The sequence below is a fragment of the Halopseudomonas oceani genome (assembly GCF_002903165.1).
GTDB classification, from domain to species: domain Bacteria; phylum Pseudomonadota; class Gammaproteobacteria; order Pseudomonadales; family Pseudomonadaceae; genus Halopseudomonas; species Halopseudomonas oceani.
Genome location: NZ_PPSK01000016.1, coordinates 1 through 91,640, shown reverse-complemented (window position 1 = coordinate 91,640; position 91,640 = coordinate 1). Strand labels below are relative to the sequence as shown.

Below are 91,640 nucleotides of genomic sequence, written 5' to 3'. Positions count from 1 at the left end.
CCCATTGAGGTAATACAAGGTCGGATCGTTGATCTATTTCAGCATGACATTTTTGTAATCGCAGCGTCACCAGCCGGACAGGTGACGCCATGTACCATACTAACGAGTCTCCAAAAATCCATTTCAGATGAGAGGTATAGCCATGAGGACCTTAGCAACGATTTTCATGTTTTTATTTGCGCTGAACGTTACTGCGGTAGTCCATGCAGAAGATGGGAGCATGCGTTACCGGCAGATGGTAGAGAACCTGCGTGAACAAAACAAAGAGCGCAGAGAAGCCCGTGATCAACAAATAAAAGAGGATGAAGCAAAAAACAGTACGAAAAATACTGGAGGTGCTACAACCGCGTCAGACAAGCGCTAACAGAACGGTGTCTACCTGACTTCTTCTAAGGTTGTATTCCGTTCAGTTGTACTTCTGAAGCTTAACACTGCAGATCGCACATAACGACGATGGAGGGGATAGATCTGAGTGACACCGACAGAGAATTGAATTGGTTCAGATTGCCGGAAAATTCGCTGGCTGACACCCCAATTACGGGGGTGTACTGAATTTTGTGTAACCTGTAGGGTTGATTACAAGGGCATCATGCGGTCTTCGAACTGAATCGTAAAGCGATTCAGTTCCGTTTTCCAATCCCGGATGTTCGGCAACGACGGTCTGCGCCGGTTGCGGCTACTGTCGAGCGGCTTCGCAACCAAGGGTGAACCATCACGGCGATTCGCCACGCAGGCCGAGACCTCGGCGGCGTCGGTCTCTTGGATATACCGCGCGCATCGGCGCGGCCTGCGCTCGAACGGTTACGTACCATAGGCATCACCCGCATGATCATGCATTTCTGGAGACAACCAACGCGTAGCCGATGCGGTCACCAAGCAAGTTTGCTTGGACGAGGCATGGGGTGACCTCATGCCAGAAGACAAGGTTGACGCAGTCAACAAACTACGCAAAACCACCGAGGTCGTAATGGTTGGCAATAGCGTGAATGATGCGCCCGCCATGGCTCATGCTACTGTTGGTATCGCTACGGGCGCCGCAGGCTCAGATGTAGCTTTGGAAACGGCCAACGTTGCATTGATGGCAGACGACCTATCGCATCTGCCGTTTGCAGTCGAACTCAGCCGACATACTCGTAGGATTATTCTCCAGAATCGGCGGTTGCAGGAACTGAGTGCAACACGGTTACTGGATTGAGGCAGGAGCCTCATGATACGTAGCCATCAGCTCGGTCATGACCTCGATGGGGCACCTGAAGCCGAAGCGCTTACGTGGCCGAATGTTCAGTTCGTAGGCAATAGCATCCAACTGCTCCTGGCTGTATACCGACAGATTCGTGCCTTTGGGAAGGTACTGGCGGATCAGTCCGTTGATGTTCTCGTTGCTGCCGCGCTGCCAGGGGCTGTGCGGGTCACAGAATTAGATCGCTACGCCGGTCTTCTGGGTGATCTCCGTATGGCGCGCCATCTCTCGTCCTTGGTCGTAGGTCATGCTCTTGCGGGCCGCCAGAGGCATCCGGTTTAACGCGGCACTGAAGCCTTCCACGGCCGAGGTCGCCGTCGCGTCAAGCATCTTCACCAGCATCAGGTAGCCGCTGGAGCGCTCGACCAGGGTGCCGACGGCCGAAGCGTTGGCCTTGCCTTTGATCAGGTCGCCCTCCCAATGACCAGGCATTACACGATCCTCGATCTCCGGCGGGCGCACGTGGATACTGACCATGTCGGGGATCTGGCCACGGCGGTCTACCCCGCCAGAACGCGGCCGGCGAGAGGTCTTGCCTTGCCGCAAGCAGATGATCAGTTCCTTGCGCAGCTCGCCAACTGGCAGGGCATAAATCGCGTTGTAGATCGTCTCGCGGCAGACGTAGGCGTCTTCGAAGTTAGGGAATTCCATCGCACGGAGCTTGCCGGCAATTTGCTCGGGAGAAAAGCGTTTTCGCAGCAGGTAGACGACCAGATCGAACAGCTCGGTGCCAGGCATCAGCTTTTTTTGTGGGCGGCAGGGCATGCGGCGCTCGCACGTCGCTCGCTGGGCATGCTGGGTGATGTACTCGCCTTGGGCGCCACGGTTACGACGGATCTCGCGACAGATCGTCGAGGGGCTGCGGTTAAGCATTCGGGCAATGGCCCGCTGGCTCATGCCGCGCAGCAGACCGACCTGGATGTTGGAGCGTTCTTCGAGACTGAGTTCGTGGTAAGACATGGCGACACCGTACAGGAAAGGTCAGGTGTTGCACTCAGTTTTTGCGGCCGCCCTTACTGAATGAGGTAGTGAGTATAGGAATCCTATACTGTTGCAAAATTTAAAAAGTCAATTATGGATTACAAAAAAATACAATTCATGGCTTTGCGCAATTATGGCTGGCGATTAACGTATATATTGACAACTGAGAGAGGGTTGTCGGCATGTCAATTTATCAAATAAAGGTTAATAGATGAGTACTGCTGTTTTAAGTCGTAATGAAGATTCTTGTGTTTACATTAGCGCTAAAGAGGCATCTATGCGGTTGGGTGTTTCTCAGAACACACTGAGGCACTGGCGGTATACGGGGCTACGTGATGATCTGTTGCCGTATAAATCGCGTATTGATCGCCGAGTTGTTTACAAAGAAGATGACGTAGAGAACTTCAAGAAGCACTATTTGTTCCAGTAATTTTTTGTTCACTGCCCGCTGGGCAGCTTAGTTCTCTTCCCCCCTTGGGAAGCTTGGCTCACTGTTTGAGCTCAAACTCGCACTACCCCGCCCCTGAGCTTGTGCTACACAACTGTTTCGGCAGATAGAGGTAGCACAATGACACTCGCCCCATCAGAGCTGAACGAACACGCTCGACAAGAGATCCAGGCTTACTCACGTGGCGAACAGTCTGCTGAAGCTACTGGATACAATCTCAGGAACCGCAAGCTGACACTGCCAGGCGAACCCAACCGGCGAGCTGGTGACGTGATACCTGAACCTTCAGACGAGGTCGTTCAGGCAGAGCTCAAGGCGCTGGATGAGCACAGAGAAAGGTATGGTCTTCCGCGTCCAGGCTTGGACTGAATAGCTGCGGTCAGCTGGGAAAAGATTCCAGGAGCTGCTGAAAATCAGGTCGAAAGTTTCCAAAAAGTTTCCAAGCAGCTTGGCGGCGCGATGAGAAAAAAATTTTTCGCCGTAACTTACTGATTTTGATGGAGAAATTTGGTGCCCGGAGCCGGGGTCGAACCGGCACGGATTGCAATCCGAGGGATTTTAAGTCCCTTGCGTCTACCAATTTCGCCATCCGGGCGAAGAAAAGATTGGAGGCCGAGGTCGGAATCGAACCGGCGTACACGGATTTGCAATCCGCTGCATGACCACTCTGCCACCCGGCCTCAAAAGGGAAGCTATTGTGCTGTGGATGACGTCAGCACAATATACAAACTGGAGCGGGAAACGAGACTCGAACTCGCGACCCCGACCTTGGCAAGGTCGTGCTCTACCAACTGAGCTATTCCCGCTTAAAAAGCGTTACTGCTTGACCGTGTGGAAGTGATGCCCCGTAAGGGCGTGTTCTACCAATCGATCAGTTCTCGCTAATCGCCTCTGCAGTACCACCCTGGGTGACCTGAACTTACTGAGCAGTTCACTGCATCGGACGGCGCTCATTCTATCCATCTGCGCCGGCCTGTCAAGTTGTTGATTCAAAAAAAGTTATTTGGGGGAATTTTGATCACTATCGGGGCGCAGGTGCGGCCAGGCAGCCAGCAGATAGACCACCATCGACCATAGGGTCAGTACGGCAGACATTGCCAGCAGAATGTACCCGACTATTACCCAGAGCGTGAGCTGCGGCGGGTTGGCCAACAACACGACCAGGGCCACCATCTGCAGCGCCGTCTTGTATTTACCCAGTTGGGAGACTGCGACTTGTGCTCTGGCTCCCATCTCCGCCATCCACTCACGTAACGCAGAAATAACCAGCTCACGGCCGATGATAATTGCCGCTGGCGCAGTCACCCAGAAGTTGGCGTGGTGCTGAACCAGCAGCACCAGCGCAATCACGACCATCAGCTTGTCCGCGACCGGATCGAGGAACGCTCCAAAGGGAGTGCTTTGCTCCAGTTTGCGCGCCAGATAGCCGTCCAGCCAGTCGGTTACACTCGCCAGCGTAAACACCAGCGCCGCCGCAATGTAGCTCCAGTGGAACGGCATGTAGAACAGCAGGATAAAAATGGGGATCAGCGCAACCCGGATGAGGGTCAGAATATTTGGAATGTTCATGGTTTCCGCGGCCTTGTACGAGCAACCATTCTAATCGCTATGCAGGACCGCATAAATCTGTTCCGCGAGTTTTTTACTGATGCCCGGTGCCTTGGCTATTTCCGCCGCACTGGCCCGCTTCAACTCCTGCAAGCCGCCAAAGTGTTTCAGTAGTTCGCGCCGACGTTTTGGCCCCACTCCCGAGATACCCTCAAGGCTTGAGCTGGTTCGCGCCTTGCCTCTGCGCTGGCGGTGACCGGTGATGGCAAAACGGTGCGCCTCGTCCCGAATATGCTGAATAAGGTGCAACGCTGGCGAGTGGCCTGGTAGCACCAGCTCGTTATCGGGGGTATTGAGAAAGAGAGTCTCCATGCCGGCCTTGCGGGTAACACCCTTGGCAACACCCAGCAGTGTCAGATCGTGAATAGCGAGTTCCTGCAACACGTCACGCGCCATGTTCATCTGCCCTTTGCCGCCATCAACCAGCAGGATATCGGGCATCTTGCCCTCACCTTCCTTGATCCGCGAGAAGCGACGCATCAACGCCTGGTGCATTGCGGCATAGTCGTCACCTGCGGTAACGCCCTCGATATTGAACCGGCGATAGTCGCTCTTGAGTGGCCCTTCCGGGCCAAACACCACACAAGAAGCCACGGTAGCCTCACCGCTTGAGTGACTGATGTCGTAGCACTCAAGGCGAGTCGGCAGTTCATCCAGTTGCAACGCCTGCTGCAGGGCTTCAAATCGTTGCTGGACATGCTGACGGTTGCTCAGCAGGCTGGCCAGCGACTGCTCGGCATTACTGCTTGCCAACTCCTGCCAACGTCGCCGCGTACCGCGTACCCGCGGACTGATGCTGACGCTAAAGCCACGCGCCTCACTCAATGCGCTGGTGATGACCGCAAAGTCATCGTGCTCGGCGTTGACGATGATTTCCGCCGGCACCTCGCGCTCGGCCGTTCCCAGATAATATTGAGGCAGGAATGCAGCAAGCACTTCGCCCGGCTGCTGCTCGATCGGCACCCGTGGAAAGTGATTTTTGCTGCCCAGGACCCGGCCATGGCGCACCATGATGACGTGAACGCAGGCCCCACCAGGCGCTACGGCGGCTGCGACAATATCAGCGCTGCCCTGCTCGGTATCAATATTCTGCTGATCCTGCACCCGGCGCAGCAGGGCGATCTGATCACGCAACTCGGCAGCGCGCTCAAAATCGAGCGCCATGGACGCCTGCTCCATTGCTGCTGTGAGTTCGTCATTCAGCGCATTGCTCCGCCCTTCCAGAAACATCACCGAGTGACGAACATCCTCCGCATACTCCGCCGCATCCACCAACCCCACACACGGGGCCTTACAGCGCTTGATCTGATACTGCAGGCACGGACGGGTACGGTTGCGGTAATAGCTATCCTCACACTGGCGAACAAAAAAGGCCTTCTGCAACAGGTTAAGGCTCTCGCGAATCGCACCGGCGCTGGGGTAAGGCCCGAAATATCGCCCTTTGGCACGCTTGGTACCCCGATGCAGCCCTAGCCTTGGAAAGTCGTCATTGCTGGAAAGGAACACATAGGGGTAGGACTTATCGTCCCGCAGCAGGATGTTGTACGGCGGGCGATTAGCCTTGATCAGGCTCTGCTCCAGCAGCAGCGCTTCGGTCTCGTTGGCAGTGATCGTCGTGTCGATCTGCTGGATGCGAGCGACCAGCGCTTCGGTCTTGGGGCTGAGGCCGGTCTTGCGAAAATAGCTGGAAAGGCGTTTTTTCAGGTTGCCGGCCTTGCCGACATACAGCAGCTCACCCTCAGCATCGAACATCCGATACACGCCGGGCTTGCTACTGGCCGAGGCCAGAAAGGCCTTGGCATCGAATTCGGGAAGCGTAGTCACTGCCGGCTTGCGTCTACCATGCCGTGGCGAACAGCCAGGAGGGTCAGCTCCACGTCGCTGGTGACACCCAGTTTCTCGAAGATCCGATAACGGTAGGTATTGACGGTCTTCGGACTCAGGCAGAGCTTGTCGGAAATGCTCTGAACCTTCTCGCAGCTGACGATCATCAGGGCAATCTGGATTTCGCGTTCGGACAGGCAGTCGAACGGCGAGTCGCCGCCGGGATTAAACTGCTTGAGTGCGAGCTGCTGGGCAACATTGGGGCTGATATAGCGTTGACCAGAGTGCACCTGACGTATCGCCGAGACCATTTCATCGAGGGCTGCGCCCTTGGTTACGTAACCGGCTGCACCCGCCTGCATCAGGCGTGTCGGAAAGGGTTCTTCATCACAGACCGTGACGGCGATCACCTTGACGTGCTTGTCGTACTGCACCAGCTTGCGAGTGGCCTCAAGCCCACCGATACCAGGCATGCGCACATCCATCAGGATGACGTCCGGTTTGAGTTCGCGAGCGCGGGTGACGGCAGTTTCACCGCTGTCAGCTTCACCGATGACGGAGAGTCCCGGGACGTCACTCAGCATACGACTGATGCCCATGCGTACCAAATCATGGTCATCAACCACCAGTACCTTGATCAAGCCCTACCCCTTGAACAAACCGAACCGTGTTACCCCGCCAATGGCGGAGGCGGCATCCCAGCACGCTGCCTTACTATACTGAGCGAACGCACCGCACATCGTTTACCGGCTACTGTCATCGGCAACTGATGATCGGCGTCTTTTAGGCGCCACAATAACAAAATGACCGGTCAGATGAAATCACTTGTCCACGGACTTGCGAGCGGTGCCCAAACTCTGCAGAGGATCAACAACCAAGGTCGGATGGCAGTCACCGTCGACTCACGCAATACTGGCTGTAAACACGAGGCGAAGCGCCAATGAGCAAAGATGACAAGTTCACCCAGGCTGGCAAAACCGCAGTGATGCAGAACATCCAGGGCATCATCGGTTTTCTGCTCGGCTACCCGCCATTCAACCTGATGGAACAGGGGCATCTGGCCTGGCTTGTTGAACACGCACAACTGCGCTTCTTTGCTGCTGGCGACCCCATTATTCAACCGCAGGACGGTCCGGTTCAGCACTTCTTCATCGTCAAACAGGGGCTTATACGCGGCGAACGGGTCGTACCTGGCAGCGACGACCCAGACACCACTTTTGAGATCGGCACCGGAGAGTGTTTCCCCCTCGCGGCACTGCTGGGCGAACGAGCTACCCGGACACTTCACCGCGCAGCGGAAGACAGCTTCTGCCTGACAGTCAAGCGGGACGACTTCGTTACCCTGTTCAGTCAGTCAATGCCGTTCAGAGACTTTGCCCTGCGCGGAGTCAGTAGTCTGCTGGAGCAAGTCAATCAACAGGCGCAGAAGCAGGCGAGCGAAACCCTTGGATCGCACTACTCGCTAGATACCCGCCTGGACGGTCTGATTGCCCGCGAGCCCATTCACTGCTACCCCACAACCTGCATTCGTGATGCCGTCAAACAAATGCATGAAGCCGGTGTAGGTAGCATCGTCATCACTGACCAGCAACAGGCACCCACGGGCATCTTCACGCTGCGCGACCTGCGTGCCCTCATTGCCAACGATGCCGCGGACCTGAATAGCCCCATCAGCGACGTAATGACACCGCAACCGGCGGCACTACCCTCCTCTGCCAGCGCCTTCGACGCGGCTATCGCCATGACCAGGCGGCACATTGCACACATCTGCCTAGTAGACGACGGCAAGCTCACGGGTGTTGTTTCCGAGCGCGACCTGTTCTCGCTGCAGCGGGTAAACCTGGTGCACCTGGCACGCATGCTACGGCAGGCGGAAAGCGTGGAACGTCTGTGTGAGCTGCGCGGCGACATTCACAAGCTGGTCGACAGCATGCTCGCGCACGGCGCGTCCTCAGGTCAGATAACCCGCATCATCACGCTATTCAACGATCACACGGTATGTCGTGTGATCGAGCTCAGTGTGGAGGCACACGGTGACCCCGGCATTCCATTCAGCTGGCTGTGCTTCGGTAGCGAAGGACGGCAGGAGCAGACACTGCATACCGATCAGGACAACGGCATTTTGTTCACCGCCGTTTCTGCTCAAGAAACAGAAGAACGCCGTGCACGCCTGCTGCCATTAGCAGCGCACATCAACAACGCACTCGCCGAATGCGGTTTCAGTCTGTGCAAAGGCAACATCATGGCCAGCAATCCCGAACTGTGCCTATCAGCCCACGAATGGCGCGAAAAGTTCTCACGGATGGTGCGCAGCACCACACCAGCAAACCTTCTCAGTTCATCAATCTACTTCGACTTTCGCGTGGTCTGGGGTGACAAACGCGCACCGGAACAGCTGTTTGCGGACGTGCTGCGTCAGATCGGCGGCAATACCCTGTTCCAGCAACAGATGGCACAGAATGCGCTGCTCAACCGTCCGCCAATCGGGCGCCTACGCGACTTTGTGGTAGCGCGTAGCGGTGCAGAAAAGGACACCCTCGACACCAAGGTGCAGGGGCTCAGCCCATTCGTAGACGGCGCGCGGCTGCTGGCGCTGGCCAACGGGATCAGCGTCGCCAATACCCTGGAGCGGTTACAGCAACTGCGCGAGCGTCGAGTGCTCGACCCACAGGACGCTGACGCCTATATCGAAGGCTATCAGTTCATTCAATTGGTGCGCATGCAGCAACATCAGCAGCAGGAGCGCGACGGCCGACCGTTCAGCAACCGGCTCGACCCGGAAAATCTCAACCAGCTGGACCGACGCATTCTGCGCGAATCGTTCCGGCAGGCAAAACGGCTGCAGGCCAGCCTTGCGCTGAGATACAACCTGTGAATCCCCTTGGCTGGCTGACTTCACGCAGGCGCGGGCTGACGGCTGAGCAACAACAGCGCAAAACGGCCCTGCCAGCCCATCAGCCGTTTGACAGTACGCCGCTATCCGATTGCCGTTTCGTCGTTATGGACTTGGAAACAAGCGGCCTTAACGTCAACCGGGACCGGATTTTGTCGGTCGGTGCAGTGGTCATTGAAGGCGGCCTGATCGATCTGGGCACTCAATACGAATGCACGCTGTATCAGGAGAATCACCGGGTAACGGAGTCGGTGCTCATTCACGGCATTGCGCCCAGCGCAGTTGCCGAAGGCGTCGCGCCGGCAGACGCACTGCTGGACTTTATGGACTTTGCTGGCCAATGCGTGTTTGTCGCCTTTCACGCCGCATTCGACCACCGCATGCTGCAACGGGGCTTGCGGGACGAGCTGGGCCAGCGTTTGCGTCATCGTTTTCTAGATGTCGCAGAACTTGCGCCCATGCTCTGTCCTGGTGCCAGCAGCCGACAAAGCCTCGATGAGTGGCAAAGTCACTTCAAGGTAGTCAACCAGCAACGACATCACGCGGCGGCTGACGCACTGGCAACGGCCGAGCTGATGCTCATTCTGCTCTCACTGGCTCATCGAGAGAATCTCACGACACTAGCCGACCTGGAATCAAGACTGCGTCACTGGCGGCGACTGAGGCAAGCCAGAATTGGCACCATGTAGCGACATAAACGGGCATTTTGTCGTCATTTAGCGCCACCAAAACCGCTTTTACCGACAGACAGCTCTGGCATATAACTCTGATTCTTGATAGCGTGCGCGCCCTCACCGAATCACCAATCAATATCCGGAGCATTCCATGAACAGACACGCCTGGCTGAAGTCCTCTGCTGCCCTGGCCGTCACCCTCGCCGCCACCGGCGTCAGCGCCAATGGTCTGAGCATCAACGAACAAAGCGCCAGCGGGATGGGTACTGGGTTTGCAGGACGCTCATCCGCCGCCGAAGACGCCAGCACCTTGTTTGGCAACCCGGCCGGCATGTCCAGGCTTGACAGAACCGAGGTCAGTGGTGGCTTTGCTACCATTTTCGCGTCTACCGATATTGATGACGCTCAGGGCTTCACCTCAGGCACCAATAGGGGCGACATGGTTCCGACGGCAACCATTCCGTTCGGCTACCTGGTAGCCCCTCTGAACGACCGCTGGCACGCCGGCATCGGTATCTACGCCCCCTTTGGCGTTATCAGCGATTACGAGAAAGGCTTCCAGGGCCGCGTCCACGGCCTGTACAGCAAGGTGCAGGTCGTCACACTTCAACCGACGCTGAGCTACCAGATCAACGACCGGGTATCCGTCGGTTTTGGCCCTACCATCAACCGTATCAGCGGCAAATTGACCAGCCAACCGCTTGCGGCGCTGGGCAGCGATGCCAAAGTCAACATCAAGGGTGATGACACCGGCTACGGCTTCAACGCTGGCGTGCTGGTGCAGGTTACCGATCAGGTGCGCTGGGGCCTGACTTACCACTCGGCCATCGACTTCGGGCTCGAAGGCCGCACTCGTTTCAGCGGCTTCAACCCGCAAATCGGGCCTGACGGCAGCTACGACGCCGCGCTGGACATCACCATGCCCGAGTCGGTAGACACCTCCATCACCTGGGAACTAGATGACCGCTGGACCGTTTACGCCGGCAGCACCTGGACCCGCTGGAGTCGTCTGGACAAGATCGTGGTTGAGAACAGCGGCTTGCTGGCGCCTTACCAGCCGAACTTCGGCGCCATAGAAGAACAAATGAAGTGGGAAGATATAATCTCTTGGGCAGTTGGTGCGTCCTACCAACTGAACCCGCAGTGGGTTCTACGTGCTGGCTTCACGTCCGATCCGTCGCCAACCAACGACACCCACCGCACTGTGCGCATCCCGGTATCCGACCGCAAGGTATTCTCCCTCGGCGCCGGCTGGGATGTGACTCCGGACCTGACGCTGGACGTTGCTTACTCCTACCTGCGCGAAGCCAAAGGCGAGATCAACACCGCAGACTACACTGCCGAATTCCGCAACGATGCACACGGCCTGGCCACTCAGGTTAGCTGGCGCTTCTGACCGGTCTCCCATAAAAAACGCCCCGCATCATGCGGGGCGTTTTTGTTTCAGAGCTGCTGATCAGTGATCAACTGCAGCCCCTGCACCACGCGGGATACGGATATCCTCGATCAGATGCTGGATCTTCTCCGGCGGCGCCTTGGTAACCGAGGCAACCAGTACTGCCGCGATGAAGTTGAAGATCATACCCAGGGTACCGATACCTTCCGGAGAGATACCGAACCACCAGTCGTCTGCGGTCGCAGTTGGGTTGATGAACTTGAAGTAGACGATATAACCGAAGGTGAAGGTCAGACCGACAATCATCCCGGCGATAGCCCCTTCTTTGTTCATCTTCTTCGAGAAAATACCCATGACGATGACCGGGAAGAACGAGGCCGCCGCCAGACCGAACGCGAAGGCGACCACCTGCGCCACGAAGGCCGGTGGGTAGATCCCGAACAGACCGGCGATGGCGATGGCGACACCCGCCGCAACCCGCGCAGCCAGCAACTCCTGTTTCTCGGTAATATTCGGCGCCATGTTGCTCTTGAGCAGGTCATGGGAGACCGAGGTCGAGATCACCAGCAACAGACCTGCAGCAGTAGACAGCGCCGCAGCCAAGCCACCCGCCGCAATCAGGGCAACGACCCAGCCCGGCAGAGAGGCGATTTCCGGGTTAGCCAGAACCATGATGTCGCGGTCCACATACAGTTCGGTTGTGGCAGCAGTTGGCTCGTTGCTGATCAGACGCTCACCGTTGGTGCCGCGCTCGTCAATAAACTTCGGAGCGCCAACGAACGGAGCACCCGGGCCGTACTGAATCACGCCGTCGTTGTTCTTGTCCTGCCAGGCAATCAGACCCGCATTTTCCCAGGTCTTGAGCCAGGTCGGCACCTGTTCGTAAGCGACGTTCGGCACCGAGGTCAGCAGATTGGTGCGGGCAAAGGCAGCAACCGCCGGCGCAGTAGTGTAGAGAATCGCGATGAACAACAGAGCGTAACCAGCTGATTTACGTGCATCACGCACGGTCGGAGTGGTGAAAAAACGAACGATAACGTGCGGTAGACCCGCAGTACCGACCATCAGCGCCATGGTGATGAAGAACACATCGATGGTCGACTTGGACCCGTCTGTGTAGGCACCAAAGCCCAATTCAGCGCCCAGCCCGTTCAGTCGCTCCAGGACCGATTGCCCTGTACCGGTTACCTCACTACCAAAGCCCAGTTGCGGGATTGGGTTGCCGGTAATCAGCATGGAGATGTAAATGGCCGGAACCATATAGGCGAACATCATCACGCAGTACTGGGCTACTTGAGTGTAGGTGATGCCTTTCATACCGCCGAGTACGGCGTAGAAGAACACGATGGCCATGCCGATGACTACGCCAGTATTGATATCCACTTCCAGGTAACGGGAGAACACGATACCAACACCGCGCATCTGGCCAGCCACATAGGTAAAGGAAATGAAGATCACGCAAATCACCGCCACTACCCGGGCTGTCTGTGAGTAGTAACGTTCACCGACAAATTCCGGCACGGTGAACTTGCCGAATTTGCGCAGGTACGGCGCCAGACACATCGCCAGCAGCACATAGCCACCGGTCCAGCCCATCAGGTACACCGAGCCGTCATAACCGGTGAAGGAGATGATACCGGCCATGGAGATGAAGGATGCGGCAGACATCCAGTCAGCCCCGGTAGCCATACCGTTGGCAATCGGGTGTACGCCCTTGCTGGCAACGTAGTACTCGCTGGTGCTACCCGCACGAGACCAGATGGCAATGGCGATATACAGCGCGAAGGTCGCGCCGACGAACAGATAAATCAGAGTTTGGGTATCCATCGCTGGGATCCTGTTCTTATTCTTCGTGGAAGTCGTACTTGCGATCGAGCTGATTCATCTTCCAGACGTACACGAAGATGAGCACCACGAAGGCGTAGATGGAACCCTGCTGGGCGAACCAGAACCCCAGCGGGAAGCCGAAGAACTGGATGGCGTTGAGCTGGTCTACGAACAGCACGCCGGCACCGAAGGAAACCACAAACCAGACGACCAGCAGGGTCAGCATGAGTTTGAGGTTTTCACGCCAGTAACCGCGCGCTGCCTCTTCTTTTGACATGGACATTAGCGTCTCCATTGTTGTTGTTATTACGTCAGTAACGGTAGCACCGGGATACGCAGGTGAAGAGTAAGACTTTGGTAGAACGGACGTTAAGCACCACGACCTAATAGTAAAAAGCACATTAGAAATACACCATAACCATTTGATTTAAATGAAAATAAAATAGACGGTATATCACATTAACAACCCTATTAGACTAAAGACGCCCCCGCCCTGTACCCCTTGAATACACCCCACACTCCCCCTGCGACAGACATCGTCTAAAGTGAAAGAACCGCCCTTAGCTGGAGATGGACATGAAACGTTTTGCGTTATTGATAACCAGCCTGCTGCTGTCAACACAGGCACTGGCGTTGTCCCTGTCGGAGCTGACCCAGCAGGACACCGCAACAGCCATGAAGGACGCCCTGACTCAAGGCGCGCAGCTGGCCGTCAGTGAACTCGGCAAGCCCGGCGGGTTCAGCAATAACCCGGATGTGCGCATTGAACTGCCAGGCAAGCTGGGTAGCGCTGCACGCACGCTGAAAATGATGGGAATGGGGAGCCGGATCACCGCGTTGGAAAACAGCATGAATCAGGCTGCGGAGGCTGCGGTGCCCCAGGCGCAATCCATTCTGGTCAACGCCATCAGCAGGATGAGCCTGACAGACGCCAAGGGTGTCCTCACCGGCGGTAACGACTCCGCAACACAGTATCTCGAACGCAGCAGCCGAGAAGAAATTCGCGCGCTCTTTCTTCCGGTGGTCAAGCAAGCCACTGATCAGGTTGGGGTAGCCCAGCAATACAACGCGTTTGCCTCCCAGGCTGCGGGGTTTGGCGTTGTCGACGCCAACGCGACCAGCGTCGAGAGCTACGTTACCGAAAAGGCGCTGGATGGCCTGTTCGAGATGATCGCCCAACAGGAAGCGACGATTCGCAGCGACCCGACCGCAGCTGCCAGCAACCTTGCACGCAAGGTCTTCGGCGCTCTGTAACGCGCGCAACCGGGCGTCATACCCGGTTGCCTCTTCCTACTTGTTTGACGTGAGCAACCAGGCGCTCGGCGATATCATTTAACGGCAGCACCTCGGCGGCCCCCCCTAGCCGAATCGCTTCCTTCGGCATCCCAAACACCACACAGCTGGCCTCATCCTGAGCGATGGTCAGCGCGCCACGCTGCTGCATGGTGAACATCCCCTGCCCTCCATCCTTGCCCATTCCAGTCAACAACACGCCGGTGGCGCTGGCACCGCAGGTCTGCTCCACCGAATCGAACATCACATCGACCGATGGCTTGTGCCGGTTCACCGGCTCGGCGTCAGAGAGCTTGCACACCAAATCCGCCCCGTAACGCTCGACCAGCAAGTGCTTGTCACCGGGCGCCAGATACGCATGCCCGGGCAAGATCCGTTCGCCACCCTTTACCTCCTGGACCCGCAGGCGAGAAAGCCGGTCAAGGCGGGCCGCGTAGGAGGTGGTAAAACCAGGCGGCATGTGCTGGGTCATCACGATACCCGGCATCCCCACTGGCAACCGTTCGAGGACCGCACGAATAGCTTCGGTACCGCCAGTGGATGCGCCAATGGCGATGACATGCTCGGTGCCCTGATAGTTAATCTGTTCGGACAAGGCAGCCTTGCCGCTGGAGGTCGGGCCAGCCCGCTTCACCCGAGCCTGCGCAGCGCCCCGGAGTTTGTCCAGCAAGGTGTCGCGGTACTCTTCCAACCCCTTGCGAATATCCAGCTTGGGTTTGGCAATAAAATCCACCGCCCCCAGCTCAAGTGCCCGCAGCGTCGCGTCAGCCCCATCCTCGGTAAGCGTAGACACCATCACCACCGGCGTCGGCCTGGCTTTCATCAGCTTGGACAGGAAGGTCAAACCATCCATCCGCGGCATCTCGATATCGAGGGTGATCACATCAGGCGCAAACTGGTTGACCAGATCACGCGCAGCGTAAGCATCATTCGCGGTCCCGACCAGCCTGAAGCCTGGTGCAGTGCGAATTAGCTCACCGAGGACCTGGCGTATCAGCGCTGAATCATCGACCACCAGAACCGATATCGTCATCGCTTACTCCTCGAACAGATCCACACTGCCTGACGCGACTTCGTATTTGACCCGCGTACGGTACTCACGCTCACGCTCAAAAATAGTGTCGTTCTTGATGGTTACGATCCGCTTCACCCAGACCTGGCCTGTCTCGGGGAAAAAATACACCTTGCGCGGAAAATCCTGCAGCAGATCGGCAGCGGCAACAGGAATCTGCTCATTGGCCAAATAGCGGGTGACAAAGTCTGCGTTGCGCTTGCCCACATCGTTCAGCAACATCCCCCGCAACACGGCAGCCCCGCCAAATACCTTGGCCTCAAGACGCTCACGCCGGCCACCCAGCTTGATGATCTGGTTGATCAGCAACTCCATCGCATAGGCACCATATCGAGCCGACTGGGTGGGTTTACCCGGTTCAGCCGAGCCATCCAGAGGCAACAGGAAGTGATTCATGCCACCAATACCGTTGACCCGATCTCTGATGCACGCGGCCACACAGGAGCCCAACACGGTGACAATCACTTCAGGCTGGCTGGTAGCGTAGTATTCGCCCGGCAGAATTTTCGTTGCCTGCCGGTCAAAATAGCGATCGTAATACTGGTTCATCGCCAACTCCGCCGCCGCGCTCATCAGCCTCTCCCAACCGCGGCATACACGGTTCTATCCACCAGCCTTACAAGTCTGGTGGCGTTAGTGAAACTTTCCGAGTGGCCGGCTATGTACAGTCCGTCATCGGTGAGCATGGGAATCATCCGCTCCAGCAGCTTGAGCTGCGTGGGTTTATCGAAATAGATCATCACGTTACGGCAAAAAATAATGTCGAATGGACCCTCAACAGGCCATTGGCTCGACAGCAGGTTAAGCGTTCTGAACTCAATCAGCCGTTGCAGCTCCCTGCGCATTTTGACCATCCCTGCCTGAGCTGACCCTGGCCGTCCCCGCAGGCAAAACTGCTTTAGCCTCGCCGCTGATAAACCAGCACATCGCTCCTGGGTGTAGATGCCATTCTGTGCGTGCTGCAACACCTGGCTGTCGATATCGGTGGCGATAATGGATACCGGCGGATTGCTACCCAGCGATTCCAGCGCCACCATCGCCATCGAGTAGGGCTCTTCGCCCGTACTGGCTGCGGCACACCACAGTCTGAAGCGGCGTCCCCGCCCTGAGTTCTCCCGCAAAAAGCGCCCTAGGACATCGAAGTGGTGCGATTCGCGAAAGAACGACGTCAGGTTAGTGGTCAACGCATTAACGAAATGCTCTTTTTCCTCTCTATGCGCTTCCAGGTAGCGCAGATAGTCACTCAGCGATCGCAGCTTCAGCGCCCGCAGACGCCGAGCCAAGCGGCTGTAGACCAGTTGAAATTTGCTGTCGGCCATGCTGATGCCGGTACTGGCATACAGTAGTTTGCGCACAGCCTCGAAGTCGTCCCAGCCATATTCGAACTCGCGCTCTGGTTGATCCGTCCTTGTTATCACTCTGCGCCATCCCGTCAGAAGGATTCCCAATCACTGTCATCATCGTGGTCTGGTGCGTCCAGCGTTCTGCCGGATTTGGGCTTTCCACCCCTTATTTCCGTTCGCGGCTTAGCGGGTGCGGCCTGCTTGCTGGCAACTGCGCCCGTGCGCGGCGGCGCCAGCAATGCCGCAGGCATGGGACCATCGTCGCTCTGATCAAGTTTGAAAGCACTGACCTGACGCTGGAGCCCTTCGGTCTGCGAGCGCAGGCTTTCAGCCGCCGCTGCCGCCTGCTCAACCAACGCAGCGTTCTGCTGGGTCATCTCGTCCATCTGGCCCACGGCGGTGTTGACCTCTTCTATCCCGCTGGCCTGCTCGACCGATGCAGCAGCGATTTCCGCCATTATGTCGTTCACCCGCTTGATCGCAGTCACGATCTCGGTCATGGTTTCGCCCGACTTGTTAACCAGGGTGTTGCCACCTTCGATCTTGGACACGGAGTCGGAAATCAGCTGTTTGATGTCCTTGGCCGCCTCGGCCGAGCGCTGCGCCAGGGTCCGCACTTCAGTTGCTACCACCGCAAACCCACGGCCCTGCTCACCAGCCCTTGCCGCCTCAACAGCGGCGTTGAGTGCGAGAATGTTGGTCTGGAAAGCGATGCCGTCAATCACACCAATGATGTCGCTAATCTTGCGCGCCGACTCATTGATTGATTCCATGGTGATCACAACCTGACGAATCAGATCACCGCCTTCGGTTGCGATATCCGTCGCCTGCTCGGCCAGCACGTTGGCCTGCTTGGCGTTGTCAGTGTTGGTTCTCACGGTTGACGTCAGTTGTTCAATGCTGGACGCGGTTTCTTCCAGGCTGGAGGCCTGCTGCTCGGTTCGGCTCGATAGGTCGGCGTTACCTTGGGCAATCTCGCTCGACGCCGTCATAATGGTGCCCGATGCTCCACGAATTTCACCAATCATGGCTGACAGGTTTTCCGTGGTGCGGTTGCAGAAGTTCTTCAACTCAAGGAAAGTGCCTTCGTATTCCGCACTGACTTTCTCGGTCAGGTTGCCGTCGGAAATGGCACCCAATACACGGGCAATATCCTTGAGCCCCTTGTCCGAGGTTTCCATCAACTGGTTAAGCCCGGTTGCCAGCTCGAGGAAGAAGCCCTGTTTGCCCTCACTCGCGATCCGCTGAGTGAAATCACCGGCCCCCGCAGCCGCCACCAGACTGGTCACTGCATCGGAGGCTTTCAGCTCCTCCGTCCGGTCAAGCCACTCGACTACGGTACCCAGACGGCTGCCATCCGGCGCGAATACGGGATTGGCAATCAGGCCGAAGGTGCTGTCGCCCAACACGATTTGCGCCCGATGGGTCCCCTGCAGACTGCTCAGCATATTCATCTGGTGAGCCGGATTCTTGTGGAAGCGGTCGATGCTGCCGCCAAGTACCTTGTCGACCGAGAAAGCCGGCAGATCGCGTTTGATTTGCGCTTCCGAGTGCCGCAGCATGCTTTCCACCGCCTTGTTCATGTAGACGATGTCGCGGTGCTCGTCGGCAATCATTATGTTGTTGCTGGAATTATCGACCGCCTGGCGGATGCGGGTGTTGAAGATGGCCAGATTCTCGGCCTCCAGCTCCCGGGTGCGATCCTTCCACTCAACCACGGTACCCAAGCGCTCACCCGATTCACTGAAAATCGGATTGGCGATAAGGCCAAACGTGTTTCGCCCGAGCGTAATCTGCGCACGATGCGTGTCTTGCAAGCGACCGAGCATGCCCATCTGATGTGCCGGATTCTTGTGAAAGCGGTCGATGCTGCCACCCAGCACCGTTTCGGCAGAAAACCCGGGCAGGTCCTTGCGGATCTCGTCTTCGGCATCGCGCAGCATCTGCAGCACCGCATCGTTCATGTACACCACATTGCGCTCGCCATCGGCAATCATGATGTTGGTGTTGGCATTATCAACCGCCTGACGAATACGCGTGTTGAACAAGTCCCGATCAACCCGCGCATTAGCGTTTTCCTGTAAACGCTCAAGCAAGGTCATGACGCTGTCCGACGCCTCTGCCCTGGCCTGAACCCGTTGCAGGATCTGACAGATCAAGCTGCGCAGCTCGCGCGGCTCAGCACCCAGCTTCATACGAATGCTGTTTAGTCCGCCCAGCCCAACGACGATACCAGCCAACCCACCAACCAATGCGATCACCAACCAGACGGTCAGCGCAGGTGGCCCACCGACGCCTGCCAGCGCCAGCAATGCGGCAACCGCTGTCACCGCACTCGGCAGTACTGCTGACAGCATGACAACGCGAAACGAAGGTAACTGTTGCATGTAACTCTCCTCCAGGTGCCAGGCTTGCCGGGGAAATGCCTCGGACGTCCTGTTCCTTGGTTGTGGCAGACGCAATCGTTGTTTCAGGATTCCATTTTCTTCAGCGCAGCATCGACCAGTCCCAGCTCGCTGCTAGTGACCAGCGCTTCGATGTTGACGAGAATGACCATACGACCGCTTACCTTTGCCAGCCCCATCAGAAATCGGCTGTCAAAGGCAACACCAAACTCGGGTGGCGGCCGCCGTTGCGATGCGGTCAGCGCAATGACGTCCGAGACGCTGTCGACGACAATGCCAACCATTCGCTCATTAATCTGCAGAACAATGACGATGGTGAACTCGTTGTACGTCGCCTCGCCGACATCAAATTTGATGCGCAGGTCGACGATGGGCACGATGTCCCCGCGCAGGTTGATGACCCCCTTGATGTAGGCCGGGGCCTTGGCAATCTTGGTCACGGACTCATAGCCGCGTATTTCCTTCACTGCCATGATGTCGATGGCGTAATGCTCGTCACCCAGCACGAAGGTAAGAAACTCGCTGGCAGGACCGTCGTTGTCCGCCTTGCCAGCAGCCTGATCTTTCTGCCCGCTCATGCGATCTCCTCGTCCAGTGTCGGTACGACATCGGCCAACGACTCGACGTCGAGAATCAGCGCGACGCTGCCGTCGCCCATGATCGTGGCTCCGGCCGCGCCGGGAACCCGCTTGTAGTGTTGCTCAAGACTCTTGATCACAACCTGTTGCTGGCCAACCAGCTCATCAACCAGCAAGCCATAGCGCCGCTTGCTGGTTTCGATCAGTACCACGATGCCGTCTGCTGGTGAGGTGTGCTGCGGCACGGCGTCCATAACCTGATACAGCCGCAGCACCGGCCAAAACTGATCACGCACATGGAGTAGCGCGCTACCGGCCAGCTGTTCGATGTTTTCAGGATAGGGACGCATGGACTCGATGATGCTGACCAGCGGAATGATGAAGGTCTGATCACCAACCATGACGCCCATGCCGTCGACAATTGCCAGCGTCAGCGGCAAAGTGATGGTGATGGTGGAACCTTGCAGGGCGCGGCTGGCGATGTTGACCCGTCCACCCAGTTGCTGAATATTGCGTCGAACCACGTCCATACCGACGCCACGACCGGACACATCGGTAACGACTTCGGCGGTCGAAAAACCGGGCTGGAATATCAGATCCCAGACATCGGCGTCGTTCATGTCATCATTGACGCTGAGACCGTTTTCACGAGCCTTGCCCAGAATGCGTTCGCGATTCAGCCCGGCACCGTCATCGTCAATGCAAATCTGAATCGTGCCGCCACGCTGGGCTGCGCTGATGGTGATGGTGCCGGTTTCCGGCTTACCACGATCTCGACGTACATCCGGTCGTTCAATGCCATGGTCGATACTGTTGCGCACCAGATGGGTAAGCGGATCTACCAGCTTTTCAATCAGCCCCTTATCCAGTTCCGTGTGCTCGCCTTCCAGTACCAGTTCAACCTGTTTTTCCAGCTTTCGGGCAAGGTCACGCACCACCCGCGGAAACCGGTTAAAAACGAAGGAAACCGGCATCATCCGAATGGACATGACCGACTCCTGTATCTCCCGGGTATGGCGTTCCAACTCCGCCAGCACTGACCCGAGGCGCGAATTGCTGCCACCCAGATCGTCGCCGAGTACCTTGAGCATCGATTGGGTAATGACCAGCTCGCCGACCAGGTTGATCAGTGAATCAACCTTCTCCACATCGACGCGAATGGTGGACGACTCGCCTGCAGCAGCCTTTTTGACCGGGTTGCCATCCCTGTCGGGCGCGCCTGCAACCTGCGCCGCAGTCGGAGTGGCCGTGTCGGTATCGGCTGCCTCGAACAGGCCCCAGCCGGCCTCGTCCGACGCTTGAGCAACGGCTGGTGGGTCAAAGAAGCCGAAGTCATCATCTGCCTCTGCGTCGGTGGTGGCCGGCTGATCAAAAAAACCGAAGCCGTCATCTGGCGGCTCGTCAGTTACTGCCGCCCCCAATATCGATTCGAGCAGACTGGTAGTGCGCTCGACTTCGGGCCAGTCGATGTCCTGCTGGTTGCGATAGCTGTCTAGCACCTGCCGCAGGCAGTCAATCACGCCGAGAAACTGATCTACCAGATCGTTACTGAGCGGACGCTGCCCTTTGCGCACCTGATCCAGCAGGTTCTCCATGATATGGGTAATCTGACCGAGGGCATCAAATCCGAAGATGCCGCTGGCGCCCTTGATGGAATGCGCCGCACGGAATATGCAATTCAGGTCTTCCGGTTCCGGGTTATCGACCGACATCGACATGAGCAGGCGCTCCATCGTGTCGATGTGCTCCTGACTCTCTTCGAAAAACACTGAGTGAAACTGATTCAGTTCGACACTCATGATGGTCTCCGCAGGCGGCTCAGGTTCAGGGCAGAACCTTGGACGCGACCGCCAGCAGCTTGGCTGGGTCGAACGGCTTCACCATCCAGCCGGTGGCTCCGGCTGCCTTGCCCTGGCTCTTCATGTCATCACTGGCTTCGGTGGTCAGCACCAGGATTGGGGTTCGACTGTAGGCTCCCATTGAACGCAGTTTCTTAATGAGTGTAAGGCCGTCCATACGCGGCATATTTTGATCGGTCAGGACACAATCAAATCGGCTACGCTCGCACAGCTCTAGTGCAGCCTGACCATCGTTTGCAGCAGTTACTTCATAACCTGCAGTTTTGAGCGTGTGCTCGACCATCTGCCGAATCGATGCTGAATCGTCCACCACCAGAATGTGCTTACCCATGCCGCTTGATCTCCCAACGTCGATAGTCGTGAGGCTTTCAGCCCTCACTAAAATAGCTCTACCTCTCCACTGGCCATTGAGTTCTGACTGACCGGGCTGGCACGAAATGCAGTTAATTGCGCACCGACTCGTTCCAGTTCGGCGATCAGCTCTTCGCCCTCCAGACGCGTCAACGCTGAGGTGATCTGTTGCATCAGCTCCATGCGACTGATTACGTATCCGGCCGTCTGTGTGGTGATGTCTTCAAACTGCAGGCCGCGGGTGGCGCGCTCAGACGCATCGATCAACTGCAGTGCCAGGCTGTCGATCTCTTCGGTCAGCGCACGATCACGCTCAGCCATCTGCTGAAGGGCAGCAATCGACTGCTCCGCCTGCCGCCGGGAATGCGTCAGCCAATCCATGTCCTGACTTGCGATATCGCCCATGTGCTTGCTGAGATGCACCACTGCACTTTCGATGCCGTTCAGCTTGGTCTTGATCTCGTCACTGAACAGCGTAGAACGGCGCGACAGGTTCCTCACCTCATCCGCTACAACGGCAAACCCGCGGCCGTGCTCACCAGCGCGTGCCGCTTCAATGGCGGCGTTGAGCGCCAGCAGGTTGGTCTGGCCAGCGATCTGGTCAATCTCGTGCACCGCCTTCATCAGCTCGGGCATCTGGTCAGCGATTTCAGTCACTTTGCTGACCAGTTCAGAGAGATCCTCGGCGACGCCCGCAGCATTACGAATGACCGTATCCAGTGTTTCAGTGGTGTGCTCAGCAAAACTGTCGAGGCTGGAATGGGTATTGTCGCCATTGCCGCGCGGCAACATCTTGCGTACAGCCCCCTGTTGACTGGCGAGCAACTCGTGAATGTCGGTAAAGGCCTGCCTGATCAGACCAACACCATCGGTGATCAAAGCGGACATGTCCTGCAGCTGTTGGCGATACAGCGCCAACTCGGGTTGCTGCAAGCGGCCCAGTTCATTCAACGCACGCTGATCAGGCTGAGTAGCCGAGGCTGTTGCTCCATCGGGCGTTTCAATACCCGATCCAGAACGGCCGATCAGGAACAGGAAAAGTCCGGCAGACACACCAACGGCAACAACGACCGCCACCCACGCCGGCCAGATCAGAGCGACAAGCCCGCCCATGACCAAGGCAGCAAAACTGGACATCAGCACGGGTAGGTGAACAGCAGTTTGTGGTCTCATACTCATGAAGCCTTCCTGTTCCAACATCTGCACTGGGCCATCACAGTCGCGTCCTGTCTGGTCGATTTTTATGGGTCGACGCTTAACAGGATTCCGTCGCTACGGAGAGGAACGGTTTGCTGAAAGCCACCATGCATCCCTTAAAGTCCAAGCCTAGCCGAGATGTGGCAGATGGCTAGTTAGTGCCGCACAGCCATTGGTCGTAAAGAAGCATGTCATTGATATACATGGAAATCCTGAGGATATGGCCATCAGGAACAGGTAACCGGGCAGCAGAATCTGCCCGGTCGAGGGGATCAGATGCGCAGGTGGGCGGCCAGCGCTGACAGCGCAGCACTGGTCATCTCGTAAGTGAATTCATTGCTGGCAACCGGGTGGGAGGCAGTCCTTACCACGGTCAGTTCCGCCGCCGGATTGATGTGTATCAGTTGCCCATGCACCCCCATGGCTTCATACACGCCATCGGCGTTGTGACTGATCCACCACTGGTTGTGATAGGAGTAGCCGTCCATGCCACGCCGGCCGAAATCGGCAAAGGCTTCGCGATCGGCGCCGCGCTGCAGGTCCTCAATGATCGCGGCCGGGATGACCTGCTGACCATTCCAGCGTCCACCGCCGCGCATCATCTCGGCAAACCGGGCCAAATCGCGCAAAGTAGCGTTCAGACCGGCACCAGCCCACTCGGTCCCGGTCGGGTCCAGCAGCAACAGCGCGTCCTCCTCTGCCCCCAGTTTGCTCCAGATGCGCTCACCAATATGGGTCGCCACATCCTTGCCGCTGGCGCGGCGAATCAGCCAGCCCAGCACCTCGGTGTGTACCGTGCGATACGCAAAATAGCGACCGTGCTCGCGAGCGGTACCGATGGTGGGTAGGTAATCGTAGAGACGGGTCGGGCCGGCCCACTGCGGCGAATGGGTAATGCCGGCAGCGAGACCGTAGTACTTCACGTCCGACGTACCGTCAGCGTAGACCTCCGAGTACTTGATGTCCGCTGTCATATCCAGCACCTGCTGCACACTGGCACCACGCCAGCCTGATACAGCCAATTCGGGAATCAGGTCAGTCACCTGGGCGTTCGGATCAATAACGTCCTCGGCGATCAGCATCGCTGCCACCAGACCGGTAAACGACTTGGTCACCGACCAGAGCATGTGCGGGCTGAGCGGGTCGGGTTGATTGGGGTACTGCTCATAGATCACCTTGCCGCGGTGCAGAATGACGCAGGCATCGGCGTAACTCCGGGACAGAAATTCAGCAAAATCGATCTCGCTGCCGTCATTCAGGGGAATGCGCAGCGCATTGATCTCGTCGCCAAGGTTCGCGCCACGCGGCAACTCACTGGCAGCGCCACTACCACGCCTGATCTGGCGTGACGGCACAAGCTCGCGCATATGCTGGAACGCCCAGCGCAGCTTCGGGTACTCGACCAGGTAGTTTTCGCGGGTAACCAGCTTCTCGGGGGCCGGCGGAAAGCCCTCCATGAAACCCAGCAGCTCATAGCGCACGGTATCCGGCGCGGGAAGATCGGGTGCCGCATCCGCGGCGGCATACAGGCGGCGGCCCATACCCGGTTGAAAGCCATGAAAGTGTGTCATTGGGCTGTCCTGTTTTTGTTGTTAGGCACCCTGACACGGTAGAGGTCGGTCAACCCTGCGACAAGCATCCTGCACTCAACACAATGTTGCATCATTCAGCCGATGAGGCCCATCGAACAGGTCGGTCAGACTAGATCTCGCTGGTACGCAGAAACAACAAAGCCCCGCCAGTGCGGGGCTCTGTCTTGACGGACTACGCCGCCAGCTCAGCCAGCGCGGTAGGTACGCCGTGCTGCTTCCAGCATCGACAGGCTGATCTTGTGCACTTCCTGGCGACTGTGCTCGATGTGTGCCCGCAACAGGCGGCTGGCCTCATCGCGCCGCCGCGCAGCAAGCGCCTTGAGAATGTCGGCATGTTCTTCGTAGGTCTTTTCGATGCGCTGCGCCTGATAGAAATCCAGTCGCCGCACGATACGAATGCGCTCGCAGACCTCCTGATGAATGCGCGCGGCCTCGCGGTTGCCGGCCAGACGCAGCAGCTCGAAGTGAAACTGCTCATCCAGTTCGGCCATGACCTGCATGCCCGCTTGCCGCTCATCTGGCGCAACCACCCAGACGCTCATCAAGGGCTCCAGCACCTGACGCACGTCTTCGGCAGCGCACAGCCGGTCCAGTGCCGCGCATTCCAGGCTGATGCGCACCTCGTAGAGCTCGTCGATACGCTCGAAATCCAGCGGTTTGACCGACCAGCCGCGGCGCAGGCCGACTTCCAGGTAACCTTCGCGCTCGAGCCGATACAGTGCTTCGCGCACGGGTGTACGTGACACCTCATAGCGCTCTGCTATCTGGTTTTCACTGAAACGGTCGTGGGGCAACAGGACGAAATCAAAGATATCCTGCTTGACCCGCTGGTAGACCTGATCGGCCAGGGAAACAGCCTGCAATTGCGCCATCTGCGCTCATTCCTGAAGTGAAGACAGGTCGATACTGACATGCGCGGCGACGACCTGCCAGCGCCCGTCGATCCGCGCCCAGGTCTGCATCTGCCGGCCGACGCGAGCGGTTTCGCCGTCACGGAACTGGGTGCTGACGGTGGCATAGTCCTCACCAAAGGTACTAACCACCGTGTTGTACAGCTCACGACCCGGCCCGACCGGCACACACACCCGTCGATAGGCGGCAATGTCCTGCGCGCCATACAGGTTCTCGGCAACGCCGTAACGCACGGTATGCACGCTGTCCCAGAAGTAGTGATCGAGCGTTTCCATCTCGTTGACCAGCAACGCCCGTTCGTAGTCGATAAACGCCTCGGTTACCTGTTTGACGACCGCGGGCAGGTTGATATCAGTCATGACGCACTCCAAGACTTGCCTGCAGCTGCTGCAGGTGAGCAACGCGACCAACGATCCCACCTTGAGCGGCAATCATGGCCAGCGTGGCTTGTTTAAATTCGGGGAAATAGCTTTCGGTGGCTTCGTCGATCAGCAGGCAGCGATAACCGCGATCGTTGGCCTCGCGCATGCTGGTCTGCACGCAAACCTCGGTGGTCACGCCAGCAAAGATCAGACTGTCGATGCCCTGCTGCTGCAGACGCTCATGCAGGCCCGTGGCATAGAACATGCCCTTGCCGGGCTTATCGATCACCCACTCACCCGCCAGCGGCGCAACGGCTTCCAGAATCTGGTTGCCGGGCTCGCCGCGCACCAGAATTCGCCCCATCGGGCCGACATCACCAATCTGCATGCCCGGAGGCCCGCCAGCGCGCTTGGCCGGCGGACAGTCGGACAAGTCCGGCAGGTGCGACTCACGGGTGTGAATCACCAGCAGCCCAGCCTCACGCCCCAGCGCCAGCAGCTGCTGCACCGCCGGGATGATAGCCGCGAGCGGCGTGACATCATTGCCCAGCGCGGCGCCAAAGCCGCCGGGTTCAATGAAGTCGCGCTGCATGTCGATAACCACCAGCGCGGTGCGCTGCGGGTCGAAGCTGAAGTTATCGGGTACTGCGGTTACCTCGATCATCCTGCCACCTGCTGAGCTGCTTGTTCGGTACCCGCCATATAGCGTCCGAGCACCTGCCGTTCAGCCTCGGCCGGGACCGTCTGGTGATTGATTTCGCCATCGTGGATAACCAGGATGCGGTCCGACAGCTCCAGCAGTTCGTCCAGATCTTCACTCAGCAGCAGCACCGCCGCGCCGCGGTTGCGCGCCTCCAGCAGGCGCCGATGAATCAGTTCGACCGAGGCGAAATCCAGCCCGAATACCGGGTTGGAGACAATCAGCACAGCCACGTCCTCGGTCAGCTCCCGCGCCAGCACGGCACGCTGAACATTACCGCCGGACAGGGTGCCGATTGGCCGGTCCGGGTCATTCGGACGGACCTGAAAGCGGCTGATCAGCTCACGCGCGCGCTCACGGATCGCTTTGCGATTGATCAACCAGCCGCTGCGGCACAACGGTGCATGATCGTAGTCGCGCAGCGCGAGGTTTTCCGCCACGCTAAGGCCGGCAATGCAGGCGTTGCGCAGCGGCTCTTCGGGCAGACTGTAGACTTTTTCGCGCTGCATCTCGGCGCGACTGGCGCTGTAGGGGCGGCCGTTGACCCGCACCTCGCCGGCGCTGGCCGGTCGCTGGCCCAGCAGGGCTTCGGTCAATTCACGCTGGCCGTTACCGGAAATCCCGGCAATACCGACAATCTCGCCCGGCAAAACCGACAGTGATACCCCGCGCACCGCCAGCGTGCCGCGATCATTGGCCACCTTCAGGTTGCTGACTTCCAGACCCGGCGTACGCTCGGCCAGATGCTCTACCCGCTCCAGTGCCGTGCTTTGCTCGCGGCTCTCGCCCATCATCCAGGCCGACAGCTCGGCCTCATCGGTATCGGCCACCGACTTGCTGCCGACCAGTTGGCCACGCCGCAATACGGTTACATCATCTGCAAAACGCATCACTTCGCCGAACTTGTGGGTAATCATCAGCACAGACAGCTCGCCGGCATGGGCCAGTTGCTGCATCAGGCCGAGCACTTCTTCGGCCTCCTGCGGGGTCAGTACCGAGGTCGGCTCGTCAAGAATGATGAAACGGCGATCCAGATACAGCTGTTTGAGAATCTCCAGCTTCTGCTTCTCGCCCGCCGCGAGCGAACTGACTGCCCGCTCGATATCCAGCTTGAACGGCATTCTGGCCATAAAGGCATCCAGCGCTGCGCGTTCCTGCTTCCAGTCGATGGCCCACGGCAGTTCGCCCCGTGACAGCACCAGGTTCTCGGCCACGCTGAGGCCAGGCGCCACGGTGAAGTGCTGGTAGACCATGCCGATGCCGAGGGAGTGGGAATCACGCGGGGACTGGATACTTTGTTCCTTGCCACCCACCAGCACACTGCCCTCATCCAGCGGGCCGTAGCCAACGATCCCCTTGACCAGCGTGCTCTTGCCGGCACCGTTCTCGCCCAGCAGCGCGTGTACCGTACCGGCGCGCACGCGCATGGAGACGTCATCCAGCGCGCGAAAATTGCCGAACACCTTGCCGGCGCCAATGGTTTCCAGACTCAGGGCACGCATGTTCAGCTCCGCTTGAGGCAGTCGATCAGCATGGTCGAGTCGCCAATCGCGCCGAACACGCCGCCCTGCATCTTAACCATGCTCAAGGCCGCCAGGTGGTTGGTGTGGTCGGTCGCGCCGCAGCAATCTTCCAGCAAAATGCACTCGAAGCCGCGGTCGTTCGCCTCGCGCATGGTGGTATGCACGCATACGTCCGTGGTGATGCCGGCCAGAATGATGTTTTCGATACCACGGGTACGCAAGATCAGCTCCAGATCCGTGGCGCAGAACGAGCCCTTGCCGGGCTTATCGATGATGATCTCGCCGTCCAGGGGCGCCAGCTCGGGGATGATTTCCCAGCCGGGCTCGCCGCGCACCAGGATGCGCCCGCAGGGGCCGGTGTCACCGATACCCGCGCCAATACGCTGAGAGCGCCAGCGCTTGTTGGCCGGCAGGTCCGACAGGTCCGGGCGATGCCCTTCACGGGTATGGATGATCCAGAAGCCCTGCTCACGCAGCACTTCCAGTACCCGGCTGATCGGCTCGATCGGGGCGCGGGTCAGCGACAGGTCGTAGCCCATCGAGTCGACGTAGCCGCCTTCACCGCAGAAATCGGTCTGCATGTCGATCACGATCAGCGCGGTGTTCTCCGGCGTCAGGTTGCCGTTGTAGGGCCAGGGATAGGGAGCAGAGTCCAGATAGCGTTCGGTCATGGTTCAGTGCTCCTCAGCCGGCTGATAGGCCCGTTCGGGCGTGTCGAAGCCACAGGAAGTGCCGTCGGTGTGGACCACCTCGTCTTCCCAGGGCAGCCGGTATTGGCCGGCGACCAGGTCATGCATGTAGCTGTAGGGTGCGTCCTGCGCGCCGCCCTTGACGGCCGTGTAGCCGCGGTGGCCGAACTGATAGATGTTGTTTTCCACGCCCCAGTGAATGCGCGCTTCGCGTACCAGGTCCGGGCGCATTTCGCAGCTGACAATTTCGTCGGCGCGGCCGCCCCCTACCGCCATCGGCGTGCCGTCAAAGTCGACAAACATCGCCTCGCCCATGGAGTCGAAGGTGCCGTCTGAGCCGCACATGCACACGCTGGCAGTCTGCATCAGGTTGCAGAAGCTGTTGGCCTGGTTGGTGATCTGCCAGGAATGACGGATCGGCGCGGTGTAGCCGGCGGTGCGGATCATGATTTCCGCGCCCTTGTAAGCACATTCTCGGGCCATCTCGGGGAACATGCCGTCATGGCAGATGATCAACGCCAGCTTGCTGCCCTTTGGCCCGTCGCAGACCGGAATCCCAAGATTACCTGGTTCCCACGGCTCGACCGGGACCCAAGGATGCAACTTGCGGTAATACAACTGAATCTCGCCCTGATCGTTGACGATAATGCCGCTGTTGTAGGGGTTACCGTTGGGGTTGGCTTCCATGATCGAGAAGCAGCCCCAGATCGCGTTGTCGACGCAGGCCTGACGCAGGGCGCTGACTTCCGGGCCATCGAGGGTGCACATGATGTCGTCGGAGGTATCCATCGACAGGCCGTGCAGCGAGTATTCCGGGAACACGATCAGATCCATCCCGGCCACACTGCGCCGCGCCTTGCCAACCATGGCAACGACCTTCTGGGTCTGTTCCCACAGCTCGGCGCGGGTATGCGGATCAGGCAATGCCAGTTGCGCCAGACCGATGACAACACCGTTCGGCGACTTGTTAAGACCACCAAGACCACTGGACATGGGTATCTCCTATCGAGTCAGACTGAGCTCGCCGGGGGCGCCGCTCAGGGTTTGATTGGGCCGGCAGGTGATGAACATCACTGCCAGCGTGAGCGCGTAGGGCGCAGCAGCAAACAGGTAGTAGCCGGTACTGATGCCGACCGACTGCAACGCCGGGCCGATGGCCCCGGCAGCGCCGAACAGCAGCGCCGCCCACAGGCAGCGCATGGGTTGCCAGCGGGCAAAAATCACCAGCGCAACCGCCATGATCCCCTGCCCGCTCGACAGCCCTTCGTTCCAGCTGCCCGGGTAATACAGCGACAGGTAGGCGCCGCCGATACCGGCCAAAAAGCCACCGGCAGCGGTTGCCGCGATGCGCACCAGCACCGGGCGATAGCCCAGCGCACGGGCCGATTCGGCATGGTCACCCACCAGCCGCAGCATCAGACCCCAGCGCGTACTACGCAGGCCCCAATGCAGCGCAAAGGCCAGTGCCACGCCGATAAAGAACAACACGTTGATACTGAGCGCCGAGCGCACCCGCTCGTCATCGCTCCAGTCACCCAGCCCGATGGCCACCAAAGACGGGGCCTGTGGCTGGATAAAGTTTTTGCCGAGGAAGAAGGCCAGGCCAGTGCCCAGCACCATCAGCGCGATACCGACCGCAATGTCGTTGACCCGCGGCAGCGAGCAGATCGCCCCATGCAACAGCCCGAGCAGCAAACCGGTGCCGCCAGCCGCCAACACGCCCGTCCAGGCAGAACCGCTGAGATAGGCCACGGCGTAACCCGCCATCGCGCCACTGACCAGAATGCCTTCCAGACCCAGGTTGATGCGCCCGCTCTTCTCCGTCAGACACTCGCCGAGGCTGACAAAAATGAACGGTGTACCGACCCGGATTGCACCCGCCAGCAGGGCCAGAAAGAAAGTCGCCAGATCAAGATCAGCCATGTTGCAACGCCCCCTGCGTCTGTTCGGCACGCTCATTCAGACGCAAGCGCCAGGCGACAATGCGCGGGGTCAAGGCTTCCCAGGCCAGCAGGCTGGTAAACAGAATCCCCTCCAGGATCAGCGTGGTGGCGTTCGGCAGGCCGAGTCGGCGCTGCAGCAGACTGCCACTGGCCTCAATGCCGCCTAGGAGGATGGCGCAGACAATGATCGCCAGCGGGTTCTGCCGCGCCGCAAAGGCGACCAGAATGCCGCTGGCACCGTAGCCGGCGATAATTGCTGCGTTGGCACTGCCCTGCACTGCGGCCACTTCAAACATCCCGGCTAGGCCGGCGCAAGCGCCGCCCAGCACACAGGTCAGAATCACCAACCGGTCAACCGGCAGACCGATCATGCGTGCGGTGCGGACGTTGCCACCGACTACCTGCAGCGAGAAACCAGTGACGCTGTTGCGCACCAATACCTGAGCAAGTAAGCAGGCGATAACCCCCACCACCAGCCCCCAATGCACCTGAAAAGCGTCACTGATCGGGCCGATCATGAGGTTCTCATTCAGCGGAATTGTCGAAGGTTTGTTAAGGCTGGCCGGGTCACGCAGCGGGCCTTCAACCAACTGATTGAAGATCGCGATGGCAACGTAGGAAAGCAGCAGACTGCCAATGGTTTCGTTCAGGCCACGCTTCTGACGCATCCAGCCGTTCAGACCAATCCAGAACCCACCGACCACCATTGCCGACAACGCCATGCACAGCAGCAAGAGCAAGACCGGCATGTCAGGCAGCCAGAGCGGCGCAACCGCCGCAGCGAGACCACCCAGCACCAGTGCGCCCTCCCCACCGATAATGATCAACCCTGCACGCGCCGGCAGCGCGACGCAGAGAGCAGTCAGCATCAACGGCGCGGCACGTTGCAGGGTGTTTTCCCAGGCGAAGGCCGAGCCGAATGCCCCTTGTACCACCAGCTGACAGGCCTGCCAGGCAGGCTTGCCCTGCACTGCCAGAAACAGCATGAACAGCACAAAGGTCGTCAGCGCAGCGAGCAGGGTTGGCAGACCGGGGAGCAACAGCCCCCCGGCCCGATAGATCGCATTGCGAGGTTTCATCAGCTACCTCAAATCTGGCCGCGTACGCCTTCGACCAGATAGTCCATGCTCTCCAGCACGACATCGGTCTGACCCAGCGCAGTGCCGGCGGCGATCACCTCGTTGCCCTGATTGTCCTTCAGCGGGCCGCGGAAGATGGCGTACCCACCGGCCAGCATCTCCGCCTTGACAGCGTCAGCGCGTGCCTTGGCCTCATCGCTGACCAGCGGCCCGTAGGGCGAGGTCTTGACGAAGCCTTCCTTCAGGCCGCCCCGCAGGAAGTTGATCATCGGCTGACCTGCCTGCGACGCCGCCACGTGGGCGCGGTACGGGGTTTCCCAGTTCCACTCGGCACCGGTCAGGTAGCCGTTGGGCGCCAGCGCGGATTGATCGGCGTGATAGCCACAGGTCATGGCGCCGCGTTTCTCGGCAGTCTCCACGATGACCTTGGGGCCATCGACGTGGCAGGTCAGCACGTCACAGCTTTGGTCGATCAGGCTGTTGGCCGCTTCGGCTTCCTTGATCGGCAAGGACCAGTCACCGGTAAAGATCACGGTAGTGGTGATTTCCGGGTCAACCGAGCGCGCGCCCAAGGTAAAGGCGTTGATGTTACGCAGCACCTGCGGTACCGGCTTGGCGGCGATAAAGCCGAGCTTTTTGGTCTTGCTGGCAAACCCGGCAACCACGCCGTTCAGATACTGGCCTTCGTCGATGTAACCAAAGAAGCTGCCGGCATTGGTCGGGTGCACGCCCTCGGTCCACAGGCCGCCGCAGTGGGCGAAGTGCACATCGGGGAAACGCTCTGCCATCTTGATAACGTGAGGGTCGAAGTACCCGAAAGATGTCGGGAAGATCAGCGTAGCGCCGTCCTGACGGATCATCGCTTCCATGGATTTTTGCACCGCCACCGTCTCGGGCACGTTCTCTTCTTCAATCACCACCACATTCGGCAGCGTCTTGATGATGGCGGCCGCCTCGGCGTGCGCCTGGTTGTAGCCAAAGTCGTCACGCGCACCAACGTAGATAAAACCAACCACCAACGGCTGGTCAGAGGCGCGGGCAAAGCTGAACGGCATCGCCGCAGTCACGCCAATTAGTCCGGCCAGTTTCAATAATGTGCGACGATCAATATTCGACATGAAAAGCTCCTTTTTGCGTGTGCGGCTAGCGGGATTTAGCTCGCTGGACGCGCGCATGACTTTGAATACCATCTTGTATACCAGCGAGCATGCAAGCATTCTTTATGCCAGATAGTCGGAACCGCAGGTTATGGGGGTGTCACGTCTGAAAATCGCGCCATCGACGCACCTATAGGGTGCGCGAATACGCGTAGCGCACCACGGCTGACCGCTCTAAATCGAGCTACACAGCGCATTTATTTGTAGCGACGCGGGATTATGGGAATGAACGGAACGCAAGCCTTAAGTGATTGAGGTCATAGCAAGCCCCACCCCGCAACACCAGCTGCGAGCGTGCTTAGCTGCGTTCGGCCAAAGACCCCCAGTGCTTGAATTCACCCGAGCAGATGCGCACAATGCTGGACATTCAACCAGTATCCGATTCAAGCCATGCCCGCTCTGCTCGCGACCGACTTCTACTACCTGCGCAACTTCGAGTTTGTTCTGGAGTGGGTTAGTGCGCGCTATGACGATCTGCTGGGTGAGCAGGAACGCCGGTTTGTTCAGCATTTTCCGACCCTGCCCGAGCGCTCACGGGCGCTGCTGGTGCGCTTGATCATGCGAAAGGGCGATCATTTCCGGGTCAGCCGGCTGCGCTATGAGGAGATCGGCGATATTGAGTCCGCGGCGCAGCCTCTGCTGGACCTGAACTGGTTGTCCGTTGAAGAACCCATCGATGTATCCAGCCTCGCCAGGCTGCTGCTCAAGACGGAATTGGCGTCACTGGATCTGGGCGTTGAGCAGGCCGGCAAGCTGGGCAAGCAGGCGCTGATCGATACATTGTTGGCCGGTAATCACGCACCAAGGCCCTGGCACGCCTGGCCAGGCATCCCGACAGACAATGTCTTGAGTCTGCAGATCAGTGATCTGTGCGATCATTTCAGGTTGCTGTTTTTCGGCAATCTGTCGCAGGACTGGAGCGAGTTCGTGCTGACCGAGCTCGACGTCCAGCAGTACGAGTCGGTGCCGTTTCCGGCCCATTCGCGCAGCTTTCATCAGCCCTGCGATGTTGACCAATACATTTTTCTCAGGCGTTGTCGGGACGAGCTTGAGGCCGGCGACGACGCCATGACGATTGTCGCTCAACTTGCGCCTTTTGCTACCGACAACCCCTGGATCGAACGTCGGCATCAGCGTTTGCGCTTTCAGCTCGGCCAGCAGTTGGAGCGCGAGCAGCAACTGGAGCAGGCACTGGCACTCTACCTGCAGTGCAGCCACAGCGAGGCACGCCAGCGGGCAATCAGGCTGCATGAGCGGCTGGAGCAATACGAACAGGCCTACACGCTGGCAACCACGGCTCATGCGGCGCCTCACACTGCGAGCGAGCAGCAGTTGGTAGAGCGGGCACTGAAGCGGCTTGGCCGCAAACTCCAGCAGCCGGTGCCCAGCCCCGTGCCGAAACCCGAAACGAAAACCACGCAACTGATACTGCCGGGGCCGGACCCGCAGGGTGTCGAACTGGCCGTTGCTGCCCATCTGGCGACCCCGGAGGCGCCGGTGTTCTACGTCGAGAATGCGCTGATCTGCAGCCTGTTCGGCCTGCTCTGCTGGGACGCCATCTTCGCACCGCTGCCCGGCGCCTTCTTCCACCCGTTCCAGAGCGGGCCAGCCGACCTGTACGACGCCGACTTTGCCGACCGCCGCGCGGCGCTGTTCGATGCCGCGCTGGCCCGGCTCGACGATGGCAGTTACCGCGACCATATCCGCAGCACCTGGCAGCGCAAGCAGGGGCTGCAGTCACCCTTTGTGTTCTGGGGGCTGCTAGATGAGCCACTGCTGGAACTGGCTTTGCACTGCATCCCTGCCCGCCACCTGCGGCTCTGGTGTGAACGCATGCTCAAAGACATCCGCGCCAACCGCGCCGGCATGCCCGACCTGATCCAGTTCTGGCCCGCCGAGCAGCGCTATTGCATGGTCGAGGTCAAAGGGCCTGGCGATCGCCTGCAGGACAACCAGCGCCGCTGGCTGGCGTTCTGTGCCGAGCACGCGATGCCGGTTGAGGTAGTGCATGTGCAGTGGGAAGCGCCATGAGCTATCAAGTTGCCGTGCGCGCGCTGTGCGAGTTCACCGCTAAACAAGGCGACCTGGACCTGCGCTTTACCCCGGCGCCCACCGCGCAGGAAGGTATCGCCGGGCACCAGACCGTGGTCTCACGCCGCGGCGCGGGCTACCTCAGCGAGCTGACGCTGGCAGGCAGTTATCCCGGTTTGCTGGTAGTCGGACGGGCCGACGGCTACGACCCCGAGCAAAACCTGCTGGAAGAGATCAAGACTCACCGCGGCGACATCAGCCGCATCCCGGACAACCATCGGGTGCTGCACTGGGCGCAGGCCAAGGTCTACGGCTGGCTACTGTGTGCCGAGCTGCAACTCGAAGAGATTGACCTGGCGGTGGTTTACTTCAATGTCGTCACCCAAAAGGAAACCGTCTTTCGTGAGACGTTTGCCGCCGACGCGCTGCGCCAGTTCTTCGCCCAGCAGTGCGACCGCTTTATCGCCTGGGCCCGGCAGGAAACCCACCACCGTGGTGCCCGCGATCAGCAGCTGCAGCAACTGACCTTCCCCTACCCCAGTTTCCGTGCCGGCCAGCGCCAACTGGCCAAGGCGGTTTACCGCGCGGCGCGTGACGGCAAGACGCTGATGACCCAGGCCACCACCGGCATCGGCAAGACGCTCGGCACCCTGTTCCCGCAGCTCAAGGCGATGCCGGAACAGCAGGTAGATCGGCTTTTCTTTCTCACCGCCAAGACACCCGGTCGTCAGCTCGCGCTGGACGCTCTGCAAAGCCTGCGTGCGCACAGCGAGACACCACTGAACCTGCGCATTCTGGAGCACATCGCCCGCGACAAGGCCTGCGAACACCCGGACAAGGCCTGCCACGGCGAATCCTGCCCGCTCGCCGAAGGCTTCTACGACCGTCTGCCGGCCGCCCGTGCCGAGGCCGTTGCCGAGCACTGGCTCGATCAGGCTGCCGTGCGCCGCATCGCCCTGAAACACAGTATCTGCCCCTACTACCTCAGTCAGGAGCTGTGCCGCTGGAGCGATCTGGTGGTGGGCGACTACAACTACTACTTCGACATGACCGCCCTGCTCTACGGACTGACGGTCCTCAATGACTGGCGCGTCACCGTACTGGTCGACGAAGCCCACAACCTGATTGATCGGGCACGCGGCATGTACACCGCTGAGCTGGACCAGGGCGTATTCAATACCCTGCGCAAACAAGCCCCGGTGGCCCTGAAAGCACCGCTGGACCGGGTCGCCCGACACTGGAATGCACTGCACCGCGACCAGACCGAGGACTATCAGATCTACCCGGCGATTGCCGACCTGTTCATTCTCAGCCTGCAGAAAGCCGTCAGCGCCATTACCGAACATCTGACCGACCAGCCCGATGGCAACGCCAACGCGCTGATCCTGTTCTACTTCGACGCCATGCTGTTCTGTCGTCTGGCCGAAGCCTACGGTCCGCACTCGCTGTTCGACATTACCCGCCACGCTGGTGCCAGTGGCCGCCGCACCCTGTCGACCCTGTGCCTGCGCAACATGGTGCCAGCTCCGTTTCTCCAGCAGCGCTTTACCACCGCCCATAGCACCACGCTGTTTTCTGCGACCCTGAGCCCCGCCCATTACTACCGTGACCTGCTCGGGCTACCCGAGGACAGCCAATGGCTGGAAGTCGAGTCGCCGTTCCATGCAGGTCAGCTCAGCGTCTCGGTCATCCGCAACCTGTCTACCCGCTACCAGCACCGCACTGCCAGCCTGCAGCCGATCAGCGAACTGATGGCCCAACAATTTGCCCGCCAGCCCGGCAACTATCTGGCCTTCTTCAGCAGCTACGCCTACCTCGAACAGGTCGTGGAGAAGTTCCAGCGCCTGTACCCGGATATCCCGGTCTGGACTCAGTCCCGCAGCATGAACGAAGGAGAACGCAGCGCCTTTCTGGCCCGCTTTCACGAACAGGGGCAAGGCATCGGTTTCGCTGTGCTCGGTGGTGCTTTTGGCGAAGGCATCGACCTGCCAGGGCGTCGACTGATCGGCGCCTTTATCGCGACCCTCGGGCTACCGCAGATCAACCCGGTCAACGAAGAAATGCGCGAACGGCTGGAAGTCATGTTCAACGGCAGCGCTGGCAGCGGCTACGAATACGCCTACCTGTACCCCGGGTTGCAAAAGGTAGTGCAGGCAGCCGGACGGGTAATTCGTACAACGGAGGATCAGGGCGTGGTCTATCTATTGGACGACCGCTTCGGCCAGCGCACCGTGCGCGAGCTGCTGCCACGGTGGTGGGAAATTGGTAGTCAGGTGCTTCCGCCACCCCATAACAATTCCAGACTCAATCTGGAAAACCAAAGCACCCCTCTGATTTAGTTTGAAATACAAGACATATCAATCAGGCTCTCTATTTAGCTAACAGTGCATCGTCACCAACATTTTCCCCGCCGAAGTCTTGCCGTTAACACCCGGCAATGCCCAGCACTCCGAACGGCTAGCGCCAAACTCGACCACGGCCAATGTTGGATTTCAATCAGGGTTCTGATGAGCGCAGCAGTTGGCAGATCCGTTAATAATGCTACTAGCACGGGCAGCTTGAGCACCATTTGGATTATCAGGAGGGTGTAAACGTCCGGGTTTTCTGCTCAAATCGGGTTTTCCATGGCAGGAGCCCGAGCCAATGCAGGCAAAACTTGAGCAGCGTTCATTTCTATTGTTGCTGATCGTTGTAACCCTTCTCTTTCTCTATCTACTCAAACCCTTTTTCGGCGCAGTGTTCTGGGCATGTGTGATTGCCCTGCTGTTCCACCCCCTGCATATACGCCTGAGCAAACGCTGGGGCGGCCACGAAAACATGGCCGCACTGGCCACACTGACTGTCTGCATGGCGCTGTGTATTCTGCCGGCGGTATTTGTCATCACCTCGTTTGTGCAGGAAGGCCACGCGCTGTACGAGCGGGTGCAGAGCGGCAAGTTGGACCCGGCCGCGATCATGGACAAACTGCGTACCAGCTTCCCGATGGTTGAGAGCCTGTTTGGACGCTTGAATATCGACCTCGACCGCATCAAGTCGCTCGCCACTGATGCAGCGGTTACTTCCAGCCGTTTCCTGGCACAGAATGCCGTTCAGCTAGGCCAAGGAACATTGAGCTTTTTCGCCAGCCTGGCACTGATGATTTACCTGGCATTCTTCCTGCTGCGCGATGGTCCCGAGCTGGTCAATCTGCTGGTACGCGCCTTGCCACTGGGCGATGAACGCGAATATCAGCTGTTCGGCAAGTTCGCCGAAGTGACCCGCGCCACCGTCAAAGGCAATCTGGTGGTCGCCGCAGTCCAGGGCGCGCTCGGCGGACTGATCTTCTGGGCACTGGATATCCCCGGTCCACTGCTGTGGGGTGTGGTGATGACAATGCTGTCGCTGATCCCGGTAGTCGGTGCCAGCCTGATCTGGGGCCCCGTCGCGATCTATCTGTTGGCGATTGGGCACTGGACCCAAGGCATCATCCTGATCGCCTTCGGCGCGCTCGTCATCGGCCTGGTCGATAACCTGCTGCGCCCGCTGTTGGTGGGGCGCGACACCAAGCTGCCGGACTATCTGGTCCTGCTGTCAACGCTCGGCGGCTTTGCCCTGTTCGGCATAAACGGTTTTGTTATTGGACCGCTGATTGCGGCGCTGTTTATTGCCTTTTGGCAGATATTTGTCGAAGAGTTTAATCCGACCGCCGACGCGCAGGCAGTGGAGCAGCAGGCCGAGGAACTGGAATAGCAGCGCCGCTGCGGGCTATTCGCCGCTCAGGCGGGCATTACCTGCCCGCCTGGTCCGGCGTCCACCGCACCACACGATTACGCCCCTGCGCCTTGGCAAGGTAGAGTGCACGATCCGCAAGGTTGAACCAGTGATCAACATCGTGCAGGCCATCAAAAAAGTCGCAGTAGCCGATGCTGACGGTAATGCCGATTTCGATGTCGTCGTCGAGCTGGATGCAGGACGCCTGCAGCGACAGCCGAAATCGCTCCAGCACATCGAGGGCATTTGTTTCTGACGTCTGGGTCAGCAGCACCGCAAACTCCTCCCCGCCTACCCGTGCATGCACATCCGAGCGCCGCACGGCATCGGATAGCGTCTGTGCAAACAACTGCAGAACCTTATCTCCCGCCTGATGGCCGTATTTGTCGTTTACCGACTTGAAAAAGTCGATATCCATGACCGCCAGCGAGACCCGCTGACCATAGCGCAGCGCCTGCTCGAACAGGCTGTCGGCCATGCTGAAAAACAACTTGCGATTGGCCAGTCCAGTCAGGGCATCATGCGTCGCCTCGCGCAGCAGCGCGGCCTCAGCCTGCGCGCGCTGCTCTTCCAGCTGGCGGGCGCGGATCATGGTGCCCAACACAGTCGCAAACGGCGCCAGCAACTCGATTTGCTCCTTGCTGTATCCGCCATCACGGTTGCCAACCGCGATCATCCCGACAGCCTCGCCATTGAAGCGCAGCGGAATGCCCAGAAAGTTATTGATCGCCGGATGTCCATGCGGCTGGCCCCGGCTGGCCGGATGCCGACTGACCGTGTCGGTGCAGACCACCGTGTTGTGAGTGACAACATGGCCAAACAAGTTGTTGAGCGAGTGAAAGCGCAGGGACTGCCCCTCGTACCGGTGGGAGGCATACCAGGCGCGACTGGCGTCATCCCAGCTGATATTGGAGATGCTGGGGACCTCCAGATACTGCGAACCGTCTTCGGTGTTACGCAGAATGCCAATAAAGCCCAGCCGGCTGTCAGTGATCGCCAGCAGCGGCTCGAACAGGCGGTCACACGCGGCGACCAGGCTTTGATCGACCAAAAAGGCCTGCTGCACCTCCGCAACCAGTGACATCAACTCCTGCTGGCGCACGTCCAACTGTTCCAGTTGCCGATGGAGGGTGACATCTCGAATGCAGCCGCAGACCCGCGCATACTCCCCCTTTTCCATCGCCGGCAAGGTGGCCGCCGCAACAATGATCCAGCGATAGTGACCATCAGCCGCACGTACACGCAGCTCAACTTCCTCCACGTCAAAACTCGCGCGCGGAGTCAGGCCTGCCTTGACCGCTTGTTCGAGCGTCTGGCGGTCATCGGGATGGATCCGTTCCAGACAGGCTTCAAGCGACAGGTCCGCAGCATGCGGCCCCAGTCCGAGCCAGTCAGCGGCACGTTCGCACAGGGTGACAAAGTGATCATCCGGGCACCACTCCCAGACGCCAGAACAGGCTGTCTGGAGCGCGGCCAGCAGCCGATGGGAAGCCTGCTCTTCGGCACGCTCATCCAACTTGAGGGGGGTCACATCCTGCAGGAAGACCTGCACCAGATCCGGCGCCGGACGCGCCCCGTCAAACGACAGCATCACCCAACGGTCACCGATCAGAAAGGTCAGCTGACGACGCCTGTCCTGCCCTTTCGCCAACTGGATAAACAGCTCGTCAAGCCGCCGCGCAGAAAGCGGTGAAACCAGCAAACCGAGCCCAGCGCCCTGCTTGATCCGCGCCACGGTATCTCGCCCAACGACCGCATCCAACGCGGCATCCCACTCAGCGAGCAAATAAGGTCGCGTCAGCTGAATGAGCACCTCGGCGTCGTGGCGCGCGTCTTTCAGATTGCTGCTCACGTGCTTTCCCATTGCACATCGTCCTCATTGCCCAAGACTCGAAGACGAGCCTGCGCCCACCCTTGCGTCCGCGCCTGCACTGTTAGCGGAGGTCAGAACCAATACCTGCTTCCTTTCTTTTTAGAGCATAGTGTTGATCAGTAATGGCGCAAGGCCGCCCTGGCCAAAGCCGACGCAAGCCCTATGCGCAACGCCCTGCAGCCGTATAATGGCCGCATTGCAAAAGGTGATGGGCAGGTCGATGACAGAGCTGCAGCAAGCAGGCAAAGTGGGAACAGTGTCAGCGGTCACACTCAACCGTGCACGCCTGCGCCCGCCGCCGTTACCCGCAGCCATGCTTGAACGCGATGCACTGGTCCGGTGCCTGAGCGCATCAGGCAGCCGTCTGACCCTGCTGACCAGCCCCCTCGGTTACGGCAAGACGACACTGATGGCAGCCTGCGCCGTTAACATGGACGGAGACTGGGGCTGGCTGCGATGCTGCAGCGCAGACAACCAGCCAGCGGTGTTTCTGCAGCATCTCGCTGCCCTGTTCGGCCTGCTACCGTCGTCCCCTGAACAGGAGCAGACACTCGGCACCGCGTTGTTCAATGCACTCGAAGCCCGTTCCCGGCCTTTCACCCTGTTTCTCGATGACCTGCATCTGCTGCGTTCGCCCGGCACCCGACGGCTGCTGAATGAACTGATTGGCTTCGCCGCGCCCCAACTAAGAATCGTCGCGGCAAGCGAAGGGCTACCCGAACTGGAAATCGCGCACCTGCGCAGGGACCAGCAATTACAGCTGATCGGTACCAGTGAGCTGTCGCTCGACAACACCCAGATCGCACAACTGGCCAGTAAACGCGGCGCCATACTGGATAACGACAGCATCTACCAGCTGCGCACCAGCAGTGAAGGTTGGATCAGCGGCGTGCTGCTTGCGCTGGCAGCACGCGCCGACAACGCAGACGCCAGCGAATATATCGCCGACTACCTCAGCCAATCGCTGCTGCAAGGTCTGCCGCCCAAAATGCAGTACTTTCTTCAGCAGACTGCGGTGGTCAGTGCGTTCAACCCCGAGCTGGCCGCGCAGCTGAGCGGGGACGAACAGCCTGAGCGTACCCTGCGCTGGCTCAGCCGCCACGACCTGTTCATCCAGCCCAACCCCGATGACCTGCTGACCCACCGCTACCACCCCGCCCTGCGCAGCGCCTGCCTTCGTCACCTGCAACGCTGCGACTCAGCGTCACTGCGCGCCCTGCATCTGCAGGCCGCCGACTGGCTGCTGCAGCATCGCTGCTATGGCGAGGCGGTCTACCAGTTGGGGCGCGGCGGCGATTACAACCGCTTGCTGGCCGAGGTCGAACAGCACAGTTTTGACCTGCTGCGCGAGGGCAAGGTCGACTCCATCGTCGACTTTCTGATGGACTTGCCCGACCGTGACACCGATCACCTGACACTGGCGATCACCGAGGCGAGCACCGTAATCGCCACCAATGATATCGAGCGTGCGCGCCACTGCCTGCTGCTCCTGCAACGCCTGGTGCGTGAGGCGCAGGTGCCCGCCGACCGCCCCGAGCGGCTGTTCCAGACCATCGCCTTTTTGCGCAGCAGACTCGCCGTACTGGGCGGCAACTACCGGCATGGTCTGCGGTTGACTGACAGCAGCATGCGTCACTGGCCCCAACGTACCGCCGCCAGCGCTGTGCTGCTCTACAACCGCGCTAGCTGCCTGCTGGCACTCGGCGACCTGGATTGCGCCGAGCAGGCGGCCCATGAAGCACTGGAACAACTGACCCAGTTCGCCTTCCGCGGCTACACCCACAACCTGCACCTGCTACTGACCCAGATCGACCTTGCTCGCGGCGATACCCTGCAGGCTGACCAGCGCCTGGTGAGCATGCTGCAGCACGACCCAGCAGCCACCTCCAACACCTTCTACGACCTGTTCCTCAACATCGGCCAGGCGCTGGTCCAGATGCAGCAAGGCAAATTTGAGGCAGCGCGCCAGCAGTTGGCCCAGGCCGAGGCCGCCGCGCTGGAGGTGGTACACAGCGCAGCCCTGCCCTGGGTATTGCACCATCAGGCCTGTCTGTACGACGCCTGGGGTCAGCCCGAGCAGGCAATCAAGCTCTGGGATGAGTCGCGCAGGCTGGCATGGCAATACCGCTTGTACGGTATCTATCGCATCGCCGGCGCCTGGCGGGTACGGCTGGCGGTGCGTCAGCAGGACGAGCCCATCATTGCCCAGTGGCTGGATGAATGGGGCTGGTGTGAAGAGCACTACGGCGAGGCACTGCACTACGAAGAACGCCTGGCCCGCGGCTGGGTGCTCTGCCATCAGGGGGAGACTCGAACGGCGCAGGCGCTGGCCCACCAACTACAGGAGCAGGCAAGTGCACAGGGCAACCGACTGCTCGCGTTGCAGGTGCATCTGCTCAACGCTCGGATCGCCCGAAACGGGCATCAGCAGGCCGAGCTGTATTTGGCGCTGGAGCAGGCTTTGCAGCTGAGCCTTGGTCACCGCCTGGGCCAATTGCTCCAGCACGAAGGCACGGAACTGCGCAACGAGCTGCGTCAGTTGCTGTCACCTGCCTTCCGTCGCCAGCAAGGCTTGCCCGACCTACCGACCAGCAAGCAACTGCTCCATCCACTGCAGGCCCTGCTTGCTGACGCCGATCCGCAGCAGACCCTGATCGACCCCTTGACCCGACGTGAGCAGGACGTGCTGCAGCGGATCGCCCGCGGCCAGGGTAATCAGCAGATTGCCAACGGTCTCAACGTCAGCCTCAGCACGGTCAAGACCCACATCAACAACCTGTTCCGCAAACTCGGCGCCGCCGAGCGGCAGCAGGCCATTCAGATTGCCCGCACACTGAATTTGCTGACCTGAATCTCCACCCGTCTCCACCCAAAATTCAACCTGCAAATCCACCCGTGGTTTGACGCAAACCCGCGTCCGGCTTGTTACAACGTCTGCCTGTGATCCACCCTGCCGACGAGGCCATCATGTCCGACAAGCTGCTGAACGAACGCGAGCTGAACTTCCAGCTCTACGAAATGCTCGACACCGAGGCGCTACTGCAACGTCCGCGCTACGCCGAGCACGACCGCGCCGTCTTCGACGCCACGCTGGAAACCGCCCGCGGCATCGCTGCCGAATTTCTTGCCCCGCACAACCAGAAAGGCGACGCCAACGAGCCGACCTTCGACGGTGAAAAGGTCACCCTGATTCCGGAAACCAAAGCCGCCTGGAATGCACTGGCCGAGGCCGGCTTCCACGCCGCGCACCACGACGCCGAAGACGGCGGCCTGCAGCTGCCGGAAGTCATCCTGCGCAGCTGCGTTGCGTATTTCAGCGCCGCCAACATCTCCACTTCCGGCTACTCCTTCCTGACCATCGGCTCCGCCAACCTGGTCAAGAGCTTCGCCAGCGATGCGCTGCGCGAGCGCTTCCTGCCGCCGATGCTGGACGGCCGCTACAGCGGCACCATGGCCCTGACCGAGCCGGGCCAAGGCTCTGCCCTCGGCGACATCCGCACCACCGCACGCCCGGCAGCAGACGGCAGCTACCGCGTATTCGGCCAGAAGATGTTCATCTCCGGCGGCGACCACGAGCTGACCGACAACATCGTGCACATGGTGCTGGCGCGTATCGAAGGCGCACCGGCTGGCGTCAAGGGCATCTCCCTGTTCCTGGTACCCAAGGTGCTGGTCAACGAGGACGGCAGCCTGGGCGCGCGCAACGACGTCGCACTGGCCGGTCTGCTGCACAAGATGGGTTACCGCAACACCACCTCCACCGTACTGAGCTTCGGTGAGCAGGACGGTGCGGTCGGCTATCTGGTCGGCGAGGCCAACAAGGGCCTGTCGTATATGTTCCAGATGATGAACGAAGCCCGTATCGGCGTTGCCCTCGGCGCTTCCGTGCTGGCCTATCAGAGCTACATTCACGCGCTCGACTACGCCCGCGAACGCCCGCAGGGCCGTCTGCCGGGCAGCAAGGACCCGTTGTCTACCCAGGTGCGCATCGTCCAGCACGCTGACGTGCGCCGCATGTTGCTGCAGCAGAAGGTCTACGCCGAAGGCAGCCTGAGCCTGTGCCTGTATGCCAGCAGCCTGTTCGAGGACTCGCACACCGCGCCGACCGAAGCCGAGCGTGAAGACGCCAACGAGCTGCTCGATCTGCTGATCCCGATGGTCAAGTCCTACCCCTCCAAGTACGGCGTGATCGCCTCCGATCTGGGCATCCAGATCCTCGGTGGCTCCGGTTACATCCGCGAATATCCGCTGGAACAGTACTACCGCGACAACCGCCTGAACCCGATCCACGAAGGCACCGAAGGCATCCACGGGCTCGACCTGCTGGGCCGCAAACTGAGCCAACGCGGCGGCAAGGGCTACCGCCTGTTCCTCGCCGCAGCGCGCGCCAGCATTGCCGAAGCCGGCACCAGCAAACAATGCGCTGGCATGGCCGCGGCGCTGAACGACGCGGTTGGCATTCTGGATCAGGTGAGCAGCGATCTGCTGCAACAGGTCGCAGCTGACGTCGACCTGGGTCTGGCCAATGCCACCGCCTACCTAGACCTGTTTGGTCGCGTGGTTGTCGGCTGGATCTGGCTGCGTCAGGCACTGGTGGCCGAACGCGCGCTGGAGGCTGGCGCAGAAGGCAGCGAGGCCGACTTCTACCAGGGCAAGCTGCACGCCGCGCGCTACTTCATGGACTGGGAACTGGCCAGCCTCGCCAGCCAGGCTAGCCTGCTGAGCACCGGCAACCGCCTGACCTACGACATGCAAGACGCCTGGTTCTGAGTTTGGGCCTCAGGGCCTGAAATCGGAAAGGTTGCGGGCGGCTCCACGCCGCCGCCCGCGCCATCTGCTTTTCCCTTCTGCACTCCCTCCCCTGTACCTAATCAAGCACAGAGTCCCCCAAGACGGTATCTACGACGCCCAACGCTTAAACAGCACGCTGGCATTCACCCCGCCAAACCCAAACCCGTTCGACAGTGCGTACTCGATAGCCATTGGCCGTGCACCGCCGCGTACCAGATCCAGGCCCGCCGCCGCCTCATCGGGGTTGTCGAGATTCAGCGTTGCAGGCGCCAACTGGTCGCGCAGCGACAGCACGGTAAACACCGCCTCGATGCCGCCTGCCGCACCCAGCAAATGGCCGGTAGCCGACTTGGTCGAGCTGATGGCCGGGCCATCACTGTTACCGAACAACGCTTTGAGTGCCGCCAGTTCCCCCAGATCACCGACTGGAGTGGAGGTGGCATGGGCATTGAGGTACTGCACTTGCTCCGGAGTGACGCCCGCCTGTTTGAGCGCTTGTTCCATGGCCCGGCGCGCGCCGCTGCCGTCTTCCGGTCCAGCGGTCATGTGATAGGCGTCGGCGCTGGTGCCGTAACCCACCAACTCTGCCAGCGGCGTCGCACCGCGGGCCAAGGCATGCTCCAGTGACTCGATCACCAAGAGTCCTGCCCCCTCACCCATGACAAAACCGTCACGCGCCTGATCAAAAGGCCGCGAGGCCTTTTCCGGCGCATCACTGTGGCTGCCGGACAACGCACGCGCTGCTGCAAAGCCGCCGAGGCTGACGCGGTGAATGCAGGCCTCGGCGCCGCCGGCAATGGCAATATCGGCTTCGCCTGCGCGAATCATCCGCGCCGCATCACCAATCGCCTGCACGCCCGCTGCACAGGCGGTAACCGGCGCGCCAAGCGGCCCCTTGAAGCCGTGCAGAATGGAAATGTGGCCGGCAGCCATGTTGCAGAGAAAGGCCGGGATGGTGAACGGCGACAGCCGGCGCGGACCTTTGCTGTCGGTAGTGCGCACCGCTTCGACCATGGCCGGGAAGCCGCCAGTGCCCGAAGCAATGATGGTGGCGGTACGCTCCTGCCCCTCGCTGTCCTGCGGAGCCCAGCCCGCTTGGGTCAGTGCCTCCTGCGCAGCGGCGATGGCAAACAGGATAAAGCGGTCCATCTTGCGCTGCTCTTTCGCCGGCAGGTAGCAGTCCGGGTCGAACCCGGCTTGCGGGTCCTGCTCGACGCTCGGTACCTGGCCGCCAATACGAACCGCCAGGTCACCGATCAGCTCTTCGGGCAACGTGCGGATGCCGGACTGACAAGCCGTCAGCCGTTGCCAGACCGCTTCCACTCCTGTTCCCAGCGGCGATACCGCGCCCATGCCGGTGACCACAATGCGCTTGTTCATCAGAGTCCTGCTCCTTCGTTTCGGGAAAGTCCAATAGCAGATGGACGTTACTATCATAATGAAAGTAACATTCTGAGCCAGACTTGTATGCAACCGGACGATCAGATTTATGCAGCGAAAGAAGCTCACCCACGTCGAATGCCCCATTGCCCGCAGCCTGGATCAAGTCGGCGAGTGGTGGAGTATTTTGCTGATGCGTGATGCCCTGCATGGATTACGTCGGTTCGATGCGTTTTCACAGAGTTTAGGCATTGCGCCAAACATGCTGACCCGGCGCCTCAACGCACTGGTCGAGGCCGGAATGCTGGAACGGGTGCCTTACAGCCAGCGGCCGCTGCGCTACGAATACGTGCCGACGACCAAGGGTGAGGACTTTGCGTCGGTGCTGATGGCCTTCGTTGACTGGGGCAATCGCCACTACGCCGCTGAGGGCGAAAGCGTGCAGGTGGTGGATCGTGACACCGGCAAGCGCCTGCAGTTGGCCTTCACCGACCCGGAGGACGGCCGTGTGCTCGCGCCGGAACAGTGCACAGTGCAGCCGGGGCCGGCCGCCAGCGACGCGATGCGCGAGCGTCTTGGCCGCAAGCACGCTCGCCCAGCGTTGACCACCTGATTTAGTGCCCGCAAGCCCGATACCACTCCACGCCATGGGCATCACGCTGCATTTCGACTTGGCCCTGCGCAATCAGGCAGTTGAGGTTGGCGCGGCTTTCACCGGTCGCCAACGCCAGCACGATGCCGTCATCCATGCCAATCGGCCGACCAAACAAACACTCGAAAATATCGACACTGCGGTGGGGTTCACGCAGCTCGTCACGCAGCCGGTGCAGCAGCGCCTGTTGAGTGTCGACCAAATCAGTAATCCGTGCGTGCAAACTCTGGAAGCAGGCGTTGTGTGACGGCAGCACCAGCACGCGATCGCTGACAACATCACGAATCCGGCGCATCGAGGTCAGCCACTCACCCAACGGGTTGCCATCCGGGTCGCGGGCCTGTACCGATACGTTGGATGAAATCAGCGGCAATACCTGATCGCCGGAGATGAATAACTCAAGTTCCGCGCAGTACAGGCAGGCATGCTCGGCGGTATGGCCCTGGCCGACGATCACCTGCCAGTCGTGCTCGCCAATGCTGAGTACGTCGCCGTCACCGATACGGCGGAAGCGCTCGGGCAACGGATGCACCATGCTGGAGATACCGCCGTAGTTGTCGCGCCAGTAAGCAAGCGCGCTGTCGTTCCAGCCGGCACGACGGTAGAACGCCAGCTCCACCTCGGGGGCTTCCCGGCCCTGCAGCCGCGCCGCGTTGCAGGCGTGATATTCGATATGCGGCATCCACAGCTCGCAGCCAAAACGCTCGACCAGCCAGCCGGCCAGACCGGCGTGATCAGCGTGACGGTGGGTACAGATGACCCGCGTTACCGGCAGCCCCCCAAGTACCTCATCAAACAGCTGCTCCCAGACGGCCATCGCCTGCCTGGTCCAGACGCCGGTATCGACCAGCGCCCAGCCGTCGCGATCACGCAGTGCCCAGAGGTTCACGTGATCCAACCTGAACGGCAGCGGCATGCGAATCCACAGCACGCCCGGCTGCACCTCCAGCGTCGCGCCCAGCGCAGGTGTGGTAAGCGGATAAATCAGACCTTCTGTAGCCATCGCGTTACTGCTTCTTGATCAGGAGTGAGTGGAGAATGGGTCAGCTGGGTTTGTCTTCCAGCAGCCGCCTAGGATGCATGCCGTTAACCATGCCCATGAACGGCGGATGGATCGAGTAGCCCAGCATACGCTGAATATGCGGGCTGCATTCGCGGGCGCGCGGCAGCGGGACGGACAGGCTGAAATTTTCCTGCTGGCGCACCCAGGGCTCGCAGTACTGCGCGGTCACGGCAAGACGCGGCGCGGCGCTCTGGTTGGCACCACCGCCATGCCACAGGGTGCCGAGAAACAGCACCATAGAGCCCTTGGGCATGATCACTGGAATGCTCTTGGCGCAGTCGTCCGGCGTTGGGGTATGGCCGTCCCAGGTATGACTGCCGGGAATCACCACGGTGGCACCGTTGTCGGCGGTAAAATCGTCCATCGCAATGATGGTCGCCGCGCCGAAATGCGGGCGCGGCCGCGGCACCGGGTAGAAGGCATCGTCGTGGTGCAACGGTTGCGCCTGCTCGCCGGGCAGAATGTTGATCACCTGCAGTTGTGAGAGCAGATAATTCGGCGCCAGCACCTTATCCAGCAGCCCTAGCACCAACGGATGCTCAACCAGCGGATTGCACGCCAGGGTTTTGGAAATCACCGCATAGAGCCGCTGGGTCAGCGTCCCTTCAAAGTCGTTGCGACCGCAGTGCTCGGGCAGCAGCGCCCGCAACTCGGCGCTGATCTGCTCGATCTGCGCCTCTGGAACAATCCGCTCCAGAATCACATAACCATCGCGCAGCAATGCCGTATGCAGCCGCTCAAGCTCGGCGGCATCAACCGTATCCTGACTGCCGGCAGTCGACTTGTAGGCCTTGGCGTAGCCGCTTTTAAGGTACTCACTGTCACCCGATAACACGCGCTGACTCATGCCCGTCCCCTCTTATGGTTGTTGGCCGATGCGCAGGTGCCAGGCACCTGCCGGCATCGGTGGACGTGAACGATGCGATGACCGCGCCAAGCATTGCGCGGCGATAGCCCATTGTAGAGCGGCAGCCTCCGCTGATAAGGGGCACAAGGCAGACGATCCTGCCAATTACCGGACTGGTCAGTCTGCTGTTGAGGGGCTATTCAGCGAGCAAATGGTCAATCAGCGCACGGGCGAACGATGAAACCGGTGCCTTGCTGCTGGTGCAGATTTTCAGATCACGCTGGGCCCAGCTGTCTGCCAATTCGATGATTGATACCGGCTGACGGCCCGACAGCTTGACCGCCTCACGCGGTACCAAACCAACCCCAACCCCGGCGGCAACCATTCGGCATACCGCCTCGAAGCTGTTGACCTGCACGCGCACGTTCAAATGCGAGCCCATGTTGGAAGCGGTATTCATGGTGAAGGTGTGGATCGCCGAGCCCGCATGCAGCATGACAAAGGGTTCACCAATCACCTGAGCGAACGCCAATGAACCGGCTGCCGCCAGCCGGTGGCCCGGAGCGGTGATCAGGACCAGTCGATCCGCCCTGTACGGCACCAGATCAACGTCCTGATAGTCGTCGTAACCGGCCACGATGCCGATTTCGGCGTCGCCACGAGCAACACCGGCAAGGATGTCGGCACTGGTGTGCTCCTCCAGATTCACACTGACCTGTGGATGCTCAGCCAGAAACGCTGCCAGATCGTTCGGCAGATAGCTGTGAATCGCGTGCGTGTTGGCCCACAGCCGCACATGGCCCTGCACGCCCTCGGCAAAGGGCGCGAGATCCGAATGCATCTGTTCCAGCCGGGCGAACACCTGCCGGGCATGGCGCAGAAAGATTTCGCCGGCACGGGTCAGCTCGACGCCGCGTGAGCGCCGGTGCAGCAATACCGTGCCGAGTGACGCTTCCAGCATCTTGATCCGATGGCTGGCAGAGGACGGTGCCAAGAACGCCCGCTCCGCGCCGTGCGTCAGGCTCTGGCACTCGGCGATGGCAATGAACAGGCGTAGATCAGTCAGGTTGTATTTCATATGAATTCGAAAAATACGAACGATTGAATGGGAAAAACGCAATTCTACAGACGCCTTAAGGAGATTAGCATCCAACTAATTGAACCTAGGCCAATAGAGTCTCCCATGACCCGCACCGCCCTTTCCCCCAGACAGATCGGTATGCTGCTTGCCGTCCTTGCGGCTTTCGGCTTCTCGTTCAAGGCGATTTTCGTCAAGCTCGCCTACCTTGTCGGCCCCGTCGACGCGATTACCCTGCTCTCGCTGCGCATGCTGTTTTCGCTGCCGATGTTCCTGCTCAGCGGTTATGCCTACCTGCGCACCGGCCCCAGCCTCAACCGCAAGGATTGGGCGCTGCTGATCTTTCTCGGTCTGACCGGTTACTACGGCGCGTCGATTCTGGACTTTGCCGGGCTGCAGTACATCTCTGCCGGGCTGGAGCGGGTAATCCTGTTCACCTATCCGACCATCACTATCCTGATCGGCCTGCTGTTTCTTGGTAAAACCGCCAGCCCGCGCCTGATCGGCGCGCTGGTGCTCTGCTACGCGGGGGTGAGTCTGGTGTTTCTCAGCGACCACCAGTTCGCCGAAGACAGCATTGCCCCCTGGATCGGCGCGGCCCTGGTGTTCGGCTCGGCGCTGTCCTATGCCTGCTACACCGCGTTCGCCGAAGTGTCGATCGCCAAGCTCGGCGCCGCGCGGTTTTCGATTTTGGCGTTGATCGTGTCGATCCTCGCCGCGCAACTGCACTTTGTGGTCACCAACCCAATCAGCGACCTGATCCAACCGTGGCCAATCTACGCCTACTGCGCCGCCATGGCGCTGTTCTCGACCGTGCTACCGATCTTCTTTCAGTCCGGAGCAATTCAGCGTATTGGCGCCGGGCCAACGGTTCTGGTGGGGATGCTTGGTCCGGTCATGACCATTTTCTTCAGTTGGCTGCTGTTGGCCGAACCGCTTACCTGGGTACAGCTCGGTGGCACGGCACTGGTGATCGCCGGCATTTACCTGATCCGCAAAAGCTGAGGCGCGACGACTCTCCCAGGTCGCCGCGCACAGCCCGGAAAAGTCTTCGATGAAATACCTTGTTGCCCTGACTTTGTTTGCCCTGTTCATAACGACGTTGACCGGCTAGGCCAACGACGGCAGTGAACGGCTGCGCTATGCGCTGGATGCACAGCCAAAGCCGTCACTCTGCTGACGGTCGCCACCACTGGCTGCCGCCATGCGGCGCAGACATATCAAGAGGCTCCCCCATCTGCGGCGTGGCCAGCGCCACACCGTGCTGCTCAGCCAGTCGGGTTATCTGTTCAAACGGTTCTTCCCAGGTGTGCATCGACAGGTCAAAGGTGCCGTTGTGAATCGGATACAGCCAGCGCGCCCTGAGATCGAGGAAGGCCTGCAGGGTCTGTTCAGGCAGCATGTGCACATACACCCAACGCGGGTTGTAGGCCCCGGTCTCCATAAAAGCGATATCAAACGGGCCGAGGCGCTCAGCTATCTCGCGAAATCCGTCGAAATACCCGGTGTCACCGCTGAAAAACAGCTTGCTGTCCGGATGCTGCAGCACCCATGAGCACCAGAGCGTACGGTTGCCGTCCGAGAACCCGCGACCGGAAAAGTGCTGCGCCGGTGTCGCCGTCGCACGCACACCATCGATTTCGACGTCATCCCACCAGTCCAGCTCCCGCACCTTGCCGGGTGGAACGCCCCACCTGATCAGCGTCGCGCCGACACCCAGCGGTGTAATGAACTGCTCGACCTTGTGTTGCAGCTGCCGAATTGCAGCGTGATCCAGATGGTCGTAATGATTGTGCGACAGCACCACCACCTTGATCGGTGGCAACTCGGCAATCGAGATAGGCGGCGCATGAAAGCGTTTTGGCCCAAACCACTGCACTGGCGAAGCGCGCTTGCTGAACACCGGATCGGTTAGCCAGAAGGCATCATTGAGTTTGAACACCAGGCTGGAATGGCCGAGCCGCCAGACGCTGTTGTCAGGCGCCGCCAGCAGATCAGCCTTAGTCAACGGCTGCACTGATATAGCCCGATCCGGTACCGTTCCTGACGGTTTGTTGAAGAGGAAGTCGCGCCAGACCGCCAGCCCCTGCCGAAACGTCATTGGCTCACGCGACACCTTGTTGCGAAAGCGCTCATGGCGAAACTGTGCCGACTCGGGATAGATCGGTAGCGATGGTCTGAGTGATCCGGTGACCGCTGCGCGGGCAGCCGCCAGCAAAGACACCAGCATCGCCGACAGGCGCGTCGGACGCCAATCGGTGAACCTGCGCGGGCAGCGTTTTCCAAGCCCCTTGCCGTCATCCTTACTCATCACTTAGATACCTCCAGGCCCCTGGTCCGGCCGCCGGCTGCCGGCCGTATCATGATGTTAACTATTACTTATTCGAGCCGTCGCGGCGATTTCGCGCCGTGGGAAATGCTGACAAACGGTCCGACAGTGTTCTGGCGTCTCCACCTGATCACGTCCGCACGCGCTATCCGGCAAGGCCGTAAATCCAAGCGCAAGAATCAAACTGAGCCTCAGGATGCCTTCTAGCGCTGTGCATGCATGGGGTAATCGTTCGGACTGATGAGTGGTTTCTTATTGTGAACCTTGGCTTGCTCCTACACATTGGAAATGATGTGTGCGTGCGCCATAGACGCTCGATTGCCGAGCGCTAGTTTGGGCTGCCAAGCAGATAACTAAAAGTTCCAAAATGTCCGCCTATTTATGCATATAACGGAAGGTCGGCGACTGCCTGCCTCTTTCTTTGTCAGGCACACAGAAGCTGATCACGGTCTGTCACGCGCCTGACATATTGGGTTGAAGTCAGGTTCAGAGTGATCATATACCGCTCGTGTAATGCGCTTCTTCGCCCAACTGATTCGCTAGCCCTCCCGCTTGGGCTGTTACGCCTTCTATCTCTAGCTCACGAGACCTTGAACAGGTACTGACGCCTGCGTTGGTAGCAACTCCTGACACAGCCCAATGAAGCGTTGCGCGGCGGGCGAGCGAGAGCGCCCCGCCAGCTCAATGGCACACAGCTCCGCCACTAGCTCCCAGCCGTCTATATCCAGCGTCACCAGATCGCCTTCGGCCAGTTCAGCGTGGAACTGCCGCTCTGGTGCCACCATAACTGCATCAGTCTCCAGGGTTATTTGTTTCAGTACGTGGAAGTCGCTGCACAACACGCTGGCCTTCAGCTTGGCAAACTCTGGGAGCCTCTGGTATAGCGGGTGGCTGGGAGCAAGCTCGGTGGCAGACATCAGCGGGAAGTTCAGCAAATCGGTAAACGGGGGCGCTTGTTGCTGCGCCAGGGGGTGGCCTTTCCTGGTGATCAGTGAAATTTTCAGGTCCTGCAGCGCTTGCCACACCAGCCCCTCGACGTGTCTATAGCTACCCAGGCCAGCAATTACTAAGTCGTAGCTGCCGGTGGTCAGACCGTAGGCCAATTCTTCGGCCCCGCCCTCGTGAATTCGCACCTGGATATGCGGGTGATGTTTTACGAATCGGGGTAAGACGGTACGTAGGACCAGCTCCCGGGATGCTCGACCTATGCCAACCGACAGTTTCCCCGATTCAAGGTTGCGGTAGAGCCCTGCTTCTCGCTCGAGTTCCTCTACTTCGAGTAGCAGGTGGGCGCAGCGATCTCTAATTTTTAGATAAAACTCAGTTGCTTGCATCCCACTTTTGCTTCTATCGAACAGCCGAACGCCAAGAGCTTCCTCCAGATTGCCGAGGCTGCGGGTCAGTGCTGGCTGGGTAATGTAAAGCGCCTCAGCCGCACGGTGGATGCTGCCGTACTGATGAATAGCCATCAGGTGTTTGAGCTGTTTGAGTGTCAGCACTTTGATTCCTAAAATGCATCGATAAATGATTTTATTAAACTATTAATGATCTTTTCGCAAGCTTAGACTGCGGGCTACACAACAACAAACGCCGCACCACGTGTTACTGGCACCCTGAATGAAAAGGCCGGGGTAGCCTAGAACCGTGCAGCCGGCCTAGCCTGAGAGAGTTACTTATGCGTCTTCAGCCCTTCTCGAAGCGAGATATTCGCCACCTTGTTTCCATTGCTTGTGGTTTGATACTGCTGCAGGTTTCGGCCGTGAGCGAAGCACGTGAGCTTATGGTCACCGATCCACAGCGCACCATTCAGGTAGAAGTACTCGGCGAGGGGGTGCCCGTGGTACTAATTCCCTCTTTGGGGCGGGGTGCGCAGGACTTTGATGACCTGAAGGAACGCCTTACAGATGCCGGATATCAAGTAATCCTGCCGCTGCCACGCGGCATTGGGCAGAGCACCGGGAGTACCACCGGGCTAACCATGCAAGATATCGCCGCAGACGTTTACGCGGCCAGTCAGGCGGTAACCGATAAGCCGGTAGTGGTGGTCGGTCATGCTTTTGGCAATCGCGTGGCGCGTACATTTGCCAGCGAGTACCCGCAACACACGCGGGGGGTCATCCTGCTGGCGGCTGGCGGCTCAACCAATATCCCCAGCGCTATTGTTAAGGCCCTGCGCGACAGCTTCAGAAAGGATCTGCCCGAAGCCGAGCATCTGGCTGCCGTACAATTGGCCTTCTTTGCAGAGGGCAATGATCCGGCGCTCTGGCGTGATGGCTGGTACCCCGAGGTGGCGATGTATCAGGAGGCTGCCTTGAAGGCCACCTCCCTCGAGAGTTGGTGGGCGGGCGGTGTTGCCCCCATGCTGATAGTTCAGCCGCTGGAAGATCGCGTAGCCCCACCGGAAAATGCCGACCAACTGCTCAAGGCCTTCCCCGAGCGCGTGCAGGTCCAGATGCTAGCCAATGCCGGTCATGCGGTGCTGCCTGAGCAGCCGCAGCAGGTCGCCGAGATGATCATCAATTGGCTGAACGAGCATCTCTGAGACCGGCTCAGCACTCTCACCCATCATCAATCAACCCGAGGCGGCAGTTTTCGCTGGCCCAGGCAAAGAGTCTTGTCCCTGTGAAACTGAGTCACAGTCCTCGCCCCATCGTTAGCTACAAGCGACGGTATACGCAGGAATCCAGATCAATAACAACAATCAGGAGAGAGTCGCATGACTTCAATCGCTAACAATATCATGCACAGTCGTAACTGGTTGGGCAAAACCGCTCTGGCCTTGACCCCATTGGCATGCGTCATCTCGCTGCAAGCCAATGCCGGTCAATTCGAGTGGGGCGAGATCAGCGGGCGCGCCAATGGCAGCATCAGCACTGGAGTCATTTGGAGCGCGGAAAGCCCCAATCGAGACCTGATCTTACAGGGCAACGCTGACCACAACGGCTACGGCTCGGCCGGCGAGTTCAACCCGACTGGTGCACGTAACGCCGATGACAGCCGCCTCAACTACCAGAAAGGTGATCGGGTGTCCTCGCCGACCACCCTGCTCGGTGAAGTCGAACTTAACTGGCATAACTATGGTGTATTCATGCGTGCCAAGGCCTGGTACGACTACACCCTGGAAAACTCGACTGTCGCTCATGGTCACTCCCCCAACGGCTATAACCCAGACAGCAAGCTGGACGACAGCCACTTCGACGAACTGGCTAAGTTCCATGGTGTTGAGCTGCTGGACGCCTATGTCTTCGGCGATTTCGAAATCGCCGAACGTCCACTGCACCTGCGCGCTGGTAATCAAGTGGTTAACTGGGGTGAGGGCCTGTTTTTCCAGAACGGCCTCAACTCCATCAATCCGGTAGACGTAGCCGCCCTGCGCCGCCCCGGCTCACAGCTGAAGGAAGCCTTGCTGCCCGTGCCCCTGCTGTATGCCAACTTCGGCCTGACCGACGCTCTCAGCATAGAGGCCTTCTACCAGTTGCAATGGCGACAGTCGGTGCTGGAAGGCTGCGGCACCTACTTTGCGGTCAACGATTACTTACCCGAGGGATGCTACGGCATTGGACGCGGGACACTCGCACAGAATCCAAACGACCAAGTTGGTTATGCCAACGACTTCATCGTCCACCGAGCGGAGGACGACGAGGCGCGTGACGGTGGCCAGTTTGGCTTGGCTGCCCGCTACTACGCCGAAAGCCTGGCGACCGAGATCAGTGCTTATGCGATGAATATCCACTCGCGTATCCCAGTTGCCAACGTGATCACTGATCGACGAACAGAGGTCGGTGCCGGCTGGATCGCAGGCCAGCAGGCTAGCAACGGTGCGTATTATGCGGCCTTCCCTGAGGACATCCGCATCTTCGGCCTGAGTGTCTCCACCACCCTGCTTGGCAGCTCGGTGTTCGGCGAGTATAGCTACCGGCCAAACCAGCCAGTGCGTCTGCATGCCGGCGACCTCATTCCGGCCTTTTCCGGCAACCCAACCGCGATCGTCGGTCTAGGCGCACCGCTGGCCGACGAAGCCATAGCTCTGGCCCCCGACTCACGCTTTAATGGCTATGACCGTCTGGAAATCTCGCAACTGTCGCTGGGTTTTATCAAGACGGTGCCGCGTTTGCTGGGTGCGGACAACCTCAGTCTGGTGGGTGAGGTGGCAGCGAAGTACATCCACAATCTGCCAAGCCTTGATGAGCGTCGTTATGGCCGCGCCGATGCCTTTGGCAGCAACCTTGCAGCCAACCAGGGCCTAGGTTCAGTTGGCTGCACGTTGGGTGTCGCTCCACAATACCGCAAGAAAGTCTGCAGCAACGACGGGTTCGTCACCGATCTCTCCTGGGGCTATCGACTGCGCGCCCAGTTGAACTATCCGGGGCTGTTCGCCGGAATCAATGTCTCACCTTTCGTGGCCTTCGGTCAGGACGTGAAAGGCACCTCCCATGACGGCAACTTTATCGAGGGTCGTCTGCTCGGCTCTGTCGGCGTCAGGGCCGCATATCTGCAGAAATACTCTGCCGAACTGTCCTGGTCTGGATCCGGTAACGCCTTCTGGGCCCCGACAGATAAAGACTTTATCGCCCTCAGCCTGCGCGCAGGCTTCTAAGTAACGAGGTAAACATATGAACCAGCACTTGTTGTCCAGCGCCATGCTCGGCGCATTCCTTAGCTTGGCTAGCTACTCCACCTTCGCCAAGCTGGACCCGGCCGAGGTTGCTCGCCTAGGTCAGGACCTGACTCCAGTAGGAGCCGAAAAAGCCGGTAATGCTAGCGGTACTATCCCGGCCTGGACTGGCGGTCTGACCACGCCACCGACAGGTTTTGATCCCGCTACGGGCTATATCGACCCCTTTGCCAACGAACAGCCGCTGTACACGATTACCCAAGCCAATATGGCGCAGTACGCCGATCAGTTGACGGCTGGCTACGAGGCCATGCTCGCGAAGTATCCCAGCTACAAAATGAACATCTACCCGAGCCACCGAACCGCGGCGCTACCCGCAGAGGAGTATGCGCAGATCGTCAAGGAAGCTACCTCGGTTGAACTGGCCGAAAGCGGCAACGGCATGCTGCATTACGAAAGAACCACGGTGCCGTTCCCGATTCCTAAGCAGGGACTGGAGGTGCTCTACAACCACGTCGTTCGTTATCGTGCCGGCGGTTACACCGTCTACCCGACCGAGATGGTGGTGCAGGCCAACGGCAGTTTTACCCCGGTGCGCCGTGAGCAGACGCTGGTCATGGCCTCAGCCTTGGGCAACCCGGAACCAAACCGTTTGTCCTATGCCCTCGGCAAAGTTATCTCGCCTGAAAGCGTGGCAGGCAACCGCAACCTGATCCACGAACCACTCGACCAGACCGAGGAGCCTCGTCTGGCCTGGACCTACAACCCTGGTCAACGTCGTGTGCTGCGCGCTCCCGAACTTAGCTACGACGCACCAACCGGAACCTCCGACGGCTTGCGCACCATGGACCAGTACGACATGTACTTCGGTGCGCCGAACAAGTACGAATGGAAGCTGATCGGCAAGCAAGAAATGCTGGTGTCCTACAACAACTACAAGCTGGCGGACCGCAGCCTCAAGTACGAGGACATCATCCAGCCCAACCACCTTAATCAAGATCTGGTGCGCTACGAGTTGCACCGGGTTTGGGTGATTGAGGCCACTCTGAAGCCGGGCGAGCGGCACATGTACGCCAGACGCGTCTTCTATATCGATGAAGACAGCTGGAACATCCTCGCAGCCGACCTCTACGATGGTCGTGGTGAGCTCTGGCGTACGCAGGAAGCCCACAGCATGCAGCGCTACGACGTGCTCACTTCGATCCACACCAGCGAGGCTCACTATGATCTGCAGGCTAATCGCTATCTCATTTTTGGCCTGGATAACGAAGAGAAGATCGCTACGTTTGGTGCTACTGCTGAGCTGAGAGACTTTCGTCCGGCTGCCCTGCGTCGTAGCGGTCGTTAAGTCGACAAGACTCCATGTGATATCTGGGCCGAACGGCGCGAGCCTTCGGTCCTTTTTTAATTCGTAAGTTCTTTTGCGGGGATGTTCTGTTATGAAGACGCTCACCTGCCTGACGCTGGCGCTCGGTCTTAGCGCCGGTTTCGCGCATGCGCAAGAGCCCGCTAGGCTGGCCGATCGGCTGGAGCGGCCGGCGCGGCTGTCGCCGCTGGCGGCGGAGTCGCTATTCACTGACGCCCAGGCGCTGGGCGGGCAAGTGCTACTGGTCGGCCAGAATGGTCGGGCGCTGCTGCGCGCCGTCAACGGCAGCCTCAAGCAGGTCAGGGTGCCTGTCGAGGTGTTGCTGACCGCAGTACATTTCGTTGATGCGCAGGAGGGTTGGGCGGTAGGCCATGACGGAGTGGTTTTGTACAGCATGGATGGTGGCCGGAGCTGGGACAAACAGCTCGATGGTCGGGCCATCAATGATATGGCGAAGGCCTGGGCGGAATCCGAAGTTGCTCGGCTAGAGGCAGTCAGTACTGCGGCAGTGGATGATGAGGCGCTGAGCACGGCTCTGGAGAATGCCCTGTTCGCCCTTGAAGACATACAGGCCGGTAGCGAATACGGCCCTTCGCGGCCGCTGCTGGATGTCTGGTTCAAGAATGCCGAGGAAGGCTGGGCGGTAGGCGCCTATGGCATGTTTTTGCATACCGTCGACGGCGGCCAGCACTGGCAGTTTCTTACTGGCCCAGGTAACCCAGATCGGCTGCACTTGAACGGCGTGTTAGGGCTGACCGATGGCGCTTTGATTGTAGTTGGCGAGGGCGGGCAAATACACCGATCCCGTGACGGCGGCCAGCACTGGCAAGCACTCGACTCCGGCAGTAACGCATCGCTGTATAAGCTGTTGGAGTTACACGACGGTCGCCTGTTGACGCTCGGCTTCGGCGGCACGCTACTGAGCAGCGACGACCAAGGTACCAGTTGGAAGGCCCTGGACGTACCAACCCGCGCCGCGCTGTATGGTGCTGCGCAACTGGCAGACGGCAGCCTGCTGCTCGGCGGTCAGGGCGGCGTGTTGCTGCACAGCGAGGACGGTCTAAGTTTCGAGCTCTGGCAGTTGCCGGACAGAAGAAACACTTGGATGAGTGTAGTCGAGGCCGCGCCGGGGCAATTGGTACTGAGTGGTAACGGCGGTCTGCTAGCTCTGTCGTTGAACGAGTTGGAGGAGCAACAGCAATGACTATGCCGCCACACGCCTTGCCAGGTAGTCCCAGTGTGACGGAGCGTATAGTCACCTTCATCGAGCGTATCCTGTTCCACAATCGTCCAGTAGTGCTGTTTTTTTTCCTGCTGGTGTCGCTGCTATTGGCTTATTGCGCCTTGTCGGTGCGTCCCGACGCCAGTTTTAGCCGGATGATCCCTACCGGCCACCCGTTTATCGCCAACTACCTGAAGTTCGAGGACGTGCTGCGCCCGCATAGCAACGTGCTGCGGGTTGTGGTGGAAAGCCCCAAGGGCGACATCCTCAATAAGGAGTTCCTCGAGACGCTGCGCGAGGTCAACGACAAGGTTTTCTACCTGCCTGGTGTGGATCGCGGCAACTTAAAGTCACTGTGGACCCCCAACGCCATGTGGTCCGAGGTGACCACCGAGGGTCTGCGCGCAGGTCGGGTGATCCCCGACACCTATGACGGTAGTCCTGACTCGCTGGCCCAAGTGCGGCAGAACATCCAGCGCGCCAACATGATCGGCAGCTTCGTCGCCAACGATTTCAAGTCGGTGGTGATCCGCGTGCCCCTGCTGGAAAACGATCCGGACAGCGGTAAACCACTGGACTACGGCGCCTTTGCCAATGCAATGGAACAGCAGGTGCGCGAGCACTTTGCCGATCAAGGGCTAAGCATTCGCGTCATAGGCTTTGCTCAGATCATTGGCGACCTGCTCGACGCAGCCAGTGATATCGCACTGTTCTTCGCCGTCACCGTCGGCCTGATCACGCTGCTACTGTACTTCTATTGTCGCTGCTGGCGCAGCACCCTGGTAACGGTGCTGACTTGCCTGCTAACGGTGATCTGGCTGCTCGGCTTGCTCGGTCTAGGTCATTTTGGCCTGGACCCCTACTCTATCCTGGTGCCGTTCCTGATTTTCGCCATTGGTATCAGTCACGCGGTGCAGAACATTAACTTCATGATGAGTGAGATGGGCCACGGCGCTACGGCACTGGAGGCCTCGCGGCGCACCTTCCGCGCGCTGTTCATCCCAGGGTCGACGGCGTTGATCGCCGATGCCGTAGGTTTTATCACACTGCTGGTGATCGACATCGGAGTGATCAAGCAACTGGCCATCACCGCCAGCATTGGAGTGTTCGTCTCTGTGTTCACGAAAATGTTCCTGTTGCCAGTGCTGATGTCTTATGTCGGCATTAGTCCGCGCGGGCTGCGCCAGCAGGAAAAGCGCGCCAACCACTCCTGGCCGGTATTCCGCCGCGTGGCCGCCGTGGTTGAGCCGAAAGTCGCGGTGCCGCTGATCCTCGTAAGCTTGGTGCTACTGGGCCTGGGCTATCAAGCCCGCCAGGATCTGAAGATAGGTGACTTGGACAAGGGCGCGCCGGAGTTCCGTCCAGAGGCCCGCTACAACCAAGACAACGCTTACCTGCTGGACCACTACAGCACCAGCACAGATGTTTATGTGGTGATGTTCACTACGCCACCGGAGCAGTGTGCACGCTTCGCAGCCGCGGACATCGCAACCCAACTGGAATATGCCCTGCAGGAAGTCGAAGGTGTCGAGTCGGTGCAATCGCTATATCGCGCAATGCGCTACAACATCTTAGCGCTCAACGAAGGCAACCCGAAGTGGGCCGAGTTCTCCCGCGATAAGTACGTGATGAACAACGCCCGCTCCCGCGTGGCCTCCGAGTTTGTCGACCCCAACTGCAGCGTGGCGCCGATCAGCCTGTACCTGACCGACCACAAAGCCGAAACCTTGACCCGGGTGGTTGATGCGGTTGAGGCCTTCAGGCAAAAGTACGACACTGGCGACTTCGAAATCCTTCAGGCCGCCGGTAACGCCGGCATCGAGGCTGCCACCAACATCGTCATCAAGCATTCGGAAAAACTCATGCTGGTGTTGGTGTTCGTGATCATCTCGCTGGTGGTCTGGTGGGAGTTCAAATCGCTGAAAGTGACCTTCGCCCTGATGGCCCCCCTGTACCTTTCCACGGTGCTGTGCGAGGCGCTGATGGCGAAGATGGGTCTGGGGGTGAAGATTGCCACGTTGCCAGTGATCGCTCTCGGCGTTGGTATCGGTGTGGACTACGGCATCTACTTGTACAGCCGCATGGAAAGCTTCCTGCATCAGAGGATGAAGCTCCGCGCGGCGTTCTTCGAAGCGCTGAAAAGCACTGGCACCTCAGTGGCTTTTACCGGCATCACCCTGGCACTGGGCGTGGCTGCCTGGGCGTTCTCGGCGCTAAAGTTCCAAGCCGATATGGGCCTGCTGCTGGCGCTCCTGTTCATATGGAATATGGTCGGTGCGCTGCTGTTGATGCCTGCGTTGCTGTCACTATTGGTCTTCAACAAAAGCAATCGCTGAATAATTTACCTCGCGCCTTGCCAACGCAGGCGCGAGGCAGAAATTCGCTGGCTTGCATCATGAGCGCCCTTGGTCATTGTAGCGATAATGCGGCCTGTGAAGGCTTCTTCAGCCAACTCAAGCGGAAGCGTGTTGCTCCTCAATCGTGCGGGACACTCAATGGGGCACCAGCGGATCGGCTCGACTACGTTGAGCGGTTTCATAATCCACGAATGCGTCATAGAGTTGCTCAGGAAGATCTGAAGTTTTCGACCTTTTTAAAACCGTCCGTGAAAACGGGAGAAACCCGAGTCATTGGGATCACTGGTTAACCCAGACAGTCTCCAGAGCTTTAAGCGCCTGTTGATCGGAGATTTCTCCCCGGAAGTGACTGCTGACCACGGGATAAAATGCATGGGACACTGACATGGGGCTGGCACCGCTCATGGCAATAGACTCCAGCAGCGTACCCCGCATGTTGCCCATACGCACATCATGAATTGCCTTGCGCCCACAACCTGAAAAGCCGTCTGCTACGGCATCGACCCTGGCCGGTGCGGCCCCTTTGGTGATGTTGAGTTCACGTTGTACTTCCGGACTCATTAGCGCAGTCGCGAATGCTGCGCGAACGGAATCCGATGTCCTCTGGTTACGGAACACAACTATCTGGTCGCTGTTGAAAAGCACCATGCCCTGAGTGTCTGGAAAACGCTGGCAATGGTAGTCCTGCCCTTCCACCAGTCCAAAATGATTGAACTCGGCAATAGCCCAGCTGCCTTGCAACTGAGCCAGAGCCTTCCCGGTACGCACCATTGCGGTTGCCTCGTTCCAACGTAAACCGAGGCCTGCGGTTTGAGCGTAATCGCTTAGCTCACGCATCCGCGCAAATACGACTTTCAGCAGCTCCAGGTCAGGCTCGGTCGGCTTCAATTGGAGAAAGACCCGCCGATAGAACTCGGCACCACCCACCCCAGCACTCACGGCCTCAAACAGCAACATGTGCTGCCCCGCCTCATCACCTATAGCCAATGGCACAAGACCCGCTTGCCGCGCCTTCTCCAACGCAACAATCAAATCATCCCAGGTATCCAGCACCGGTAGATCCAACTGGTGTGCTAGCGCCGCGTTTAGCCAGATCCAGTTGGTTGAATGGATGTTGATGGGAATGCTGACCCAATGCCCTTCTACGCGAGAAAGCCTCTGCACCGCCGTGGGGACAACCTCGTCCCAGTCATTGGCCGCAGCGACATCGTCCAGCAACAGCAAAGCGTTGGAGTTCATCAACTGGCGAACATCGGTACTGAGAACAACCGCGGCGTCAGGCCCGTCGCCCTGCTCTATTCGCTGCGCCAATGTCTGGCGGTAGCCAATCAGGTTACTCTGCTGAACACGACCGCTCTCCGCCCAGCGCACACCTAGCTGTTCGACGTACCGCTGCAGAGCGTCCACCGCATCCCGCTCTCCGGCGGAGCCCCACCAGTGATACAGCTCAAATGGTACAGGTTCGGCATCCTGCGCAGCAGCCAAGGGCGACACCAGCAATAGCAATGCAGGCAGCACGAGTTTCAACATTCCGTTGTCTCTGAGTCAAAAGACGCTTCATTCTGCCTGCCCGAAGGTCGGTACTACAAGCTGCGCCATCCCAATGAACCTGGGCTGGCGCAGCCTGCCATCAAGTGGATTACTCCACCAGCACGCCCTGCGCCACCTCCAGCACAACCGTTTGAGAAGAGACTGTTGCCGTGTAGACATCGTAACCAGCCACGCTGGCCCCGGCATCCAGAGTCCAGCCGCTGGAGGCACTGAGTTCAACACTGTCCACGCCGGCACCATCACCATCAATACGCAGCGTATTGCGGGCATCAGTCATATCAAACACGTCTTCCGCACTCAGGCTGGCAATACTGTTTTCGCCGTTGCCTGTCAGATCAATGGCTTCGATATTCCGCGCCGAACCACTCAGCTCACTGCCGGTGACCGACTCATCAAAGCGTAGCTGAATGGTGTCGTCTCCCCCTCTGCCATTGATCAGCGATCCAGTCCATAGCAGCTGGTCGTCACCCGCCGTACCGTATTGCGGCGTAATGTTGGTAGTGATTTCAGCCCAGGCAGCAGACTCCTCGTGGGTCCATGCCGAGGTATCACCATTCTCACTCTCGACCGTCTGGGCTCGCACCTGAACCTCACCCAGAGCATCGACACTCTGCACAAAGCCCAACCGACTTACCTCGTCCTGGGTCAGACCCTCCAGAGTGTAAATGCCGTCGGCGTAGCTGACGTTCTCTGTACCACTAATCAGCACACCATCCAGATAGAACGCCGCATGCTCTCCCAGGCCCTTGAATTGCAGATTGATGGTCTCTATCGACGCGTCAGTGGCATCAACCTGCTCGATGTCTCTCATCTCGGCGTTCAGGTTCAGCTGGATAATCTCACCCTCGTTGCCAAAACTGGGCGTTGGTGTGAGTGCCAGCCCCTCGGCCACAGCCTCAACGGTCAAAGAGAACCCCTGCTCGGTTGCAGTAATCTCGCTCAGATTGCTTTCCTGACTATTTACGATCAGGCGCAGTTGCTCCAGCGTACCACTCCAGTGGGCTGGCGGCAGGATCCCGATAAATGCGGGAAGTTCTCCCTCGCCCAACAACCAGGTATTGGTGCCATCACCAGCGCTGCCAGCGTTGCTGCCAAGGCTGGCCAAGGTGGCATCGGCGGCGCTGTCACCCACATACACCAGGAAGCCGTTGGGCAGACCGCTCAACAGAATTGTCCCGACCGCCTCCGAACCGTCTGCGTCGACCAGACCGCCATCGGTTACGTTCAGTTGAATAACATTTGACTTGTTTGCGGTGACCTGCCCAAACGTATTCTCGGCGCCAGTGGTGTCAGCAACGGAAAAGTCATAGCCGCTGTTGACCGGTTCAACCGTTGCCGTCGCCGTTGTGGTTGTGGTCTTGACCACACTGGAGTCCAGCTCCTGACCCCGGGAGATGACCGAGAGGTTGATCGAACCGCTGACATGCTGGTCCACCGGGGTGTAGCGCAGATCGACGCTATTTCCGCCGGCAGCGACATCAATCACGTAGTAGCTGCCGTCCGGTACACCGCTCACGCCGGTCACACTGGTCAGCGTCAGCGGATTGCCAGACGAATCCTGCAACACACCACCCTGCATCGCCGTCGGCTCGTCCAGCGTTAGATAAATATTGCCATCGATCAGCGTCCAGTTCGGATCATCTGCCGGGTTGGACAGGTCGATACTGATCTCAACATCATTCCCCTCGGCGACAGCCGGCGCGCTGATCAACACATCTGCGTCATCAGTGACAGGAATCACCGACTGCTGCATCGTAATCGCGGCTTCGGCGCGCCCGCCGGATGGGACGTAGGTGGTCAATTTGGCGTCGTAGACAAAATCGCCGTCATGCTTGTTCCAGTCAGCCGGAGGCGTCACCACAATGCTGTCGAGCAGCGTCTGCAGCTCAGCGTCCCCGCCGACTCCCGATGCAGTCCAGACCTCCTGCCCGTCGATGACGGTCAAGCGCATGCCGGACACGGTTGTGCCCGCTGGCAAGTCGGTCAGGGTGACAGTGAAGCCGTTGTCGGTTACGCCGTCCTCAATGCTCGCATTGATACCCTCACCCAGCGAAAACGCGGTGTCCTCAGTCGGCTCGAAAGCACTTTGCTCCCATTGCAGAATCTCTGCGGGCTGCGCTGGCTCGCCTTCAGCGAACGTCGTGCTCAGGCTGACGCTGGTGCTGTCACTCAGTTGCTGGCCGTTGTTGGCGTCTTCGGTGATCACGGTAACGGTTATCTGGTGATCATCCAGTCCGCCAGCGCGGGCCTGCACCCTCAAGGTGACAGACGGGGTAAGCTGGCCGTTAAACGCCGTTTCCGGCACCAGCATCCACTGACCGTTCCCCAGATACTCGCCATTCTCTACGATCACACCGTCCGGCACATTGTCGAGAAGAATACGATTGAGTTGTTCGCTGCCATCATAGTCGCCGCCCTGGTTAGCAATGTTCAGCTCAACAACGACGTTTGCCGGCGCCGCCAGACTGGAATCAGCACCAGAGGTCACCGTCAGCACCGGCTGGTCGGTAATCGGGTTGACCGTGATGCTGTAGGAACCGTCGGTAGCACTCTGAACATCGCTCACCGTGCCATCTGCCGCCGGATCGGTAATCAGATAACGGACATCGATTTCAGCAGAGCCGCTCCAGTTCTCGCGCCCCTGGGCGTGGATACTGTTGAGCGCGTCGCCAGACAGTTTGTACCAACCGTCCTCCAGCGTGATTCCCGGTAAACCGTCCGACACAGCCTGTGCCAGGGAAACACCACCAGAGCCGTAGGTCAGCGTAAAGTCAGTGGCACCATCTACATCCAATACGCTCAACCACACCGCATCCAGCTGCTCATCGGTATCGCCGTTCTGATGTTGAATACCGAATGACAGTGCCGTACTGACATCTTCATCAATGGAGGCGGTCAGGTTAATACTCGCTTCCGGTGACGGTTCTACCCTCACGCTGACAACATGCGGATCAGTCAACGAGTCGCCGTCGTTCTCCGTCGTCACTGCATACAGATCAAACGACGCAGTACCGTTGAAGTTCGGCGGAGTGACCAGCACCGCTGTCTGCAGCTGCGCCTCCGTCAGTGACCAGACTCCGTCGCCTATCAGCGTCCCGCCGATCAGAGTGAAGCCAGCGGGCAGGTTGCTGACTTTGAAACTCAGGACTTCTGAACCATCGCTGTCGGTCAACGAAGCGCCGGTAACCAGTTGATTGAGCGGCACCCCTCCATTTGCGTCGACATCCGCTTCTTGAAAGCTCTGGTCCGCCGGATCGACGATAGTCAGTTCCGCTGAGTCTGCCACGCCTTTTGGTGAAACCAGAATATCCAGTTGATAGGCAGAAGACTCGCTGACATAGGGCGAGTTTGGGTCGCCCGGGATAGTCAGGGTATCAACCGAAACCGTATCAACCGTCAGGGTAAAGGGCTCATTACTGTTCGGTGGCGCGGTAATAGTCATGGCCCCGCCCTTGGCCGGGTCAAAGTCGTCGATGGCAACAGACCAGGAACCGTCTCCCGTCGATACGATGCTGAAACCGGCCGGCAGACCGGTCGCATCCTGAGTCAGCGTAATACCGTCGTAGACCAGCGTGGTTCCGTCCGGAATTGCCGAAATGGTGACATTGAATGTTTCTGACGGGTCAGAGCTGCTAGGCCGAATCGACAGCGGCATCGCCTCATCTTCCAGCCCCCTGACATGCGCCGTTACTGTGGTTGTCGCAGTATCGGCAACCGGTGCAATAAAGACGTTGGTCAACACTGCGTTACCGCTGACAGCCTCATTATAGCTCAGCGCGGCCAGCTCGGCAGGTGACAACTCATCAACGTTGCGGCCTGCCAGATCATCCTCATCGTAGTCTCGCGTAACGGCTTGAACATCAATCGAGAAGGACCCGGAGAAGTCCGGTGCGGCCTTGAATTGGAGGGTATCCAGGTATTCGACAGGCACTTCGATCGGGTCGCCGCCGTAAACCTGTGTTACCCAGGTTGTACCGCCATCAGTTGAATAACGGAAACTGGAACCGATAGCGTCGGTATTTGAGCCGTCACCAACAACCAGCTCAGGCGTCAGCAGCGCGAACACCTTTTCACTGGCGCTGTCTTCATTGCTCCAGTTGTCAGCCAGGTTAAATCCTGACTCCTGCCCCAGGGAGAACCAGGCGTCTTCAGCGCCAGGCGTTAGATAGTCGTGACCAGGCGTCAAAGTGACATCGTTGCCACCTGCATCGTTGGAGTCGGTGTCGACAGTCTCGGCAACCGGAGTAACCTGAACCTCAAGTTGAATGTCAGTGAAGGTCTGGTTAGCCGGGCCGACCGCGCCGTCGTTGCTGTTGTCGCGAACCGAAATATCCAGCGTCAGAGTAGTGTCAAGGCTACTGTGGCCCGGTGCTTTAATGGTGTAGGACTTGTAATCACCCGAAAGCACATCTGCCGGGTCAATCACCAATTGGCCGCCTGTCGGCGTCAGCGGATTGCCTTCATGGTCTTCGATGACCCAACCGGCCGGGATATCCTTGATAGTAATGCCGGTAAGTTCTTCAGAACCATCGGTATCGCCCGGCGAAACATTGGCCAGAAAGTTGACCGCCGTGTCTTCAGGGGCCGTTACCCCTTCCACATCCGGCGCATCGGCCACCGGGTCAACCTGCAGGTTCAGGGTGACCGAATCCTGCTCCACCACCGGTGCAGCACCAGCGCTGTCATCGTCCCGGTCTTGCGACTTGAGGGTGACAGTGACCGCTACCGCAGCGCCACTGTAGTCCGCTGGCGGCGTGATATCCATCTGCGGCAGCCCGGTAGCGCTGGTGGAAAGCCCGCCCGCTGGCACAGTGACCACCGGATTGGCAGCAGTCACCACAATCACGCCGTCGGCAGTGGTTACGGTAGAGCCTTCCGGCAAACCGGCGATCTCAAACCAGCGCTCCTCGCTGCCATCAACATCAGGCAGGCTGTTTCCATCATTGTCGGGATATTCAACCTTCAGCGCCGCGGCAAGATCATAGGTGCTGTCTTCGTTAATCGACAGCGAGCGGGTATCGGTATCGTCAGCAAAACTGAGCGATACAGGATCGGTTACAGCTGCAACATCGACGACAACACTGGTCGACGATTCGGCACCAGCAACACCTGGTATCGGCGTTCCGGTGTTGTCTACCTCATAGCTGGTAACGCGCATCTCAACCGTGAAATTCTCATGCGCGTCCTCGGGGGGCAGTACTTTCAGTGCCTCGAACTGCTGCTGCGTCAGGGTGAGGGTGTTGCCCGCTAGGCCGCTAATGTGCGTGCCATCACTGATCACAATCGTAATCGCATCACCGGTCGACTCGTATAGCGGTGCGTCACCGTTGCTGGCATCCAGCAATACAGCACCTTCCGGGATGCCCGAGAGCGTTATCACTCCCAGCAGCTCCGGGTTGTCGCCGGCAACGCCCGCACCGTTCTGGTCACCGCTGTCGACAACCGCCGGCGCGTTCAGGCCAAGCGCAACCGCGACGTCCTCGTTCGTGGTAACGGTAGCCGCATCGGTACTTAACTGAGGCGCATCGGCAACCGGTGTGACGTTTACAGTAACCGTTACCGAGGCGATATCAGAACCGTTAACCGTCTCATAGCGGAAGCTGTCCGCCCCATCGTGATTGCTGTAGTTTGGCTCAGGCACGAAGGTGATACTGCCATTGGAGTTAACCGTGACCGTGCCGAAAAAATGCTTGTCCGCAACGTCTGTACCGGCTGGATAACTGTAAGTGACGCTGCCGTCACCGTTGGTAGTTGCCGTCAACGGTACGCCATTGACGTCATAAACCGTTGTATTTTCAGGGTTGGCATCAGCGCTGGTGTTAAAGGTATTGGCTGCGTTGCCGGCTAAGCTGTCTTCGTCAACGGTAATGCTCTTGCTTGTGACCGGAGCATCGTCTTCGATGGTAATCACAAAATCACCGTTGTCATTGTCACCGTCGCCATCAACCACGTCATAGGCAAATGGCAGATTCAGTGACGTCGCGCCGCCATGGTTCAAGGGGCGATTTAGCGTAAAGGTGTAGGAAGCATCGCTGCTACTGGAATCGTTGATAGACACAACAAAAACCTGATCGCCAGCGCTACGGCCGTCCCCGCTGAACGCCGTGAGGGTGTGACCATCAGCGCTAATGACGTACTGCAGCATGACTGGATCACCAGAGCCGTCATAGCCGGCACTCAGCCCCAGTGCCTCAAGGGTGGCCTGATTGGCGGCGAAGGTGACATCAGCGACACCGCTGCCGGCCGTGTTGTCTGCCCCGACCCGCACATCCAGATCACCGGAAACGCTGGTCGGTGCTCCCCCTTCGCCTTCCCGGCTACCGCCGGCCAAACCAGCCTCAGTGACCGAAGCGTTCTCAGCGGTGCCAACAGAAGGGGCGTCATCGACGATGTTGATCTGCAGCTGGTCTGTATGGCTCGCCCCGCCCGCATCCGTTACAACCGCAGTAATAGCATCAATGGCGTTATCATCTTCGCCAGCCTGCTCATTGTCGTAGGGACGGTCCAAGGTGTAGCTGTACTGCAGCTCCGCTGCGGTGGGGACGCCACCAACGGAATCGGTAGCAGACAGCCCAGTCAGGGTTAACGTACCGTACGGCGTGGTGATCTGCTGTGGGGTCGTACCGAGGCTTTGCAGCTGCGCAAGCGTCAACGTAACAGCGTTTGCTCCATCGCCAAGAGTCACACTGGCGAGACCATCAGCCGTGTTCAGCTGGATCGAACCAGCAACCGTAGCCAACTGCATGCCGGGGCCGTCGGTGGTCAGGCCTGATTCGTATACCGTCGCATCACCCGCGGCCTCGATACCCGTACCACTGCCGTTACCATCGTTAGGGGTAAGCAGCGGCGCACCGTCGGTGTTGCCATTGATGGTGATGGTCAGGGTGGTGGTACTCCAGTCACCATCGGCATCCTTGATCGTGTAGCTGAAGGTGTCGGTCAGGCTGTCGCCGTCTTTCAGCGCATTAACATCGGCATTGCTGTCGTCCAGCACATAGCTGTATTCACCGTCGCTGCCCAGCACCAGGGTGCCGTAGCTGCCCACTACGTTGCCGCCAACAGCACCGGTCAGTTCGCCGCTGGCAGTACCGGTGGCGACGCCGGTGACCGTGGTGGCATCGGCACCCAGGTCATCCTCACCACTGCCGCTGTCGCTGATGACGTTACCCGTTGCGGGCGTGCCCGAGTCTTCGTCAACGCTGTTGGTATCCGCGTTGGCTACCGGCGCGGTATCGGTAATCAGGATCACCAGATCACTCGGCGCGGTGCTCTCGTCAGCATTGTCGGTGACGATGATCGGGAAACTGTCGGTGACGCTGTCGTCGCCAGCACTGTGGTCCTTCGCGGTACCGGTTTGCTGGTAGCGGTAGGTCACCTCACCGGTGGTTTCATTAAAACCGGTTAGAGTCAGTTGCCCTTCGCTGCCGGTGATATTGACCGGCGTGGTGCCCAGATTGTCCAGCTGCTCAGCCGTGACGGTGATACCACCCACGCTGATCTGCTTCAGACCATCCGGCGCGGTCACCGTAAAGGTGCCGGTGACCGGTACGGTGGCGTCTTCAGCGATGCTGTTGTCACCCACCTCGGCGCCATTCAGGTCACTCACGCTCACGCCCGGTGCACCGTCGGTGTTGCCATTAATGGTGATGGTCAGGGTGGTAGTGCTCCAGTCACCATCGGCATCCTTGATGGTGTAACTGAAGGTATCGGTCAGGCTGTCGCCGTCTTTCAGGGCGTTCACATCAGCATTGGTATCATCCAGCACATAGCTGTACTCACCGTCGCTGCCCAGCACCAGGGTGCCGTAGCTGCCAGTAACACTGCTACCGACCGAGCCGCTCAGTTCAGTGGTCACGGTGCCGGTCGATACACCAGTGACCGTGGTGGTGTCCGCGCCAATATCATCTTCACCGCTGCCGGTGTCGCTGATGACGTTGCCCGTTGCGGGCGTGCCCAAGTCTTCGTCAACGCTGTTGGTATCCGCGTTAGCTACCGGCGCGGTATCGGTAATCAGGATCACCAGATTGTCAGGTGTTGTGCTCTCGTCAGCATTGTCGGTGACGATGATCGGGAAGCTGTCGGTGACGCTGTCGTCGCCCGCGCTGTGATCCTTCGACGTGCCACTCTGCTGGTAGCGGTAGGTCACCTCACCGGTGGTTCCGTCAAAACCGGTCAGGGTCAGTTGGCCTTCGCTGCCATTGATCACCACTGGGGTCGTGCTCAGGTCAGCCAGTTGCTCGGCGCTGACGGTCTCGCCGCCCACACTGATCTGCTTCAGGCCATCCGGGGCAGTCACGGTAAAGATGCCGGTGACAGGTGTCATCGCATCCTCGGCGATGCTGTTGTCACCCACCTCGGCGCCGTTCAGGTCACTCACACTCACGCCCGGCGCACCGTCGGTGTTGCCATTAATGGTGATGGTCAGGGTGGTGGTGCTCCAGTCACCATCGGCATCCTTGATGGTGTAGCTGAAGGTGTCGGTCAGGCTGTCGCCGTCTTTCAGGGCGTTCACATCAGCATTGGTATCATCCAGCACATAGCTGTACTCACCGTCGCTGCCCAGCACCAGGGTGCCGTAGCTGCCAGTAACACTGCTGCCAACCGAGCCAGTCAGCTCAGTGGTCACCGTACCGGTGGATACACCAGTGACCGTGGTGGCATCGGCACCCAGGTCATCCTCACCACTGCCAGTGTCGCTGATGACGTTGCCCGTCGCGGGCGTGCCCGAGTCTTCGTCAACGCTGTTGGTATCCGCGTTGGCCTCAGGCGCGGTATCGGTAATCAGGATCACCAGATCACTCGGCGCGGTGCTCTCGTCAGCATTGTCGGTGACGATGATCGGGAAACTGTCGGTGACGCTGTCGTCGCCCGCGCTGTGATCCTTCGCCGTACCGGTTTGCTGGTAGCGGTAGGTCACCTCACCGGTGACTTCGTCAAAACCGGTCAGGGTCAGTTGCCCTTCGCTGCCGGTGATATTGACCGGCGTGGTGCCCAGGTTGCCCAGCTGCTCAGCCGTGACGGTGATGCCACCCACGCTGATCTGCTTCAGACCATCCGGCGCGGTCACCGTAAAGGTGCCGGCGACCGGTGTCGTCGCATCCTCGGCGATGCTGTTGTCACCCACCTCGGCGCCGTTCAGGTCATTCACACTCACGCCCGGCGCACCGTCGGTGTTGCCATTAATGGTGATGGTCAGGGTGGTGGTGCTCCAGTCACCATCGGCATCCTTGATGGTGTAGCTGAAGGTGTCGGTCAGGCTGTCGCCGTCTTTCAGGGCGTTCACATCAGCATTGGCATCATCCAGCACATAGCTGTACTCACCGTCGCTGCCCAGCACCAGGGTGCCGTAGCTGCCCACTACGTTGCCGCCAACGGCGCCGGTCAGTTCGCCACCGGCAGTACCGGTAGTGACGCCGGTTACCGTAGTGGTGTCCGCGCCAACATCATCTTCACCGCTGCCGCTGTCGCTGATGACGTTGCCCGTTGCGGGCGTGCCCGAGTCTTCGTCAACGCTGTTGGTGTCCGCATTGGCTACCGGCGCGGTATCGGTAATCAGGATCACCAGATCACTCGGCGCGGTGCTCTCGTCAGCATTGTCGGTGACGATGATCGGGAAGCTGTCGGTAACGCTGTTGTCGCCCGCGTTGTGATCCTTCGACGTGCCGCTCTGCTGGTAGCGGTAGGTCACCTCACCGGTGGTTTCATTAAAACCAGTCAGGGTCAATTGCCCTTCGCTGCCGGTGATATTGACCGGCGAGGTGCCCAGATTGTCCAGCTGCTCAGCCGTGACGGTGATACCACCCACGCTGATCTGCTTCAGGCCATCCGGGGCAGTCACGGTAAAGGTGCCGGTGACCGGTGTCGTCGCATCCTCGGCGATGCTGTTGTCCCCCACCTCGGCGCCATTCAGGTCACTCACGCTCACGCCCGGTGCACCATCGGTGTTGCCATTGATGGTGATGGTCAGGGTGGTAGTGCTCCAATCACCATCGGCATCCTTGATGGTGTAGCTGAAGGTGTCGGTCAGGCTGTCGCCGTCCTTCAACGCATTGACGTCGGCATTGCTGTCGTCCAGCACATAGCTGTACTCGCCGTCGCTGCCCAGCACCAGGGTGCCGTAGCTGCCAGTAACACTGCTACCGACCGAGCCGCTCAGTTCAGTGGTCACGGTGCCGGTCGATACACCAGTGACCGTGGTGGTGTCCGCGCCAATATCATCTTCACCGCTGCCGGTGTCGCTGATGACGTTACCGGTGGCCGGTATCGCGCTGTCTTCGGTAACGCTGTTGGTATCCGCGTTGGCTACCGGCGCGGTATCGGTAATCAGGATCACCAGATCACTCGGCGCGGTGCTCTCGTCAGCATTGTCGGTGACGATGATCGGGAAGCTGTCGGTGACGCTGTCGTCGCCTGCGTTGTGATCCTTCGCGGTACCGGTTTGCTGGTAGCGGTAGGTCACCTCACCGGTGGTTTCATTAAAACCGGTTAGAGTCAGTTGCCCTTCGCTGCCGGTGATATTGACCGGCGTGGTGCCCAGATTGTCCAGCTGCTCAGCCGTGACGGTGATACCACCCACACTGATCTGCTTCAGGCCATCCGGGGCAGTCACGGTAAAGGTGCCGGTGACCGGTGTCGTCGCATCCTCGGCGATGCTGTTGTCACCCACCTCGGCGCCGTTCAGGTCATCCACACTCACGCCCGGGGCACCGTCGGTGTTGCCGTTGATGGTGATGGTCAGGGTCGCGGTATCTTCCCCCCCTTCTCCGTCCGAGATTCGATAGGTAAACACCTCAGTCAGGGTATCGCCATCCTTCAGCGCATTGACCAACGGATTGTCGTTGTCGAGCACGTAGGAATAGGAACCATCGGCGTTAAGAACCAGCTCGCCATACTGCCCTGTTACCGTAGCGCCGACATTGCCGACCGGGTCGCTACCACTTGCGCCGGCCTCGACGCCGACTACCAGCAGATCATCCCCGTCAGGGTCAGAATCCGCTGCGGCCGATCCGTTGTCGGCACCTTCGCCAGTGATCACATTGCCAGCCGTTGCCGGGCCATCTTCAGCGATGCTGTTGGTGTCGTCTGCGGCAGTGGGCGCCGGGTTGGTCACCGTCCAGGCCAGCTCATGAGTCGTGGCGTTTCCAGCAGAATCCGTGGCAACAATGGTCACCGTATAGCGACCATCAGAACCGTCACCGCCCTGGCTGGCTGAGTTATCCAGGGTGCCGGTAATACGTCCACTTTGCGGGTCAAAGCTCAAGCCGGGTGGCAACCCTTGCACCTCGTAGGAGATCGGCGAACTGTCACTGAAATAGCTGTCAAGGTCCAGATCAATAACGTCGGTATCTGCGTCCTCTCGCTCAGAAACCAGCGGCTCCGGCGCGATGTTGTCGACGGGTTTGTTGTCGTCGCTGGAAGCACTATTGCCGTTGTCGACCGACACAGTGGCCTTTACCACCACATCGGTTTGGCCAACCGCTACCGGCACTTCAACTACGACGCCATCAAGCAGATCCTGCTCGGTAACCATGCGCTCCAGCAGCACGTTGTCGTCACCGTCGGTCACCACCAGCTTGTCACCTGCACGCACCTGGTCATCGAGCGTCACCAGTGCCGAGACGGTGCCATCGCTGCCGATCTCAGCTGCATTGTAGATACCGTCTTCCCCGGCCCCCTGCAGCTCCACATCAACTCCGGGGCGGCGCGCGGGCAGCCCCTCACCATGTTCGTCCCCACCTCGATGCTCACGCCAGTCATCGATATCACGGGGATACGCCGGATAGCCCATATCCAGCGGACGCAGAGTCTCCTCAATACGTGCTACGGCGAGCGGCGAAAGCCCATCTGACTCAATGATCTCGGCAATCCGAACCAATTGAATGAACTTGCTGCCCTGCAGCGTCACTGGGACATCGGCGGTCGGTTCACTGCGGGCCGCGGTACCCGCCTCGGCAGTCAGGGACTCTATCGGCTGCGGCGATTGAGGAGATTGCGGCACGGACACCTGTGCAACCAGCTCGGAAAAGTCTTCCACCGGCATGCTTTGCTCGCCGACGAAGCTGATCACTTGGTTGTCGCCAAAGTCGACATCGACCTGCGCGCCGGGTTCAACAATCAACGTTTCGCTGGCAAGTAGACGATCTCCCGCTTGCAATTCCCTGCGCGCGCCGCCAGAGGCCAGAGCCCAAGCTTCACCAACAAGAGTGACGACAGTAATCAGCGTGTTCATAGTGACCTCATTTTCATGTCCCTGGCCGCCCAACCCTCGGGCGCGCACTTGATTGCATTCCATCCGGACGCAGAGCGCCGGTTAAAAACGATGCGGCATTCGGCTGTTTTCCAACCGATAGCAAACGGCTTTGCGGTCAGCGCGGCACTGCAGTCCAGCCCGCACCATCCCGAATCACGGCACCGCCGAGTGAAGCCTCAGCGTTCACTCAGCGCATTCCCTTTTGCCCGCAAAATGGGTTTAAGCAGATAGTCGAGTACCGTTCGCTTGCCGGTCATGATGTCCAGCTGGACAGTCATTCCTGGTATCACGGCAAAGCGTTGGGCAAATTCGTTGTCTGTGGTCACCGCGCGCACCAGGTAATAGGTGTTGTCGCGATCATCGGTAATGCTGTCGGCGCTGATGTGCTGCAGTGAGGCAGACATGCCGCCGTATATTGAAAAGTCATAGGCATGCAGCTTGATCGTGGCAGGCAGCCCCGGACGCAGAAAGGCAATGTCCTTGGGCGCGATATTCGCTTCCACCACCAGCCGATCGTCACTCGGGACGATCTCAAGCACAGCATGCCCCTGCTGCACTACGCCGCCGATGGTGTTGTACAGAATCCGCTGCACTGTGCCGTTGACCGGCGAGCGGATCTCCGAGAACTTCACTCTATCCGCCAGACCATCCACGTTCTTGCTCAGGCTGCTGCGGGTACTGGTTGCCTCGCTGAGCTCCGAGCGCCACTGATTGCGCATTCCCAACTCGACCTCGGAAATTCGCGCGGCGGCCTCCTGAATGCTGGCCTCGATCTGACGCAGCTTTGCTTCGGCCTGTCGACGCTCGCCATTTGCCGATGCTTCGTCGCGCTCCAACCGCAGGATATCCATCTCGGACACCGCACCTGTCTTCAACAGTGGCCGGGTTACGCGCAGTTCGCGAGCAGACATCTCCTGCGCCTGACGCGCAGCGTGCAGCCGAGCGGCAACTTCATCGCGCTCGCGCAAACGCTGGCTGCGCTGCTCCTCGGCGATCTGCAAACGCTTTTGCAGCTCATCCAGGCTGGACTGGTAGTAATCCAGCTCCTGATCCGCCACCAACTGCTCGGCCGACGTCAGTGGCGCGTCGTAGCGCGGTGCATACTCAGTCCCATCGACCAGCGCCTGAAGGCGTTCGATCTTGGCACTGAGGGCGAACATCTTCACCGCACCTTCCTGAAAGCTCGCCACAAAGCGCGTCGGGTCGATTCGCACCAGCAAATCGCCTTTGCTGACCTGATCACCTTCGCTAACCAAAACTTCCTCAACGACCCCGCCGTCGACAGCCTGGATAACCTGCAATTGCTGCGAAGGAATAATCTTGCCTTCGCCTCGGGTGACTTCATCAACACTGGCGAGTGACGCCCAGACCAGCAACCCGATCAACGCCAGAACAACCGTGTACAAAAGGCCACGGGCGCGCAGCTCTCGCTGGTCTGCAATGCTCTGGTCGGCAGCAATACGCCAGTCGGCAGAAAAGCTGGAAAACCCGGCGAACAGCGGACGAAACAGCCGGTCAACCCAGCCACTGCCCGCCGCAGCGACGACCGACAGACGACCAAGCCTGTCGAAAGCCTGCTGCTCAACGGAGCCCTCTACCGACTTGGAGGTATCTACGTCGCGCGCGCTCATCGTGCTTTCCTCTGAATGGCACCGCGATTAAGTTCTTCAAGGACCGCCTGCTTTGGACCGTCCGCCACGACGCTGCCCCCATCCATGACAATCAGCCGATCAACCATGTGCAGCAGGCTGGTGCGGTGGGTAATCAGCAGCAACGATTTGCCACGCGACAGTTGGCCCAGCGCACTGCTGACGTGATTTTCCATCACGCTGTCCATCGCGCTGGTAGGCTCATCGAGCAACAGAATGGCGCTGTCTGGCATCAGCGCGCGCGCCAGCGCAACACCTTGCCGCTGGCCACCAGACAATCGGCGTCCGCCTTCACCAACAGGCATGGCCAAACCATCCGCGTGATTGCCGACCAACCCCTTGAGACCCGCGCGCTCTATTGCCTCCAGCAGGCGGCCGCGGTCCGGAGAGTCGATGCCGAGCGTGACGTTGTCGTACACGCTGCCGCTGATCAACTGGATATCCTGCGGCAGATAGCCAATCGCACTGCGCAACTCGGCGATATCAAGCTGCTCGATGTGAACGCCGTCGATAAAAATGCTGCCGGAACTCGGCCGATACAGCCCGAGCACCAACTTCTCCAGCGTGCTTTTGCCCGACCCGGCACGCCCGAGCACGGCCACCCGCTCACCAGCACGAAGATGAAATGACACATCAGACAGCGCCGGCCGGTCTTCGCCTGGGTAGGTAAAGCTGACGTTGCGAAATTCGATTTCGCCTCTCAACCCGGGCCGACTCAGCACCTGCCGCGACGGATCTCGCTCCTGCTCGCTGACCATGATTCCCTCTAGCGATTGCAGAGCTGTAGCCGCCTGATGGTATTGAGTCAGCAGTGATGCCGCTTGCGATACCGGCGCCAGTGCACGCGAGGACAACATATAGGCGGCAATCAGCGCGCCCTGGCTCATCTCTCCATCAATGACCAGGTACACGCCCACCAGAATCATCACCACCGATACCGACTGCTGTATCCATGCAGCGCCGGTACCGACCGAACTTCCCAGTAACCGTTGCTTGCCGGAGCAGGCCGAGAGAAAGATTGTGGCCTGCTCCCACATCGCCTGCATGCGCCCAGTGGCATTAAAGCTCTTCAGTATCTGGGCGGAGCCCAGCGCTTCGATCAATCCGGCATTGCGCTGGGCGCTGGCCTGGCTGGAGCTTTCTGCCAGCTTGTGCATCCGCCCCTGCACCGCCAGCGCATAGAGCAGTACCAGCAGAGCCCCGACCAACACAGGCGCCGCCATATACACGGAAATCAATCCAATAATGAGGATGAACAGCAGGAAGAACGGCAGATCAATCAGCGCCACCACCACCATGGAGCCGGTGAACGAGCGCACAGACTCAAACGCCTGCACGTTGGCAGCAAAGGAGCCAATGGAAGCGGGTTGCTTCTCCATGCGCATTCCGAGAATGCGTTGCATGATTCTCGACGACAGCACCATATCGGCTCGCTGCGCCGCCCGTTCGACAAACCAGCTGCGAAGCATGCGCAAGGTCAGGTCCGCGCAGATGATCAGAAACGCCCCCGCCGCCAGCACCCAGAGGGTATCGGTCGCGTGATTTGGCACGACCCGGTCGTACACGTTCATCACGAACAGCGGTAGCGTCAACGCCAGCAGGTTGACGAAGAACGCCGCAACCAGCACATCGCGATACACCCGCCGGTTAGCCTTGATCGCACTCCAGAACCAATGCTCATCGGCACTTGGCGTCGCTGCGCGGGCAGGGTCTGGCGCCGGTCGAAAGGCCTTTCGGCAGTATATGACCACCCCGGTGAATATGGGCGCCAACTCATCAAGCGCCAGCTCCTGGCGCTGCATACCCAGTTCCGGCTGCCGCACCTGGGCGGTCCTGCTGTCACGGTCAATCTGATCGAGCAGGCAGGCGCGATTGCCCTCCAGCAACAGCACACAAGGCAGTAGCTGGGTGTTAATTCGCCCCAGCGGCTGGCGTATCAGGTTGACTGAAAAGTCGAGCCGGTCAGCAGCGCGCTCAAACAGCGAAGGTGACAATCTGCCACCTTGCAGCGGCAAACCGTCTACCAGTGCACCACGAGTGGTAGCAATGCCCTGATCCGTCGCCAGCGCCAGCAGGCAGGCACTCAGCGGATCATCTACCTGAGGATCAGGCGCATCATGCGCAATCTGAGCGCCGCTTGGGGTCTGCACGATAACGACCTACTGAGTCCGCTCGATCAGCAGTTCGACACGGCGATTTTGCGCACGCCCCTCGGCAGTCGCGTTGCTCGCGACGGGCTGGTCAGCCGCCATGCCCGTTGCGGTTATCACGCTGGCCTGCACGCCAGCACTGATCAGAAAGTCGCGAACAGCGACCGCCCGTGCCAGTGACAAGGAGCGATTGAGTGCGTCGCTGCCAGTGCTGTCGGTATGCCCAACGACCCGAACGGACTTTACCCGTCCGCCGCCCAGCGCCGCCTGCTCAACGATGTCCTTAATCCGGGTCAGCGCGCTTGCCTTGAGTTCAGCGCTGCCGCTGTCGAATAACGCGTCGCCGGACAGACCTACTGTTTCGGCCAACGGCATGGCACGGTCATATTGGCTAATGTTCAGCTGAGCATCGCTATAGGCTGAGCAGTAACGGCTCTCAGCCGGAGCAGCCTCACCGGACAGGGCATCCTCCAGCGTGGGAACCTGCTCGCCCGTCACCGACAGCGTAGACAGCAGCGTCCCCATGCTCTGAAGCGTCCGCAGTTCTGCCAGCTGTTGATCGTACTTGCCAGCGACATAAGCACGCTCGGCCTGATAGGCCTCGTTCTCCGAGTCAAGAACATCCAGCAGGGTGCGGCGACCAATATCAAATTGCTGACGATAGGCCTCAATCACACTGCCGGAGGCGTCACGGTGCGCAGCCAACGACTGCTTGCGGACTTCGATGTTGAGAATGTCGGTGTAGGCGATAGTCGCGGTCTGACGAAGATCAACACAGGCCTTGTCACGCAGGCTCTGGGCCTGGTTGATTCGGCTGTGAGCTGCGCGCTCGGCCGCCCGATCACTGCCGCCGTTGAACAGGTTATAGCGCATTCTCAATTCAACGATGTTCTCGCTACCATAGGAGTCTGGATCGGTGCGGTTATCGAAGCTGTTGTTGTTTTTGTAAATACCCTGACGCAGTCCCAGCTCGAGTGTGGGGTAACGATTGGCCTTGGCAGCGCCCAGATCTGCCTCCGCGCTGCGGATATTCTCAAAAGCGGCATACAGCGCTGGGTTGTTCGCAAAACTAGTATTGAGCACCTGCTCAAGGCTATCCGGCACACGCCCTTGCGGAATGCTGACCGGGTCCATGTCATCGCTGGGTGCACGACCGACCAGACGCTGGAAGCGGGCTGTGACACTTTGCAGGTTGGCAACTTCGGTCATCAGGTTGGAGCGTGCCAGCGACACCCTGCCTTCGATCTGCTTGAGATCGGCGTGATTGCCCACCCCGCTCTCTGCGCGTTCTTCCACATGCTGCTGCACACGCAGGTGATGACTCAGGTTCTCCTGAGCGAGACCGACCAAGTCACGATAGCGAAGCACATCCAGATAGGCCTCTGCCGCTTCCAGCGCCTTGGCCTCGGCTTCGCTCAGCGCCTCATAGTAGAGCGCGCGGCTGCTGTACTCTGCATGGGCCAGGTTGTTACGCACGCGGAAGCCGTCAAACAGCATCTGGGTAAGTGAAATTTCCGCGTAGTTTCGAGAATAGTCACTGCGGTTATCAAACTGACGATTGCCCTGCCCCAGCGAGGCATCAACATCAATGGAGGGCAAATAACCGCCGGCAGCAACGCGAGCATCATGCTGAGAAGCGTAGTAAGCCTGCAGACTGGAGCTGATCTCAGGGTTGCTATCCAGCGTCTCGGCCACCACGGCGCGCAAAGAGTCGGTTTCGGCCTGGGCACTCATGGAGCAAATCGCCAAGCCAATCGCCAGCGCCAGAGACCGGCGCCCACGCGCCAGGGAAGACTGTTTCATCAAGGTAGAACGGTGGGTACGCATAGCTTACTCCGAGCGGTTCATCAGCAAGATCCGAACGACACCAATGCCATTGATCACCTTGACGGAAGCTGCGTTAACACCACTAAGCGGCTCAGACGTAACCCAATGTAAGGTCAGATCGAAACGCCACAGCGGAGGGAGTCGCGTCCAGGCGAGACATGATGAACATTCCCGATCATTCAGTTGTTCGTCAGGGGTGGGCCCGTTGGAGCCGGTCAGACTCAAGTGCTGTAGAAAAAACCGCGACTGAACTCCGGTCGCCACCCCGCGAGGGGAATTCTATTGAAGGGGGGCAACCCGCAAACAGGCCACAATCCGGAAAGCTGGAACGTCAGAAAACGAACCATAATCCGCCGATTCAAAGCCCTACCGCCGACAGCAACCGCAAGCTGTCTGCTATTGCGCCAGACAGGCCCCTGCTCTCAGAGGTATATGAGCCGGGCACGCACCTTTGAATGCGCGGACAGGCAACGCCTGATCAGGCACTTAAGATGTGGCGCAAGTACAATTGTGGAACGCCATCTGTTGGCTCATGATTGCCAGCGCCTGAAGAAAAACGAGCAGTCACCATGTCGTCACTCCGGATATTTTCCCTATCTATCGCGCTGCCGCTGAGTGCCATTGCACCGCTGGCCGCTGCTGCGGTTAATGTCATGCACTGGTGGGTGTCGCCCGGTGAGCAAGCGAGTATTCAGGTCATTCAGCAATATCAGGCTGAGCGTGGCATTGAGTGGATCACCACGGCGCGCAAAGGCAGCGGCACATCGAGCTATATGGATGCCGTCCGACAACGCGTGGCCTCCGGTGCACCACCGATGGCCTCCCAGGCAATTGGCTACGACATCCAGGATTGGGCCATGCAAGGCAAACTGGCCAATCTCGACGCCATCGCAGTAGACCAGGAATGGGAAGAAGTAATCCCCGCGGAGATTCAGGCGCTGTCGCGCTATCAGGGCCATTGGGTCGCCGTCCCCATCAATGCGCACGCGACCAACCGGTTGTGGCTCAACCAGAAACTGCTGTCGCAACTGGAACTTTCGGCCCCCGATACCTGGCCAGAGCTGCTGCAGATGCTCGATAAGGCACGTGCTGCAGGCGCTACTCCGCTTGCAATCGGCAATGAGCCGTGGGAACACACATTACTGTTTGAGAACGTTGCCGCGGGCACCGGCGGTGCCGATTTCTATCGACGGGTATTCCTCGATCTCACCCCCACGGCAGCAGACGACCTACTGTTACTGCAGAGCTTTGAGAGAATGCGCCAGCTACGGAGCTATATGGACGCCGGCAGGCACAATCGTAGCTGGGATGAGGCTACCGACCTGGTGCGCAACGGCCAAGCGTTAATGCAGGCTCAGGGCACCTGGGTCAATGGCGAGTTCCGCGCGCACGGTCTGATTCCAGAGCAGGACTACGCCTGCTTTCGCTTTCCTGATACCCAGGGCCTGTTTCTGTTCAACAGCGACCAGTACATGCTCTTCAAGGATTATCCCGCCACACCCGAGATACGCGAGGCGTTTGCCAGCTCGCTGATGGATATCGAGCTACAGCGACAACTCAACATTGCCACGGGCGCGGCACCGGCCAGAGTTGATGTGCCAAGTGCCACATTTGACCTGTGCGGCCAGCAGGCAATCAACGATCTGCGCGCTTCAAACATGCGGCGCACCGTTATGGGTTCCGTCGCCATGGGCAACGCCAATCCGGGCCAAGTAAAAGAGGCGATATACACCATCGTCAGCAGTCACCTTAATGACCAGTTGAGTGATGCCGAGGCGGTTGCTCAATTGAAGGCTGCCATTACCAGCTTCTCGCCGTCATTCCCCGGTACCAGCAGATGAACATTCTCAGCAAATTCAACCTCACCAGCAGGATCGTCTTTTTAGTGTCCCTGCTGGGCGCGCTTGCCGTCATCATCACGTTGTATTCACTGGCCAGCCTGCGGGCGGTAGACCGTGACTATCGTGCCCTGCTCAATCAGGACGCCAGAGCATCACTGCTGATCAGCGCGGCCCTGCTCGATCTGAGCGACGCCAGCCATCTGGTCCTGTCTGTGCTGACAGAACAGGAAGTCGCCGACATGCGCCAGACGCAACAGCAACTGGCCGTCGTCATGGAAGACTTTGACGACAAGCTGGCAACGATCGCACCGCTGGTGAGCAACGCCAGCCACCAGTTGAGCCTGATCCGCCAGCAGGAACGGGCTCTATTTGAGCAGGCCAACGCCGTCATCGACTCCGCTGCCCGCTGGCGAGGTGATCGAGCCCTGACAATCATTCACCAGGAGTTCGACCCAACCCTTCAGTCAATACGCCAGAATATGGATGTATTGCGAAGCCGCACTGTTAACAATTTCAACTCCACCTCAGAGGCACTCAGTGCAACTACTCGCGCAACAATGGTGAACACCGCCGCCGCATTCACCCTGGCCCTGATCCTTGTCATTGGTTTGTCGGCCTACATTTCATTGACGCAAATATCGCGGCCAATCAAGCAATTGACCAGAACCATGAACAGGCTCAGCCTGCGCGACTATGCCTGCCCTATTGATCACACCGAACGACAGGACGAAGTGGGCAGCATGGCAAAGGCGCTTGAGGTATTCCGAGACAACATGCAACGTGCCGATCGGCTAGAGCGCGAAGCGCTGATCGATGCTGAGAACAGGCGGATATCACAGCAGTTGATCGACCTCACCGAGGCAATGCCCGGAGCCGTGTTCCAACTCCGCGTCAATCCGGATGGAGAACAGCGGTTTCAGTTCCTTAGCGGCAAGGCAAGCCGCTACATCGGAGATTCGGCATTCGATGCCAGCCACTCAGGATTGCGTCTGGACCGGATTCGCGTTGATAAAAGCCCTGAACATACCCGAGCGCTGGAGCGCCTCATAAGCCAAAGTCTGAACCAGTTGTGCCCGCTGGATATGGAAATGGAAGTTGAGACGGAAACGCAGCGCTTCTGGCTGAAAACCCTCGCCAGTGCGCGGAAGACCAGCGACGGCGCAACACTGCTAAACGGCATCTGGCTTGATACCAGTGAAGCCAAAGCCCAAGCTCAGGCGCTGGAAACCGCAAAGGAGCAGGCTGAGCAAGCTGCCAAGGCCAAATCCGACTTTCTGGCCACCATGAGCCATGAAATACGAACCCCGATGAACGCCATCCTGGGGTTCGCCGAGCTGGTTCTTAAACACCCGCTAGAGCAGCGCCAGCGCGAACACATGGAAAAGCTGGTGCGCTCAGGCCAACACCTGCTCGGCATCATCAACGACATTCTTGATTTTTCCAAAATCGACGGCAAGCATCTGACCGTCGAACGCATTCCATTCTCGCCCCAGCAACTGCTTGATGACACTAGGGAGATGCTTGGAGACAAGGCCCGGGACAAGGGCTTGCAGCTTGAGTTTGAGCCGGCGTCTGCGTTGCCGAACCTGGTCGGCGATCCCGTGCGGATCTATCAGATCCTGCTCAATTACACCAACAATGCCATCAAGTTCAGTGAGCACGGCATCATTACCCTTCGCCTTGAACTACAGCAAGTCGCTGGCGAAGGTACTTGCCTGTATGGCGAGGTTGAGGATCAGGGCATCGGCTTGAGCGAACAGGAACAGGCAAAGCTCTTTGCGCCCTTCCAGCAGGCAGATACCTCTATCACGCGTCGCTATGGTGGAACCGGGCTTGGCCTGGCAATTTCTCGCAGTCTGAGCGAACTAATGGATGGCGACGTCGGCGTTCGCAGCACCCTGGGCAAAGGTAGTTGCTTCTGGTTCCGGGTGCGAGTCGGCATCGCGGCGCCCGACACCCCACTCACCATCAGCTCACCAACGCCGCCACAGGCTGACCCGGGTTTGAACGGGTTACGTGTTCTGCTAGTGGACGATAACGAGGTTAACCGTCTGGTTGCGAGGGAGTTTCTGCACGAAGCGGGAGTATTGGTAGACGAAGTCGAGGATGGCTACGACGCAGTGCAACAGTTGACCGAAAATAGCCAGCTCAACTATGACGCGGTGCTGATGGACGTCATGATGCCCGGACTCGATGGCCTCAGCGCGACCCGCATCCTGCGCCAAAATACCCGGCTCTACAAACTGCCAATCATCGCCATGAGCGCCAACGCTAGCCAGGAGGATGAGAAAAAATCGCTGCAAGCAGGCATGAATGTCCACCTCCCCAAACCCATCGATCAGCATTTGCTCTGGAGAACCCTGAGCCGGCTGTGCCTGGGTAATGTGGCCGACATACCGTCGCCCCGCGCCCCCGCGCCGGAAGCCGAGGACAGCGCATCGGTACTGGACCCTCTTCCGCTGGAGACTCTGAAGCAACTGGTGAGTACCGAGCGATTTATATCCATGCTCGCGATGCTGACCGCCGACTGTATAAAACGCGGTGAACGCTTCCGGGCTCTCGGCGACGCCGCCGACCCACAGACGTTGTCACGCGAAGCGCATGATCTGATCAGTACGGCGGGACACTCCGGGCTGAGAAAGCTAGAGCAAAGCGCACGGACGCTGAAGAGCGAACTCGAAAACGCGCCTGACGAGACGGTACTGAAAAAACTGTGCATGACCATCTACCAGAACGCTATGACCTCGGTAGCCACACTGGAAACCTACTTCGGAGTGCGCAGCTGACGTCCGGCGACTGCGCTAGTCCGCCTGCCGCCTTCGCTCGCACAGCGACTGGACCTGCTCCAGCAGCGCCTCGGTACTGGACGGTTTCAGCAGCGAAGCATCAAATGCCAGGTCTGAGTATGCGGCCTTCGGCCTCGGCGGCATCGACGAATAGAGCAACACCGGCAATGCCCCATAGCGCGAACGAACAACCTGCAGTAGCTCCCAGCCGTCGATCCCCGGCATCAACTGATCGGTCACCAGCAGATCAAAAGGCGAGCGTTCAAGCTCTTCCAGAGCTTCTTCTGCAGTTGCTACGGTTACGACATCAAAGCCATAACCCAGCAACAGATCGCCAAGAAATTCGCGGGTCAGCTCAACATCATCTACCAACAGGATGCTGAAGCCGTCGCCGTCCACACCGGAGGCGTAGTCCTCGTGAAATACCGAGTCGACCTCTTCCTCCGAGCCGACTTCCAGCTGCAGAGCAAAGCTGAAGGCGCTCCCGCCGCCTGGAACGCTGTTCACCTGAAGCGCCGCGTCCATCTGTTTCAGCAACTCGACAACGATCGACAGGCCGAGCCCGAATCCATCCACCCCCGACGCATTATCCCCTCGCCGAAACGCTTCTAGCATCCGATAGCTGTTCTCGGCAGGAAACCCGACACCGGTGTCACGAACGGTGAAGCGCAGCCTTACGCTGGCCTCCTCACGGACAGCACTGACCTGTAATACGATCAGCCCGTCGCGGGTAAACTTGGCCGCGTTGCTCAGTAGATTCATCAATACCCGGCGCAACTGCTGGAAATCCGCATTCACGATGGCCGGTAGGTCCTCGGCGAAGTCACAGCGCAACACGTTATTGCCTCGTTGAGCGAGAAAGCTGCCCTCTTCCTCTATCTCACGCAAAAAACCGAACAGGTAACCGGGCGCCAGACTCAGTTCGATGTGCTGCAACTCAACCCGGGACAGGGCCACAAGATCATCAAGTAGACTCAGTTGCTGTCCGGCCAGTCGCTCGATTCGCCGCAAATACCCGACAGAATCGCTAGCCCGCGCTTCACGAGCGTAGCTGATGATGCTGCCCAGCGGTGACCGCAGGTCATGGCTAATACGCCCGAGCAGGGAGCTGCGAGCGTCAAGCGACTCCCGAAGCTGGGTAGTACGTTGCTCAACCTGGCTTTCCAGCCGCTCGTGCTTGGCACGCTGCAGGTGGGCAACTTCTTCGTTGGCCTCACGTTCGCGCTGACGCAGCTGCCGAACCTCCGATATCAAGGTACAAACCAAGACCAGCGCGAGGAAAAACGAGGTCTGCAACGAGTAGCCGTCCAGTACCTTAAACTCATAATCGAGGACAACGTTACGGTACAGCCAATAGATACCCTGAAGCAAAAGCTGCAAGCAAAGTAGCCAAGCAACCCAACTAACTGGAACCCGGCGAATAACCGACAGCAGCAACGAAACAGGAAGCAGGATGTAGATACCGAGACGCAAGATGTAAAAGCGCTCCCGAGACATGAAAAAATCGCCAAAAGCCCCCTGAAGCAACACAATCACCGTCGCGCAGAGCAAGCCCAGCGTAATGGCATTAAACCAGCGCCCGAGAAAGCGCATGCGAAACAATTCGAAGATGAAAAAGTAGCAAAATACGTAGGTGATTGCAGACAAGATGGCGACTGCCATCCTCGACCAGGGCAACAACGTAGGCCAATAAAACAGGTAACCATCAACGACCAGCACAACCGCACAATAAAACAACAGCGCCAGCCCGTTGAGAACCAGTAACTTCGAGCGAATGACGATACCCACGACCAACCCGACCAACACGATCAGCAGCACTGCGCCGAACGTAAAGCCATCCAGCAAGTGCTCGGCAGACATCGACTCAATCAAAGTCTGCTGATCCCACAACGTCGGCGCTAGCCACATCACGCTGCGACTGACTACTCGAACCAGCACCTGGCGTTGCTCACCGGGCTGCAGCTGAAATTCAAATCGTGGTTGCCGTGCGAGGAAGCCCCATTGGTCAAGCGGAACCAGACTGCCAGCCTGCTCCAGAGTCCACCCTCCTGCCCCCTTGCTATATACCTTCAGTTCCTCAAGCCGTGGCTCGCCTATGGTCAGCCAACTGCTGCAAGGGCCTGATCGCTCATTCTGCAAAGTGAACCTGAGCCAGATAGCCGACCGGGTGAAGTTCCAGCTGAGAAGGCCAGGTCGATAAGGAACAAAGGCGCTAAGGGGTAGCGCCAGCACCTCCGCAGGCTCAAGGGCATGGGTCGGGTCCTCAAGCAGGGATGCCTGACCATACAGCGGCACCTCCCCATCAAGGCAGGCATCGACTGCCGCCTCCGCCGACAGAGGCCACACCAGCAACAACAGCAGCGCCGAGAACAACCCGCCACCGGCCTTGAACGCCATACGGATCAATCCGCGCCTAGGGTTAGCAACACCGGCATCCTGAACAAGAAGACTATTCAACGGTCACTTCTTTGGCCTGTTGCCTGAACTCGGTTGGCGTCACGCCGATCTTGTGGCGAAATGCGGTGGTGAAATTACAGGCGCTGCCGTATCCGACCCAATCTGCGATGTCCTGCACACTCATCTCGCTTTCGGCGAGCAACTGCTGACTCTTGCGCAATCGTAACTCGCGCACATAAGCAAACACTGTCGTGCCCATGTGCTCACGAAATAGCCGGGACAAACGCTTGTCATAAGTGCCCACTCGCTGAGCAATTTCAGCGAGGGACGGTAGCTCTCCGAGGTTATCGTTGATCAGGCGCATGGCTGCCCGCAACAACAGTTGATCTTCAGAGTTGTTGTTACGCGTGATAGCCGGCCCGTCAGCCAGAGCAACAGCCTCCGGGGTTGGGGACGAGTTAAGATGAAGGTGGACACGAATGCGTGCAATGACCTCCTTGGGGTCGCACGGCTTGAGCACATAATCCCCACCGCCAACCTGAAATCCCTTGAGGCGATTGTCCAGCGAGCCTGCGGAGCTAAGGAAGATAACCGGGATAGGATGCAGTCCCTCTGCTTCTCTCAGCAGGCGGCAAAAGGTGAAACCATCCATATGAGGCATCTGCAAATCTAATAGGACAAGGTCTGGACGCAGCACCAGAGCACGCTGCAAACCCTGTCGGGCATCATTTGCCGCCGAAACCTTCCACCCCGCCCGGCGCATCGCCTGAATAATCGTGCGAACATCATCGGGATTATCGTCGACAACCAGAATGTGCGGGATATCTATGTCCGCGATACGACCCGTTTCCCCTTCTATACCTCTAAGCATTTCAAGCACTCCCAAGCAGGTACTTGTCTGCTATTCCCCTCGCTCAAAGCCAGCAGCCGAGCAATCAAAGGCACGCCCTGTGCGCTGCGAGATAACCTACCACCCATTCGAAGAATCATGGAGTTTTCTGCGGAAACATCCATGCAACTTAACGTTGCGCGAGACAGCCCATGCGAGACCCCCAACTGCTGACCGAGCTTTACTGGTACACATATGTGGTAGAACTGGGTAGCTTTTCCGCTGTGGCGCAGCAAACCGGTATCGCAAAATCAAGTCTAAGCCGCAGAATCAAGAGCCTGGAAACCAGGCTCGGCGTGCAATTGCTCAGCCGCGGCCCTCGCAAATTCCTGATGACCAGCGTCGGAGAAGAGGTGTACAGCAACGCGCTGGAAATGATCGCAGCGGCCCACGCGGCAAAAACGTCCGCAGAAGAAGCCAGAGAAGAGCCCGGCGGACTCATCAAAATTACCGTACCGGCCGTGCTGTCAGGTTACCTGATCAGCCAACTGAAGCACTTCAAAAACCGCTACCCAGGCGTACGCTTTGAGCTTTATTACGAGCATGAGATCACAAGTAGATCAAATATTCACTTTGATCTGAGTTTCACCCTTGAAGCCGCACCTACCAACAGCTCAGAAATAGTGGTTCGCCCAATTGCGAACCTATGCCAGGCATTCTTCGCCAACCCGGAATTAGCCGCACAGCTGACGGAGAAAACGACAATTGCCGAGGTTGAAGACACTCAGTTGCTGGTACTTGGCCAAGGCTCGACCCCAGCGCCACTTTACCTGCAAAGCGGTGTCAGGCAGGTAAACAAGCCCTCCCTGGTGTCCAGCAACCTGCAAACGCTCAAGGACGCTGCCAAGGCGGGGTTGGGCATTGCATGCCTGCCAATAGTGGGTTGCGAAGCAGAGCTTTCCTCCAATCAGTTGCAAACCGTTTGCCTCCACGACCGGCCAATGCCTACGCTACTGACCAGCCAGACGCCGCCGTTCAAAGGCATTACACCGACGACTCGGCAACTCATCAAAACCATTGCTGCCGGACTGGAAGGCTACGCTGAGCGTCACTAGCTGCACAGCAGAGACCACCTGGTCGCGACACTCCTCTCAGTTATAAACACAGGGCCATCACGTACGGCACTGCGTTGCAGGCTCCGGTGAACGAGCCCCCTGAAAGACAGGACACGGTTTCCCCCTTACCATAAGGGATAGGCAAACGACTGTGTTTATGACTACCAGCAAAGATAAAACCATTGAAATCCTCGGCCAGGAGCGGCGTCGCCGCTGGAGCACCGAGGAAAAGCTCGCCATGGTGCGCGAGAGTCTAGAGTCGGGACAAAGTGTCTCGGTGGTGGCTCGGCGCAACGGCATCAACCCAAACCAGCTGTTCCATTGGCGCAAGCTCTATCAAGACGGCAGCCTGTCTGCAGTTAGCTCAGGTCAAGCTGTCGTGCCAGCCTCGGAGCTGGCGGATGCCCTCAAACAGATCCGCGAGCTGCAACGGATGCTGGGCAAGAAGACCATGGAGGCAGAGATCCTGCGCGAAGCGATGGAGATCGGTCGCTCGCGAAAATGGATTGCGCACTCACCCTTGTTGCCGGGGGACGACCAGTGAAAGTGGTCAGTGAAAGTCTCGGTGTGGCGCGCTCGCAATTGACGGCTCGACTAAAACAACCTGTCCCGGGGTCGCAGCCGCGTCGTCGCCGGATGCTCAACGATACGGCCCTGGTCGAGCAGATCAAGCGGGCCGTCGGCGCGTTGCCCAGCTATGGCTATCGCCGGGTCTGGGGCCTGTTGCGTCGGCAGCATGAGCAGCAGGCCCAGCCACCGGTCAACGTGAAGCGGGTTTTGGGGGAGAGGTCACCGAATGAAGCCACCCCGCCGGATTCTCTCCCGGGCATCACGCAGCGTCCTCAAGTGGGTTGGCGGTGCGGCTTCTCCTAGCTTATACAGTCGCGGCACGGGATGCGGTAACACGCTCGAACTCAGCAACCTCTGCAACCACATAAGCTATGT

At 59.2% G+C, this 91,640-nt stretch carries 59 protein-coding genes, 3 tRNA genes and 3 pseudogenes; 24 read left to right on the top strand and 41 right to left on the bottom strand.

Annotated elements, in window-relative coordinates; translation table 11 throughout:
• Positions 1-142: 142 nt before the first annotated feature.
• Positions 143-364, top strand: a complete 222-nt coding sequence (locus C1949_RS14980) for a hypothetical protein (RefSeq protein ID WP_083729500.1) — start codon at positions 143-145, stop codon at positions 362-364.
• Positions 365-886: 522 nt separating this feature from the next.
• Positions 887-1,195, top strand: a complete 309-nt coding sequence (locus C1949_RS19710) for an HAD family hydrolase (protein WP_229744464.1) — start codon at positions 887-889, stop codon at positions 1,193-1,195.
• On the opposite strand, the pseudogene C1949_RS14970 reads toward C1949_RS19710, so the two are convergent.
• Positions 1,184-2,200, bottom strand: a pseudogene (locus C1949_RS14970) (IS30 family transposase). The gene C1949_RS19710 and the pseudogene C1949_RS14970 sit on opposite strands and share 12 nt — an antisense overlap.
• Before the next feature lie 232 nt (positions 2,201-2,432).
• On the opposite strand from C1949_RS14970, the gene C1949_RS14965 reads away from it, so the two are divergent.
• The gene (locus tag C1949_RS14965) at positions 2,433-2,651 is read left to right on the top strand and encodes a MerR family transcriptional regulator (protein ID WP_083727840.1); all 219 of its coding nucleotides are present in this window, start codon (positions 2,433-2,435) and stop codon (positions 2,649-2,651) included.
• Positions 2,652-3,177: 526 nt separating this feature from the next.
• Here the strand turns inward: C1949_RS14965 and C1949_RS14960 are convergent.
• The 6 genes from C1949_RS14960 to gacA all read right to left on the bottom strand — a co-directional run bounded on the left by C1949_RS14960 (position 3,178) and on the right by gacA (position 6,742).
• Positions 3,178-3,264: transfer RNA gene (locus C1949_RS14960), tRNA-Leu, on the bottom strand.
• A gap of 11 nt (positions 3,265-3,275) precedes the next feature.
• Positions 3,276-3,349 (bottom strand) — tRNA-Cys (locus tag C1949_RS14955).
• Between the two features lie 50 nt (positions 3,350-3,399).
• Positions 3,400-3,475 (bottom strand) — tRNA-Gly (locus C1949_RS14950).
• A gap of 193 nt (positions 3,476-3,668) precedes the next feature.
• Entirely contained in the window at positions 3,669-4,238 is a 570-nt protein-coding gene (gene pgsA / locus C1949_RS14945) for a CDP-diacylglycerol--glycerol-3-phosphate 3-phosphatidyltransferase (RefSeq protein WP_104739276.1), read from the bottom strand.
• A gap of 30 nt (positions 4,239-4,268) precedes the next feature.
• Positions 4,269-6,101 carry an excinuclease ABC subunit UvrC gene (gene uvrC / locus C1949_RS14940; protein ID WP_104739275.1) on the bottom strand — a complete coding sequence of 611 codons (1,833 nt, stop codon included), beginning with the start codon at positions 6,099-6,101 and terminating at the stop codon, positions 4,269-4,271.
• Positions 6,098-6,742: a response regulator transcription factor GacA gene (gacA, locus tag C1949_RS14935; protein ID WP_104739274.1), complete on the bottom strand. Its 645-nt coding sequence runs from the start codon at positions 6,740-6,742 to the stop codon at positions 6,098-6,100. The genes uvrC and gacA overlap by 4 nt, the downstream gene beginning before the upstream one ends.
• Positions 6,743-7,041: 299 nt before the next feature.
• Here gacA and C1949_RS14930 point away from each other — a divergent pair, with 299 nt between their 5' ends.
• The 3 genes from C1949_RS14930 to C1949_RS14920 all read left to right on the top strand — a co-directional run bounded on the left by C1949_RS14930 (position 7,042) and on the right by C1949_RS14920 (position 11,064).
• Positions 7,042-8,976, top strand: coding sequence for a DUF294 nucleotidyltransferase-like domain-containing protein (locus C1949_RS14930; protein ID WP_104739273.1), 1,935 nt, complete (start codon positions 7,042-7,044; stop codon positions 8,974-8,976).
• The gene (locus tag C1949_RS14925; RefSeq protein ID WP_373289815.1) at positions 8,973-9,683 is read left to right on the top strand and encodes a 3'-5' exonuclease; all 711 of its coding nucleotides are present in this window, start codon (positions 8,973-8,975) and stop codon (positions 9,681-9,683) included. Before C1949_RS14930 ends, C1949_RS14925 begins: the two co-directional genes overlap by 4 nt.
• 136 nt (positions 9,684-9,819) lie before the next feature.
• Positions 9,820-11,064, top strand: coding sequence for an OmpP1/FadL family transporter (locus C1949_RS14920; protein WP_104739272.1), 1,245 nt, complete (start codon positions 9,820-9,822; stop codon positions 11,062-11,064).
• A 60-nt stretch (positions 11,065-11,124) separates the two neighbouring features.
• Here the strand turns inward: C1949_RS14920 and C1949_RS14915 are convergent, their stop codons facing one another.
• Both C1949_RS14915 and C1949_RS14910 read right to left on the bottom strand, forming a co-directional pair.
• The gene (locus C1949_RS14915; RefSeq protein ID WP_104739271.1) at positions 11,125-12,891 is read right to left on the bottom strand and encodes a sodium:solute symporter family protein; all 1,767 of its coding nucleotides are present in this window, start codon (positions 12,889-12,891) and stop codon (positions 11,125-11,127) included.
• Positions 12,892-12,907: 16 nt separating this feature from the next.
• Entirely contained in the window at positions 12,908-13,174 is a 267-nt protein-coding gene (locus tag C1949_RS14910; RefSeq protein ID WP_088274190.1) for a DUF4212 domain-containing protein, read from the bottom strand.
• Between the two features lie 293 nt (positions 13,175-13,467).
• Here C1949_RS14910 and C1949_RS14905 point away from each other — a divergent pair, with 293 nt between their 5' ends.
• Positions 13,468-14,145, top strand: coding sequence for a DUF4197 domain-containing protein (locus tag C1949_RS14905; protein ID WP_104739270.1), 678 nt, complete (start codon positions 13,468-13,470; stop codon positions 14,143-14,145).
• Between the two features lie 16 nt (positions 14,146-14,161).
• Here C1949_RS14905 and C1949_RS14900 read toward each other — a convergent pair whose 3' ends face one another.
• The 18 genes from C1949_RS14900 to C1949_RS14815 form a co-directional block, all read right to left on the bottom strand.
• Positions 14,162-15,217, bottom strand: coding sequence for a protein-glutamate methylesterase/protein-glutamine glutaminase (locus C1949_RS14900; protein ID WP_104739269.1), 1,056 nt, complete (start codon positions 15,215-15,217; stop codon positions 14,162-14,164).
• Positions 15,218-15,220: 3 nt separating this feature from the next.
• Complete coding sequence (gene cheD / locus C1949_RS14895; RefSeq protein ID WP_104739268.1) at positions 15,221-15,829, bottom strand: chemoreceptor glutamine deamidase CheD; 609 nt, start codon at positions 15,827-15,829, stop codon at positions 15,221-15,223.
• Positions 15,829-16,674, bottom strand: a complete 846-nt coding sequence (locus C1949_RS14890; protein ID WP_268236215.1) for a CheR family methyltransferase — start codon at positions 16,672-16,674, stop codon at positions 15,829-15,831. Before C1949_RS14890 ends, cheD begins: the two co-directional genes overlap by 1 nt.
• A 14-nt stretch (positions 16,675-16,688) precedes the next feature.
• Positions 16,689-18,986 (bottom strand): methyl-accepting chemotaxis protein, encoded by a 2,298-nt coding sequence (locus C1949_RS14885; RefSeq protein WP_211287173.1) that lies wholly within the window; start codon positions 18,984-18,986, stop codon positions 16,689-16,691.
• 83 nt (positions 18,987-19,069) lie between these two features.
• Positions 19,070-19,582 carry a chemotaxis protein CheW gene (locus C1949_RS14880; RefSeq protein ID WP_104739267.1) on the bottom strand — a complete coding sequence of 171 codons (513 nt, stop codon included), beginning with the start codon at positions 19,580-19,582 and terminating at the stop codon, positions 19,070-19,072.
• The gene (locus C1949_RS14875; protein ID WP_104739266.1) at positions 19,579-21,381 is read right to left on the bottom strand and encodes a chemotaxis protein CheA; all 1,803 of its coding nucleotides are present in this window, start codon (positions 21,379-21,381) and stop codon (positions 19,579-19,581) included. The genes C1949_RS14880 and C1949_RS14875 overlap by 4 nt, the downstream gene beginning before the upstream one ends.
• A 25-nt stretch (positions 21,382-21,406) precedes the next feature.
• On the bottom strand, positions 21,407-21,772 hold the full coding sequence (locus C1949_RS14870; protein ID WP_104739265.1) for a response regulator: 366 nt from the start codon (positions 21,770-21,772) through the stop codon (positions 21,407-21,409).
• Positions 21,773-21,819: 47 nt separating this feature from the next.
• Positions 21,820-22,971, bottom strand: coding sequence for a methyl-accepting chemotaxis protein (locus C1949_RS19780; protein WP_146040334.1), 1,152 nt, complete (start codon positions 22,969-22,971; stop codon positions 21,820-21,822).
• 290 nt (positions 22,972-23,261) lie between these two features.
• Entirely contained in the window at positions 23,262-24,560 is a 1,299-nt protein-coding gene (locus C1949_RS14860) for a serine hydrolase domain-containing protein (RefSeq protein WP_104739263.1), read from the bottom strand.
• Positions 24,561-24,766: 206 nt separating this feature from the next.
• Positions 24,767-25,453: a GntR family transcriptional regulator gene (locus C1949_RS14855; RefSeq protein ID WP_104739262.1), complete on the bottom strand. Its 687-nt coding sequence runs from the start codon at positions 25,451-25,453 to the stop codon at positions 24,767-24,769.
• Between the two features lie 6 nt (positions 25,454-25,459).
• A complete protein-coding gene (hpxZ, locus tag C1949_RS14850; RefSeq protein ID WP_104739261.1) occupies positions 25,460-25,852 on the bottom strand; it encodes an oxalurate catabolism protein HpxZ in 393 nt (130 codons plus the stop codon).
• A complete protein-coding gene (locus C1949_RS14845) occupies positions 25,845-26,519 on the bottom strand; it encodes a cysteine hydrolase family protein (protein ID WP_104739260.1) in 675 nt (224 codons plus the stop codon). The genes hpxZ and C1949_RS14845 overlap by 8 nt, the downstream gene beginning before the upstream one ends.
• Entirely contained in the window at positions 26,516-28,057 is a 1,542-nt protein-coding gene (locus tag C1949_RS14840) for an ABC transporter ATP-binding protein (protein WP_104739259.1), read from the bottom strand. Before C1949_RS14840 ends, C1949_RS14845 begins: the two co-directional genes overlap by 4 nt.
• 2 nt (positions 28,058-28,059) lie before the next feature.
• Positions 28,060-28,749 (bottom strand): biuret amidohydrolase, encoded by a 690-nt coding sequence (gene biuH, locus C1949_RS14835; RefSeq protein WP_104739258.1) that lies wholly within the window; start codon positions 28,747-28,749, stop codon positions 28,060-28,062.
• Positions 28,750-28,752: 3 nt separating this feature from the next.
• A complete protein-coding gene (locus C1949_RS14830) occupies positions 28,753-29,760 on the bottom strand; it encodes a formamidase (RefSeq protein ID WP_104739257.1) in 1,008 nt (335 codons plus the stop codon).
• A 9-nt stretch (positions 29,761-29,769) separates the two neighbouring features.
• Complete coding sequence (locus C1949_RS14825; protein WP_096005514.1) at positions 29,770-30,690, bottom strand: ABC transporter permease; 921 nt, start codon at positions 30,688-30,690, stop codon at positions 29,770-29,772.
• Positions 30,683-31,789, bottom strand: a complete 1,107-nt coding sequence (locus C1949_RS14820; RefSeq protein WP_104739256.1) for an ABC transporter permease — start codon at positions 31,787-31,789, stop codon at positions 30,683-30,685. Before C1949_RS14820 ends, C1949_RS14825 begins: the two co-directional genes overlap by 8 nt.
• An 8-nt stretch (positions 31,790-31,797) precedes the next feature.
• A complete protein-coding gene (locus C1949_RS14815) occupies positions 31,798-32,907 on the bottom strand; it encodes a BMP family ABC transporter substrate-binding protein (protein WP_104739255.1) in 1,110 nt (369 codons plus the stop codon).
• A gap of 429 nt (positions 32,908-33,336) precedes the next feature.
• Here C1949_RS14815 and C1949_RS14810 point away from each other — a divergent pair, with 429 nt between their 5' ends.
• From C1949_RS14810 to C1949_RS14800, 3 genes are all read left to right on the top strand, one after another.
• On the top strand, positions 33,337-34,977 hold the full coding sequence (locus C1949_RS14810; RefSeq protein ID WP_104739254.1) for a VRR-NUC domain-containing protein: 1,641 nt from the start codon (positions 33,337-33,339) through the stop codon (positions 34,975-34,977).
• Positions 34,974-37,316, top strand: coding sequence for an ATP-dependent DNA helicase (locus tag C1949_RS14805; RefSeq protein WP_104739253.1), 2,343 nt, complete (start codon positions 34,974-34,976; stop codon positions 37,314-37,316). The genes C1949_RS14810 and C1949_RS14805 overlap by 4 nt, the downstream gene beginning before the upstream one ends.
• A gap of 304 nt (positions 37,317-37,620) precedes the next feature.
• The gene (locus tag C1949_RS14800) at positions 37,621-38,706 is read left to right on the top strand and encodes an AI-2E family transporter (RefSeq protein ID WP_104739252.1); all 1,086 of its coding nucleotides are present in this window, start codon (positions 37,621-37,623) and stop codon (positions 38,704-38,706) included.
• Positions 38,707-38,743: 37 nt separating this feature from the next.
• Here C1949_RS14800 and C1949_RS14795 read toward each other — a convergent pair whose 3' ends face one another.
• The gene (locus C1949_RS14795) at positions 38,744-40,579 is read right to left on the bottom strand and encodes a sensor domain-containing diguanylate cyclase (protein WP_170063091.1); all 1,836 of its coding nucleotides are present in this window, start codon (positions 40,577-40,579) and stop codon (positions 38,744-38,746) included.
• 277 nt (positions 40,580-40,856) lie between these two features.
• Between C1949_RS14795 and C1949_RS14790 the strand changes: the two genes are divergently transcribed.
• Together C1949_RS14790 and C1949_RS14785 are read left to right on the top strand one after the other, a co-directional pair.
• On the top strand, positions 40,857-43,451 hold the full coding sequence (locus C1949_RS14790; RefSeq protein WP_146040333.1) for a LuxR C-terminal-related transcriptional regulator: 2,595 nt from the start codon (positions 40,857-40,859) through the stop codon (positions 43,449-43,451).
• Between the two features lie 116 nt (positions 43,452-43,567).
• A complete protein-coding gene (locus C1949_RS14785) occupies positions 43,568-45,370 on the top strand; it encodes an acyl-CoA dehydrogenase (protein ID WP_104739280.1) in 1,803 nt (600 codons plus the stop codon).
• A 129-nt stretch (positions 45,371-45,499) separates the two neighbouring features.
• On the opposite strand, the gene fabF is transcribed toward C1949_RS14785, so the two are convergent.
• Positions 45,500-46,771 carry a beta-ketoacyl-ACP synthase II gene (gene fabF / locus C1949_RS14780; protein WP_104739249.1) on the bottom strand — a complete coding sequence of 424 codons (1,272 nt, stop codon included), beginning with the start codon at positions 46,769-46,771 and terminating at the stop codon, positions 45,500-45,502.
• A 109-nt stretch (positions 46,772-46,880) separates the two neighbouring features.
• On the opposite strand from fabF, the gene C1949_RS14775 reads away from it, so the two are divergent.
• Positions 46,881-47,384 (top strand): winged helix-turn-helix transcriptional regulator, encoded by a 504-nt coding sequence (locus C1949_RS14775; protein ID WP_104739248.1) that lies wholly within the window; start codon positions 46,881-46,883, stop codon positions 47,382-47,384.
• A 1-nt stretch (position 47,385) separates the two neighbouring features.
• On the opposite strand, the gene C1949_RS14770 is transcribed toward C1949_RS14775, so the two are convergent.
• From C1949_RS14770 to C1949_RS14760, 3 genes are all read right to left on the bottom strand, one after another.
• Positions 47,386-48,426, bottom strand: a complete 1,041-nt coding sequence (locus C1949_RS14770) for an MBL fold metallo-hydrolase (RefSeq protein WP_104739247.1) — start codon at positions 48,424-48,426, stop codon at positions 47,386-47,388.
• 40 nt (positions 48,427-48,466) lie between these two features.
• Entirely contained in the window at positions 48,467-49,333 is an 867-nt protein-coding gene (locus tag C1949_RS14765; RefSeq protein ID WP_104739246.1) for a phytanoyl-CoA dioxygenase family protein, read from the bottom strand.
• A 196-nt stretch (positions 49,334-49,529) separates the two neighbouring features.
• A complete protein-coding gene (locus tag C1949_RS14760; protein WP_104739245.1) occupies positions 49,530-50,411 on the bottom strand; it encodes a LysR family transcriptional regulator in 882 nt (293 codons plus the stop codon).
• A 105-nt stretch (positions 50,412-50,516) separates the two neighbouring features.
• Between C1949_RS14760 and C1949_RS14755 the strand changes: the two genes are divergently transcribed.
• Positions 50,517-51,416 (top strand): DMT family transporter, encoded by a 900-nt coding sequence (locus C1949_RS14755; protein WP_104739244.1) that lies wholly within the window; start codon positions 50,517-50,519, stop codon positions 51,414-51,416.
• 163 nt (positions 51,417-51,579) lie between these two features.
• Here C1949_RS14755 and C1949_RS14750 read toward each other — a convergent pair whose 3' ends face one another.
• The gene (locus tag C1949_RS14750) at positions 51,580-52,641 is read right to left on the bottom strand and encodes an MBL fold metallo-hydrolase (protein ID WP_104739279.1); all 1,062 of its coding nucleotides are present in this window, start codon (positions 52,639-52,641) and stop codon (positions 51,580-51,582) included.
• 674 nt (positions 52,642-53,315) lie between these two features.
• Entirely contained in the window at positions 53,316-54,239 is a 924-nt protein-coding gene (locus tag C1949_RS14745) for a LysR family transcriptional regulator (RefSeq protein ID WP_104739243.1), read from the bottom strand.
• Positions 54,240-54,499: 260 nt separating this feature from the next.
• Here C1949_RS14745 and C1949_RS14740 point away from each other — a divergent pair, with 260 nt between their 5' ends.
• The 6 genes and pseudogenes from C1949_RS14740 to C1949_RS19695 form a co-directional block, all read left to right on the top strand.
• Positions 54,500-55,282 (top strand): alpha/beta fold hydrolase, encoded by a 783-nt coding sequence (locus tag C1949_RS14740; protein ID WP_170063090.1) that lies wholly within the window; start codon positions 54,500-54,502, stop codon positions 55,280-55,282.
• A 174-nt stretch (positions 55,283-55,456) separates the two neighbouring features.
• Positions 55,457-57,337 carry a DUF1302 domain-containing protein gene (locus tag C1949_RS14735; protein WP_104739241.1) on the top strand — a complete coding sequence of 627 codons (1,881 nt, stop codon included), beginning with the start codon at positions 55,457-55,459 and terminating at the stop codon, positions 57,335-57,337.
• A 16-nt stretch (positions 57,338-57,353) separates the two neighbouring features.
• Entirely contained in the window at positions 57,354-58,703 is a 1,350-nt protein-coding gene (locus tag C1949_RS14730) for a DUF1329 domain-containing protein (RefSeq protein ID WP_104739240.1), read from the top strand.
• A 91-nt stretch (positions 58,704-58,794) separates the two neighbouring features.
• Entirely contained in the window at positions 58,795-59,925 is a 1,131-nt protein-coding gene (locus tag C1949_RS14725; protein ID WP_104739239.1) for a WD40/YVTN/BNR-like repeat-containing protein, read from the top strand.
• Positions 59,922-62,279, top strand: coding sequence for an efflux RND transporter permease subunit (locus C1949_RS14720; protein ID WP_104739238.1), 2,358 nt, complete (start codon positions 59,922-59,924; stop codon positions 62,277-62,279). Before C1949_RS14725 ends, C1949_RS14720 begins: the two co-directional genes overlap by 4 nt.
• 41 nt (positions 62,280-62,320) lie before the next feature.
• Positions 62,321-62,590: pseudogene (locus C1949_RS19695) on the top strand (hypothetical protein); the annotation flags it as partial.
• On the opposite strand, the gene C1949_RS14715 reads toward C1949_RS19695, so the two are convergent.
• The 5 genes from C1949_RS14715 to C1949_RS14695 all read right to left on the bottom strand — a co-directional run bounded on the left by C1949_RS14715 (position 62,580) and on the right by C1949_RS14695 (position 81,727).
• The gene (locus tag C1949_RS14715) at positions 62,580-63,830 is read right to left on the bottom strand and encodes an ABC transporter substrate-binding protein (protein ID WP_104739237.1); all 1,251 of its coding nucleotides are present in this window, start codon (positions 63,828-63,830) and stop codon (positions 62,580-62,582) included. The pseudogene C1949_RS19695 and the gene C1949_RS14715 overlap by 11 nt on opposite strands.
• A 109-nt stretch (positions 63,831-63,939) precedes the next feature.
• Complete coding sequence (locus C1949_RS14710) at positions 63,940-76,080, bottom strand: VCBS domain-containing protein (protein WP_170063089.1); 12,141 nt, start codon at positions 76,078-76,080, stop codon at positions 63,940-63,942.
• 197 nt (positions 76,081-76,277) lie between these two features.
• Entirely contained in the window at positions 76,278-77,732 is a 1,455-nt protein-coding gene (locus C1949_RS14705; RefSeq protein ID WP_104739235.1) for an HlyD family type I secretion periplasmic adaptor subunit, read from the bottom strand.
• Positions 77,729-79,900, bottom strand: a complete 2,172-nt coding sequence (locus tag C1949_RS14700; RefSeq protein ID WP_229744460.1) for a type I secretion system permease/ATPase — start codon at positions 79,898-79,900, stop codon at positions 77,729-77,731. Before C1949_RS14700 ends, C1949_RS14705 begins: the two co-directional genes overlap by 4 nt.
• A gap of 9 nt (positions 79,901-79,909) precedes the next feature.
• Positions 79,910-81,727, bottom strand: coding sequence for a TolC family outer membrane protein (locus C1949_RS14695; RefSeq protein ID WP_104739234.1), 1,818 nt, complete (start codon positions 81,725-81,727; stop codon positions 79,910-79,912).
• A gap of 569 nt (positions 81,728-82,296) precedes the next feature.
• Between C1949_RS14695 and C1949_RS14690 the strand changes: the two genes are divergently transcribed.
• Both C1949_RS14690 and C1949_RS14685 read left to right on the top strand, forming a co-directional pair.
• A complete protein-coding gene (locus C1949_RS14690) occupies positions 82,297-83,568 on the top strand; it encodes an ABC transporter substrate-binding protein (protein ID WP_229744459.1) in 1,272 nt (423 codons plus the stop codon).
• Positions 83,565-86,354 (top strand): ATP-binding protein, encoded by a 2,790-nt coding sequence (locus C1949_RS14685; protein ID WP_104739233.1) that lies wholly within the window; start codon positions 83,565-83,567, stop codon positions 86,352-86,354. Before C1949_RS14690 ends, C1949_RS14685 begins: the two co-directional genes overlap by 4 nt.
• Before the next feature lie 15 nt (positions 86,355-86,369).
• Here the strand turns inward: C1949_RS14685 and C1949_RS14680 are convergent, their stop codons facing one another.
• Together C1949_RS14680 and C1949_RS14675 are read right to left on the bottom strand one after the other, a co-directional pair.
• Positions 86,370-88,811: a 7TM-DISM domain-containing protein gene (locus C1949_RS14680; protein ID WP_146040332.1), complete on the bottom strand. Its 2,442-nt coding sequence runs from the start codon at positions 88,809-88,811 to the stop codon at positions 86,370-86,372.
• A complete protein-coding gene (locus C1949_RS14675; RefSeq protein WP_104739231.1) occupies positions 88,804-89,622 on the bottom strand; it encodes a response regulator transcription factor in 819 nt (272 codons plus the stop codon). Before C1949_RS14675 ends, C1949_RS14680 begins: the two co-directional genes overlap by 8 nt.
• A 170-nt stretch (positions 89,623-89,792) precedes the next feature.
• Between C1949_RS14675 and C1949_RS14670 the strand changes: the two genes are divergently transcribed.
• Both C1949_RS14670 and C1949_RS14665 read left to right on the top strand, forming a co-directional pair.
• Positions 89,793-90,695, top strand: a complete 903-nt coding sequence (locus C1949_RS14670) for a LysR substrate-binding domain-containing protein (RefSeq protein ID WP_104739230.1) — start codon at positions 89,793-89,795, stop codon at positions 90,693-90,695.
• 181 nt (positions 90,696-90,876) lie between these two features.
• Positions 90,877-91,472 (top strand): annotated as a pseudogene (locus C1949_RS14665) (transposase); the annotation flags it as partial.
• Positions 91,473-91,640: the final 168 nt, after the last annotated feature.

What these genes read in the sequence shown, in the direction of transcription:
- C1949_RS14980 (WP_083729500.1), top strand. Translation starts at nt 143, where the DNA reads ATGAGGACCTTAGCAACGATTTTCATGTTTTTATTTGCGCTGAACGTT.
- C1949_RS14965 (WP_083727840.1), top strand. Translation starts at nt 2,433, where the DNA reads ATGAGTACTGCTGTTTTAAGTCGTAATGAAGATTCTTGTGTTTACATT.
- pgsA (WP_104739276.1), bottom strand. Translation starts at nt 4,238, where the DNA reads ATGAACATTCCAAATATTCTGACCCTCATCCGGGTTGCGCTGATCCCC.
- C1949_RS14930 (WP_104739273.1), top strand. Translation starts at nt 7,042, where the DNA reads ATGAGCAAAGATGACAAGTTCACCCAGGCTGGCAAAACCGCAGTGATG.
- C1949_RS14920 (WP_104739272.1), top strand. Translation starts at nt 9,820, where the DNA reads ATGAACAGACACGCCTGGCTGAAGTCCTCTGCTGCCCTGGCCGTCACC.
- C1949_RS14915 (WP_104739271.1), bottom strand. Translation starts at nt 12,891, where the DNA reads ATGGATACCCAAACTCTGATTTATCTGTTCGTCGGCGCGACCTTCGCG.
- C1949_RS14910 (WP_088274190.1), bottom strand. Translation starts at nt 13,174, where the DNA reads ATGTCCATGTCAAAAGAAGAGGCAGCGCGCGGTTACTGGCGTGAAAAC.
- C1949_RS14905 (WP_104739270.1), top strand. Translation starts at nt 13,468, where the DNA reads ATGAAACGTTTTGCGTTATTGATAACCAGCCTGCTGCTGTCAACACAG.
- C1949_RS14900 (WP_104739269.1), bottom strand. Translation starts at nt 15,217, where the DNA reads ATGACGATATCGGTTCTGGTGGTCGATGATTCAGCGCTGATACGCCAG.
- cheD (WP_104739268.1), bottom strand. Translation starts at nt 15,829, where the DNA reads ATGAGCGCGGCGGCGGAGTTGGCGATGAACCAGTATTACGATCGCTAT.
- C1949_RS14885 (WP_211287173.1), bottom strand. Translation starts at nt 18,986, where the DNA reads ATGCAACAGTTACCTTCGTTTCGCGTTGTCATGCTGTCAGCAGTACTG.
- C1949_RS14880 (WP_104739267.1), bottom strand. Translation starts at nt 19,582, where the DNA reads ATGAGCGGGCAGAAAGATCAGGCTGCTGGCAAGGCGGACAACGACGGT.
- C1949_RS14875 (WP_104739266.1), bottom strand. Translation starts at nt 21,381, where the DNA reads ATGAGTGTCGAACTGAATCAGTTTCACTCAGTGTTTTTCGAAGAGAGT.
- C1949_RS14870 (WP_104739265.1), bottom strand. Translation starts at nt 21,772, where the DNA reads ATGGGTAAGCACATTCTGGTGGTGGACGATTCAGCATCGATTCGGCAG.
- C1949_RS19780 (WP_146040334.1), bottom strand. Translation starts at nt 22,971, where the DNA reads ATGAGTATGAGACCACAAACTGCTGTTCACCTACCCGTGCTGATGTCC.
- C1949_RS14860 (WP_104739263.1), bottom strand. Translation starts at nt 24,560, where the DNA reads ATGACACACTTTCATGGCTTTCAACCGGGTATGGGCCGCCGCCTGTAT.
- C1949_RS14855 (WP_104739262.1), bottom strand. Translation starts at nt 25,453, where the DNA reads ATGGCGCAATTGCAGGCTGTTTCCCTGGCCGATCAGGTCTACCAGCGG.
- hpxZ (WP_104739261.1), bottom strand. Translation starts at nt 25,852, where the DNA reads ATGACTGATATCAACCTGCCCGCGGTCGTCAAACAGGTAACCGAGGCG.
- C1949_RS14845 (WP_104739260.1), bottom strand. Translation starts at nt 26,519, where the DNA reads ATGATCGAGGTAACCGCAGTACCCGATAACTTCAGCTTCGACCCGCAG.
- C1949_RS14840 (WP_104739259.1), bottom strand. Translation starts at nt 28,057, where the DNA reads ATGCGTGCCCTGAGTCTGGAAACCATTGGCGCCGGCAAGGTGTTCGGC.
- biuH (WP_104739258.1), bottom strand. Translation starts at nt 28,749, where the DNA reads ATGACCGAACGCTATCTGGACTCTGCTCCCTATCCCTGGCCCTACAAC.
- C1949_RS14830 (WP_104739257.1), bottom strand. Translation starts at nt 29,760, where the DNA reads ATGTCCAGTGGTCTTGGTGGTCTTAACAAGTCGCCGAACGGTGTTGTC.
- C1949_RS14825 (WP_096005514.1), bottom strand. Translation starts at nt 30,690, where the DNA reads ATGGCTGATCTTGATCTGGCGACTTTCTTTCTGGCCCTGCTGGCGGGT.
- C1949_RS14820 (WP_104739256.1), bottom strand. Translation starts at nt 31,789, where the DNA reads ATGAAACCTCGCAATGCGATCTATCGGGCCGGGGGGCTGTTGCTCCCC.
- C1949_RS14815 (WP_104739255.1), bottom strand. Translation starts at nt 32,907, where the DNA reads ATGTCGAATATTGATCGTCGCACATTATTGAAACTGGCCGGACTAATT.
- C1949_RS14810 (WP_104739254.1), top strand. Translation starts at nt 33,337, where the DNA reads ATGCCCGCTCTGCTCGCGACCGACTTCTACTACCTGCGCAACTTCGAG.
- C1949_RS14805 (WP_104739253.1), top strand. Translation starts at nt 34,974, where the DNA reads ATGAGCTATCAAGTTGCCGTGCGCGCGCTGTGCGAGTTCACCGCTAAA.
- C1949_RS14800 (WP_104739252.1), top strand. Translation starts at nt 37,621, where the DNA reads ATGCAGGCAAAACTTGAGCAGCGTTCATTTCTATTGTTGCTGATCGTT.
- C1949_RS14785 (WP_104739280.1), top strand. Translation starts at nt 43,568, where the DNA reads ATGTCCGACAAGCTGCTGAACGAACGCGAGCTGAACTTCCAGCTCTAC.
- fabF (WP_104739249.1), bottom strand. Translation starts at nt 46,771, where the DNA reads ATGAACAAGCGCATTGTGGTCACCGGCATGGGCGCGGTATCGCCGCTG.
- C1949_RS14775 (WP_104739248.1), top strand. Translation starts at nt 46,881, where the DNA reads ATGCAGCGAAAGAAGCTCACCCACGTCGAATGCCCCATTGCCCGCAGC.
- C1949_RS14770 (WP_104739247.1), bottom strand. Translation starts at nt 48,426, where the DNA reads ATGGCTACAGAAGGTCTGATTTATCCGCTTACCACACCTGCGCTGGGC.
- C1949_RS14765 (WP_104739246.1), bottom strand. Translation starts at nt 49,333, where the DNA reads ATGAGTCAGCGCGTGTTATCGGGTGACAGTGAGTACCTTAAAAGCGGC.
- C1949_RS14760 (WP_104739245.1), bottom strand. Translation starts at nt 50,411, where the DNA reads ATGAAATACAACCTGACTGATCTACGCCTGTTCATTGCCATCGCCGAG.
- C1949_RS14755 (WP_104739244.1), top strand. Translation starts at nt 50,517, where the DNA reads ATGACCCGCACCGCCCTTTCCCCCAGACAGATCGGTATGCTGCTTGCC.
- C1949_RS14750 (WP_104739279.1), bottom strand. Translation starts at nt 52,641, where the DNA reads ATGCTGGTGTCTTTGCTGGCGGCTGCCCGCGCAGCGGTCACCGGATCA.
- C1949_RS14735 (WP_104739241.1), top strand. Translation starts at nt 55,457, where the DNA reads ATGACTTCAATCGCTAACAATATCATGCACAGTCGTAACTGGTTGGGC.
- C1949_RS14730 (WP_104739240.1), top strand. Translation starts at nt 57,354, where the DNA reads ATGAACCAGCACTTGTTGTCCAGCGCCATGCTCGGCGCATTCCTTAGC.
- C1949_RS14725 (WP_104739239.1), top strand. Translation starts at nt 58,795, where the DNA reads ATGAAGACGCTCACCTGCCTGACGCTGGCGCTCGGTCTTAGCGCCGGT.
- C1949_RS14720 (WP_104739238.1), top strand. Translation starts at nt 59,922, where the DNA reads ATGACTATGCCGCCACACGCCTTGCCAGGTAGTCCCAGTGTGACGGAG.
- C1949_RS14715 (WP_104739237.1), bottom strand. Translation starts at nt 63,830, where the DNA reads ATGTTGAAACTCGTGCTGCCTGCATTGCTATTGCTGGTGTCGCCCTTG.
- C1949_RS14710 (WP_170063089.1), bottom strand. Translation starts at nt 76,080, where the DNA reads ATGAACACGCTGATTACTGTCGTCACTCTTGTTGGTGAAGCTTGGGCT.
- C1949_RS14705 (WP_104739235.1), bottom strand. Translation starts at nt 77,732, where the DNA reads ATGAGCGCGCGCGACGTAGATACCTCCAAGTCGGTAGAGGGCTCCGTT.
- C1949_RS14695 (WP_104739234.1), bottom strand. Translation starts at nt 81,727, where the DNA reads ATGCGTACCCACCGTTCTACCTTGATGAAACAGTCTTCCCTGGCGCGT.
- C1949_RS14690 (WP_229744459.1), top strand. Translation starts at nt 82,297, where the DNA reads ATGTCGTCACTCCGGATATTTTCCCTATCTATCGCGCTGCCGCTGAGT.
- C1949_RS14685 (WP_104739233.1), top strand. Translation starts at nt 83,565, where the DNA reads ATGAACATTCTCAGCAAATTCAACCTCACCAGCAGGATCGTCTTTTTA.
- C1949_RS14675 (WP_104739231.1), bottom strand. Translation starts at nt 89,622, where the DNA reads ATGCTTAGAGGTATAGAAGGGGAAACGGGTCGTATCGCGGACATAGAT.
- C1949_RS14670 (WP_104739230.1), top strand. Translation starts at nt 89,793, where the DNA reads ATGCGAGACCCCCAACTGCTGACCGAGCTTTACTGGTACACATATGTG.